This is a genomic window from Pontibacter chitinilyticus (assembly GCF_039748935.1).
GTDB classification, from domain to species: Bacteria; Bacteroidota; Bacteroidia; order Cytophagales; family Hymenobacteraceae; genus Pontibacter; species Pontibacter chitinilyticus.
On record NZ_JBDIZJ010000011.1, the window covers coordinates 1 to 115,343 of the forward strand.

Here is a 115,343-nt window from a genome sequence, read left to right on the forward strand (position 1 = left end):
CCCTTCCCTCCAAGAAGCGGTGCTCTGCTCTTTTTTACCCCTAGTCCAAAAAACAACATAGTACTAGCACACTGGCCATACTTATACATTCCGCAATCCCTTTCCATAACAGAAAAGCCCTGGCATATGCCAAGGCTTTTCTGTTATGGAAAGGCTTATATAAAGGAATTAGCTATTGATAAATTTGGGATGGATCAGGTTCTCTAGCGAAAACACTTCATCCCATTTCTCCTGCGTAATCTTCTTCCGCTCAACTACTGTAATATCGTGTATGGATTTGCCGGTGGTGAGTGCTTCTTTTGCAATAGAGGCAGATTCTTCATACCCAAGTATAGGATTCAGGGCCGTTATGATACCGATGCTGTTCATGACCATCTGCTTACAGATCGCTTCATTAGCGGTAATACCATCTATGCATTTGGTCTGTAACGTGTAGCACGCATTTGTCAGGTAGGTGAATGAGGTGAAGAGGCTATAAGCGATAACAGGCTCCATTACGTTTAACTGTAGCTGGCCCGCCTCGGCAGCCATGGTAATGGTCATGTCGGTGCCTATCACATAAAAAGCGGTCTGGTTAACCACCTCTGGTATAACCGGGTTTACTTTACCTGGCATGATAGAAGAGCCCGGCTGCATACGCGGCAGGTTAATTTCATTTATACCAGCCCGCGGACCTGAAGATAACAGGCGCAGATCGTTACATATCTTAGAGATTTTAACAGCACAGCGCTTCAGCACACCAGAAACCTGCACATAAGCGCCGGTATCACATGTAGCTTCTATCAAGTCTTCTGCCAGCACTACAGGAATACCAGTCAGTTCCCGCAGATAGGCTGTAACCAGATCAGGGTAGCCTTCCGGGGCGTTTATAGAAGTGCCAATAGCCGTAGCTCCCATATTGATCTCACAGATCAGCATCTTGGCCTCGTTCAGGCGCTGTATGTCTTCCTTTATAGTAGTGGAGAAGCCATGAAACTCAGCACCTAAGGTCATCGGAACGGCATCCTGCAGCTGCGTACGGCCCATCTTCAGCACATCTTTAAATTCAGCACCTTTCCTGGCAAAAGCCTGTTGTAATGCTTCGAGGCTTGCAGCGAAGCTTTCTATTTTATGGTATAAGGCCAGCCGGAAAGCAGTAGGATAAGCATCGTTCGTGGACTGTGAGAAGTTAACATGATTGTTGGGGTGCAGGTACTGGTATTCTCCCTTTTGATGGCCCATTAGTTCCAGTCCAATGTTTGCGATCACCTCATTCACGTTCATGTTCACAGAAGTACCTGCTCCTCCTTGAATCATATCTGTTACAAACTGATCAAGGTATTCTCCGGCTATGAGTCGATCAGCGGCCTGGCAGATAACCTCCGCAATTTCTGGGGAAATCACTCCGCAGTCGCGGTTGGCCATGGCGGCAGCCTTTTTCACATACCCAAAAGCCTGTATAAAAAGTGGCTCCTTAGATACTGGAATGCCGGTGATGTAGAAGTTTTCCATAGCGCGGGCAGTTTGGATGCCATAGTATGCTTCCTCCGGAATGCTTTTTTCGCCTATAAAATCATGCTCAACTCTGTATGTACTCATATATGTTTCTGTTAAGTAAACGGTGACTTGAAGTATAAACTGATTTATACTTCCTCTGCCGGGTTTACGCGAGGATCTGGTAAGGTGATGCCCAATTCTTGTGCTGTGTCTAGGATAATGTTCGTGGCATACTGCTTGGTACAACGCAAAGTACCCGTTTGGCTATACTCTGTGATCAGGCTTTGATTCATGATCAGCCGGGAAGTATACTCGCCATATTTCTCCATGATTTGCTTCTGCACCTGCACCATATCTTCTTTGCGCTGTTCTGTTTCAGGGGTGCGCACCGGGCGTTGCCAGCGGTTATCAGCATGATCGTGGCTGATGTTCTGCGCTTTGGCTTCCTGTACAGCCTGGGTGAGTACATTCTGCAGCAGCTTCTCATTCCGGGGCTTTTTCAGGCTCCGGTGAATGCCTTTGGTATGATTGAGCCATTCGTGCACATCCACATCCGGGGTGGTAGCTAAATCTACCAGCGCCTCATTGCCGATCACGTAGGAGGAGGGCTTGTCGAACTGCTGCGCCATCTCATCTCGGAAGGTATAAAGCTTTTTAAGTATAAACTGCTGGAAGTAGTTCAGCTTATAGGCATTACGCAGCTTCATATGCGGGTTTTCTGGCTCAGCATAGGAAATCTGCTCCAGCAACCGGTCTTCCTCATCCAGCCACTGTAATCGCCCCTTTTCCTCTAGTTGACCCGTAAGGCGATCTTTTACGCGATGCAGGTAAATAACATCTATGGCGGCATAGCGCAGCTGCTCTTCAGTGAGCGGGCGTTTGTTCCAGTTACTTGATTGCTGCGATTTATCTATTTCCTTGTCAAACTCTTCCTTTAGCACGGTTGCCAGCGAAGAACGCTCATAGTTCAGTAACTTCGCTGCAACATCGGTGTCCAGCACGCCTTTTATGTCGCAGCCAAGCTTTTTAAGCAGCATGATATCATTGTTAGCATGGTGGATGATCTTGGTTATAGCAGGATCTTCCAGCAGTAGAAAGAAAGGTTGCAGGTGTTGTATGCTGAGCGGATCAAGAATGTAGCAGGTGCCACACCCATCCGTAACTTGTATCAGGCACAGGTTAAAACCATAGGTAAAGCGGTTCTGGTCAAATTCAAGATCAAGGGCCAGCACTTTGCTCTTGTGCAAATCCTGCACAGCACGCGCCAGCGCCTCATCCGACTCAATAAGCTTAATGGTTACGCCATCGTGCGATAGAGGTGTATTTTCCATTCCTAAAGTTAAAATGTTTACAGCACATAAGCACCTTCCCTGTTTTATTCTTTTGTACTATACCAGCGTGGGCAGCAGCACCTAGGCATAAAAAAGTCTCTGCCCGGTAGAGCAGAGACTTTTTACTTAATGATAGTTATACTTGCTTATTGTGCAGGTGGTTGCTCTTCCTGCATGTCGTCTACTACGCCATCATTTACGGTTGTATCCTGCACAGTAATGGTCGTATCAGTGTCCAAGGTGGTATCCATATTTGATTCTACCTGATCTGTAGATTCAATTACATCAGATTCTGTTGCAGCATTATTATCGTTGCCACAAGCCGTAAAAGCAACAACTGCAAAGGCGGCAAAGGCTAATTTCCATGTCTTTTTCATAATAGCATCTATTTGTTATCAAATAAATTTGTACTTATTTATACGAACTATCTTAAAAGGTAACCCTGGTGCATGGCGAGTATTGCTTTTTTTAGAGTTAGCGGTTCGTATTTTGAAGTAAGCAACTGTAAAAAGCAGATCTTATAAGGCAGGTGGGCGAGCAGATACCAGGATATAGTGAATGTGTAAGTTTATATAGTATAAAATTTACTTAGGATGTTACTATTTGCTAACTTGATGTTAGTTGTAGGGCTTCAAAAAAGCTTTGGAAGGCCGCTATATGTAAAATAACCGTACTATGTAAACCTAAAAACCGATGAAAAAAAATGTATTCCGAAGTACCTACCTGGTACTATCTCTCTGCCTGTTAGGCATGCTGGCCACAAGTTGCGATGAACTGGAAGACGTGTTCCCGATCGGGAAAGATACTAAAACAAAAGTATATTATGGGCCTGCCACTGCTCTTGGCCATGGAACTGTCTCAAGCTGGGTAAAAACGGGGAAAGACGGTAAGCCACTTGCTATCGGCTTCAAGGTGTCGGCTGATGCCTTAGCGATGCTGGAAGACTTGCCGAGCCAGATGTACTTTTTATCATTGCCACAGCAGGCCGGCGTGATGCCGTACCAAACGTTAGAACTGGACTGGAACCAGCACGGGCACGAGCCGGAAGGCGTGTACACGCTCCCTCACTTCGACTTTCACTTTTACATGATAAGCAAGGATGATGTGATGAACATAGCCGGTGGCCCGGACCCAGGTGCGAATACTCTGCTGGAGAAAGGCGTTTTACCTACTGTCTATACTTTTGGACCAGAGCCAATCGCGGTGCCGCAGATGGGCGTGCACTGGGCTGATGTAACATCGCCGGAATACTCACCTGCAGGCTTCTCCAAAACATTTATCTATGGCTCACATGGCGATAAAGTAAGTTTCCTGGAGCCGATGATCACTAGGGCATACCTGATGAGCCTGGACGAGAATGAGTCGGTTAAAACAAGCATTCCGCAGTTGCTGAAGTTTGAAAAGAAAGGCTATTATCCGGGCACCTACACCGTAACGTACGATGCACAGCAGGATGCCTACCTGGTATCTCTGACAGACCTGAAGTGGCACAACGCTGACTAATACTCCATAAGTTTGTCAGCACTGCAAGTATAAAAGCCTGCACTACTTTCTGGTATAATATAAACAGTATGAAACAGAGAGCGCCCCACCTGAAAAGGAGGGGCGCTCTCTGTTTTAAGTATAAACAATCTACTGCTGCTGCGCAGACAGGGCTTCCTCGCGCCGGGCTTTAAATTCTGTGCCCTCCTTCCACTCCGGATACTTATTGGTATTGGCTACCCGGTACCCAACCCTGAAGAACAGCTGCAGGTCTTCTACGGCACCTGCCAGGTTCCAGTCGTCGTGCACTTCGTCGCTTAGTTTGTGGTAGTCGTTAGTGGTATAGTGCTCCTGCCATTTCTGCACGTAGTCGGCTGGCTGGTTGCGGGCCACCACCCCGGATTCAGCATAAAGCGCCGGTACACCCTGTTTGGCAAACTCGAAATGATCGGAGCGGTAAAAGGAGCCGTTCTCAGGTGAAGACTCCGGCACAATATGGCGGTGCTGCGTCTTGGCTTCCTGGGCCAGCACGTCCTCCAAGGTAGAGTTGCCATAGCCGATCACGGTTACGTCCTCGGTGGGGCCATAGGCGTTCAACACATCCATGTTGATATCTGCAAGCGTTTTGGTGAGCGGGTACAGCGGGTTGGTGGCATAGTATTTAGAGCCCAGCAAACCGCGCTCCTCACCGGTTACCGCCAAAAACAGGATAGATCGCTTGGGCTTGGCAGGTAACTTTGTATACGCTTCGGCCAGCTCCAGCAAACCGGCTGTGCCGCTGGCATTATCCAGTGCGCCGTTATACACCTGATCGCCCTGCAGGTTCGGATCTTTGCCCAGGTGGTCCCAGTGGGCGGAATACACCACGTATTCGTCTTTTAGCTTCGGGTCTGAGCCCACCAGCTTTGCCACCACGTTCTGCGACTGGATCTCGCGCAGCTTGTTTTTAATGCTGAAGTTTGCCTTTGCATCCAGTGCTACCGGCTTAAAGTCCTTCTGAAGCGCGGCCTGCTTCATTTGATCAAAGTCTTTGCCGGCGGCTGTAAAGAGCTGCTTCGCTTTAGCTGTCGTAATCCAAGCCTCTACCTTGGCCCGGTCCATATTCTTATTTGGATTGTTGATATCGAAGTTCTCACGGCTGTGGCTGCCTGATATAACTTCATAAGGATATCCCGCCGGCCCTGTTTCGTGTATGATGATAGCGGCGGCAGCTCCTTTCTCGGCAGCAATTTCATACTTATAGGTCCAGCGGCCATAGTAGGTCATGGCTTTGCCGCCAAACATAGTGGTGTCCATCTGTCCGGGGTTGTTTGGGTCCGGTATGGCCGGGTCGTTGATCAGCATCACAATGGTCTTGCCTTTCACATCTACATTTTTGTAATCATCCCAGCCATACTCTGGCGCTACAACACCATACCCGACAAATACCATATCCGAATTGTTGATATCGACAGAGGGGACAAAGCGCTTGGTAAGCGCCACATAGTCGGTAGGGAAGTTCAGGTTGATTGTTTTGCTACCCGCAACAAACGAAGCTTTGGGCTGGGCTGTGAAGCCGACCATGGGTACCTTCTGCACATAAGTGCCGTCAGGATTGCCGGGCTGCAGGCCGAGCTGCTTAAACTGGCGGGTAAGGTAATTGACAGTAGAGTCTTCGCCTACGCTGCCGGGGGCACGGCCCTCAAAGGCGTCGGAGGCCAGCACCTTGGTGCGGCGCAGGAGATCGTCGGCGGTTATACTTTGTAAGGCAGGCTGCAGGTGGGTGCTGTCGGCAGTAGTGGTGGCTGATGCTTTGTCGTCTGTATCGGCTACTTTGCGGGCGTTCTCGTTGCAGCTCATTGCCAGTAGGCCTAGTATGGCGAGCAGCGGGAGGTTCTTTTTCATAGGGTTTGTATGCTTTTTGTTCTTTTCAAGGTAAGAATTTTTCCTGGGGCTACAGCTGCAAGCCAGATAAATAACCTGCGCGTGCTTCAGTATACTTAAAGTAAAGGGGGCCTGCTTTGCAAGGAGACTCTCCCGACGGGTAGAACACAAAGAACATTCTTCTGCTTCCGGAGCAGGTTGACTGACTATAGCTTTTAACAGGCTCCTGGCAAATAGAAGTCTGCTAAGCAGCAAACTGATTATACCCGGAGAAGTGCGCCAAGTGGTTTGCTCTCATGCGTGAGCTTAACGTTTTTTATGTTCAAGCAACACGTGCTTCTGTCGGTTTTAGATAAATTGGAAATGAATAAGGGGAGATGTGTTACTTGATAGGTACTGCCGGCCCGGGCTGTTCGTTTTCATAACTTGGAAAGGTGCAGTTGTATCGTTGTTCGTTTACCGCATCAGATGCGGTAGTATACCCGGGCCATGGAGCTGTTGTAAGGATCGTAGCCGGGGCGCTTTTTAGTAAAGCGGTCTTCCAGCAGTTGCAGGTTGAGGATGTCGGTTAATAGAAAGCAGTGCCACTCATCTTTTGTATTGGTTGTTCCTTCTACTTTCCAGGCGCAAAGGCAATCCTGGTGGGCATGATTGTGGCCGAGCAGATGAGGTTCAACCCGGTACTTCTTCCCTTGGTAGTCGAACTGGATAAGCAGCCTGGCCCCAATGGCTTTCGATAAATCTTCCAGAAGATAGCTGTACATAACTATAATGAATTAGTTAGTAAGGCGTGGTTGTCTTGCGCCTGCCTCAAGAGCTGTAATGATAGCACTTCAACCTAAAATAAAAGTAGTTATAGCTAAGCTACAGTAACAGGAAATTTAATTTAGAAAAGTAACATACCCTTACAGGTGCATTCCGGCCGCTTTATTAAGGCAAACAGCTGGCATTTGGTTTATAAACGGCTTTATATACAGAAATGAAGGTTGAAAAGTAACATGCCTGCAGCAGCCCTATAACCAGGATGCTAGGTTGATAGCCTATGTTGCGACATTGTTACGTACCTGAATAGGACTAGGGCAGAGGCTTAGATATATGTGCTGCTATAAGGCACAGCAGCACCTCTTTGCCGCCACAGCAACCGTTGCAAAAAGAGGCGGCTATATAATATACCAACGCTGTTTTCGTCCGAATACGAGCAGCGCAAAACGGATAAAGGAAGAAACCCAGTTTAAAGTATACTTAGAGTAGCTTAAATAAAATTAGAGTTAAACAATAAGTCTTTTTCTAAACCGTAGCTGCCAGAGCACGTTTTTATAAATCTATGCCCTTATTTACAAGGTATATTTGCGTATGCGAATCTATGAAATTTGTTTTTTTAGAAATCCTATTAACTTTGCCTTTACAGCTGTAACTTATACTTATGGATAAATATTCTTACATCGCTAATGCTCATGGTGATTATATCGATGAGCTTTATAAAGCTTATCAGCAGAACCCGGAGTCAGTAGAATTCGGGTGGCGCAAGTTTTTCGAGGGGTTTGACTTTTCTACTACATACAATGGTAACGGCAATGGACATGCTGCTGCTGTCACTACTACGGCCGCCCCGGCTACAGGAGCCACTTCAACTCCGGAAGAATCGGAGAAAGAAGTAGCGGTACGTAACCTGATTCATGCATATCGCACCCGCGGCCACCTGCGCTCGCATACCAACCCGGTGCGCGCCCGCAAAGATCGGAAAGCCCGATTGGACCTGGCGGACTTCGGCCTTTCAGAAGCTGACCTGGATACTGTATTCCAGGTGGGTGATGTGATCGGCATTGGTGCAGCTTCGCTCCGCGATATTGTGTCGTCGCTGCAGAAGATATATGAAGGCCCCATTGGCTTTGAGTACATGTATATCCGCGACCCGGAAGTGTTGGAGTGGTTTAAGCAGAAAGTAGAGAATGAGTCGCTGAACTTTAACCCGACTCTCGAATTTAAAAAGAGAATTCTCTATAAGTTAAATGAGGCAGTGGTGTTTGAGAACTTCCTGCATACGAAGTTCCTGGGCCAGAAGCGCTTCTCGCTGGAAGGGGGCGAAACCACCATTCCAGCACTGGATGCGATTATAGACAGAGGCTCTGAACTGGGCGTGGAGGAAGTGGTGATCGGGATGGCTCACCGCGGCCGCCTGAACGTGCTGGCCAACATCATGGGCAAAACCTATGAGCAGATCTTCTCTGAATTTGAAGGCACTGCCGTGCCGGACCTGACCATGGGCGATGGCGACGTGAAGTACCACATGGGCTTCTCTTCGGAGGTGGTGACACCATCCGGCCACAAAGTAAACCTGAAGCTTGCACCTAACCCCTCACACTTAGAGGCGGTAAACCCGGTAGTAGAAGGTTTTGTACGGGCTAAAATCGACACCCTGTATGGCAAAGATCCAGACAAAATACTGCCGATCCTCATCCACGGCGACGCAGCTGTAGCTGGCCAGGGCATTGTGTACGAAGTAACGCAAATGTCGAACCTGGAAGGTTACAATACCGGAGGCACGATCCATTTCGTAATCAACAACCAGGTGGGCTTCACCACTGATTTTGAAGATGCCCGCTCCTCTATTTACTGTACTGATATTGCCAAGATCATTGATGCGCCGGTACTGCACGTGAATGGTGATGATCCGGAATCTGTGGTATTTGCTATGCGCTTTGCCATGGAGTACCGCCAGAAGGTAAACAACGATATCTTTATTGATATGGTATGCTACCGCCGCCACGGTCACAACGAGGCGGACGAACCGAAGTTCACGCAGCCACAGCTGTACAACATCATCTCGAAGCATGCCAACCCACGCGAAGTATATAACAAGCAGTTGATTACGCGCGGCGAAGTAGATGCCGACCTGGCCAACAGCATGGACAAGGAGTTCCGCCAGTTGCTACAGGACCGTCTGGACATGGTAAAACAGAAGCCGCTGCCTTACAACTATCAATCAATGGAGAAGGAGTGGCAGGAACTGCGCCGCTCTAATCCGGAGGACTTCAGCCAGTCGCCGGAAACAGGCGTTTCGATGGAAGTAGTGGAAGAGGTGGGCAAAGCCTTAACCTCCTTGCCGCAGGGCTTTAAGCCACTCAAACAGATCGAGAAACTGCTGAAGGAACGCAAAGAAATGTTCTTTGAAAGCGGACAACTGAACTGGGCGGCCGGTGAATTGCTGGCCTATGGCTCTATCCTGCTGGACGGCCGCATCGTGCGTTTCTCTGGCCAGGATGTGCAGCGGGGTACGTTCTCGCATCGCCATGCCGTGTTGCACGATGCCGTAACCAGTGCCCCTTACAACAACCTGAACCACATGCGCGAAGGGCAGGGCTCTTTCGAGATCTATAACTCGCTGCTGTCGGAGTATGGCGTGCTTGGTTTTGAGTTTGGCTATGCCATGGCCAACCCAAATGCACTCGTGATCTGGGAGGCGCAGTTTGGTGACTTTGCCAACGGCGCACAGGTAATGATTGATCAGTTCATTACAGCAACAGAATCGAAGTGGCAGCGCATGAACGGGCTGGTGATGTTGTTGCCGCATGGCTACGAAGGCCAGGGACCGGAGCACTCCAATGCCCGTCCTGAACGCTTTCTGCAGCTTTCTGCGGAGAACAACATGTTTGTAACTTACATTACGACGCCGGCAAACTTCTTCCATTTCATGCGTCGCCAGCTGGCTTTGCCATTCCGCAAGCCTGCAGCCAACATGTCGCCTAAATCACTGCTGCGTCACCCACTGGTAGTATCTCCGATAGAAGACTTTACCACCGGCAGCTTTAAAGAAGTAATCGGCGATACCTATGCAGAGGCTAAGTCGGTGAAAAAAGTGCTGTTGTGCTCCGGCAAAGTATACTTCGACCTGCTGGAAGAGCAGCAGAAGAACCAACGCAAAGATGTAGCCATCATTCGCCTGGAGCAGCTTGCACCATTGCCGCAGGTGCAACTGGATGCAGAACTGAGCAAGTATACCGATGCGAAGATCTACTGGGTGCAGGAAGAGCCGGCCAACATGGGCGCCTGGACTTACATCCTGCGCCTGATGCGCAAGCAGATAGAAGACGTGATCTCGCGCAAAGCCAGCGCGTCGCCTGCTACCGGCTACATGAAGGTGCACGTGAAAGAGCAGAAAGATATAGTTGATAGAGCATTTTCGATATAATAACGACGTATGCCGGCTGGTGCGGAAATGGTTCTTCAAACTATTTTAGGCCATCCGGCATACGTCATTCGTAATTTATAACTTAGAATTCCTAACTGAATAATATATGAGCTTAGAAGTTAAAGTGCCTGCCGTAGGTGAGTCGATCACCGAGGTAACCATAGCCCAATGGCTAAAGAAAGATGGCGAACGTGTGGAAATGGATGAGGTGATCGCAGAACTGGAATCAGACAAAGCCACCTTCGAACTGCCCGCCGAAGCCGCAGGCATTTTACATATTGTAGCGCAGGAAGGTGATACCATTGAAGTTGGTGCCGTGATCTGCCGCATCGATCAGGATGGTGAAGCTGCCGCTATACCTGCTGCCCCTGCGGCTAAGGCATCTCAACCTGCTGCATCTCAGCCAGCTGCTGCGCCGGCAAGTGGTGCCGGTGAGGCCGTAGAAATGAAAGTGCCTACCGTAGGCGAGTCTATTACAGAAGTAACCATTGCCAACTGGCTCAAGAAAGATGGCGACCATGTAGAAATGGACGAAGTTATTGCTGAACTGGAGTCAGACAAAGCTACGTTTGAGTTACCAGCCGAAGCGGCGGGTACATTGCAGATCGTGGCCCAGCAGGGTGATACGATCGAGATTGGCGCTACCATTTGCCGCATTACGCCAGGTGGCGGTGCTCCGCAGGCCAATGCCCAGGCTGCTGCCAAGCAAGCGGCTTCTGATCGGCAAGTAGCTGCTGCACAGCCAGCCGCTGCAACTTCTGGTGCCCAAACCTATGCTTCCGGTACCCCGTCGCCTGCTGCAGGTAAAATACTGGCGGAGAAAGGCATGAGCCCGGCCGACGTGCAAGGTTCTGGCCGCGATGGCCGCATTACGAAAGAGGATGCGCAGCATGCGCAGGCCCGACCTGCTGCGCAGCCCGCTGCTGCCCCATCGCCAAAGCAGGAAGCAACTGCCCAAGCCGAAGCGCCTGCTGCTACCGGCGACCGCAACCAGCGTCGTGAAAAAATGAGTTCGCTGCGCAAAACAGTGGCGCGCCGCCTGGTGCAGGTAAAAAATGAAACGGCCATGCTCACCACCTTCAACGAGGTAGACATGAAGCCGATTATGGACATCCGCGCCAAGTATAAAGACAAGTTTAAGGAGAAGCACGAAGTAGGCCTGGGCTTTATGTCGTTCTTTACCAAAGCGTGTACTGTTGCGCTGCAGGAGTGGCCGGCTGTAAATGCCCAGATAGATGGCAATGACATGATCTTCAATGATTTCTGTGATGTGTCGATTGCCGTATCTTCACCAAAAGGCCTGGTGGTGCCGGTAATTCGCAACGCTGAGCAGCTAACACTGGATGGTATTGAGAAAGAAGTGATCCGTTTGGCCAAGAAGGCACGCGACGGTAAACTCTCGATTGAGGAAATGACCGGTGGTACGTTCACCATCACCAATGGCGGCGTATTCGGCTCTATGATGTCCACGCCAATCATCAATGCGCCGCAATCAGCTATACTTGGGATGCACAACATTGTGCAGCGCCCCGTAGCTATCAACGGACAAGTGGAGATTCGCCCGATGATGTACCTGGCCCTATCCTACGATCACCGCATCATCGACGGCCGTGAATCGGTAAGCTTCCTGGTACGCGTAAAAGAGCTGCTGGAAGACCCGATGCGCTTGTTGCTTGGCGTGTAACTTATTGAAATGAGGAAGGAGGGGTAAGCGAAAAGGTTTGCTCCTCCTTTTTTGTAGTTAATAGTATAATTGTCCTCTAAGGATAAATAAGGAAAAGGATTACGCACTTCGCAGGCATCACCTAAGAGTATGTATGCAAATGTAAACATCCCTTTACTCCCTTTAAAGGAAGACTTTCCCAAGTCCTAATTCCCTTCTTCGGAAGGGCTTGGAAGGGGTTTATAGTTATAGAGAAACCAAATACAAAACGGGCGTTCGCGCTCCTCAAAGTATAAAAGATGAAATACGATGTAACCGTTATCGGTTCCGGTCCCGGAGGTTATGTGGCAGCCATTCGCTGTGCACAAGTGGGGCTGAAAACCGCAATCATAGAGAAGTATAATGTACTGGGTGGTACCTGCCTGAACGTGGGCTGTATCCCGTCGAAGGCTTTGCTCGATTCTTCGGAGCACTTCCATAATGCTGCGCACGCCTTTGCAGAACACGGCATCGAGCTCAACGACCTGCAGATAAACATGCAGCAGATGATCAAGCGCAAGGGCGAAGTGGTGAAGTCGAATAACGACGGCATTGCTTACCTGATGAAGAAGAACAAGATCGATGTATACTATGGGCTTGGCTCTTTCATCAGCAAAAACAAAATTAAAGTAACTGGCACCGACGGCAACGTGCAGGAAATCGAGACAGACAAGACCATCATTGCCACAGGTTCGAAGCCAGTGTCCTTGCCGTTTCTGCCGGTTGATAAAAAGCGCATCATTACCTCTACCGAAGCGCTAACATTGACAGAAGTGCCAAAGAACCTGATCATTATTGGTGGCGGAGTAATTGGGCTGGAACTAGGATCGGTGTATGCCCGTCTGGGCGCTAAAGTGCAGGTGGTGGAGTACATGGATTCCATTATCCCGACCATGGACCGCGCACTGGGTAAAGAGCTGATGCGCGTACTGAAGAAAACGTTGGGCTTTGAATTCTTTATGAGCCATAAAGTGACCGGTGCTACCAACGAGGGCGACACCGTGAAAGTGACAGCCGAGAACCCGAAAGGAGAAGCCGTAACTTTTGAAGGTAATTATGTGCTAGTATCAGTGGGCCGTAAGCCCTACACTGAAGGCTTAGGCCTGGAGAACGCCGGCGTGCAAATGGGCGAGCGCGGCATGATTGCCGTTGACGATCACCTGCAGACCAACGTGCCGGGCATCTACGCCATTGGCGACGTAATCCGCGGGGCCATGCTAGCGCACAAAGCCGAGGAAGAAGGCGTGCTGGTAGCCGAGCAGCTGGTAGGTCAGAAGCCGCACATCAACTATAACCTGATTCCGGGGGTAGTATACACCTGGCCGGAAGTGGCAGGTGTGGGCTTTACCGAAGAGCAGCTGAAGGAGCAGGGCCGTGCTTACAAGTCCGGTTCGTTCCCGTTCAAAGCCTCTGGCCGCGCCAAGGCCTCCGGCGATACCGATGGTTTTGTGAAAGTGCTGGCTGATAAAGAGACAGACGAGATCCTAGGCGTCCACATGATTGGCCCGCGCATTGCCGACCTAATCGCCGAGGCGGTAACCGCCATGGAGTTCCGGGCATCAGCTGAGGATGTGGCCCGCATGAGCCATGCACACCCGACCTATGCCGAGGCTATGAAAGAAGCCTGCCTGGCCGCGACAGAAAACCGCGCGATACACATCTAAGTATGGCATTCATAACTGAGTAAACAAAAAGCCCGGCATGGTACCATGCCGGGCTTTTTGTTTGTAGACGTGTACAATATATAAACATATAGTTTATTTAATATTTTGAGTTCGCGAGCGTTGTTTGCTTCTCCTAATTGTGTATTTTTCGGCAAGTACTGTAACCGATTTCTACATGAAGCAAACTTTACGCCTACTCTTAATTCTGCTTTTATACTTCCCATTACCTGACGTCGTACACGCCCAGTTCAGAGACAACATCCAATCTATTGGCGGAAGCTACGGCGACGAAGTGGTCAAGGTGCTTCATGATAAAGAAGAGAATCGCTATATCTTAGGTAGAATAGGCATGCCTGGCAGTGTCCCTAGCTTTAATAATTACAAGGGAGAGGCAATAGATTTTGGCAACCTGCAGCAGCCGGTTATCAACATGTTTATAGCCAAGTATGATAAGTATAACCGGTGTGTTTGGGTGCGGCCGTGTCCACGCGACATGAAAGATTCCTATACTGATTTTGCGATTGATGACACAGGCTTTGTGTATGTGACAGGGAGTGTCTACTATAGCCATTTCGTGCTTGAGAAATTAGATCCGAACGGGCAATTAGTGTGGGAGAAGAGCTATAGGCCGGGCATGTTCAAAATTTTTACAGGCCACAGCATCGTGGTAGATAAACAGGGGAATGTATACGTGGCAGGAAGTTTCGACGGCACGGCTATGGATACTTTTACGTTTAACTTCACATCAACAGACGCCACTCCTTCCACAGATTTCCTGGCGAAGTTCAGCCCCACTGGCGAAGTGCTGTGGGTTGAGACCTCCCTGAAAGGTAACCTGACCTATACGCATCTGATGATAGATGCAGAAGGCAACCTTCTGACAGCAGGAGGGTTCAAAGATACCATTAGCATCGGCGGCCATACTTTAATAAACAACACGCCGCCGGACTCTTATGGGAAAGTATACGATAGGTTTTTTGCGAAGCGCGACCCTGCTGGAAACGTGCTGTGGGCCAAGAGCTACCCCTTGCGGATTAACGGAGTAGCTGACATGGTGTTGGATAGAGAAGACAACATTTATTTAACAGCGCCTTCTTTTTTCAATGACCCCGCCTCTGTCACCATCGACGGGGTGCTGGTAGACAGGTCGCAGAAACAAGCACTGCTGAAGTTAGACAAGCAAGGAACAGTGCAATGGGCGACGAGCTTTCAAGGAAGTTACTCCTGGTTGCCCTTGCTGTATGCAAATAACAGCCTGTACGTGGCAGGTGATTTTAGCGGTACATTCAGGTTTCAGGACCAGGTGCTGGTAGGGAACAAGCCGTATGTGAACGACCTATTTCTGGTGAAGCTGAACCTGGCGGGTAAGGTTTTGGAGGCGACGCGTTATGGCGGCCCTGCCATCGAAACTAAGGCAACACTGTCGTATCTCCCGCAGCGACAGGAAATAGTGGTGGCGGGTTCCTTTTCGGAGCAAATGCCCAACAATGGCAAATTCCTGGTGAGTAAAGGCTCAAACGATATTTTTATTGCCCGAATTCCACAAAGCGAAGGACCCATGGCCTGGGTAAGCGGCAAGCTGTTTGTGGACGAGAACTATACCTGTACTAGAGAAGCAACGGAGAAAGGACTGGCCAACAAGTTGCTAAAAATAGAGCCGGGGTCGCAGTACGCCTCCACAGACGAACAAGGCAACTTCTCTTTTCCGGTGGCCTATGGCAGCTACCTCATCACGCCCCAACTGGGGCCTTACACAAAAGTGCAGCATAACTGCCAAGAGAGCAAACAGGTTGTAGCCGACGGAACGCATCAGCAGATACAAAACGTGGATTTCGGCTATGTGATACGCGAGTGTTCGCAGTTAACCGTAGCCATCGCCGCCGACCGCCGGCGCCGTTGCTTCCGCAGCCATACTACCGTTACTTACACCAACGAAGGTACGGTTGATGAGTCGAATGTGAAAATAAAGGTCATTTACCCGCGGTACGTGGTGCCCATCAGCAGCCAAATGCCTTGGGTGTCACGGCTCGACTCTGCACTTATTTTTGACGTGGGCACCCTAAAGGCCGGAGAGCGGAAAAGCTTTGTCATTACAGACTCCACCGTTTGTGGCATCGAAGGCATCAGAGGGTTAAGCCAGTGTGTGCAGGCTTTTATCACCCCTAAAAGCACGTGTGATGCGCCAAGTCCAGACTGGAGCAAGGCAAGTGTGGTCGTCGTAAGCAGCTTTAGAAACCAGGAGAAAACCGCCGCCTTTACTATTGCCAACCAAGGAGCCGGCAATATGAGTGACAGCACCACGTATCGGCTGTATGCGAATGCTGCGCTCATCAAGCGGGGCAAGGTAATGTTGGCGCAAGGCGCGTCTAAAACACTGGAACTCCCCATGCAGGCGGTCACCTACCGGTTGGAGGCCGATCAGGTGCTAGACCACCCCGGCAACAGCCGCCCTACGGTCAGCCTGCAGCCGCCTGTAATGCCATTGGGGACGCAGGAAGTGACTTTGCCTATTCCTATTGATGCCTTTTACCAGGATGACGCCGATGCTGAAGTTGCCAGTTCCTGCTTACCGATAACAGACAGCTATGATCCGAATGACAAGCAGGTAAGTCCGCAGGGCGTTACCAGCAAAAGGTACGTAAAGGCGGAAGATGAACTGACGTACATGGTACGGTTTCAAAACACCGGTACGGACGAAGCTTATAACGTAGTGGTGGAAGACACGATCAGCGAATACCTTGATATCTCCACACTGCGGGTAGGCTCCGCTTCGCATCCCTATACTTATAGCATATCCGGCAAAGGCAAACCACTGCTGCGATTTACTTTTAAAGACATACACCTGCCGGATAACAAAACGAACGAGCCTGCCAGCCACGGCTACATAACCTTTACCATTGCCCAACACGCCGGTAACCCGAAAGGAACCGTTATCCGAAACACCGCCTATAACTACTTTGACTATAACAGCGCGGTGGCTACCAATGAGGTCGTGAATGTGGTGGGCGACACAGTGCTGCTATTGCCTGTGCCGATGGCCGTGTATGATTGTAGTGAAGATGCGCCGACAATTGCTAAGGCCGGAGCGGACATTCGCTTATGCGAAGCGAACAGTATCACGTTAGATGCCAATCAGCCTGAAAAAGGAATAGGACAATGGGTGCTGGTAAGTGGTCAGGCTACGATAGCTGACCGGGAAAGCCCTACTTCTGCAGTGCAGGTAATTGGCTATGGCGAAACAGTATTGGAGTGGACGATCACGCTCTGTCGAAAAGTATCCCGTTCGCAGCTAACGATCAGCCGCTTCCCCATGCCGCCAGCACCCTCTATAACCCAGCTTCCTTTGCAATGCGAAGGCAGTAGCACGCACACGACGCTTACTGCAACTGGCCGCAACATTACCTGGTACCAGGACGAAGCAAAGCAGCACAAACTATTTGCCGGTAGCAGTTATACGCCCACTGTTTCCGAAACGGCCACCTTCTATGCTACCCAGACGGTAAATGGATGCGAAAGCCCTGTCAGCGCGTCTGTCATGCGTCTCTATTCGAAAATAGCCATTATCACTTCAAGTGCCGACACGCTGATAGCACCGCCGGCCGACAGGTACCAATGGTACTTCAACGACCAACCTATAGCAGGAGCAACCAATCAGAAGCTGGTGGTGAAGAACACGGGCCAATACCGGGTACAAACCATAACCAACGGCTGTGAAGCGAATAGCGATATTGTAAGCCATACGGTAAATGTGCCAAAGGCTGTCCTGCAGCTGAGTCCAAACCCGGTACGCGGGGAACTGCTTGTCGCACTTACCGCCAATGCAACCGGAGTAGTAAGCATCAGCGTCAGGAGTCAACTAGGGAAACAGGTAACAAGTATGTCGACACAGAAAAGGAACACCGTGCTGGAGTTGCCACTTCAACTCTCGGAGTTGGCACCAGGCATGTACTTCCTGAATGTGCACGTTGGAGGAGAAGTGCTTGTGGCAAAGCTTATCAAGCTCTAGCGGAACTCAAGCGCGTACTATTTTCAGCCCTGTCGGGTGTGGCTGCGCTTATACTTATATTACTGCTGCCTGCGCAGGTAAATATCGTTGCTGATGCTTTCCAGGCTAATAGGAGAACCGCCGCCGTTTACCTTTCCTGTGAGCTCGTAGCCTACCATAGGTGCTTCTTCTCTTTTGTTCGTGAAGTCGATGTTCAGATCTGAGTATACTTCACCGGTGATTGTTTTCAGAGAAACCGCCGCTCCTTTTTTTTGAGGCAAGCTCATATCAACAAAGCCGCTGATGGATTTGGCATCTACCGGACCTGTCAGCCCGCTTAACTCGATATTGCCACTGATGGTTTCTACCTTTAGGTCGGCATCGCGGGGCACAAAAATTTCATAGTTAATGGTGGCGCAGGTATAACTGTGGTCGCCATTTTCTGAGTAGTATGAAAAGCTGCTGTCGCCGGGGCAATCTTCAGCTTTGCCGGTTTTCATCAGGTCCTTGTCCAGGTCCACATTTACGCGGGCGCTTTCCTTATCAGAATTAAAATCAAGGAGCAGGGCGTCGTTCAGGTTGCCGCCATTAATTTCGTATGTGAGCTTTACGGAAGCTTCCGGCTTGTCCCAGGCTGAAATTTTGATCTTGTCGCCGAACTTGAGTTGCAGCTCAACTTTTTTGTTGGCAGGCACTGCCAATGTTTTCTGTACCGTCTTGGGTTGCGCCTGTAAGCCGGTGGTAAATGCAAACCACAGCAAGCTTAGAATGAATACTTTTTTCATAGTCTGTTTTGTAGCTAATGGTAAAATTTACTTGCCTTTCCGGATGAACACGTCGCCGCTGACGTTGTAAATGCTCATTTCCACGCCGCCGCCATTTGTTTTGCCGTTGATGGAATTGCCGCCTGCTATTTTGGTTAAATCGCTCTGAGCATTTTTGTTCAGGTTCATGTCGAAGTCCGTGTATACTTCACCCTGCACGGTTCTGAGCTTAAAGTCGGCTTTGGTGCTGGCCGGCAGCGTAATATCGACGGTGCCGGCCACGTTAGAGATGGCGCTGGGCTTGGACTGGTTCAGGCTGGAGAACTTAACAATGATATCGCCTGCCGTGGTGTTGGCAATAACAGGCCCTGATACATTCGTGAGCGTTGCGTTGCCATTGTTAAGCTTCAGCTCAATTTCCCCGCCTACGTCTGCCACCGACACGTCACCCCCCATCCAGTTTGTTTCTTCATATACCACAGCCGCATTTTTCGGCACTCGGATCACATAGTCTCCTTCCTGGCGTGAGGCCTTGGTGATCCGCATGGTATTGTTCTCTTTTGTTACCGCCAGTCCTAAACCGGTGTTATCCTCTGCCATGTTGTAGAGGGGCTTTAATCCGGCGGCACGGGCCGGCGGCGGTGTTATGCCACTGCCCTCAATGGTCACCTCGTCTGAGTTAGTGCCGATAACTTGTACATTGCTATTAAAGATGGTGATAACAACGCGGCTGTCCTTGCTGTTGCCAAGCTTCGCTTTATAGGTTTTCAGTCCCTTCTTTTCAGTGTTAGCTTTGGTACTAGCCGTCTGGGCCAGCAGTGGGACGTGATTCAGCATCAGGCATACCGATGCCAGTAACATTATTTTTTTCATGTTATTAAGTTGACGTGTTGTGATGAATTGATTTTATAAAAGGATGCCGATTCCTTCTTCGGCTTTATTTTTGACGATGGGCAACAGGTTCTTCTTTTCTGTCAGTCTCTGGAGCGGCGCCACTGCTTTTTTCTCTTTCAGCCCAACCAGCATGTCAATCAAGGTGATCTGCATGAGCGGGTCCTTTTGGATTGGCAGCGATTGGATCAAAGCGCTACGCACCTGCTCGTTGTCTTTAAGCCGGTACAGCGCTTCGCTGGCCGCAAGCCGTACGTTCACGTTCGGGTCGCTGTTCATGGTGTTGATGAGCAGCGGGATGATCTCTTCGTCTTCGGGCGCGGTGCTAAACTCCTGGTTGATGACCCGGATGCGGTCACTGGCTGAATAATTTGCGGTAGCGCCGGTTGCCAATACCTTTTTCATCTCCTGCATTTCCTGTTGCAGGGCGGCTATTTCAGGGTTTTGCTGAGTAGCCGGCTGCTGTTTATACTTACTGCCAGCCCAGAAAGCACCCAGCAACAACAGGATACTTGCCGCCACCCGCCAGTATACTGCAGCTCCCTGTACCGGAAAGAAAAACTGCCTGCCTTTTTGCGGTTCCTTGGCTTTGATCTTCTCAAAAAGCCAGTCGTCGGCTAAGAACTTATCCAGTTGCGTTTCCTGCTGTCGGGCGTATACCTGGAACTGAGCTGTATGCTGCTTCAGGTGGCCGGGTAGCTGCTGCGCCTGGTTAAAGAAGTCCTGCAACTGCTTTTCCTCCGCTACCGAGGTTTCTCCTTCGTAATACTTTTGCAGCAGTTCTTCTATGTTATCCAACTTCATAATTCTCCAGTTTTAAAAAGCTGTCCCGTATACTTTTGCGGGCTCTTGAAAGTATAACCCGGATGTTGTTTACTGTCAGGTCTGTTATCTGCTCCATCTCTTCATAAGAGCATCCTTCCACATCCCGCAGGTGCAGGATAAGCTTTTGCTGCTCCGGCAGCCCAGCCAGCAAGTTTTGCACTTTGCTCACGCTGTCGGCTAACTCGGTGCTCTGGTAGGGAGTCGCCTCGCCTGAGCCCACATCCAGGCCTGTTACATCTACCATGTGCTTTCGCTTGCTTGCTTTTAGCTTATCGAGGCACAGGTTTTTGGTAACCGTCATGGCAAAAGCCTCTACGCTGGTATAAGCATGCAGCTTGTGCCTGTTGGTCCAGAGTTTCAGGAATACATCCTGCAAAATGTCTTCTGCTTCTTCTTTATCGCGAAGCATAAAGACAGCCAGCCGATACAGCTTTTGCTTTGCAGGAAGCACCTTGCTTTTAAACTCTTGTAAGTCCATTCAATAACAGAGACGACCACGCTGAAAAATCATTACAGCAGTTTAGAAAATTTATTTGAATTAGCAGCAGCACCGCCCTAAGAAGGGAACAAGCCAAGCCATAGAGACCTGAGCAGCAGGTAAGTTTAGGACTTGTATGCTTTCGGTTTTTAAGGCCGCTATACTTCAAAAAAGTAGCTATTAATCTGAATTGATGTGGCTGCTTAAATACCGTTTTTGAGGTTCCAGGTGCCTGCGCCTTTCGTGCTGCTGCTCAAATAAAAAATATTTTCTTCCAAAAAGTTGATTTTGTAAAAACTGCTCGTACATTTGTAGTGTACTAAGTAACTAGTACACTAAAACAATCAAGAAAATGGTGGAGCTACATCATGTTAATTTCAGGTATAAAAAGAGGAAGCCTCTTTTCCAGGACCTGAACCTTGCCCTGCAACCAGGCTTTATTTACGGCCTGTTAGGTAAAAATGGTGCCGGTAAATCTTCTCTTCTGAAGCTTATTTCCGGGCTGCTGTACCCGGAAAGCGGTGCCAGCCAGGTATTTGGGTATAACGCCCCGGCGCGGAAGCCCGAAATGCTGCAGGACATATACCTGATTCCGGAGGAGTTTAACCTTCCGCCAATCAGCATGGCCACGTTTGTGAAGAACAATGGCGTGTTTTACTCCAAGTTCAGTTATAACCAACTGCAGGCTTACCTGGCGGAGTTCGAACTAACAGAGGATGCAAAGCTGTCCACGCTGTCGTATGGCCAGAAGAAGAAGTTCCTGATCGCTTTTGGCCTGGCCACTAACGCCCGCCTGCTGATCATGGATGAGCCCACCAATGGCCTCGATATTCCGTCCAAGAGTCAGTTCCGCAAGATCATGGTGTCAGCGCTGGATGAAGAAAAGATTATTGTGATCTCTACCCATCAGGTACGCGACCTCGAAAACCTGATCGACAACGTGGTGGTGCTGGAGCAGGGCAACATCATCTTCAACCACAACATCGCGGAGATTTCCGAAAAGCTGGCCTTTGAGTATGACCTGGCCGGCGTGCCTGCCGATGAGGTGTTGTATGCGGAAGAGTTGCAGGGGCGCAAAGCCGGCATTGTGAAAAACCTGGCTGGCCATGATGCGCGTGTTGACCTGGAATTGCTGTTTAACGGCATCATCAGGAATGCAGCAGGTATAAATGAGCACTTTGCCAACTACAAGTATGAATACTAATTTAAAAGTATGGCGCCGCCAGTTCAGGCAACTGTGCCTCACCATCGGCTCTCCGCTCATTGCCGCTGCCGCTATTGGCTGTGCTTTTCTGGTGGAGACCAGGCAACTGGATTATACTTATCCCTTAGAACTGGTGCTGAAAGGCATCACGAACGATTCCGCTATCCTAACCATTAGTACAAAATAAAACGATGAATACTGAACTGAACTTCAAACGGCTGGGCCTCTTTATGAGAAGGCAGCTATACTTAAACTTCGCCTCGTTGTGGACGGCCTTAGCAGCGATCCTCGGCCTGCTGTTCATCATCTCGGCCATTGTGCTGTACTCCCGTCCGGCTACCGTTATGGGGCTGCCCGGCCTGCTGGGGTTGCGCAACTTTTACCTGGTGGTGTTTATGCTGGCGGGCTACGTGTTCACCAGCAAAGTCTTTGATGAGATGCATGCGCCCCAGAAAAGCTTTATGTTCCTCACGCTGCCAGTATCGGCCGCAGAGAAGCTGCTGAGTGCCTGGCTCATCACTTCGCCGGTATATGTGCTGCTGTTTTGCCTGGTTTTCCTGCTGCTCTCCTTATTCGACTCCCTTTTTATCGGACAGCTGGACGCGCTGCCGTACCTGTTCGACGTACATTTCTTTAACTGCATTAAAGTATACATGGTCACCCAGGCCGTATTCCTGCTGGGGGCAACCGCTTTCCGGGGCAACAATTTCTTGAAGACGCTGTTGGCGCTGATTGTGTTAGCGATGCTGATCGGCGCGTACGGTGCAAGCCTTGGCTATCTGTTGTTCGGCGACGGCACCCACCAGGTAAGGCTAGGTGGTGAATTAAGAGAAACGACCGAGTACATATTCACTAAAATTATACCTGCGCTGTTTTGGTGGGTGTTGGCGCCATTCCTGGTGGTCGTGTCATATTTCAAACTTAAAGAAAGGCAGGTGTAAGATGGATTTCAAAGAGAATCAAGCCATATATCTACAGATTGCAAACCGTTTTTTTGAGAATATACTCCAGAAAAAGTGGGACAGCGGCGACAAAATACCTTCTATCCGCGACATGGCGGTGGAGTTTGAGGTAAACCCGAACACCACCATGCGGACCTTCAATTACTTGCAGGACAAGGGTATTATCTACAACAAAAGAGGCATCGGCTACTTTCTGGCCGACGACGGCTTCCAGAAAACCATCGCCCTGAAGCGGGAGCAGTTTCTGGAGGAGGAATTGCCGGTGTTCTTCCGGAATATGCAGTTGCTCGGCATCTCCCTCGACGACCTGAAGCGGTACGCCAACGGAAAGCCGGAGTTGGATGTACAGTAATAAGTATCAAAGTGCCTTACCTCTAAAGTATAAAAACGATGACTATTACCACGAGCAATAAACTATTACTGGGCCTGCTGCTCACCATCCTGCTATTTATAACTATAATGGCAGGTGTATCCAGGTCCTACGCGAAGCGGAGCCTGACGGAAGAGGAACTCAGAATGCCTCCTCCGACGGAAGCACCTGCGGCACCCGATGCCCCGGCACACTAGTATAGCAAGCTAGCGGCAGCATAGGTAGGGGAGCTGGTTTTGAAGCAAATAGAGGAGCCGCTAATTGCAAAATATTCGGCCTCTCACGCAACCTTTGGCTTTTTTTTGCATCTCTTAGGTAAACAAGTAAACACCTAAGTTACATATGATGAAAAAGCTACCAATTCTCCTGCTAGTCCTGCTACTGCCGCTATTATCGCTGGCGCAAAGCAGTGTGAATGCCTCCGAAATTCTGGGCAAAATAAACAGAGGCGAGGCCGTAACCTACCGCAATGCCACCATTGTAGGCGACCTGAACCTGACAAAGTTAAAGAACATGAAGCTCAAGAGCGGCCGGAACGAGAATAACACCAAAGAGTATGTGAGCACCGTTACCAACCCCCTGACGTTTATCAACTGCACCTTTGAAGGAGATGTGCTGGGTTACTTTAACCCGCAAAATGGGGGAGGCATGTTTACTTCTTCTTCGGGTGAAGTATACAACACCAATTTTGAGCGGGAGGTGCGGTTCGAGAACTGCCACTTTGAGCAGGCAAGCGCCTTTAAGTACTCCGCTTTTAAAGGAGGCGTTTCCTTTGCGGGTAGCCGTTTCTCGGAAGAGGCGCTTTTCAAGTACAGCGATTTCAATGGCAAAGTAAACTTCAGCAATGCCAAGTTTGAGGACGATGCTAACTTCAAGTATGTCACCTTTCCGGTGCAGGCTGATTTTAGTGGTGCTGCGTTTGGAGGGGAAGCGAACTTTAAGTATGCCAGGTTTCCCGAAGGCGCTACTTTCCAGAGAGCTTCCTTTGATGGCCTCGCCAACTTTAAGTATGCCAAGCTCGCAGAACCGTTCAATGTAAAAGGGGCTTCTTTTAAAGGAGATGATGACTTTAAGTATACGCAACTCAACAATCAGCAAATCACCCTTTCCAGCCTGATCCAGCAGAACAGGTAGCTTTATCTTTACTAACCACTAAAGCGCCATCTCAACATGTGGTGGCGCTTTGGTGGTTAGTCGTTTTTTAGCAAGGCAACAAGCCGGGTCGTGCTGTCTGCCTCATTAAATATTTTAACAGGAGGCAACAACAGCCACTCCGCCCGCACCTGGTTACACAAAGGCAGATCTGGCACTACTTTCAGCCGGCGGGAGGCAATGCTGACGGCAGCAGCCGTTTTCAGCGCATTCGCTTTCACCCGTATTGTATGCAGGGCGTAGCGGGCGGGGTGCAGGTGCACGTGCCGCCCGGCCACCTCGCCCCAGCGCAGCACCCAATCTGTCCCATCCGATAACGTAAGGAGCCGGTAAGTCGCACCTTCCGCGGATAAGTATAGATGATAAGCCGCCGGAGCCAGCAAGCCATACTGCTGCAAGTATAAAATCACCTCGTCGGCTATCTGTTGCACCGAAAGCGTGCCGGTGTATACGTCCAGTTGCGAAGCATTGCCTATCGACAGCAGGTCGGCTGCCAGCTTAGCAACCGGCAGGTCTTCACTTTCCGATACATAGGCCTGAAGGTAGCCCAGGTGGTGCTTGAGCGGGTGGAGCAGGATAGGTTCAGGCAAAGAAAACGACAGCATCTCAGAGTACCTATACTTCAGCTTAGGGCCCGTGGTTGATGGCAAGCAGCCCTTCCTGCTAAATTTTATACCTGCAGGCAACCGAACAGCTATTTTCAGCATCTCCTACATATATACTTCAAAGTGAATAGCAGCCTGGCCTTACCAAGTGCCCAAAAAGCACCAATTAACCTGTTTGTAGAGACATACAGCCTGTAAGTCGGGAAAAAAGGGTTGTAAGTATAATTTTGACAAGAAAAAAAATAACATTTGGTACCTTGTATTACATACTACCGTAAACTATATTGCAGCTGTTTGAAGCCGGGCCTATGATACAGTTACAAAATATCCATAAGTATTATGCCATGGGGCATAACAAACTGCATGTGCTCAAGGGCATTGATGTGCAGGTGCAGGAGGGAGAACTGGTATCGATCATGGGGTCGTCAGGCTCCGGCAAATCAACGCTGCTGAACATCCTGGGTATTCTGGACGATTATGATGCCGGTGAGTATACCCTGGCCGGCACCCTGATCAAGAACCTTTCAGCCACAAAGGCCGCTTATTACCGCAACAAGTTTCTGGGCTTCGTGTTTCAGTCGTTCAACCTGCTCTCGTTTAAAAATGCGATGGAGAACGTGGCCCTGCCGCTTTATTACCAGCAGGTGAGCCGCAAGGAGCGCAACAAACGGGCATTGGAGTACCTGGACATGGTGGGCCTGCGGGACTGGGCCGAGCACTCTCCGAACGAGCTCTCTGGCGGGCAGAAGCAGCGGGTAGCCATTGCCCGGGCGCTGATTTCGCAACCCAAGCTTATACTTGCCGACGAACCAACCGGTGCCCTGGATACACAGACCTCCTACGAGGTGATGGACATCTTCAAAGAAGTAAACCGCAAAGGCATGACCGTGGTGATCGTGACGCACGAGAACGACATTGCCGCCCAAACCCACCGCGTTATTCGCCTGAAAGATGGCCTGATCACAAACGAAGGCTTGCCGCAACAGGAGGCTATACTTGAAAACACGGCTATTCCGGAAGCGAAGTAAATATTCGCAACCGCCTGAACATCAATCATTAATAAACAAAGCAGCAGATGTTTGACCTGGATAAATGGCAGGAGATACTGGGCACGATGCAGAAAAATAAACTGCGTACGTTCCTGACAGCCTTTGGTGTGTTTTGGGGCATCTTTATGCTGGTGCTGCTGCTGGGCGCGGGCAAAGGCTTGGAGAACGGCGTGTACAATCGCTTCGGTGATGGGGCCAAGAACAGCATTTTTGTATGGAGCGGCAAAACAGCTGTGGCACACAAAGGCATGAAGCCCGGCCGCGAGATCAAGTTGACCAATGATGACCTGAAAGCCATTAACCGCGAGATTGCCGACCTGAATATGCTGGCGCCGCGCAACCGGGTAGCGGGCGAGTATACCATCAACTATAAAAAACAGAACGGCTCTTACCAGGTGTTTGGCGCTGAGCCAGTTTTTCTGGAGCTGAACGGGGAACGTGCCTTTCGGGGGCGCCTGCTAAACCAGTTTGATGAAAACGAGAAGCGCAAAGTGATCGTGCTCGGAGAGCAGGCCAGCAAAGTGCTTTTCCTGGACGAAGACCCGGTAGGCAAGTATGTGAACATTCGGGGTATTTATTTTAAAGTGGTAGGCACCTTTAAAGCGAGCGGCAACAACAGTGGCCGCCGCGAAGAACGGGCTTACATTCCTTTCTCAACAATTCAGGCTGCATTTAGCCAGCCCAATGAGGTGCAGATGATGGCGCTGGTGGCGCAGAATGGCGTACCCGCTACGGAGATGGAAAAGCGCCTGCGTACTTTGTTGGCGCAACGGCACCAGTTTTCAGAAGACGACGATATGGCGCTTGGCATTGAAAATGATGAAACCGAATACCTGAAAGTAATGGGCTTGTTCAGCGGCATCCGCATCTTCGTCTGGATCGTGGGCATCGGCACCCTGATAGCAGGTATTGTGGGGGTGAGTAACATCATGATGATCATTGTAAAAGAGCGCACCCGCGAAATAGGCGTGCGCAAAGCTCTCGGAGCTACTCCTTTTTCTATCGTGAGCCTGATCCTGCAGGAGTCGGTGGTGATCACGGCCTTTTCAGGCTACATGGGGCTGCTGCTGGGCACCGGTATACTGGCGCTGCTGGAGTACATGATGGTATCGTCGGGTATGGAAGCGCCTTTTTTCGCTAACCCGGAGGTGGACCTGAGTGTGGCTGTTTCGGCTACAATAGTGCTGGTGCTGGCAGGTGCCCTGGCTGGACTCATGCCCGCCCTGAAAGCTGCTAACATTAAACCGATAGAAGCCTTGCGGGCGGATTAAAGTTGATTTTGATTAACTGAATAACAGCGTTTTGAATGAAGAGATGGATTGACTACTGAGTGAACCTTTACCATGTCATCCTGTAAGTAGCTTAGCCGCAAGACGGCAAAGCTTAATTAAAAGGCATTTGCAGTTGTATGTGCTTTTATTCAGTCATTCAAAATTTAATTATTCCTAATAAATAAGGTATGATAGACATCGATAAATGGGCGGAGATCTACACCACCGTCAAAAAGCACCGGTTGCGCACGGCGTTAACGGCTTTTGGGGTGTTCTGGGGTATCTTTATGCTGGTAGTGCTGCTGGGTGCGGGCAAAGGCCTGGAGAACGGCATTACAAGTGAGTTCAACGTAGCAAAGAATGCTGTTTTTGTCTGGACGCAGCGCACCAGTGTGCCTTACATGGGCCTGAAAGCGGGCCGGAATGTACAGCTCACAAACGATGACATAGCTGCTATCAGAGCGAACATACCGGAAGTAGGCGTGGTGGCCCCCAGCAATCAGCTCTGGGGCGACTTTACGGTGAACTATAAAGATAAAAGCTCCGCCTTTACCGTGAATGGCGAAACCCCCGAACTGCTGGCTGTAAAGCCGCTGAAAGTAACCTCCGGCCGCTTTGTCAATGGCCTCGATATGCAGGACCGGCGCAAAGTAGCCATCGTCGGCCCCCGCATATTGGAAGTGCTTTTTCCGGGTGAGAAGAACCCGATTGGCAAGTATATCAGCATCAAAGGCAGCTGGTTTCAGGTAGTGGGTACTTTTCAGCCGCTTGGTAAAGGCGAGGACATTGTGGAAGATTCTAAAGTGATCTACGTTCCGCTCGCCGCATTCCAGCAAACTTTCAACCAGGTAAATAAAGTTGGGTTTATGGCCCTGATACCCAAGCAAGGTATACCTGCTGCGGTGGTAGAAGAGAAAGTAAAAACACTGTTGATGCAGCGGCACCAGGTAGCGCCCACTGACCTCAAGGCCTTTGGCTCGGCCAACATAGAGCAGGAGTTTCAGGATGTGCAGGGCATGATCGCGGGTATTGCCGGGTTTAGCTGGCTGGTGAGCATCGGCACCATCTTCGCCGGCATTATCGGGGTGGGCAACATCATGCTGATCGTGGTGAAAGAACGCACCAAAGAGATTGGCATCCGCAAAGCGCTGGGGGCTACCCCCTGGTCCATCATCAGCCTCATCATTCAGGAGTCGGTGGTGATCACGGGCTTTTCGGGTTATATAGGTTTAATGGCAGGTACGGGCATTATTGCGCTGGTGGAGTACCTCATGCGCCGCTTTGATGTGCAGGCGGGCTTTTTCGGCATCCCCGAAATCAACCTGGGCGTTGCGGTTACGGCCACGCTGCTGCTGGTATTTACCGGCGCGCTGGCAGGCCTGATTCCCGCCGCCAAAGCTGCCCGGGTAAGCCCGGTGGTCGCGCTGCGCGATGAATAAGGCTGGAAGCAAATACGAAACAATAATGATAGCTATACTATGAAAAAGGTTTTATTAGGCTTGTTTATCCTGGTTTTTCTGGGGCTCTCTGGCTGGCTGGGCTACTACTTCTACAAAAAATCGACCACCGACCCGGTGGTTTACAAAACAGAAGCGCCCTTTACCAGTGACATTGTGAAGAAAACGGTAGCTACCGGCTCTATTGTGCCGCGGCGTGAGGTGCAGGTAAAGTCGCAGGTGTCGGGCATTGTGGAAGACCTGTATGTAGAGGCGGGGCAAAGCGTTAAGAAAGGGCAGCTGCTGGCCAAGATTCGCATTGTGCCTAACATTGTGAGCGTGAACAATGCCGAAAGCGAAGTGCAAACGGCCCGCATCAACTACGAGGAAGCTAAACGCGAATTTGAGCGCAATGAGCAGTTGTACCAGCAGAAGGTGATCTCTGACATGGAGTACCGCAAGTATAAAGCCGACTTTAGTCTGAAGCAGGAGGGGCTACAATCGGCAGAAAACAACCTGCAACTGGTGCGTGAGGGGGCCTCTAAACGCAGCGGCCAGTCCTCTAACCTGGTATACTCTACCATAGACGGCATGCTGCTGGATGTGCCGGTAAAAGTGGGTACCTCCATCATTGAGCGCAACAACTTTAACGAAGGCACTACCATTGCTTCAGTGGCCGATATGGGCAGCCTCATTTTTGAAGGCAAGATTGATGAATCGGAAGTTGGCAAGCTGAAGGAGAACATGGATTTGCTGCTCACCATCGGTGCCATCGAAGGCCGCGTATTCAATGCCAAACTGGAGTATATCGCACCAAAAGGAGTAGATGAAGAAGGCTCGATCAAGTTCCCGATCCGGGCGAAAGTATCGCTGAATGGCAACGACTTCATTCGTGCCGGTTACAGCGCCAACGCCGATATTGTGCTCGACAAACGCGAAAAGGTTATGGCCATTAAAGAAAGTATGCTGAAGTTTGAAAAGGATAAGCCTTATGTAGAGGTAGAAACGTCGCCGCAGGTATTTGAGAAACGCATGGTAAAAACCGGCCTGTCAGACGGCATCAATATTGAGGTTGTATCAGGCCTTAAAAAGACAGAGAAAGTGAAAATTCCGGATGCTGCTGTGGCACAGAATATCTGATAGGGCGTTTAAAACTCCGCCGGGCAAAAATAATAGTGTTGGCTGTAAAGCCCGGGTGCTGCCGAAGTTTATACTTGGCCAAAGTGCCTGTTCGGGCCCGCATTTGAACAAGCTCACGGAATAAAGGCAGCTGCTGTTTATCTTTTCTTTTCATAATAAGTAAATTATAACCTAGTCAGCTACTGTAATTTAAATAAAACCTGTTATGAAAATTTTTATGAAAGCGAAAGATTTCAATTATCGCTCTGTGCTGCTTTTCAGCCTGATGCTGTTGACCACCTTTTTGTGGGGTTGTAATGATGACGATGAGATCCAACTGGATCTGGTGAGCTTCAATAACGTAGAGCTTAGCAGCAAGAACGAAGTACCGGCATTCGGAAATTCTCTGGCGACAGGAATGTTTAATGGCGTGTATAACAAGGAAACAAAGGTAATCACCTATAACGTGACGTGGGTACTGAGCGATTTGGATGATAACACTACCGGCATGCACTTCCACGGACCAGCCTCTCCAAATGAGAGCGCGCCGGTTGTGATTCCGGTTACTGGTTTCTCTGACAGCAGCGGCGGCACTTACTCCGGCTCTACCCGCCCTTTAACGCAAGAAGAGGAAGACCAACTGCTGAGCGGCAAGTGGTATTTTAACATCCACAGTACCACGCACCCCACAGGTGAGATGCGAGGCAACCTGCTGCGCAAATAAGTACGAGTTATCTTCACTTTAAAGCCCCTGCTATAGCAAAACTATAGCAGGGGCTTTTTGATGGGAGTTTAGGTATAAGTTTAAGAGTGGTTTTCTACCTTTGTAGCCAATCACATTTTCATACAGCATGGCACAGCACTATAACACTCCCTCCGCTATACAAATTGTAGACTTCAACTTGTTCTACGCCAAAGCTTTCTATGATCTCAACCACGAGTGGATCTCGAAATACTTTGTGATGGAAGAGGCAGATAACAAATCCCTCAGCGATCCGCAAGGATACATCATCAACAAAGGCGGTTATATTCTAATGGCCTTGTTTAACGGGGAGCCTGTGGGTACCTGCGCTTTGATTAAAGATGGGGAGGGCGTTTTTGAACTGTCGAAGATGGCGGTTGCCCCTAAAATGCAAGGCATGAAAATAGGCCGGATGCTGGGCGAAGCGGCTGTAGACAGAGCGCGCCGCGCCGGTGCCCATACGCTCTACTTAGTATCTAACCGCCGCCTGCAAACAGCTCTGAACCTGTATGAGCGCCTTGGTTTTGTCGAAGTGCCACTGCCGCCCAGCATCTATGAGCGCGCAGACATCAAGATGGAGCTTGACCTGGCAACAGGATCTGAAGTATAACGTATACCTACCTGACTAACAGCAAAAAGGCTCCGGGAAATATTTCCCGGAGCCTTTTTGCTGACTTGTGCATGCTTTTAAATGAGGCTGGTTTGCGCTTGCGGTTCCATGCGGGCTACGCCTTCGGTCATCCAGCAGCCTTTAAAAGCGCCTCTGTGTTGCCGCGCAAGTATAAATAGAAAAGGAGTTTGCTGGCCGTCCTGCCCTGTAATTATTACTAGTTGGTATGCCATGTCGCCAGTGGTAACCAGCTGCCCGGCTTTATACTTCTTAAAGTTGAGCATGGAGTTGTACGCCGGGTCGCGCACCATCATCCGGAAGTGGTTGATAGGGCCCAGGTACATTTTATTGACAGGCGATGAAAAGTTGAAAACAGTGATCACGCCGCTGTCATGCTTGTCGTTCTGTTGCAGGGCCATGAGTTGTATACGTATTACCTCGTGGGGCGCCAGGCTTTTATCTGGCCGCACATGCGTCCATTTAGCAGTATACCCTTCTTCAGGACTCGTAATAAAATAGGCAGCTTCATCCTCCTGTCTGTCGGCAAGAGGTACCGGAGGAAATTTTGCCCAAACCCACACCAGCAGTAGCAGCCCGGTGGCGAGCATTATCTTATCGAACACATGATCTAGGCCCTTCATAAAAATATGTACTTCAGAAAGAAGCGGAATGTTGTGATAGGGGCTTATTTACGGGTGTATGATGCACAAGCAGAAGCCAGCGGAGGTTAACGGCAAACAAATAAACCGCCCTTCGTATATGCCAAGAGTTGCTTCTCCATGAAAAATGTTCTGACCCACTACGTACAGCAGGCAGTTGCCTGGTTTTTACACCGGCCGGTGGTGCAACGGTTCCGGAAGCGTTATCCTGCCCTGGCCGGTTTTATTGCCAGGCGGTGTAACCCCCAGGTATTTACAGGGCTCCCGCTAACGTTTATTATACTGGCTTTTTGCATTAACCTGGCACTGCTTTCTGAGCTGGCTGAGCAGGTGATCGAGTCGGAGAGCATCGTTACATTTGATAAAACTTTTACGGCAATGCTCTACAGCATGCGCACCGAATGGCTGAGCCAGGTGCTGTACGTGGCCACGCAACTCGGGGAGCAATGGGCTGTTTTCGTCATTGGCGGCATTCTGACCATCATATGCCTGTTCCGGAAGAAGTATGCGCTGCTGATCGCTTTCTGGATCACCCTGGCAGGCGTGGGCATCTCCACCAAGTATGGCAAGAAGTATGTCAGTCGCGACCGCCCGGCCAACGTAGCATATTATGATGTAGAACATTTTTCCTTCCCCAGCGGACACGCCACTACCGTGCTGGCGCAGTTCGGCCTGATCGCTTATTTCCTGTGTAGGGCTTACCGTAAGCGCCACCAGCGCCAGTTGATAGTGGCAGCGGCGGCTTTGCTTATCATTGTAGTTGGCTTTAGCCGCATCTACCTGGGCGTGCATTACCTCTCTGATGTGCTGGCGGGTTTTTTGTTGGGCATGCTGTGGTTGTTGGTAGGCATTAGTTTAACAGAAGTAATGGCCACTAACGAGCCGCAGACAAGCAGTCGGAACAAAACATAGGAATGTAAGTATATGTGTTAAAGCCTATACTTGGCATAGCAGATATACTTAAGTCCTGTGTTATGATAAAGAATTTCCGCATTAGTTTCTGCCTTGTATTTATACTTTTCAGCCTGTGCTTTGCTGCGCGCCCTGCCGCAGCTTACAGTATGCTTACCCATCAGGCCGTGATCGATGCCGTATGGCAAAAGGATCTGCAACCGCTCCTGCTGCACCGGTTTGCTAACGCCACCAAAGACGACCTCCGGAAAGCACATGCGTATGCTTATGGCGGCTCTATTATACAGGACATGGGGTACTATCCGTTTGGAAGCACTTTCTTTACTGACCTGACGCACTATGTCCGGAGCGGGGACTTTGTGGAGCACCTGCTCCGGGATGCCCATACGCTCAATGAATATGCCTTTGCACTCGGAGCGCTGGCACACTTCAACGCCGATGTATACGGACACCCGACAGGCACCAATAGGGCAGTGCCCTTGGTGTACCCGGAAGTAGAGGCAAAGTATGGGCCGGTGGTAACGTATGCCGATGATGCGATTTCCCATATTAAAACTGAGTTTGGCTTTGATGTGCTGGAGGTGGCCCGCGGCAACTATCCGCCGGAGGCTTACCACGATTTTATAGGTTTTGAAGTAGCGCAGGAGGTGCTGGAGCAGGCATTTGTAGAAACCTATGGCTTGGAACTGAAAGATGTGTTTGTAAGCTTGCCGTTAGCCATACGTACGTACCGTTATACGATCAGAGGCATTTTCCCTGAGTTGACTAAAGCAGCATGGCAGGCCAAGAAAAAGGAAATTCAGGCGGCGAAGCCCGGCACCACCCGACGCCAGTTTATATACCGGATGCGACGTGCCAGCTTTCAGGAGCAGTGGGGAAACGACTACGAGCAGCCCCGGCTTTTTGCACGGGTACTTGCCTGGGGTATCAAGCTGCTTCCGAAGTTAGGGCCACTGCGTCCATTGGCTTTTGTGCCACCTACTCCGCAAGCCGAAGAAGTATACTTCCAGAGCTTTAACCTAACGGTGACACATTACAGCGCCTTTCTCAGGCAAATGCAACAGCAGGAAAATGTGCCGCAACTGCAAAACCTGGAGTTAGACACCGGTAAACCTACCAAGCCGGGCACTTACAAACTGGCGGATAAAACCTATGCCAAGCTGCTGGATAAGCTCTCGAAAGACGATTTCAAAAAGCTTACTCCGGCGCTGCGCAGTAATCTGAACCAGTTTTACAGTCATGTGCAGGCGCCGGAACAGATAGCAGAGGATCAGGACGAATGGAAGCAGGCGCAGCAAGCACTGGAAAAACTACAGACTGTCACGCTGCAAGAATAAGCAAGTTAGTTCTGAAGTGTAGTATAGTTTATATGATAAAAATCCGATCTGCCATACATGCTGTTTTTTTGCACCTAAAGTATAGTATAATTTATAGCCAATAAGAGGAAAATAGAATAGTACCTGCTTCCCTGTAAAGGTAGCTTTTCCATAAAATATACATTTTTTGTAACCCTATGTTGATTTTCGCGATAAAATAAGTTCTGGCTTTAGTTTGAAAACGATAGAAGAGCAGGCAAAGAACCAGACTAGAAAATTGTAATAAATCTTTAACGTACTAATACCATGGAAAACAACACGAATAATGCATCTAATGCATCACAAAACCAGACACAAGGAAATAAAACAAATACAACTACCAACACTACTGCACACAGCAGCACTGCAGGAAGCAGCGCAACACAAGCACAAGGCAGCTCGCAAAGCAGCAAACAAACCACTACCGGCAGCAGCCAGAGCCAGCAAGGCACAAGCGGTAAAGGCGGCTTAAACAGCATCACAGATAAGATACAGCAACTGGGTATTACAGATAAGCTGCAGCAGTTCGGAACTACTGCATCAGAAAAGGTAAACAGCCTGAGCACTACACAGAAAGTGGTAGGCGGCTCGCTGTTGGCTTTAGGTGCCGGTTGGATCGCGATGAACTCTATGAATAAAAAAGGCGGATCGAAAATTTCGTCTAAAAATACTACCGGCCGCAGCTCTTATAATGCGCGGGTAAAATAACACGCAAGCGTTCAAGCAAAAAAGCCGGACTATATAGTATAGTCCGGCTTTTTTATGCCTTACAGGTGAGGTGCGGCCTTGGGCATTCAGGCAGCAAAATGGCTGATTGCTCCATGCACAGGCTTTTGATGTAACCTTCTGCCGCCTAATTGGCTATATAGATATGCTTAGGTAAAGCACAACTAAAATCAGGAACTATGAGCATGATGAAAGCACTGGTAGGAGGCCTGGCCGGCGCCTGCGCATTAACGTTGTTGCATGAAACAGTACGGCGTTTTGTGCCCGAAGCCCCACGTATGGATATACTGGGTATGCGGGCTATTTCCAAAACTATGGAGGAGCTTGGCGAAACACCACCGCAGGATGAGCAGGAACTGCACCGCTGGGCACTGACCGGTGATATTGTCTCGAACGCCATTTACTATAGCTTTGCGGGTACCGGCAAAGATGCGCTGTGGCGGGGAACATTACTGGGTGCTGCAGCCGGCGCGGGCGCGTTGTACCTGCCTGGGCCACTGGGCCTGGGCGAGGCTCCCAGCAACCGTACACCCGAAACGCAAGCCATGACAGTGGGTTATTACCTGCTCGGTGGAATAATTGCAGGTGCCATCGGTAGTCTAATCGGAAACGAATAAGCGGCAGCAATTCATCTATAAACAAGAACGGCAGGGACCTGGTCCCTGCCGTTCTTGTTTATAGATGATATAGTGTATTATAAGCCGTCGCCAGTTGTTCCTCCGGTGGTGCTGCCAGCGGTGCTTCCTGTAGTTCCTGCTGTGGTACCAGCAGTTGTTCCGGCAGTAGTAGTACCGGCGGTTGTACCTGCTGTCGTACCTGTTGTGGTTGTGCCGGTAGTGGATCCGCTGGTCATGCTGGTGGTATCCATGGTGCCATTCATATCGTCAGTGGCATTCATGTCATTGTCTACGGCGCCGGTATTTGGGGTATCTATACCTTCTCCCTGCGTATCTACTCCGGTCGTGTTATCAGAGGAGCAGCTGATGAGGCAAGGCGATGTAAGAAGCGCACCTGCTACTAGCATTACGTATGTTCGTTTCATAGCAATTTAATTTTAAAGTTCATGTAAGATGTATGGATAAATGAAATTGTATTAGTTGTATGGCCAGCTACAGTATTACTACGTTACTTAGCACAACTGCAAAGTACCTCGCGGCTGGGTATAGCCACCTGGTAATCGGGCAGCGAGGGTTCTTTCATATAAATCACGTCCAATTTGCTGACCTGGTGCTGCGGGTGTGCTTCATTCCAGCGGCGCATCAGGTAATGGCAATAGTAGGGGCGCATATAGGCGTTCTGGATAAAAAGATAGTTTTCCGAATACTTTCGCCAGCGGTCGTTCTTGAACAAAGATACCACAGAAGCAGGTTTGGTATAATTGGCTGCTTCGCCCTCATGGTTCAGGTCAATTAATTTTCCGTTGCCTGTGTGCCCTTCCAGAATATACCAGCCATCATCTTTAAACACCACAGGCGCAAACATGCCCCAATGTTGATCGAGGCGCAGCAGGTAGCCAAACCATCGGCTACCGTCGGGCATTTTTTTTATTTTGAGGTTGGTGCCGCTCAGGTTCCACCAGATGCAATACAGCAGTACGACACTGACAAAGCCTTCCCGGAACTGTGGCAGCAGGTGCACTTGCGGAATCAAAGGCTTCCGCAAGTGCACACGTATACTTACCAGTGAAGGTCTGCGGATCTGCTGGAAAATACGTTTGAAGTGCCCTGTGTAAGGACGCCGGAACGAAGCAAGCAACCGCCTGTCCAGCCAATTCATTACCGGAGTAGGCAGCAAACCTGCCAGCGAAGCAATGTTGATCAGGTAAAATAGGCCAACAAACAAAGTCAGGCTGATACCAATGTGAAATCCCAGCAGCACCACGACCACTACCATCCGGAAAAACTTGTTGTAAAACGGGAGCAGCAGTAAAAACGGTAGCAGGAGCTCTACATAGAACGTGGTAATCGTCAGGGCATGCAGCAGGTGCGGGTACGGGTATATCAGCTTTCCGACCGGCATCAGAATCTGATCCAGGCTGAGCGCATAGTATAAGGCGGTACCTTCGGTGCGCCATTCGGGAGAGTTCTTGAGTAAGGCCGTGCAAAAGTAAATCAGGAAGATCTGCAGAATATAGGCTGCTGTGGCGGCACTGCAGTACGTAGTGTCAGCAGTTGGCAGCTGCTTTTGCTGTGTAGCATCATATGAATAGTAGCGGCCCCAAGGCAGAAACATGCCCCAGAACAGCAGCATCCGGAGCAGGTCATCGCCACCCTGTGTTATCAGCGTATTGCGGTTTTGCAAACTGACCAACAGCAGCCAACTCACCACCGTTGACAATCTGGTTTTATAGCCCAGCAGCATGCACACGGCAAAACCTGCCGCAATTATAAATAAAATAGCTTCTACCTGCCACATACCGCTGAGGGCATGCAGCGAAACAAACTGAGTGGGCCATAGGTACTGGTGCATCACATAGAGCGGTAATACGCCCATGTTAGAATAATGTGCCTCCAGATCAGTTGCCCGTATTGCTAAATCCGTCAGAATAACGCCTGCAATCCATATGCGCATGATGGCTAACGCCCGCAGGTCTACGGTGAACACGTTACGGAAGTATAGCTCCAGATATTTCATCCGCTGCCAGCAATAGGGGTGAAAAAAACAGAAAGGCAATACCGGATGCTGGTGCTTGCCTTTCTGTCTGATTATTACTTAGTTGTTGATGTAGGAGCACTACATTGTAGTAGTGCCGGTCGTTGTACCAGTTGTAGTTCCTGTAGTAGTACCTGTTGTGGTGCCAGTAGTAGTACCGGTTGTTGTACCATATGTGGTCGTGCCGGTGGTAGTACCAGTTGTTGTGGTACCCGTAGTTGTAGTACCAGTAGTAGTACCGTAAGTAGTGGTACCAGTTGTTGTTCCGGTAGTTGTAGTACCGGTATCCGTTGTGCCGGTTGTTGTACCTGTGGTGGTAGTGCCAGTGGTTGTACCGTATGTGGTCGTGCCGGTAGTAGTACCGGTATCCGTAGTGCCAGTTGTGGTTGTGCCGGTATCTGTCGTGCCGGTTGTTGTGCCGTAGCTATCGTCCATAGTATCGGTGCCACCATCGGTGGCGCTGTCAGTAGTAGAGCAACTGGCTAGTAATCCGGCTACAACAAAGGCTGAAGCACAGATATTTACAAAATTCTTTTTCATAGCTTTCAAAGTTTGTTTGTTTATTCAGAGCTAATTGTTCAACTCTTAAGAATCCTTGTACGCGCCAGAAAATAAAAGGTGAATTAAATTTGTGCAAATATTCTGTATAAAAGACTTTTTTAATATTATAAGCAGCTTATAATCAGATAATATCAAATAGATGCATTGTGCCTGATGGGCCATTTTTGGATAGGTGGCACCAGGCGCATACTTGCTTTAAATCGAACTTGAGTGCTGCTGAAGCTCCTGCAGATACTCCTGGCGGGCAAGTTCCAGGGCAGCCATTATTTCCTGCCGCTGCTGCCGAAGGTTATTAACCAGCGGCTGCCGCCGGGCAAAGAGGTGCAGCAGCGTAAAGTGTTCTTGCGTCTGGCGCAGGGTATGCCAGTAATGCAGTACAAAAAACCCGCTCAAGGGCAAGCTTACGACATATAAAAGCATGGCCGGCAGCGTAGCACCGGTTATTTCTGCTGCCAGCCAGCACTCCAGCGCATAGGCCAGCGGAAAAGTAAAGATGCCTGCTGTCAGCATAATAGGCGCATACCATTCCTCTTCTTTGGTAGCAGCATGGGCAATCCGGGAAGGAATAAGGTAGGGCAGGTAGTTGTGCAGGAGCCCGTAGAAGTATACCGGCAGGCCCAACAGCAGGTATAAAGAGAGGGAGATGCTTTGCTGCAGCACGGTACGTTTGCCTTTGCCCAGCAAAGCATCCTGTAGGTGCAAGTGGTGCAACTGCTGCAGGTAGCCCGTTATCTGTTGCCGTAACTCTTCCACGCGGTCTGGCTGTGTCTGGCTGAAATAAATGATGCTTTTCACAAGGCCTTTGGTCAGCAGGAAGTCTTTTTCATGTGGTGTAGCCCCTACCGGAGCTATCTCCCCCAGTTTCTCGCCATAAATCTCCTCTACCTGGCGTGCCAGTGCATCTTCCTCATCTGTCGGAGTGTTGATGATGAGCTTTTCCAGGCGGTAGCGAATCTCTTCTGTAAGCGCCAGCACGGCTGCATGGTTATCTGTGCTATAAGCCTTTACATACTCTGAAACAGCAATGGGCTTGCCTACATTTACAAAAACGCTGCTCCGGAAGCGAGTAGGAGCGGAGTAGTTAAGCCCTACCGGCAGTATCTGCAGGCTTAAACCGGTACTTGCTTCGGCACTCAAGGCAATACGGGCGGTGCCGGTCTTGATTTTGCGCAGGCGGCGCTGGTTAAAGCTGTTCCCCTCTGGAAAAATGATTAGTGCTTTCTGTTGCTCCAATGCCCTGAAACTGGCGGCAAACGCCTCCTCGTTGCTGACAGGCTGATCCGGGGTGTCTTCGCGGCGGTGAATAGGAATAAGATGCATCTTGCCGAGTAGCCAGTTCTGTAGCCTGGAACCGAACACCGTGCTTTTGGCAATAAAGTAGGCGGGCTGCTGCAGTTGGGCTGCTATTACCACCGGGTCCATAAACGTATTCGGGTGATTTGAAACGATCAGCAACGGCCCCTGTGCCGGCAGCAGGTGGCGATTACGTACTTCCAGCTCGCTGAAAAACACCCGGAGCCCGATCCGGTAAATTAACTTAAGTATAGCGTACAGCATGTGCGGCCTTGTTTTCGGATGATCAGGCTTCAGTTAAATAAAGCATTGCCAATATACTTATTTAGCCTGATTTTCCGGGCGCGACCAGCTGCTAAACGAAACGATTTGTTATAGAACAGGTGCGCTGTAGCAGTAACAGCGAGAAAGGATTTCGTGCAAGGGAGATTTAAGCTGCCTTTTTGGCAATCAGCCAGTCGTAGGCAGAATTAAGGTCGTCAAAAATGCGAACATTAAAGGAGAGCGGCTGGGCAGGGTGCAGGAAATGGTGCATTTGGCGGGCGGCTCCTTCGTTAAAAGAATTGAGCAGGGCAAAGCGCCTGAGCGGCAACTGCCGGAATGTTGCCAGGAATTCGCTGTTGGTCCAGAGCTCGTCCTGCTGCGGTATTTGCGACAGTAGCCTGCTATCAAGTATAAAGAAAGGGGCACCTTCTTGTGCAATGACGGAGGAGGCCAGGAGCATTGCCTCACGGTACTGCTGACTGCTGCATTTACCATACCATTGGCTGATGAGTACACCATGTGCGGCGTAAAACTCCATATGCAGGTAGTCAGAATGAAAGCATACCATACCGCGGCTGTGTCAAGTGCAACTTACATAGAGTAAGTTTAATTATTTATTGTTTCCTCTCAAAGCCTTTCACGTAGTTTTAAGATAAGTTAACATTGCAAGAGGAGTAATTCAAGTATAAAAGTACTGCTTTGTGGAGTGGCAGGAGCGGGCATAAAATGTAGCATGCCAAAATATAGATAGAAAGACCCTGCACTTCTCCGGTGCAGAAGTTGCCGGAGAAGTGCAGGGTGTAGGCTTATTTGGTGCGGAGGTTGTTGGCATTGCTGCCATCCAGCTTGTGGGTTCCTTCCTCGGTTTTGGCAGCTACATTGCCACCATCTTCCGGGCCTTCAAAGCCTTTCTCCAGAATATCCACACTTCCTTTTTTTATGCCCTCCAGCGGCTCGGGGTTTTCATCAGGAAGGCGTTTGCTTTCGTCGGCATTGGTAATAATATTGTCTTCTTCAGGCGTTTCCATATAGGTAAGCATTTGTTATACATACTCTGTAGTACGGGTAAAGCCTGCATTTAGTCATTAGCGCATCTGCTCGCGCACATAGGCAGCAAGTTCGTTCTGGTCTGCGGCCTTCTCCATTTTCTCCAGCAGCTTGTTTTTGGCCCGGCTGTCTTTAGCTTTTATCTTTTTGTAGAGCATCACCATACTTTGCACACCACGGAGGTTGGCTTCATACTCATTCTTCGCGCCATTGTGCTCGATCAGGTAAAGGCCCTTGCCGAAGGCGAACTGCGGCACCATCATGTCTTTGTAAGCAAACTTCTTGTCTTCGAGGATTGCTTGCAGGAAGGTGGCATCCAGGGTAACCGTGTAAGGTGCCCCTTCTAGCCACTTAAAGGCATATTGTGCTTTTTTCTTTCGCTCACTATACTCGTCCGGAAAAGGGTTTTGCTCCAGCCATTTAATCGTTTTGGCTACTTCTGCTGTGTCGCGCAGGTAGTCTTCTTTGGTTTTCCAGTCGGTGCTTTGGGCAGCAGAGGTGAGGGCAAACAGCAGCAGGGCAAACAGGGTGTAAAGTTGTTTCATATAAAGGAGAGTGTCTGACAGGGTATGTTATATAAGAATTTAAATATAGGGCTTTCTATTTATACTACAAGATACTTTTGGAAAAATGCTGCACCAGAATTCCTTTATTTTATCATTCTTGTGCGCTTCGGTCATTTTTCCTTTGGACCCCCAAACATTTAGCCTTAACTTTGAGCAATTTATACTTACCCTACCATGCCGAAAGACACCAGCATCAAATCTGTTCTCATCATTGGCTCCGGTCCCATCATTATCGGCCAGGCCTGCGAATTCGATTATTCCGGCTCTCAGGCCGCCCGCTCGCTGCGCGAGGAGGGAATCGAGGTAACGCTCATCAACTCCAACCCCGCCACCATCATGACCGATCCGGTAATGGCGGACCATGTATACCTGAAGCCCCTGGAGAAGAAGTACATCATCGAGATTCTGGAGAACCACCAGATCGACGCGGTACTGCCAACCATGGGTGGCCAGACGGCGCTGAACCTGGCCATCGACTGCGAGAAAGCAGGTATCTGGAAGAAGTATGGCGTCAAGATAATCGGGGTTGATATCAAAGCGATCGAAACCACCGAAGACCGCGAGCAGTTCCGCCTGAAAATGCTAGAGTTGGGCATAAACGTGTGCAAAGGCGAGACAGCCACCTCGTTTCTGGAGGGCAAAGAGATCGCACAGGAAATTGGCTTCCCGCTGGTAATTCGCCCGTCGTTTACGCTGGGTGGCTACGGCGGCGGCTTTGTGAATACGCCGGAAGAATTTGATGCTGCCCTCACCCGCGGCTTGCATGCCTCACCCACACACGAAGTATTAATTGAGCAAAGTATACTTGGCTGGAAAGAGTATGAACTGGAACTGCTACGCGATAACGTAGGCAACGTAATCATCATCTGCTCCATCGAGAACTTTGATCCGATGGGTATCCACACCGGCGACTCTATTACCGTAGCACCAGCCATGACGCTGCCTGACACGGTATACCAGAAAATGCGCGATCTGGCCATCAAAATGATGAACGGCATCGGGCAGTTTGCCGGCGGCTGTAACGTGCAGTTCTCCGTAAACCCTGCCGATGATAAAATTATCGCCATCGAAATTAACCCGCGTGTTTCCCGCTCCTCGGCCCTGGCTTCTAAAGCAACGGGTTATCCGATCGCCAAAGTAGCCTCTAAGCTGGCCATTGGCTATAACCTGGACGAGCTGAAGAACGCCATCACCAAAACCACCTCGGCCTATTTTGAGCCCGCGCTGGATTATGTGATCGTGAAGATCCCACGCTGGAACTTTGATAAATTTCCGGGTGCCGATCGTAAGCTGGGTCTGCAGATGAAGTCGGTAGGTGAGGTGATGGGCATCGGCCGCACCTTCCAGGAGGCGCTGCAAAAAGCCTGTCAAAGCCTTGAGATCAAGCGCAACGGCATCGGCGCTGATGGCAAAGAGAAAACGAATTACGACGAGCTGATCTATAGTCTGAAGAACGCGAGCTGGAACCGCCTGTTCAGCATCAAAGATGCCATGCGCATCGGCATTCCAACCAGCACTATCCAGAACCTGACGAAGATTGACCCGTGGTTCCTGGCGCAGATCGAGGAGTTGGACGTGATGGAGAAGGAGATCCAGAAGTATAGCCTTGCCACTATCCCCACGGAGCTGCTGCGCGAAGCCAAAGTGAAAGGCTACGCTGACCGCCAGATCGCGCACCTGCTGCGCTGTAAAGAAAGCGAAGTACACAGCGTACGCACCGAGCTGGGCATTACGCGCGTGTATAAAATGGTGGATACCTGTGCCGCCGAGTTCGAGGCGAGCACCCCCTACTACTACAGCACCTTCGATAGCGAGAACGAGAGCATCGTGTCAGACCGCAAAAAAGTAGTGGTGCTGGGCTCCGGCCCCAACCGCATCGGCCAGGGCATTGAGTTCGACTACAGCTGCGTGCATGGGGTGTTGGCGGCCCGAGAGTGCGGCTACGAAACCATCATGATTAACTGCAACCCCGAAACGGTTTCGACAGATTTCGACATTTCGGACAAGCTATACTTTGAGCCGGTGTTCTGGGAGCACATCTACGACATTATTCTGCACGAGAAGCCGGAGGGCGTGATTGTGCAGCTGGGCGGGCAGACAGCCCTGAAACTGGCGGAGAAGCTCGACCGCTACGGCATCAAAATCTTCGGCACCAGCTATAAAGCGCTTGACCTGGCTGAAGACCGCGGCTCGTTCTCTAAGCTGCTGCGCGACCTGGATATTCCGTATCCACCGTTTGCTGTAATTGAGACGGCCGAGGAGGCGCTGGAGCTGAGCAAAGAACTGAAGTTTCCGCTGCTGGTGCGCCCGAGCTACGTACTGGGTGGCCAGAACATGAAAATCGTGATTAACCAGAAGGAGCTGGAAGCGCATGTGATTGACCTGCTGAAGGACCACCCCGGCAACAAGGTGCTGCTCGACCACTTCCTGGACAACGCCATCGAGGCCGAGGCCGACGCCATCTGCGACGGCGAGGACGTGCACATCTGCGGCATTATGGAGCATATTGAGCCAGCCGGCATCCACTCCGGCGACTCCTACGCCGTGCTGCCGCCCTTCGACCTGAGCGAGAACGTGCTGCGCCAGATTGAGGAGCATACCAAAAAGATTGCCGTGGCGCTCCAAACGGTGGGCGTCATCAACATCCAGTTTGCCATCAAAAACGAGGTGGTGTACATCATTGAGGCCAACCCACGTGCCTCGCGTACTTTTCCGTTCATTGCCAAGGCCTACCGTGAGCCCTACATTAACTACGCCACCAAGATTATGCTAGGCGCCAAGAAGGTAAAGGACTTCGAGTTTAATCCATACAAGCATGGCTATGCCATCAAGGTGCCGGTGTTCTCCTACAACAAGTTCCCGGAAGTGAACAAGGAGCTCGGGCCGGAGATGAAGTCTACTGGTGAGTCTATCTACTTCATCGATGACCTGCAGGACGATTACTTCACCAACGTATACTCCGAGCGCAATTTATACTTGAGCAAGTAAGCGCTCTAGTACTTTCGCAAACAGGGAAGCCCCTTCTAAAGTATAGAAGGGGCTTCCCTGTTTAGGGGAGGCAGTTGTTCAGTTAGTGCGGCAGCTTGTCGCGCAGCAGGCCATAGGTATAGGTGCCCAGCAGGCCGCCGCCGATGGCGAGCAGGATAGGCCAGTAGCCGTAGCCCAGGTTCACGAACAGGGGGCCGGGGCACGCGCCCGTCAGTGCCCAGCCCAGGCCGAACACAATGCCGCCCAGCAGGTAGCGCGCCACCGACTTTTCCTTGGGAACGAACACAATGGGGTTGCCCTGCACGTCGCGCAGTTTATACTTCTTGATAACAAAGGTGGCGAGGGCGCCCAGCACCACGGCCGTACCAATGATGCCATACATGTGGAACGACTGGAAGCGGAACATCTCCTGGATGCGGTACCACGAAATAGCCTCCGATTTGCTCATCACGATGCCGAACAACACGCCGGCAAGTATAAATTTCAATCCTTTCATCTCTTTTCAGGTAACAGCTAAAGTATAGAAGTATAAGTATGGCAGTTGCCGGCTACTGCCCGCCGCGCCGCCTTAGTACAGCAGCGGCAGCAGGACAAACGTGGTGACAAGGCCGCCAATGAAGAAGCCGACCACCGCCAGCAGCGACGGCCACTGCAGGTTAGACAGGCCGCTGATGGCGTGGCCCGACGTGCAGCCTCCGGCATACCGCGAGCCGAACCCAATCAGGAAGCCGCCGCCCAGCAGCACCAGCACGGGCTTGAGGTGCAGGAGCGCCGCCGTGCCAAACAGCTCTTGCGGCTGCAGGCCGGTAGGGGCGGCAAAGCCCAGCGCTTTCAGGTCCTGCACGGTGGCCAGCGAGAGCTGCACTGCCTCGTGGTTAGTCAGGAACGTGGCGGAAACCCAGCCCCCGGCAATGGCCCCCACCAGAAACAGCAGGTTCCATACCTGGCTGCGCCAGTTAAAGTCGAAAAAGGGGACGTGTTTGCCGGCCCCGCAGGCGGCGCAGATAACGCGCAGGTTAGACGAAAACCCGAAGGACTTGCCGAAGAACAGCAGCAGCACCATCACCAGCGCAATCACAGCGCCGGAAACGTACCACGGCCACGGTTGGCTCAGTGTCTCAATCATAGTGTTGGAAGGTTAGAAAGTTCTAAAGTTAGAAAGTATACATGCCCGATACAGGAAACAGAGAAGCAAAAGCAATGCCCAGTGTCCCTTTCAGGAAAGGAAAAGCTCCCGCAGCAGGATGTAAAGGCCCATGGCCAGCACAAACCAGCCAAAGCCTACCTTCAGCTTCTCGCCCTGGATGCGCGCCGAGAAGGCCGTACCGATGAAGATGCCCGCCACCGACAGCAGCGAGAACGTCACCAGAAAAGCCCAGTCGATGCGGTAGTGGAAGATGTCGCCGACAAAGCCCAGCAGCGAGTTGACCGCGATGATGAACAGCGAAGTGCCCACGGCCACTTTCATATCCAGGCCGGTGAGCAGCACCAGCGCCGGGATGATGAGGAAACCGCCGCCCGCGCCCACCAACCCCGACAGCAGCCCCACCGCCGCGCCCTGCGCCAGCACCGCCCCATAGCGGAGGCCGCGCTGCGGCTGCAGGTCACGTTTGCGGATCATGCTGAACGAGGCGAACACCATCATCAGGGCAAAGAACAGCAGCAGTAGCAGGTCTTTGGTAAGTATAAACGGGCCGACGGTGGCAATATGTTCGGGTATGGCCGGAATAAGGAAGCTGCGCGTCAGCACCACCGCCACCAGCGACGGCGCGCCGAACACCAGCGCGGTTCTGAAACTAATGAGCTCCTTTTTGTAATAGGAGAAGCTGCCGACAAGGCTGGTGAGGCCCACGATGAAAAGCGAGTAGGCGGTGGCGATAACGGGGCTCAGGCCGATGAGGTATACCAGAATGGGCACCGTGAGGATGGAGCCGCCGCTCCCCGTAAGTCCTAAAGAAACGCCAATGAGCAGGGCAGCAAAATATCCGAGAAGTTCCATGTAGTAGAGGTTGGTAACCAGGTGCAAAAGTACCGGTTGCCGCGGCGGCCTTCAGTGACTTGCATCACACAAGTATAAAATCAGCCAAAATTTTAAAAGCCCTCCAGCGAGTGGATGGCGATGTAGCTGCGGTGGAGGGTGAGGGCGCCCGCCTGCTCCAGCTTTTTCAGCAGTCTGGAAATAACCTCGCGGGAGCTGTTGAGCTCGTCGGCAATCTGCTGGTGCGAGAGCCGCACCTCCTGCTGCCCGCTTACCTGCACATGGCGACGCAGGTAAAACACCAGGCGCTCGTCCATGGCCTTAAAGGCGATGCTGTCCAGGGTCAGCAGCAGCTCCTCGAAGCGCTGCCGGTAAGAGCCGATCACGAAGTTGTGCCAGCTTTTATACTTGCCCAGCCACTGCTCCGACAGGTGCGAGGGAATCATGATTACCTCCGAGGCCTCCACGGCCTGGGCTTTTACCTGGCTTTGCTCGCTCTGGGAGGTGCACATAATGGAAAGGGCGCAGGCGCTGCCGGGCTCCAGGTAATACATCAGGAACTCGTTGCCTTCGTCGTCTTCGCGGTATACTTTGAGGAGGCCGTGCAGCAGCAGCACCGCCGAGCGGATGTACTGCCCGGTGCGCAGTGCCTCCTCGCCCTCCCGGAGTTCGCGTACCGTGCTTTGCTGCAGCAGCTCGTCCAGCAGCGCCGGCTCAAAGTGCGGGAACCGCTGCCGGAGCGATTCTTTGTAGGTGGCATCCATCATGGCGGTCAAGATACGGGATTCGCCCTTAACCTCAAAACGACGACGAGCACCTGAGGCGCGTGGCCTGGTGCTCGTCGTTATGTGGCGGCGTGGTGGCCGCTTACGGCAGAAACGTTTTCACGGCTTCGCTTAAATCCCGCACCTGCAGGTGCGGGTGCTGGGCCTGCACGATGCTGCTGCCCGCCGCCGAGCGGTACCCACCGGCGCAGTGCACCACCACCGGCTTGTCCATTGGGATTTCCGCGGCCCGCTCCCGCAGCTCCGGCAGCGGAATGTGGAGTGCCTGCGGAAAGAGCGGCTGTTCTGCCACCTCCGGGGCGTTGCGCACATCTACAATGGTATATTGCTCCGGGTGCGCCCTGAACTGCGCCACATCCAGTTCGGGCGATGTTTCGGCGGACAGTCTGTCCTGCACAAAGGCGCCTTTTAGCTGGCGCTCATACCCAATGTGGGCGGCTTTGGCGATGAGATCTTCCAGCGTCTGCGCATCGGCTGCCAGCAGGTAAAATTCCTCTTCCGGCGCCACGATGCTGCCCAGCCACGTCTCAAACTTGCCGCCCTGCTGTATGTTAAAGGCTCCGGGCAAATGTCCTTGCTTAAAGATATGCTGCGGCCGGCTGTCGATAACAAGCGCGCCTGCGGGCGGCGTAAAGTTGTGCTCCAGCCGCGGCACGGCTTTTATACTTGGGGCAAAGGCTGGCGCGCCCTTTTTGTTGAGCATCACATCGTAGCCAAAGTACTTGGGTATAAATGGCTGGTCGGCTGTCAGCATCTGCACGAAAGCCTCCTCCGTCATCTCCTGCAACGCCGGATTGCCAATTTTTTCCGCCCCAATGGTGCTGACGTTGGCCTCTGCCAGGGCTTTGCCGCAGAGCGAGCCCGCGCCGTGCGCCGGGTATACTTCCACCGCATCGCCCAGCTTCAGCAGCTTTTCGTGGAGGCTGTGGTACAGCTGGCGGGCCAGTTCCTCGCGCTTCGCCGTTACGCTGCCCGCGTTCTCGCGCAGGTCCGGCCGGCCCACATCACCTATAAAAAGGGTGTCGCCGGTAAACACGGCCTTGTCTTTGCCGCGGTGCTCCAGCACTATGCTGATGCTGTCGGGGGAGTGGCCGGGCGTGTGCAGCGACTTCAGTTTTACCTGCCCCAGCGTCAGTTCCGCCCCCTCATCAAACGGCGTGTGCGGGTAGTCGGCGCCCACCAACGAGTGCACGTAAATGGTGGCCCCGGTGTGCTGGTGTATCTCCAGGTGCGAGCTCACGAAGTCGGCGTGCGGGTGCGTCTCTATCACGCCCACGATGGTGGCGTTGTTGGCGGCTGCATAGTCATAGTATGGCTGCGGGTCGCGGGCAGGGTCTATCAGCACCACCTCGTGCTGGCACTCGCTCAGGATGGCGTAAGAGAAGTGCGCCAGCCCTTTGTCTTCAAACTGTTTTATCTTCATGTCTTTTAGGTCGTTTCTGAACGTATGCTGCAAAGATAGCCGGATAACTTGCCCGAGTCAGTGACATAAGTTACACAGGCAGCCGCGGCCTTATACTTGCCATACTTCCGGCGGCACAGGGCGAGGTAAAATTGCGTATCTTTGCCACCGTCCGGCCAAAACGTCACACAACAAAACTTTGGCAAAAGAGTTGATTATAAGAAAGGGTACTGTTTTTGCATAGTACTCTATGAAGTAAGAAAGCATTATCATGATCAAATTCATATTAACGACTATCCTTGTTGTATACTTTCTCCGCATGGTAGCACCTGTGTTGCTGCGTTGGCTGCTAGGTGCTTTTGTGAAGAAAAGTATGCGCAATGGCACCTTCTTTTATACCAATCAGCAACAGCAGCAGCATGCGTACCAGGAGCCATACCAAAGCAACGGGCAGCGCAGGGACCGCAGCAGCGGGAACGTCAAAATCGACTATATTCCGGAGCAGCCGGAGCAACGCCATTTCGAGGGTGGCGAGTACGTCGATTATGAAGAAGTAAAATAAAACTCCTATCTTTCAAGCTCTATTTGAGGTTTTTGAGAGATATGATGACTTCCTTCAATTTCAGGCGCGACGTGCTCCCGCACATTGTGGCCGTAGTGATTTTCCTGGTACTGACGGCCGTATACTTTGCGCCGGTGCTCTTCGAGGATAAAGGCCTGGCCCAACACGACATCCTGCAGTTTAAGGGAGGCGCTAAAGAAATTCAGGACTACCGGGACAAGACCGGCACAGAAGCCCTCTGGACGAACTCCATGTTCAGCGGCATGCCGTCTTACCTTATCAACACGCACTATCCCGGCGACTGGTCCGGTGCCATTCATTCCATTCTGACCTTAGACATGCCGGCGCTGGCAGGTAATATCTTCATCACGCTTGTTTGCGCGTATATCCTGCTGGTAGCATTGGGCATGAGCCCGTGGCTGGCCACGATCGGGGCTATCGCCTTCGCTTTTACGTCCTATAACGTGATCATCCTAGAGGCAGGGCACAACACCAAATCGCTTTCTATTGCTTATATACCGCTGGTGCTGGCGGGGCTGCTTGTCACCTTACGGCGTAATATGTGGCTGGGAGCCGCGCTCTTTGCACTTGGGCTGACGCTCAACCTGCACTTCAATCACCTTCAGATGACCTATTATATGGTGTTGCTGGTGCTGGTGTTTGGGGTGGTGGAGATTATCTTTGCTATTAAGAACGGAGCAATTGCCGACCTGCTGAAGCGGGGGGCAGTACTGTTGGTGGCGGCCATCCTGGCCGTAGGTGTTAACTTTGGGCGCCTGTATACGACGGCTGAATATGGCCAGTACAGCATCCGGGGCAAATCAGAGCTCACCACGCAGAACAGCGGCAACAAAACCAGCAGTGGCCTGGACCGCGATTATGCCTTTAACTGGAGCTATGGCGTAGGCGAAACCATAACGCTCCTCATCCCGGACTTTTACGGGGGCAGCAGCACGGCCTCGCTCGACAAAGACTCTGACACCTACAACGCTTTTATTAAAATGGGCGTGGCGCCGGGGCAAGCCGAGCAGATCGTTAGCCAGGGGCTGCCGCTCTACTGGGGGCCGCAGCCGATGACGAGCGGGCCGGTATACGTGGGCGCCATCATCTGTTTCCTGTTTGTGCTGGGCTTGTTTATTGTAGACCGCCGCTGGACCAGTTGGCTGGTCGCTGCTACCATACTTTCCATTGTGCTGGCCTGGGGCAAAAACTTCGAAGCCTTCAACTACTTCATGTTTGATCATTTTCCGGCCTATAACAAGTTCCGGGCGGTGTCGTCGGCACTGGTGATCGCGCAGGTGGCTATGCCGCTGCTGGCGATGCTGGCCTTTTGGAAGCTGCTGAAGGAGCGGACGCAGATCAAAGACCTGGAGAAGAAACTGCTGATCTCTGGTGGCATTACTGCAGGCATCTGTCTGCTGGTATGGCTGTTTGCCGGTATGGCGAGTTTTACCTCCGCAAACGATCAACAGCTGATCCAGGCGCAGTTCCCCATCGATGCCATCCGGACCGACCGCGAGGGCCTGATGCGCTCCGATGCTTTCCGTTCGCTGGTGTTTATCCTGCTGGCTACGGGCGTATTATACTTCTATCTCAAAAATAAGCTGTCAGCTACGGTTGCTATCGCCGCTATAGGTGTGTTGGTGCTGGTGGATCTGTGGAGTGTGGACAAACGCTACCTGAACGATGGTGATTTCCAGCGGCAAACAGAAGAGGCAAGCTTCCAGCCATCGCAGGCCGACCAGGTAATTCTGCAGGACAAGGATGCCAGCTACCGCGTGCTATACTTGCCTAATCCGTTTAACGATGCCCGCTCTTCCTACTTCCATAAGTCTATTGGTGGTTACCACGGAGCCAAATTGCGCCGCTACCAGGATGTGATCGACAGCGTAATGAGCAATGAATTGCAAGCGCTGATCACCACCTTCCAGAACAACCCGACAGAGGAGTCGGTAACGGCGGCGCTGCAAAGTGCCAGCACGCTGAACATGCTCAACACGCGATACATCATTTATAATGAAGCCGCGCCGCCGCTCAAAAATCCGGCTGCGCTTGGCAATGCCTGGTTTGTAAAAGATGTGCGCACGGTTAACAATCCGGATGAGGCACTGCTGGCTTTGCGCAGCTTTAACCCGGTGACTACCGCTGTAGTGGACCAGTCGAAGTTTAAAGTGCCGGCTACCAGCTTTAACCCGGATGGCTCCACCATTACCCTCAGCAAGTATGATCCGAACGAGATGACCTATGAGGCCAACGCCTCTGGCAATGAGTTAGCCGTGTTCTCGGAGATTTATTATGCCGGTGGCTGGCAGGCGTACCTCGATGGCAAGCCGGTAGACCATCTGCGTGTAAATTACCTGTTGCGGGCACTGCCGGTACCGGCGGGCAAGCACACCATCCAGTTCGTGTTTGCGCCGAAGTCCTACACCCTGGGCAATACTATTTCGCTCATCTCATCCATCCTGCTGCTGCTGGTTATTGTTGGGGCGGTAGTATACGCAGTGAAGCAAAAGCCGCATCCAGCGCCGGCCAACGTATAAACCAGCGTTCTTTGATTGCTCTTTGGAGAGCATCTTAGAGAGGTGAAGCCGTTACGATTGGGTTGGCACAGGAGTTAGCAAAGTAAAATAATTTAAGCCCTGGCTCACGCCGGGGCTTCTTTTTGAACCATGGAAGTACCGCTGCAACAACTACACGATCCGCTGCTGCAGGAGCGGCAACTTGAGCTTTGGATTAAGCGCGAGGATTTGCTGCACCCGGACATTCCGGGAAATAAATGGCGCAAGCTAAAGTATAACCTGGAGGAGGCAAAGCGCCAGCAGCATAACACACTTTTAACCTTTGGCGGAGCTTACTCTAATCACATCGCGGCCACGGCAGCGGCGGGCAGGGAGTTCGGCTTCCAAACCATCGGCCTCATTCGCGGTGAGGAGCACCTGCCCCTGAATCCGACGCTTGCGTTTGCCACCGCCTGCGGTATGCAGTTGCATTATATCAGCCGTGAGCAGTACAGGCTGAAAAATGAGTGCACATTTTTGGCGGAGCTGCGGGAAAAGTATGGGCAAGTATACTTGTTGCCTGAAGGTGGCACGAACCTGCTGGCAGTAAAAGGATGTACTGAAATCGTGCAGGACATTTCCATTACCTACGACTACATCTGTTGTGCGGCAGGCACTGGTGGCACGGTGGCAGGTATTGTTGCCGGACTGGCAGGCGAGAAGCAGGTGCTGGTATTTCCGGCCCTGAAAGGCGGTGGGTTCTTACGGCAAGAAATTGAAGTGTTAGTGCAGCAGTACAGCGGCCATACGTATAGTAATTGGCAACTCCTCACCGACTATCATTTTGGTGGCTATGCCAAGGTAAAACCGGAACTACTGGCGTTTATACAAGCGTTTCAAAAGCGCTACCACATCCCGCTCGAGCCCATCTATACCGGCAAAATGCTCTACGGCCTGTTTGATTTGATCCAGCAGAGTTACTTCCCCAAAGGTAGCCGCATCATAGCTGTACACACTGGTGGTTTGCAGGGCAACGCTGGCTTTCAGGAGCGGTTGGGCGTGGTAGTATAACGGAGGAAATGTAGCATAATAATTGTAGCACCGTATCAGTAATAAACAAGCCAAAGACCGCATGCCCTTACTTCGTTTTCTGTTAAAGCTCCTTCCCTGGGTGCTCATCATTACTGCCGGTATCTTTATCTGGCGCAGCTTTAAGGATTTTTTCAATAAACCCGAGGAGAAGAAAGCGCCGGAAGTAGTGGTGAACTACAATACCATTCTCACCTCTGTGGAGGAACTGGGCCGCATGGAACTGGTGCGTTACAATTTTAAGGATGTGGTGGAGTATGAAAAGAATGTGTCGCGGTTTGTGCCAAACTCCAAGATCGTGCTGATCGTGGCCGGAGAGGCCGTGGGGTGCGTGGATTTCACGAAGATCAGGCCGTCGGACATTCAGTTTCAGGGTGACACGCTGGTGCAGGTAGCATTGCCTGCTGCGCAGATCTGCTACTACAAGGTAGACCACAGCAAGTCAAAAGTCTTCAGCAAAGAGAATACTTATTTCCAGGATGCAGACCTTGTGGAGGAGGCTTACCGCTATGCCGAGCAGAACGTGAAAAGAGCGGCGCTGAACTCGGGTATACTCAGGCAGACGCAGGTAAATGCCGAAAAGATACTAAAGCCTATGCTAGAGGAAATCACCGGCAAGCGCGTAGTGCTCATACCGCAGCAAACAATCCAAAACCCCCAACTTGCGCCTAAGCGTTAGGTTTGATTGCTGATTGATATTTGTTCGTTGTCGTTTTAAGGAGGGATAAAGTATAATGGTTGAGTTTAACCTATTGACTTTCTACTTTCTAAACTCTCTAATTCTCCTCAAGCCCTTTCAGCGCGTCCTGAATTAGATCATTTTCATAGCCTTTGCTCATGAGGAAGTGGGTAAGCTTCTGGCGGCGGGCGAAAGGGTTCTTTTCTTTTTCGGTGGCGTTCTTTTTCTCCAGCAGGGCAAGTAAATTCTGCTCGTATATTTCCAGGTCGATTTCTTTCAGCCCTTGTTTGATGCAGTAATCGGAGATGCCTTTGCTCTTAAGGCCCTGCATGATCTTGCGGCGGCCCCACTTCTTAAGGCCATACTTGCCCCGCACATAACTCTGGGCATAGCGCTCCTCGTCGATCAGCTTCTCCTGCCCCAGCCGCACGATTAGCTCTTCTACGTCGTCTGGTGCTAAGCCGTACGTATATAGCTTGTCTCGCACTTCCTGCTGTGTCCGCTCCTGGTAGGCACAGTAGGCAGCCGCTTTGATCAGGGCTTCTTTGGGAGTATGAAATTTCTGTTTCTTTTGTCGCTCCAAAATCATCGTGCTTGTTACTCAAATATAACACCTATAACCAAAGCAGAGTTGCCTTTTTAAGTTAGAGAGTAGAAGGAGTTTGGGAGTTAGAAAGTTAAAGCGTTAGAAAGTTGTGGCGCTGCAACTCTAGTTTTAGTGCTAGCAATCGAGCGGCAAAACGCTGACCTTTGTGGGATGAAGCTATCCAGAGGAGTACGGTACATGCTGTTGGCCACGTTTTTCTTTTCGCTGATGAACGTATGTGTCAAGCAGGTGGCGCATATACCGGCGGTGGAGGTGATCCTGTTCCGCTCGGCCGTGTCGCTGGTAATGAGCGGGGCGGTGCTGCTGCGGCAAAAGGTAAGCGTTTGGGGCAACCACCGGAGGCTGCTGCTTACCCGTGGACTGGCCGGTGCGCTGGGGCTGGTCTTTTTCTTCGTGACGCTGCAACACATTCCGTTGGCCACAGCAGCTACCATCCAGTATTTGTCACCCATTTTCACCACCATCCTCGGGGTTTTTATTGTGAAGGAGCGGGTGAAGCTTTGGCAATGGGTGTTCTTCGCTGTATCATTTGCAGGGATTCTGCTCATCGAGGGGGTAGATGTGCGCGTTTCGCCGCTGTACCTGGGCTTGGGTGTGGCCGGCGCTGCCTGCGCCGGGCTGGCTTATAACATGATCCGCAAGCTAAATACGCGCGAGCACCCGCTTGTAATCGTGTTTTACTTTCCGCTGGTGGCGCTCCCTTTTTCAGCACTTTACGCCCTTTTCAACTGGGTACAACCGGTGGGCTGGGATTGGCTCATTCTTATTTCCATTGGCGTGCTCACACAGCTGGCGCAGTATTTTATGACGATGTCGTACCAGTCAGAGGAACTCTCGAAAGTAGCAAGTCTTAACTATGTGGGTATCTTTTACGCGCTTGCCTTTGGCTTTATCTTCTTTGAGGAGGTATTTAGCGTCGGCTCATATGTGGGGATGGCGCTGGTGCTGGCGGGGGTACTGCTAAACATCCGCTACAAAAGTCGCCAGGCAAAACAGGCAAGTATGGCCCTCGCGACAATGCCTGCTGAGAAAATAAACAAGTAAGCAGTAGAGCGGATCGTTTTCCGCTGGCAGGCTTTAAGAGAGGAATTTTGCAGCTTTCGGTACCGCTTTTGCGCCGAGAGCAGATGAGAAAGCATAAATTGCCTACTTTTACGTTAGGAAAATACCATATTCAGTTTAGAACCCCGAAAGCCTGCACTTTATACATGCGCCCTTACCTGTTGCTGCTCCTGTTTTTCCTGCTGCCTCTGCTGAGTATGGCGGGCATCCTGCGCGGGCGCATCACCGATGAGAAAGGGCAGGGCCTGCCTTTTGCCAGCATCTACATCGCTGAAACGGCAAGCGGCACGGCCTCGAACGAGCAGGGAGCATACCAGCTGCAGCTAGCGCCGGGCACCTATACCCTGGAGTTCAAGTATGTGGGCTACCGCGCTACAACCGAAACAGTAACGATTGGCGAGGGTGCGCAGGAGCTGAATGTGCAGCTGCTACCGGAGGTGCTGAACCTGAGAGAAGTAGTAGTGCGGGCTGCCGATGAAGATCCGGCCTATGCCATTATGCGCAAAGCCATCCGCCTGCGCAAATATCATCAGAACGAGGCAAAAGCCTGGAGTGCCCGCGTGTACATGAAGTCTGTGGGCCGCATGAACAAAGTGCCGGGCAAGGTGCTGGGCATGCGGGTGGTGGATGTGGATACGGGCATTGTATACTTGTCAGAGTCGGTGTCGGAGTTGAGTTTTAAACAGCCGGACAAGGTGCATGAGCGGATGATCTCGAGCCGGGTGAGCGGCCAGAAAAAAGGCTTCAGTTTTAACCAGGCCTCCGAGATGAACATCAGCTTTTACGATAACCTGCTAAAGGTAGAGGGATTGAGCCAACGCGGTTTTGTGTCGCCGCTGGCCAATAATGCCTTTCTCTTTTACCGCTACGAGTACCTGGGTGCTTTCCAGGAAAATGGCCACACGATCAACAAAATAAAAGTTATTCCGCGCCGTAAACACGACCCGGTTTTCTCGGGCAACATCTACATTGTAGACGGCAGCTGGCGCCTCCACAGCACCGACCTGCGGCTCACGAAAGAGGCGGGGATTGATTTTGTAGATTACATCCGGGTGCGGCAGGTGCTTGCGCCGGTGGCCCAGAACGTGTGGCTGCCGGTATCGCAGCGCTTCACCTTTGCAGGTGCCGGCCTTGGCTTTGAAGGCAGTGGCTATGTAACCGGCGTGTACTCTAACTATAAAGTACAGCCCGCCTACAAAACGCCGCCCAAACTGGAGGAGGTGGAGCCGGAACCCGTAGCCGATGCTGCTGTGGCAGAGGCAAAACCAGCCAAAAAGCCAAAGTTAAAGCGGGTTGCACCGCAGGCGGTGCAACCCGATGTGCAGCAGCCTATTCACAGCAAGAAATTGTTCAGCAAAGAGATCCTGGTGGTGGATAAGGAGGCTAATAAGCGCGACTCAGCCTATTGGGCCGCGGTACGGCCGGTGCCGCTCACGCAGGCCGAGGTAAAGGACTACCACGAGAAAGATAGCCTGGAGGTGATTAAAAATTCGCGCCCCTACCAGGACTCGCTGGACCAGGTGCGCAACAAGCCGTCGTTTGGTAGTTTTTTGATGGGTGGTTATACTTACTCCAACTCATTTGAGCAAAAATATTACCGCTTTGACCCACTGGTAAGCCTGACGGGTGGACCCAGCATTTTGCAGTATAATACCGTAGAGGGCGTGGTAGCCGATGTGCGGGTGGCGTATACCCGGCGCTTCGAAGACCGCCGCTTTTATATGATTGCGCCGGAAGTGCGCTACGGCTTCTCCAACGAAAAGCTGAACGCTCGGTTGCAACTGAGCTACCGCTACGACGCCATCAAAAATAGTACGATATCAGTAGAGGGCGGCCATTTTGTAGAGCAGATCAACAGCCAGAATTCCATTTCACCGTTTATAAACTCGGTGTATACCTTGCTGGTCGGTCAGAATTATATGAAGCTCTACCAGCGCGACTACGGCCATGTAAGTTACCGCAGCGAACCCTGGAACGGCGTGTTTGTGAGCGGCAGCCTGGAGTATGCACACCGCATGCCCCTTCAGAATACCACTAGTTATACTTTGCGCGACAACGAGGAAAGCAGCTTTACATCCAATGTGCCGGAGAACGCAGAACTGCCGGATGCGGGTTTTGGGCCGCACGAGGCGCTGACAGCGGCTTTCAATGTGAGCGTACGGCCAGGGCAGGAGTACATCAGCCGCCCTGACGACAAGATTAACCTTGGCTCCAGGTACCCGACGATCAGCTTCGGCTATCGTACCGGCCTCAAAGTCTTAGGCGGCGATACCCGGTTTAGCACGGCTGCCTTGCGCGTAAGCGATGAGGTGGATTTTGGCTTATTTGGCAGCAGCCGGTATAGCTTTACGGGTGGTACCTTCTTCGGTAAGTCACATATGTACCTGCTCGACTACCGCCATTTTAACGGCAATCGCACTTTCTTTGCTGGTACTTACGAGGGCTTTCAACTGCTCGACTATTACCGCTACAGCACCAACAACAATTACCTGGAGGGGCATTACGAACACCATTTTAACGGCTTCCTGTTCAACAAGATCCCGCTGTTCCGGCGCCTGAAATGGCAGGAGGTGGTGAGTCTTAATTACCTGAATACCCGCGAATCGAAGAACTACCTGGAATTGGGACTGGGCGTGGAGCACATCTTTAAAGTATTGCGTGTGGATTTTGTGACGTCATTTCAGCAGGGCCAGAAAGCCCGGGCAGGCGTGCTGGTCGGCTTTGGTTTCTAAGCTTTATTAATTTATTAACCCGGCCTATTTTCTTCAGAATTTCGCTTTTTAAGCAGTTCTTTAGTGCACCACACCCCGTAGCTAACCATCTGCTAACTCCGTCTACAGGCAAATACCTCATGCTGCCTTTATAACCTATTGGACCGCTGAACGTTAAAAATAGATTAAGACTAAACTAAAACTGATATGAAAACAACAGCACATATAATCAAAACAGGAATAGCCGTGGCTTTTGCCGCAGTAGCTGGCTTTGGCTGCAACGGCGACAGGCCAGCATCCAATCCAACGGATGATACCAGCACTTCGGAAGCAATTGTAAATGAAACCGATGCCGAACACCTGCAACAGCCACAAAACGCGCTGGACGAAGATACTACCGACAACGACACCACCTCCGTCGGATTATAGAAGCCATCGTGCAAGTATAACGGTATAGAACAGGCCGTACCATACTACTGGTGCGGCCTGTTTTCATGTCACGTGTTTGGTTATGCCCACAGGCGGAACAACCAGCCTGTTCTCACTTTATCTGCGTCCTTTCCCTTGCGGGTTATAGGTTATCATGGAGAAAAATGTGTGCGATTCTGACAGGTTGCGACCAACCTTCAAACAATAGCATCAGCTTTCTAACCCTTTAACTTTCTAACTTCTGAACTTCTCCGCCTATCTTTGGCCAAGTATAAACCTGTAGTCATGCTAACGTTTCAGCAGCTTTTCTCCATTACCCATGCCCAGATGGTGCAGCTCGTGCAGCTACAACCCGTGGTGCACTTGCTCACGGATAGCCGCAAGCTCTCGCAGCCGGCAGGCACAGTGTTCTTTGCCATTTGCGGCAAGTATAACGATGGGCACAAGTACCTGCAGCAGTTATACAGGCAAGGCGTTCGGATGCTGGTGGTGGAGCAAGGCAGGCCAGAGGAACTGACACAGCAATTTCCGGAGGCAAGTATCCTGAAGGTAGTGAGCAGTTTAGTAGCGCTGCAGCAGGTGGCGGCGTGGCACCGGCAACAGTTTCATATTCCGGTAATTGGCATTACGGGCAGCAACGGCAAAACCATCGTAAAGGAGTGGCTGGCGCAGCTGCTGAGCCCCGACGAGCTGGTGGTGAAGAGCCCGCGCAGCTACAACTCGCAGTTGGGCGTGCCGCTGAGCGTGTGGCAAATCAACGCCAGCCATACCTTGGGCATTTTTGAGGCGGGCGTTTCGCAGCCGGGCGAGATGGCGAAGCTGCAGCGCATCATCCAGCCCACCGCAGGCATTTTTACCAACATCGGCCCCGCCCACGACGAGGGCTTTGCCACGCGCGAACAGAAGGTGGCGGAGAAGCTGCAGCTGTTCCGGGAAGCGGCGCTGCTGTTTTACTGCGCCGACCATACGTTGGTGCGGGAGGCGGTGGAGACGCAGGGCATCAAGTCTTTTACCTGGGGCCGCCATACTTCCGCTGACGTAAGTATACGCGCCACGACAGCGGCCGGGCACCGCACCATTGTAGAGTATACTTACCGGGCGGTGCAGCAGCGGCTGGCGGTGCCGTTTACAGATGAGGCTTCGGTGGAGAATGCGCTGCACTGCCTGGCCGTGCTGCTGCACCACCAACTGCCGCTCGCCGACATCCAGGACCGCCTCGACCGCCTGCACCCGGTGGCCATGCGCCTGGAAATGAAGGAAGCCATCAACGGCTGCTATCTCATCGACGACACCTACAACAACGACCTCGGCGGCCTGAGCATCGCGTTGGATTTGCTCGCCAGTCAGCCGCAGCGCAGGCGGCACACGCTCATCCTCTCGGATTTGCTGGAGTCGGGGCTGCCGGAGGAGGAACTGTACGGGCAGGTGGCGGCGCTGGTGCGGGCGCACCGGGTGCAGCGGCTCATCGGCGTCGGCCCGGTCATCAGCAAGTATAGCCAACTTTTCCCTGGCGCTGCATTTTATACTTCCACCGCCGATTTCCTGCAAAACTTTGACGCGGCGGGTTTTCGGAATGAAGTGATACTGGTGAAGGGCGCGCGCGTGTTCGGGTTTGAGAAGATTGTGCAAGCGTTTCAGCAGAAGGTACACGGCACGGTGTTGGAGGTGAACCTCGACGCGCTGGTACACAACCTTAACTACTACCGCGCCAAACTAGCGCCAGGCACCAAACTGATGGTGATGGTGAAGGCTTTCGCCTACGGCAGCGGCAGCTTCGAGGTGGCCAACCTGCTGCAGTTCCACCGCGTGGACTACCTGGCTGTGGCCTATGCTGATGAAGGGGTGGCGCTGCGCGAGAATGGCATTACGCTGCCCATAATGGTGATGAACCCTTCGCCCGACAGCTTCGCCAAGCTGCGGCAGTATACTTTAGAGCCGGAGATATACGCGCTGGAGCAGCTACAGGCCTTCGTGGCGCTGCTGGAGGCGGGAGGTAAGTATAAAATCCACCTGAAGCTGGACACGGGCATGCACCGCCTCGGTTTTGTAGCAGAGGATTTTGAGGCGCTGTTTGCGTTGCTGGCGCAGTACCCGCAGGTGCAGGTGGTAAGCGCCTTCAGCCACCTGGCCGGTGCCGACGAGGCGGTGCATAACGATTTCTCCCAGCAGCAAATCGCCACGTTCCGACGTATGGCGGCCGCCGTAGAGGCGCAGCTGGGTTACCCGGTGACGAAGCATATTCTCAACTCGGCGGGCATCGTGCGCTTTCCGGAGCACCAGCTGGACATGGTGCGGCTGGGCATCGGCCTGTACGGCGTGGAGGCCACGGGTGCGGAGCAGGAGGCGCTGCGGCCGGTGAGCACACTCAAAACCACGGTCTCGCAGGTGAAACATATAAAAGCAGGTGAAACAGTAGGCTACAGCCGCAAAGGCGTGGCCGAGGCCGCCAAAACCATTGCCACCATCGCCATAGGCTACGCCGATGGCTACGACCGCCGCTTCAGCAACGGTGTGGGTCACGTGCTGCTGCACGGTCGCCGCTGCCCCCTTATCGGCAACGTGTGTATGGACATGTGCATGGTAGACGTGACAGGGCTGGAGGTGAAAGCAGGGGACGAGGCGGTGGTGTTCGGTCCGCAGCTCACGCTGGTGGAGCTGGCCAGGCAAATCGGCACCATCCCCTACGAGCTGCTGACGAATGTGAGCACGCGCGTGAAGCGGGTGTTTTATGCGGAGTAGGTGGATGAACTGATTGGGGTGAAAATAAAGTATAAGGCTGCTGTCAGGTAGATATATTATACTCTTCTGGCGCAAGCGTTAGCTTGTGTCCTATCTCCTCCTGCACTGTATCACTATTTTGTTTTCTAGATTTCGTTTTCTAGCTGGCAGGCGCCAGAAGAGTATGTTCGTAAAGCCTGTTTCCAAAGATGAGATTTATCATTGTATGGTAGCAGCCTTTGCCAGTACCTTTGCACAAATCCATTTCCATGGGCTTGTCTGCACATTTCCCTAAAACTTTTGCTTTAAAGTTGAACACCTTGTAACTTGCAGTTGTTTATAAGCAGTCTAAATAAAAACAACGAGCGGTGCGAAAAAGGGTAGTAGAGCAGAATGCGCAGAAAAGCGTGCGCGACCTGAAGATAGGAGAACGCGGAACGATTTGTTGCCTCTCGGACCCCGAAATGGGCCTGAAGCTGCTGGAGATGGGCTGCATCCCAGGCACGGAAGTGAAACTGAACAGCCGCGCCCCCTTCGGCGACCCTATCACCATCATTGTAAACGATTATACGCTTTCGTTGCGCTTGGACGAAGCCGAAACGATACTACTGAAGAAGTAACCTCTCTGAATGACTACCGCCACGATTCAGCCACACGAAGTGCAGGCCCGGCAGGCCGCAGTTCCGCCTTTGGTCTCCAAAGTAGCGCTGATCGGCAATCCCAACTCCGGCAAGTCCTCGCTGTTTAACCAACTGACGGGCCTCAACCAAAAGGTCGGCAACTTCCCGGGCGTGACGGTAGACAAGAAAACGGGCTACTGCCAGCTTTCGCCCACGCACAGGGTACAGATCATCGACTTGCCCGGCACCTATAGCCTGTACCCCAAGTCGCTGGACGAGCGCGTGATCATCGACCTGCTGTACGACCCGGAGTCGCGGCACTACCCGGATTTGGTGATTGTGACTGCCGATGCCTCTAACCTGAAGCGCAACCTGTTGCTGTACACGCAACTGGCTGACCTGAAGATTCCGGCGGTGCTGGCCCTGAACATGGTGGATGTGGCCGAGCAGGAAGGCGTGAAGATTGACGTGCCGGCCCTGCACCGGGCGCTGGGCGTGCCCATTATTCCGATGAACGCCCGCAAGGGCATCGGCGTGGCGGCGCTTAAAATTGTGATGTCGCAGCAGTTGGAGGCGCCCAACGTTAGCTTCTATGAGCTGCCGGAGGAGCTGCGGCCGATGGTGCAAAACATCCGCGCGCGCTTTGGCCTGCGCAACGACTACCAGGCGCTGCACTACGCGCATCAGTATAAAAGCCTGAAATTTCTGTCGGAGGAGGACGTGGCCTGGCTGGAGGAGCAGCGGAGCGCCGTTGATTTCCACTCCAACGCGCAGCAGGCCAACGAAACTATCGCCCGCTATACCCGCATCAACGAGCTGCTACTGGATGTGGTGCGCGTGGAAAAGGTGGATAAGGACGAGAAGTTCAGCAACCGCATCGACCAGGTGCTGACGCACAAGGTGTTCGGCTACCTCATCTTTTTCGCGGTGCTTTTCCTCATGTTCCAGGCCATTTTCGCGTGGGCCAGCTATCCCATGGACCTGATAGACCAGGGCGTGGCCAGCCTGAACAGCCTGATACAGCACAACTTCAGCGGTCCGCTGGTGGATCTGCTCACCGAAGGCATCATAGCCGGGCTGGGCGGCGTGCTGATATTTGTGCCGCAAATTGCCATTCTGTTTGCCTTTATCGCCATATTGGAGGAAACCGGCTACATGGCGCGCGTGACCTTTATGATGGACAAAATCATGCGCAAGTTCGGCCTGAACGGCAAAAGTGTGGTACCGCTTATCTCGGGGGTGGCCTGCGCCGTGCCGGCAATTATGTCGGCCCGCACCATCGAGAACTGGAAGGATCGCATGATCACCATCTTCGTGACGCCGCTGATGAGCTGCTCGGCCCGCATACCCGTATACACCGTGCTGATTGCGCTGGTGGTGCCGGAAAAGTATTACTTCGGCGTGCTGAACCTGCAGGGGCTAGTGCTGATGGGCTTATACCTGATAGGCTTTCTGGCGGCTATCTTCTCAGCGCTGTTGCTCAAAACCATACTTAAGGCCCGCGAGCGCAGCTACTTCATCATGGAGTTTCCGGTGTATAAGATGCCGCGCTGGAAAAACGTGGGCATCACCATTGTAGAAAAGTCTAAAGCCTTTGTGTTTGAGGCGGGTAAAGTGATTGTAGCCATTTCGGTTATACTTTGGGTGCTGGCCTCCTACGGCCCCGGCAACCGGCTGGAGCAAGCTAAGCAGCAAGCCGTGGCCGAGGCCAAAGTGCAAAACCTGACCGAGCGGCAGACGGAGAACCGGATCGCTTCCTACCAACTGGAGAATTCCTATGCTGGCATCGTGGGCCGTACGATGGAGCCCGTCATCCGCCCGCTGGGCTACGACTGGAAAATCGGTATTGCGCTGCTTACCTCCTTTGCCGCCCGCGAGGTATTTGTCGGCACCATCTCCACCATCTATAGTATAGGCGAGGAGGGTGATGTCTCCACCATCAAAGAAAAGCTGATGTCGGAGAAGGACGCCAACGGCGATCCATTCTTCACGCCGGCGCGCGGCTTCTCGCTGATGGTGTTTTACCTGTTTGCCATGCAGTGCGTGAGCACCCTGGCCATCGTGCGCCGCGAAACTAAAAGCTGGATGTGGCCGCTGGCGCAGTTGCTGTACATGAGCGGGCTAGCTTATGTGATGGCCTTTATCACGTATCATCTCTTTAGTTGAAATCCCTTCTAAGCTCAGTGCAATTTCCCCTTACTTAATCCGAATTAAGTAAGGGAACTACTACTTTATAGCATAGATCTCGTATAGCCATACATCAAAATCAGGTATCTTTCTTAATAAGAGCCATTTAGCTTCTAAGGATGTGAGTGCTAAAATGTAAGTGGTTGCCTGACAGATTTTTAGATGTTTATGGTGCATGAGGGATAAAGTGAATTGCGGCTGAACTTCCAAACATTTGTTAGGAGAGTATTTGCTAAACTAAAACATATTTAGTAAACTTGAATTATCACTCATTTTAATTAGAGCGTTTCATGAAGAAAACTGTACTATTAAATGTGTTTAATCAAAGCCTTTTTTCCCATTCTCTGATATATGCTTTAGGTTCCTCTTAAGCGGTTTTAAAAAGATGTTCTACTTGTAACCGGCCTAAGTCAACCCGCTAAGAAGTATGCTAAAGTACAGCCTGCATCTACATCTTAGCAATGTAAAACATAACGCGCCGGTTATAGAGAGCTCCTCAAAGCCTGTGTATAAATGCGGTCGTAAGACTGAAGCACGTACACAAACAGCTTTAAATTAAGTGCTGGCTGCTCTGTGAGCATCATTTTAACGGACGTTCGTACCAAGGCCGACTATTTACAACACTAATCTAACATTGCTTCTCCGTAAGGTATGCTTTAGGCTGCCTTGTAATTTTTAATAACCATTAAACACTTACCTTAAACAAACAGCACAATGAAGAAAATTTTATTTCTGAGCTTCTTGCTGGTGACTGCCCTGCTGCAACAGGCCATGGCCCAAGTAAGAACCATCACCGGTAAGGTGACGGATGCTTCCTCTAATCAGCCGCTGCCAGGCGTTACAGTTCTGGTAAAGGGTACTACTGTGGGTACTGCTACCGATGCAGATGGTACTTATACTTTGAATGTTCCGGATGCCGGTAATACACTGGTATTCAGATTCGTGGGTTATCAGACCACAGAGAAGACCATTGGCAATGCGAATACAGTAAACGTGAGCCTGCCGCTGGATACCAAGCAGTTGAGCGAGGTAGTAGTAACCGCTTTGGGTATCGAAAGAAACAGAAACGAACTGGCTTACTCTGCCCAGCAAGTGGATGCCGAGCAGATTACCCGTACCAGAAACGCCGACTTCGTGAACTCGCTGTCTGGTAAAGTAGCTGGCCTTGACATCAAGACAAACAACACGATGGGTGGATCTACCAACGTGATCATCCGTGGTTATTCCTCTATTACAGGCAATAACCAGGCGCTGTTTGTGATTGACGGTGTGCCGGTAAGTAACGCCAACAACAACTCTACCGACCAGACAACTGGCCGTGGTGGTGCTGACTTCGGTAATGCTGCGGCAGACTTAAACCCAGACAACATTGAGTCGGTGAACGTGCTGAAAGGTGCGGCAGCGACAGCGCTGTATGGTTCCCGCGCAGCAAACGGTGTTATCATGATCACTACAAAAAAAGGTGCCAAAAACAGCCTGAACGTTAGTATTAACAGCGGCGTTACTTGGAGCCAGATCGATAAAAGCACGTTTGTGCGCTATCAGAATGAGTATGGCGCAGGTTACGGCCCTTACTTCCAGGATGATGTTGACCTGGGTAGCGGCCCCGGCCCGGCAGTAGTGTTCCAGGACGATGCTTCATATGGTAACCCTTTTGATCCAAGCCTGATGGTTTACCAGTGGGATGCACTGGATCCGTTCTCGCCAAACTACGGCAAAATGACTCCATGGGTAGCCGCTAAAAACGGTCCGGCTACTTTCTACGAAACAGGTGTAAACTCAAACCAAAGCGTTGTAGTAAGCGGTGGTGGAGACAAAACCACGTTTAACTTAGGTTATACCCGCAACGACATTAAAGGTAACCTGCCAAACAGTACTATTGACAAGGACCTGTTCAACTTTACAGGATCTTACGATGCTACTAAGAAGCTAACGGTAAGTGCTTCTGCTAACTACTCCCGTACCGTAGGTGTGGGCCGGTATGGTACAGGTTACGACAGCCGTAACCCGAACCAGCAGTTCCGCCAGTGGTTTGAAACCAACGTGGACCTGCAGCAGCAGAAAGATGCTTACTTCAGAAACCACCAGAACATTACCTGGAACTGGAGCGACAATACTGGCTCAGGTCCTATCTACTCTGATAACCCATACTGGTCACGTTACCAGAACTACTCTAACGACAGCCGTGATAATATCTATGGCTATGTAACGGCTAACTATAAGTTTACTGACTGGTTTAGTGTAATGGGCCGTGTGACAACCAACACGACCTACGACTTCCAGGAAAACCGCATTGCTATTGGTAGTGCTGACGTAAGCGAATACAGCCGCTTCAACAGAACCTTCAACGAAACCAACTATGACCTGTTGCTGAACTTCAAGAAGGACATAAACGAAGACTTTGGCTTTACAGGTTTATTGGGTACTAACATGCGCAGAAGCCATATGAGCTCAATCTTTGCCAGCACAAATGGTGGATTGGTTGTTCCTGGATTATACTCGCTGTCTAACACGCGTAGTGCTGTGGAACCTCCTGTTGAGAAGTATGAGCGTGTAGGGGTAGACGGTATTTTTGCCGATGCAACCTTCGATTACAAAGACGCCCTGAACCTGGAACTTACCTTACGCCGCGATGTAGCCACTACACTGCCTGCCGATAACAACACCTATTACTATCCGGCTATAGCTGCTAACTATGTGTTCTCTAACGCGCTGCAGTTGCCTTGGCTGTCACATGGCAAGATCAGAGCAAACTATGCTGAAGTAGGTAATGCTGCACCAGCCCTGAGCTTGCTGGATGTGTATGATACCCAAACCGGTTTTGGTTCTATTCCGATCTTCTCGCTGCCAAGCACTAAAAACAATAACGAACTGAAGCCTGAAAGACAGAAAAGTTATGAAGCAGGTGTGGAAGCAGACTTCTTCAACAGCCTTTTCGGTTTCGATGTAACGTTGTATAAGTCTATTACTTCAGACCAGATCGTACCGGTAAGTACAACAGCTGCCAGTGGTTACACTCGTAAGTATGTAAACTCCGGAGAAGTAGAGAACAAAGGTATCGAGGTTACCGCTTTTGTAACACCAATACAAACAGGCGATTTTACCTGGAACATCAACCTGAACTTTGCCCGCAACAAGAACGAAGTACTTAGCCTGTATGGCGAAGGTGAGAATGCTGTGAAGAACCTTACTTTGGCCTCGTTCCAGGGTGGTGTTTCGCTGAACGCAGCCGTAGGTGAGCCTTATGGCGTGATCAGAGGTACAGACTTTATCTATACCAACGGTCAGAAGACTGTAAACGCCGATGGTTACTACAAGCGCACCAGCAAAGCCGACATCATCATCGGTGATCCGAACCCGGACTGGACAGGTGGTATCAACAACACACTGACCTACAAAGGACTTTCATTAGGCTTCCTGATCGACATTCGTCACGGTGGTGATATCTTCTCGCTGGACCAGTGGTATGGCGAAGCCACAGGCCTGTATGACAAAACTGCTGGCCTGAATGGCAAAGGCAATCCATCACGTTTGCCAGTTGCAGATGGCGGTGGTATCCTGCTGCCAGGTGTGAAAGAAGATGGCACTCCGAACGATATTTACGCTGAAAACCAGGACGGCAACGGCCTGACTCCTTTTGGATATGCTGCCAATAATTATGCGGGTGATCCGTTGAAAATGTATGTATTTGATGGTAGCTTCGTGAAATTGAGAGAAGTAGCACTTTCTTACTCACTTCCTCAGTCACTGATCGGAAAAGCAGGCTTCATCAAAGGTGTTGATCTGCAGTTGATCGGTCGTAACCTGTGGATCATTCACAAAAACATGGAGTACTCTGACCCTGAAGAAGGCCTTAGCTCAGGAAACACAGCAAGAGGTTATCAGAGTGGCGCGTATCCGGCTGTTAAGACCTACGGATTCAACGTTAAGTTAAATTTCTAAGAAGCAGAAAATGAAAAAAGTAATTATATGTTTATTCTCGCTGTTGCTGATGGCATCATGCGCAGATAATCTGGATGATTTTAACGTGGACACGAAGAGTCCCACGAATGTGCCGCCTGCCACGCTGTTTACGGGAGCGGTAAAAAATCTGACAGATGTATTAACAACTCCAAACGTTAATACCAACAACTACCGTTTTTACGTGCAGTACTGGACATCAACCCAGTACCTGGATGAGCCAAGGTATAACATGACATCGCGCCTGATCCCACAGAACATGTGGAACACGCTTTATCGTGATGTACTGGCAGACCTGAAGGACTCAAAAAGAATAGTACAGGAAGATGAGATAACTCCAGAGAAGGTGAAGAGCAACGAGATGGCTCAGATCGGCATCATGGAAGTATACGCCTGGTCTGTGCTGGTAAATACATTTGGTGATGTTCCTTATTCAGAAGCACTTGATTCGAATAATCCTTTGCCAAAGTATGATGACGCGCAAACCATTTACAACGACCTGCTGACACGCCTGGATGCATCCCTGGCTATGATCAACACCGATGCTGCTGGTTTTGAAGAAGGCGACGTACTATATGGCGGCGATATGAGCAAATGGGTGAAGTTTGGTAACTCGCTGAAACTGGAGATGGCGCTGACGTTAGCAGATGTGGACGCAAGTAAAGCCCAGACGCTGGCACAAGAAGCTGCAGATAAAGTACTGGAAAGCAGAGAAGATAATGCTGCCTTCGTATACCTGCCTGCACCACCAAATAACAACCCGGTTTCGCAGAACATAAATCCGCTGTTCACTTCCAGAAAAGACTTTGTAGCTGCCAATACATTGGTAGACATCATGAATACCCTGGAAGACCCAAGAAGACCCGCTTACTTTACGCAGGTAGATGGAAAGTACATCGGTGGTAAGTATGGTTTTCAAAATGCCTATGCTAACTTCTCAACTGTAAACCCAACCATTACAGATCCGACCTTCGAGGCGCTGCTGATGAGCTACTCTCAAGTAGAGTTTATGCTGGCAGAGGCTGCCGCAAGAGGATACACTGTGCCTGGTACTGTGGAAGAGCATTACAACAACGGCGTAACCGCTTCTATCCTGTATTGGGGTGGAACAGCGGCAGAAGCAGCTGCTTATCTGGCACGGCCTGCTGTTAACTATGCCACCGCTGCCGGCGACTGGAAGCAGAAGATTGGTGTTCAGGAGTGGATCGCCCTGTATAACCGTGGCTATGATGCCTGGTTAACCTGGAGAAGACTGGATGCACCAAACTTGTTGCCACCAGCCATTGAAGGCTCAGAGCAACTGATTGTGCCTACCCGCTTGATCTACCCTGTTAATGAGCAAACGTTGAACGGTGCAAACCGTGCAGCTGCAGCTACAGCTATAGGTGGTGATAAGAGCAGCACGCATCTGTGGTGGGATGTACAATAAATAGCTTTTAACTTGAAAGAATAAAGTAGCTACCGCTTGGTAGTCTGCTACAAGTATAAAAGGCCTCCGGACACCGGAGGCCTTTTCTTTTACCACAGGAGCCATATGCTTTGAGGAATGTAAAAGAATAAGATCTCCTCCTTTCTTTGCCACTGCCGACATGCGCTACCTGCTGCCGCAGCGGTAATTTTTTTGTCTATACTATGTTTAGTATATTTAAAAGCAAAAGCCTTTCTAACCTGCTCCCGATGCACCCACGATATATTTTACTGTTGCTACTGCTGTTACTCGTGTTAGAGAGCAGGGCGCAGGAACGCCAGCAGACGTATAAACTGTCGGGTATTGTGCGCAACAACTGGGGCGTTAGGCTGAAAGATGCTTTTTTGGTCATCAGTCCGGGAGCGAAGGGGCTAAGCACCGACAAAGACGGCTATTATACAGTGCAGCTGCCGGAAGGTACTTATACGATAGCATGCCAGTATATCGGAATGGTGCCGTTTAAACAAACAGTGCGCCTGGATAAAGACGTGGTGCTGGATGTGCAGCTGGTGGAGAAGAATTTCAACCTGATGCAGGTGGAGGTAACCGCTAAGCCAAGTATGAGCGTCAACTCCACAGGTATGGGCAGCAGCTATATCGACCAGAAGCTGCTAACGCGCATGCCGAAATTGCTGGGCGAAGCGGATGTGCTGCGCTCGGTATCGGCACTGCCGGGGGTCGTGAATGCGGGCGAGGGAACCTCCGGCTTTTACGTGCGCGGCGGCAGTGCCGACCAAAACCTGGTGCTGCTCGACGATGCACCCGTGTTTAACGCCAACCACCTGTTTGGTTTTTATTCTGTCTATAACCCGGATATACTTAAAAGTTATGTGCTGTACCGTAGCGGCACACCGGCCCGCTACGGCGGCAGAATTTCTTCTATACTGGATGTAAGTATGGAAGATGGCAACACGGACAAGATGCGCTACCAAATAGGTTTGTCGCCTATTACAGCCAAGTTAAGTATGGATGGCCCCATCTCGCCGAAAGTAAGTATGCTGGTGGCTGCCAGAGGCGCTTACCCGGATTACATCCTGAAGATGTTTCCTTCCAAAAATATCAAAAACAGCTCCGGCTACTTTTATGATGGCAATTTTAAGCTGAAGTATAGGCCCGGCAAAAACGATAACCTCAGCTTTTCAAGCTACTACAGCGCCGATGGCTTCAAATTTCCGTACGACACCACCTACCACTGGACCAACAAGCTCGGCACCCTGAAATGGAATCACCTGTTCAGCGATCAATTTGCGGGTACCGCCACACTGGTGAAAAGCGTTTACCAGAACACTGTGGAGGGCGTGGGTATCGGCGAAGAGTTTAAGCTGAACTCCGGCCTGGATTACTCGCAGGCAAAGCTAGACTTCGGCTACTTTGGCCAGGAAAACCATCAGCTTGACTTTGGCGCATCCGCCGCTTTGTACGACATACAGCCCGGCGACCTGGTACCGCACGGCACCTCCAGCCTGAACCGCCGCACCCTGGAGCGCGACAAAGGGTATGAATTTGCCGTGTATGGCAACGACGAGATAAAGCTGAGCCAGAAGCTGTCGGTATCAGTGGGGCTACGAGCCACGCATTACCGTAAAGTGGGACCTTCGGCAGTATACCTGTATGCAGATGGAGAGCCGAGGAGCGAGCTGACGGTGTACGATACCCTACAGTATGGAGCTGGTAAAACGATACAGGTATACCAGGGGTTAGAACCGCGCCTGTCTGTTAAATACTCCCTGTCTGACCAGGCCGCGCTGAAGGTGGGGCTGAGCCGGACCCGGCAATACATTCAGCTTATTTCCAACACTGCTGCCATTACGCCGGTAGACATGTGGAAGCTTTCAAACAAATACATCAAGCCACAAATGGCCGACCAGCTGTCAATGGGCTATTTTTTCATTCACCCGGAAAACCGCTATGAGTTTAGCTGGGAAGTATACTATAAAAAGCTATACAACCAGTTGGACTACAAAGATGGCGCCGTGTTGCTGCTGAACCCCACGCTGGAGGCAGACCTGCTGACAGGCAGCGGCTATGCTTACGGCTCGGAGTGGATGCTGAAAAAAGACAAAGGGCGGCTGACAGGATGGGTAAGTTTGAGCTATGCCAGATCGTTTCGGAAGATAAAAGGCGACACGCCCGAAGAAACAATTAATGGCGGCAAGGCCTACCCCTCCAACTATGACAAGCCCATTAATCTGAACATTTTTGCCGATTACCACCTGTCACCTAAATGGAAGGCATCCACAACCTTCACCTATACTACGGGCAGGCCTATTACGGCATCAGACTCCTGGTACTGGTACCAGGATCAGATTTATGCCAATTACGCCGGCCGCAATCAGGAGCGCATGCCGGATTACCACCGGCTGGACGTGGCCTTAACCCGCGAAATCATCAAAACCAAGTACGCTGAGTATAGCGGCGGCATATCGGTGTACAACCTGTATGGCCGAAAAAATGCTTACTCTACCTTGTATCAGCACTACTATGGTGAGCCGCCAAGCGCCTATAAATTATCCATCATCGGCGCCCCCATCCCTTCGGTCAACTTTAATGTTAATTTCTGATGTATATGAGACGGGTTTTGTTTTTGGGGCTCCTGCTCCTGGTAGGGTGCATCGATCCGATAAATAACAAGCAGAATAAGCCGGCAAAGCACCTGGTGGTGGAATGTAGCTTTACGAACGAAGCCAGCCTTAATTATGTGCGGCTGAGCTATTCGCAACCTTATCCTTCGCCATACAATGGGTTTGAGGAGAATGCAACAGTTTCAATATCCAGCACAGAGGGGGAGAATTACCTGTTTACGTACGCCAAAGCCGGCTATTATTATCCCGTTGGCGGAAGTGAGGCGCGCGGAATGGTGGGCCATACGTATACTTTGAACATTGCTGCCGGCGGAAAGCACTATCAGTCCAAGCCGGTAATGCTCAGGCAGCCTATTCCGATAGATGCTATTCATTTTGAGGTAGATGAGAAGACGTTTGCTTTTAAGGGAGATCGCTTGGCGCAGCTGCTGCCCGGGTACAACGTATTGGTAGATTACCAGGACCCGGCAGAAGCGGGCGACTTCCTCCGGTGGTCTTTTTCGACCGAGTATGAGGTGCTGACACAGCCAGAGGAGTTTATAAATCCGTTCAATGGCCTGCCTGCCCCGAAAGATTGCTGCTCGCAGTGCTTTCTCAAAGAAGAGCTGCAGCAGCTTAAAGTAGCCGACGACCGGCTGACCAATGGAAGAACGGTTCTGAATCAGAATGTATTATTTATACCTTTTGAAAGGTACCTGGGAGTGAAAAACAAGCTGAAAGTATACCAGCATACGATCACACAGGAAGCTTACGATTATTTCCGTATTCTGGTGCAGCAAAAGGAGAACACCGGCACCGTATTCGATGCACCGCCTGCAGAAGTAAAAGGAAACATATTTAATATGAATGACGCGGGAGAGCAGGTGATCGGCTTCTTCGATGTGTCTGGGGTAAGTATGAAGGAAATTACGATCCTGCGACGCGATATAGATTACCCCATCATTCCGTTCCACTTTGCGGATGATTGCCAGATGCTGGAAGGTGCCACTAAAGTAATGCCGCCCGGATGGTAAGCTTTCTCAGCCGTTCAAAGCGCCTTCTCACATCAGGTATAGCCTACTGATAGATCAGGAATACCGCTGGCTGTTTGTGGATGTCGGGTAAGTGGCCGTGCCACTGCTGGATAGTTTTGGTTTGGATAAACTCGTGCTCCGGTGAGGTGATATTGGCGGCGATGCAAAGGCGCGTGTCGGGATGCAATGTGGCGAGCAGGTCTTCGAGCAGCTTATTGTTGCGGTAAGGCGTTTCCATGAAGATCTGCGTCTGACGGCGCTGCTGCATCTCTTTCTCCAGGTGGCGCAACGCCTGCAGCCGCTCCCGCTTTTCGATGGGCAGGTACCCGTGAAAGCAAAACTGCTGTCCGTTAAAGCCACTGGCCATCAGGCTCAGAAGTATGGCGGACGGGCCGGCAAACGGCACTACTTTGATGTTCTTCTGGTGCGCATACTTCACTACTTCGGCACCGGGGTCAGCCACGCCGGGGCAACCCGCCTCCGAAATAATGCCCGCATCTCTGCCTTGCTCCAGCAGCGGCAGCAACGATGCCTGGACCTGTGCGGGCGTTGCATCTTTGTCTACCTGCACGAATGTTAACTGCTCTATCACCAACTCCGGGCAAATGCTTTTCACAAAGCGGCGGGCAGTACGCAGGTTCTCCACAATAAAGTAAGTCAGGTGCTGTACCGTATCCCTTACCTGCGGCGAAATGACCTGTTCGGCTGTATCGTCGGCAAGTATGGTGGGGATGAGGTATAAAGTGCCGGCTTGTTTTGTCATGGCTGCGAAGGTAGGTTATTAATCTCTACTGGCTGATTGTTGCTTGCCTGGATCAGGGTTTTAGGATAAACGATATTCAAAAGCCAGGACGCTGGCATAGAAATTTCTTATGGGAATCTCCTCTACCCTCCAAATCCGAAAGAACTGGGAGGGTAGAGGAGATTTATTGCAGATCCGGTTACAGGAAGTATACTTCGTCATACAGTTCAAACTACAACCAGACCAAAAATCCTGTTCATCCTTTCATCCTGGAAATCCTGCTTCAGCTAGATTAGTGTTCTAAAAAGGTCGTCACCAGGTCGTATACCTGGTCCGGGGCTTCGGCGTGTACCCAGTGGCCTGCCTGCGGTATCGTTTCCACTTCTACCAAAGTAAACAGGTGCTCAATGTTGCTATACAGATCTTCTGGTTTGATGTACCGTGACTTGCCGCCTTTAATAAACAAGGTGCTTTTTCTGAAGGGTACATCAGACGTAACGGCAGCGCTGATCTGGTCATAATTCTTTATGATCGCATCCAGGTTCATGCGCCAACCAAAGCCTCCCTGCTCTTTGCGGTACAGGTTCTTCATCAGAAACAGGCGCACGTCCTCCTCCGATATATACTTGCTTATTTGTGCATCAATTTCACTTCTGCTGGTCATCGTGCTGAAATTAACGGACTGGAGTGCCGCAATGATTTCGTCGTGGTGCGGCGGGTAAGCTTTGGGTGCGATGTCTACAACAATCAGCTTTGTGAGGCGGGTGGGGTAGCGCAGGGCATACGTCATCGCCACTTTTCCGCCCATAGAATGCCCAATAATGGCGGGCGTTGGTATCTGCAGGTCATTAACTAACTCCAGCACGTCGGCGGCCATGGCCTCATAAGTATGTTCGTCGGCATGTGGGGAGCGGCCGTGGTTGCGCAGGTCAATCAGAAACACGTTGTAATGCTCGGCAAAGCGTTTTGCCAAAGTCTGCCAGTTATCTAATGTGCCAAACAGCCCGTGCAGGATCAGCAGCGGCTGCCCGTGGCCCATTTCCTTATAGTGTAGTTTCATATCTTAAGCGTCAATCTTCTATTAATTGGTGTCTGGTTTAACTTACGGAAGTATAGTGGAAGGTGATATTTATACTTTCATGTACGTCTGAAAAGCAGCCGTTTAAAGTACAGCCGGCAAACTACAGTTGCCATGCTAGGCTCTCACCAGGAGCACTTTTGCACTTACTCATCCGCTATTTGCCAGTTTTCAAATTACCTTAATCAGCTGCTCGCCAGTCTGTTGCTTCTTTAGCACACCTAGCGGCTCTAACTGTAAGCCATACTTGGCAAATACCGCCAGCACTTCGTCGCGACCGGCAGGATCTACAGCTACTAAAAGGCCGCCGCTGGTTTGCGGGTCGCAGAGCAGGTGTTTCTGGTCAGGGGTAAGAGCCGCGATTTTGTGGCCGTAGCTGTCGAAGTTGCGGTGTGTACCGCCCGGAATGGCTTTTTGTGCCAGGTACGCCAGCGCTTCCGGTATCACGGGTACTTTGTCTAAGTATACTTCAGCCGCAAGGTTACTGCCTTCGCACATCTCAGAAAGGTGGCCGAGCAGGCCAAAGCCGGTTACATCGGTCATCGCTTTTACCTGTGGCAGCTGCCCTAATTCTGCGCCAATCTTATTCAGCTGCATCATTTGCTGCGGCGCCAGCTGTGCGTGCTCCTCCTTCAGAATGGCCTTCTTCTGCGAGGTGGTGAGGATGCCCACCCCCAGCGGCTTGGTCAGGTATAGCTCGCAACCGGCGGTGGCGGTGTCGTTCTGCTTTAGGTTCTTAATGTCAACCATACCCGTTACAGCAAGGCCAAAAATCGGCTCAGGGCTGTCGATGCTGTGGCCCCCCGCCAGCGGAATTCCGGCTTCATGGCAGATGCTGCGGCTGCCTTCCATCACCCGTTTGGCTACTTCCGGGGGCAGCTTGTCGATGGGCCAGCCTAGTATGGCAATCGCCATCATCGGGGTGCCGCCCATGGCATATACATCCGAAATAGCGTTAGCCGAGGCAATGCGCCCGAAATCATAGGCATCATCCACAATCGGCATAAAGAAATCGGTGGTGCTGATAAGGGCACGGCCCCCGCCGATGTCGTACACGGCGGCATCGTCGCGGGAATGGTTGCCAACCAGCAGGTTCTTCTCTTCGGGGTAGCTGATGTCGGAGTGCAGAATGGCATCCAGCACTTTAGGTGATATTTTGCAGCCGCAACCGGCGCCGTGGCTGTATTGCGTTAGTTTTATGTCTTGCATGGAGGTTTCTTCCATCATTAAAGCAGGTTATGTTGTTTGGCTAGCTGCAGCACTTGTGCAGCATTTTCTTCCGGATCTATTCCTTGCAGCTCAAGCAGGAACAGGTGCTGTTTTTTCTCTAATTCGTGGCTATAAGCTTTGTCGTAGTAGGAGAGGGCGATCTCTACCATCTTCTCCATATCGCCTTCCGCAATGGCCGACAGCGCTTCTTTGGTAGCCAGCCCGCCCAGGCGCTTCTTAATTTTAAGTATGGCCGTGGCCAGAAGTGCTTCGTCTGTGCGGCAGTATTCCTGCGCCAGTTTTTGAATCCGCAGCTTTTGCGGTACCTGCAGCACAATGGTAGGAGAGGCCTGCACCTGGTCGTAGAGCGGTTTAGGCATCACCACCTTGCCGATCGTTATACTTTCGTCTTCCAGCCACAGCGGTTGCTGTTCCTCCATTCTCAGTAGCTCCATCCCTAGCAGGTTCTCGAAATGTTCGGTGCTGGGTTGCGGCGCCATGCCGATGCTTCCGAAAGCGGAGCCTTTGTGGCTGGCCAGCCCTTCTAAATCTATCATTTGCTGGCCGCGCTGTTGCAAGTATGGCAGAAGGTCTGTTTTGCCGCTGCCCGTCAGGCCGCCCAGCACCAGTAGCTTACGTGGTTTGCTGAACTGCTCCTGCATCAGGTGGCGGTAGGTTTTATACCCGCCTTCGAGCAAGTATACTTCAAAACCGGAAAAGCCCAGCAGCCACGCCATGGCACCGCTGCGCATGCCACCGCGCCAGCAATGCACCAGCAGTTCCTTTTTCTTCGCCAGCTTGTCCGCCTCTTTCACAAAAGCCGACATCTTTGGGCCAAACAGATCCAGGCCCAGCAACACTGCCGGGCCGTGGCCCTGCTGCTTGTAAGCTGTGCCAATAACGGCACGCTGGGTATCATCAAAAATAGGAAAAGAGTGTGCCCTTGGGATATGACCCGCCGCATATTCCTGCGGCGCACGCACATCCAGCACCGGCAGTCTTTTTGCTTTGCGGATAAATTCTTCTATACTTATCGGATGTACCATGGGCTATTGTAGCTGGCGCAGGTACTGCTGAATGGTGTTCTCCAGCCCAAAATAAAGCGCATCAGAGATAAGAGCATGCCCTATGCTAACTTCGTCCAGCTGCGGCAGGCTTTCCTTGAGGTACTTCAGGTTGTCAAGGTCCAGGTCGTGGCCGGCGTTAATGCCCAGCTCAAACTCCTGCGCCCGCTTCGCTGCCTGAATGTAAGGGGCAATGGCGCCGGCTTTATTTTGGTGGTATGCCCGGGCATAAGCTTCGGTGTACAATTCGATCCGGTCTGCCTCCACCAGCGCCGCTCCCTCCACCATGGTTTCATCCGGATCAACAAAAATAGAAACCCGGATGCCGTACTCCTGTAAGCTGAGGATGGTCTGCGTCAGAAAGTCTTTGTGCAGCGTGGTGTCCCAGCCGGCGTTAGAGGTAATAGCGTCCGGCGCATCCGGCACGAGGGTTACCTGCTCCGGCTTTATGTCTTTCACCAGCTTCAGAAACTCCGGTGTGGGGTTGCCTTCAATATTAAACTCCGTCGTTACAGCTTCTTTTAAGTCATATACATCGCGGTAGCGGATGTGGCGCTCATCAGGACGCGGGTGCACCGTAATGCCCTGCGCACCGAAACGTTCGCAGTCTTTGGCTGTCTGCACAAGATTTGGCCTGTCGCCGCCGCGGGCATTCCGTAGCGTGGCTATTTTGTTTATATTTACACTCAGCTTGGTCATGGGTATACGTTTTGATATTTCCGGGTATTGTATTACCTATACGTTACTTACGGATGACTAAAGTAAGGGAATTTTGATTAAGAAGTGAAAAGGCGGCCCCGGCAATGGCCGCGTATACAAGGGCAGCCGCCGTTTAAATGGCAGCTGCTCAAACTATAAACACCATTCAACATACAAACTATGACATTAAAAGAACGTGTGGACGCTGACATCAAACAAGCGATGTTGGCCCGTGATAAAGGTCGCCTGCAGGCGCTCCGAAGTATAAAATCGCAGGTGCTGCTGGCTGAAACAGAGAAAGGCGGCGCCGAAAGCATCAGCCAGGACACTGAAATGAAACTGCTCACCAAAGCAGCCAAACAGCGCCGCGAGTCGGCAGAACTGTATGCCAAGCAAGGCCGCACCGACCTGGAGCAGGTAGAGCTCGACGAGTTGGCTGTAATAGAAGAATACCTGCCCAAGCAGCTGGACGAAGGAGACCTGCGGGTGCGCCTCGTTGAAATCATTCAGCGCGTAGGCGCAAGCGGACCTTCGGACATAGGCCGTGTGATGGGGGTGGCGTCGAAAGAACTGGCCGGCCAGGCCGACGGCCGCGCGATATCCCAAATAGCCGGCGAACTGCTTAATAATACTGATTTTTAAAATACTGCTTTCCCTGGGCCACTGTTGGAATGGCTGTGGCCCAGGGTTTGTTATACTACAACCGGTGTTGAAGTATAACCATAGCGGTAGTTTTTAAGGCTTGTGCCGCCTTACGGCGTTTTAACGTATGAGTACATTCGATTTTTTTCTGGCCATCCCGATCTTATTCGGGGCAATTATGGGCTTCCGGAAAGGGCTGCTGCTGGAGTTGGTGTCGCTGGTGGCACTGGTGCTGGCTATACTTGGCGGGCTAAAGTTGCTTGATACGGCGCTGCCTGTGATGGAAAGCTTTATCGGCGATGTGCACGGCCTGCTGCCGTTTGTTACATTCCTGGTGGTGTTCGTCGGCATCATCCTGCTGGTGCGTGTGGTGGGGCTACTGCTAAAAAAGGTGGTGGACTTTACACCTTTCGGCCTGTTTGATAATGTGCTCGGCGCTATACTAGGCGCCCTGAAATGGTGCGTGGCGCTGAGTTTGCTGCTCTATGTAGCCGATCTGGCGGGCATCAGCATCTCTAAAGACACGGCAGCAACATCTGTGGTATACCCGGTCGTACTCAAAACCACACCTTATGCGCTCGACATTCTAAGCTATGTGCTTCCGTTTGTGAAAGCCCTCATTTTCTCGCTCAAACAACACTTTTAGAAGTTAGAGAGTTGGGGATTTAGAGAGTTAGTGAGTTGGTAATTGAAGGATGAGTTATAGGTCTAGTACGCATATAAACACGGAAGTATAAATTGTAACCGAACTGAAGCATTTTCAACTTATACTTCAATTACCAACTTCATCTTTCTAACTCTTTAACTCCCAAACTCTCTAACTCATAAACTCTCCAACTCAACTTGCTTCTCCTGCTCGATAACTTTGATTCCTTTACTTACAACCTGGTAGATTATTTGGGGCAACTGGGTGTTGCAGCGAAGGTGGTGCGCAACGATGTGCCGCTGCAGGAATTAGCAGCTTTGCCGGTTACAGCTGTGGTGCTGTCGCCAGGGCCTGGAGCGCCGCAGCAGGCAGGCAGTATGATGGATGTAATCCGCTCTTACCATGAGCGGGTGCCCATGCTGGGAATTTGTTTAGGGCACCAGGCGCTGGGCGAGTTCTTCGGCGCGAAGCTGGAGAAAGCCATCAAACCAATGCATGGGAAGATTTCGGAAATCATCTGCGAAAAAGATGCAATTTTTGAAGGCCTGCCAACCAGGATGTCCGTGGTGCGTTATCATTCTTTAGTGCTGCGCCACATTCCGGTGAGCATAGTACCGCTGGCCCATACCCAAGAAGGCGAACTGATGGCGTTCCGGCATAAAACGCTACCGCTTTACGCCCTGCAGTTTCATCCGGAGGCCGCCCTGACGACTTATGGGTTGCACATGCTCCGAAATTGGGTTAGTATTGCTAATATTGCAATTTAAAAGAGCCATAAACTTTTAAATAACGATTCTTTTACATAGTTTCTCACACAAATGGATCTACAGGTAAAACAAGAGGGCGAGTTTCAGTACATAGATGAAGGGCAAGGCAGTGTATTGCTGTTGTTACACGGGTTATTTGGCGCCCTTAGCAACTGGAATGGGGTGGTCGAGCACTTCTCTAAGAACTACCGCGTTGTTATTCCGTTGATGCCCATATATGAGATGGCCTTGCACAAAGCAGGTGTACCCGGTTTGGTGTCGTTTGTAGAAGACTTTGTAGCGCTCAAAAAGCTATCAGCTATGACGCTGCTGGGCAACTCGCTGGGAGGGCATGTGGCGCTGGTATATGCGCTGAAGAACCCCAGTCAGGTAAAGCGCCTGGTGCTAACGGGCAGTTCTGGTTTGTTTGAAGACTCGATGGGAAGTTCTTTTCCGAAGCGAGGCAACTATGAGTATGTAAAAGAACGTGTAGGGCATACATTCTATGATCCCGCGACGGCCACAAAGGATCTGGTGGATGAGGTGTTTGCCATCACGAACAGCAATGCCAAGTGCTTGCGTATCATAGCTATTGCAAAATCGGCGCAGCGGCATAATATGGCCAAAGATATCACAAACATACAAGTGCCCACTTTGTTGATATGGGGGCTAAACGACACAATTACTCCACCGCTGGTAGGCCATGAGTTCAACCGGCTGATGCCTAACTCCGAGTTATACTTTATTGACCATTGCGGGCATGCCCCGATGATGGAACACCCGGAGAAGTTTAATAGCATTTTAGAGAAGTTTTTAGAGAAAACACCTGTAATACAAACATCCACATGATAGCAGAAGAACTCATCAACCAAATGATTCCGCCGCTGAAACTCTACGACAGTGTAGAGAAGGCCTTGCGCTGGATGGATGAGTTCCGCGTAAATGAGCTGCCGGTGGTGAGTAACCGCAAGTACCTGGGCCTGGCCACCGAACTAAGCCTGATCGAGCTGACCGATCGTGCACAACCTCTCAAAGATATCCAGTTAGAATATCAAGAGGTGCACGTGCAGCATCACCAACACTTTTACGATGTGATGGAAGCGGCCATCAAAAACAAAATTCAGGTAGTACCGGTGCTCGACGAGGAGCAGGATTACGCTGGTATCATCACTATAAACGACACACTGGCTGCGTTCGGACAAATGTCGGCGCTGCAGGGCCATGGCAGCATTCTGGTGTTGTCGATGCCGGAGCGCGATTATTCTCTTAGCCAGATCAGTCGCCTGATAGAGGAGGAGAACGTAAAGATACTGAGTGCTTATGTGGCCCCGGACGAGCTGGATCCCTACCAAATCAAGCTGACGCTAAAACTGAACGCCACTGATCTGTCTCGCATCATTGCGACGCTGGAGCGCTTCGAATACCGCATTACGGCCCAGTTTAACGACGGCAGCAACTACGATGTCGGGCGCGACCGCCTGGACATGCTCCTTAAATACCTTGATATCTAAAAAGCTGCGGTAGTGGTGCAGCTACGTTTCTGCGTTTCCTTTTTTCTGCTCATGATGCTGTGCCAGGTGGCAGCCGCCGCAGTTCCCTGCGATGTGCCTGCTGTGGTGATAACCAGCATACGCCTGCAAGGCAATGAAACGACGCGTAACCAGGTGCTGCTGCAGGAGCTTACCTTTGCCCCCGGTGATACCATTGCCACTGCAGCACTGGAGCCCCTGCTGGAGGATAACCGCCGGCGCCTTTTCAATCTGCGCCTTTTTCATACCGTAGCCTATACTTATACTTGCAACGAAGGCCAGGTAGTAGTCACCTACCAGGTGCAGGAGCGCTTTTACCTTTACCCCATTCCTATACTTGATTTTGCCGACCGTAACTTTAATGCCTGGCTGGAGAAGAAAGACTGGAGCCGCATCGATTATGGCGTTAACCTCATCAAACGCAACTTCAGGGGGCGCAACGAAGACGTACGGCTGTGGCTGCAGCGCGGCTTCAACCGGCGGCTGGAAGTAGTATACCGTGTTCCATACATCAGCCGGAGCAGTAAGCTGGGGCTGGAGGTGGGTGCCTTCGATTACCGGAGCCGCACCATTAGCTATACTAACAGGCAGAACAGGCAGGCCTTTTTCGAGCAGCAGGAAGGGCTGCCCATCCGACGAACCTACGTAGCAGCGGCTCTGTTGCACCGGCAAAGCGTGCAACGGCAGGAGGCCCTTACGCTGGGCTATCATACCGAACATATCTCTGACTCTGTGGTTTACCTTAACCCGGCCTACTATGGCAACGGTCGGAGTGAGCGGCAGTACCTGCGGCTGGACCTGACAAAAGTGATTAACCTGCGTAACACGTTTGCTTATCCGCTGTCGGGCAGCTACTTTGAGGCGGGTATCGGACAAACGTTTTTTCTGCACCACAGCGGCACGCCTTATACAGTTATTCGGGCTAAGTATGCGGATTACACCAAACTAGCTGACAAGCTCTACTATGCTGCGGCGGTGGAAGGGCAGGTGCGGCTAGCGGGGCAGTATGCTTTTGCCGATAATGTGGCGCTGGGATTCCGGTCGCTGGTGCGCGGGTATGAACTGTATGTGGTAGGCGGGCAGCACTATGGGCTCTTTAAGCAGGGTTTGTCGCGGCAACTGGTGGATATAAAGGGCATTCGGCTTAACTTTATCGACAATCCAAAGTTTAACCGTGTACCTTTAGCTGTTTACCTGAACGCCTTTACAGATGCAGGGTACGTGGCTGACCATACTTTTGCGGCTAATAACCCAATGGCTAATCGCCTGCTAGTAGGAGGTGGTCTGGGGCTGCACGTGGTTACCTTTTACGATATAGTACTGCGGATGGAGTATGCCGTAAACCGTGAAGGCGACAGAGGCCTTTACCTGGGCGGGCGCTTTCCCTTTTAATTAGATCCTGATTTATGAAGATAGCTCTACTTGGCAAACCTTTCAGCGACAGCATTGCACCATTCATTCAGCGGCTCTTTGATGAGCTACAACTCCGCAAGACGGAGTTGCTGGTTGTCGAACAGTTCTACGAGGAGATCCGCCATAAGCTTAACCTGCCTTCCGGCATCGAAACGTTTAACCGTGGCGATAAACTGGTGGGAGTGGATGTGGTGCTTAGCATCGGCGGTGATGGCACTTTGCTGGACACCGTTACCTACGTGGGTGAGCAGGAACTGCCTATACTTGGCATCAACACCGGGCGCCTGGGTTTTCTGGCCACCATTCCCTACGATAGCATTAACGTGGCGCTGGATGCCCTCTACAAAGGCCACTATACCTTGGATGACAGGGCCCTGATCCGGGTAGATGCCGATCAGGAGATATTCAACGGCATCAACTTTGGCATGAACGAGTTTAGCCTGCTTAAGCGCGATACTTCTTCTATGATCGTGGTACACACGTATATAGATGGCGAGTACCTGAACTCGTATTGGGCGGACGGGCTGGTTGTGGCAACACCTACAGGGTCTACAGGCTATTCGCTGAGTTGCGGAGGTCCTTTGGTGCTGCCGCAAACTAACAATTTCGTTATTTCACCCGTATGTCCGCATAACCTCAACGTGCGTCCTATGATCGTGTCTGACAAAAGCGTGATCTCGTTTGAAGTGGAAGGCCGCGGCAGCACGTATCTTGCCTCTTTAGACTCCAGATCAACCGCTGTGGATATGAATTTGCAGCTGGCTGTCCGGCGCGAGAATTTTGTGGCACGACTAATAAAGCTCCACCATGTAAACTTTCTTTCTACTTTGCGGAGTAAATTAAATTGGGGCTTGGATAAACGCAATAATTTATTGAGGTAATGCATATAAAATATATGTGATATTATTTCTTTAATAGTGTTTTATCATTATTTTTGTCTCTTATTAAATTAGGGGAAGTATAAATCCGGCACAGTGCCACCCTTTTAGGTACCTTTTATGATGAAGAAATTATTTACTCTTGTTTTGCTGCTTTCTTTTATCCTCACCATGGCCGCGACAGATGCCTCGGCGCAGCGTTATACTAAACGAAAGCGTTACAGTTCTGTAGGTATCAGCGTGGGAGCAATGAACTACTTCGGGGATATTGTGCCCCAGCCCGATTTTACCAGTCTCCGATTTAAATCCACAAGACCTAACATCGGAATTAATTATACTTACAGGTTTGCCCCCCGGGTATCTGTAAGAGGTGCTTTTAGCTGGGGGCGCATCATCGGTGATGATGCCCTGAGTGCATCTGCAAACGAAGGCGAGAACATCGGGCGATTTAAACGAAACCTCTCGTTTCGAAACGATATCAAAGAGCTGAGCGCTGTAGCTGTTTTTGACCTTTTTGAGAACCGCAGTACCTACAACCGCCGTCCTGATTTTGTGCCTTACGGCTTTGTAGGCCTGGCTGTGTTTCATCATAACCCCAAAGCATACTATGTAAACGGCTCCCGTCCCGGCCTTGCTCCGGCCAACGATATTCCGACAGGCTGGTATGAATTACAGCCACTGGGTACCGAAGGACAGTATGCCGATAACGGAGATTATCCTACACCTTACAAGCGCGTGCAGATTGCTATTCCGTTTGGCTTGGGCGTACGCTATAAAATAGACCGGCATTGGGACATGAGCCTGGAAGTAGGCTGGAGAAAGACTTTTACTGATTACCTGGATGATGCAAGCGCATCTTTTGTAGACAAGAGCGTGTTTATGAATGGCTACGGTGGGGCCAACTCCAAAGCAGCTGTTATCCTTTCAGACCGTAGCGCAGAAAGCGGATTTAACACCGTGCCCGACCCTAGCGGAACAGTTTATGATATTGTGCCTGGGTATGGCACATCCCGCAACACAAAGCGAGGTAATAAATCAGATAAGGACTGGTACATTACATCTAACCTGAGTCTGAATTATATTTTAACGCCTCATGTCAGAAGTCCGAAGTTTAGATAATAGAACGCGTGTGTTTACGTTGTTCACTAAACTCCGTATAGCGTTACATGATTTTACAGCATATTAAGCAAGCACTCCTTATTTGTATTCTGTTGCAAATAAGGAGTGCTTTTTTTAGCAATTCGGCCTTTGCACAAACCCCCATGACCACCAGCGAACTAGGCGTGGGGCTGGGAGGAGCAAACTACAAGGGTGATCTGGCGCCCAGTTACCGGTTTGGCAATAACCAACCTGCCTTAACTATCTTTTACCGCCGGGATATCAGCAGCCCCATTACCCTGCGCGGCGGTCTTATGCTAAGCCACCGCATCATTGACGATAACACCATCGGCGATCATTCCTACGATTTACCTTACCCCGATTACCGGCAGGCAGAGCTGCGCCTTAGCCTGGCCGAACTATCAGCAGTGGTAGAGTATAACTTCCTTGATTATTATGAATTGCGGCAGCATCCGCGGTTTTCGCCATACTTCTTTGCCGGGATCGCCGGGCTTGCCTATAACTCAAAACTGGTCACGGATAATGCAGATCTTCAGCCTGAGTTAAATAAGCCATTCGATACGAGACTGGCGCTGGCTGTCCCGTTTGGGGTAGGGATAAAGTATGCGCTGAGCCAACACTGGAACCTGGGGCTGGAATTTGGAGCACGCAAACTGTTTACGGATAAGCTTGACTATCTTTCTGAGCAGGATAGCAAGCGCCTGGCCAACCCCAACGACAATGACTTGTACTTCTACAACGGCATTAGCCTTTCCTATACTTTTTACCGCATCAACTGTCCGCGAGTATATAAACGAACACCGGGCATTTTAGATTAGATTGGTAAAATTAGCTTAATTAATCCTGCTTTTTGTAACTTGCAAGGAAATTGTGGTTTAATGGATCTTAAGGAGAAAGTAGATTTAGACAATTTACCCAAGCACATTGCCGTTATCATGGACGGTAACGGGCGTTGGGCAAAGCAGCGGGGAGGATTACGGATATTCGGCCATCAGAATGCCATTAAAGCAGTGCGTGATACCGTAGAGGCTGCTGCTGAATTGGGAGTAGCGTACTTAACCTTGTATGCTTTCTCAACAGAAAACTGGGGCAGGCCAGCCGGAGAAGTATCGGCACTGATGCAGTTACTCGTTTCTACCATCCGCAAAGAAACCGCAACTCTTGATAAAAATAACATCCGCTTACAAACTATAGGGAATACAGCCAGCTTACCTGCCGCTTGCCAGCAGGAATTGCAGGAAGCTATGGAACTGACCAGCAAGAATACCCGCATGACGCTGGTGCTGGCTTTGAGTTACAGTGGCCGCTGGGACATGACCCAGGCCGTGCAACGTTTGGTGCAGGATGTGGATCATGGTAAAGTAGAGGGTAGTGCTATCAATGAAGAAACGATCAGTAACTATCTCTCGACGGCGGGCATGCCCGATCCGGAACTTCTTATCCGCACGAGCGGCGAGCAGCGCATCAGCAACTTTTTGCTGTGGCAGCTGGCTTACACAGAGCTTTACATTACAGAGCTGTTGTGGCCTGACTTTAGAAAAGAGCACCTTTACGAAGCCATAATAGCTTTCCAGCGCCGTGAACGTCGATTCGGCAAAACAAGTGAACAACAAATTAAGTGAGAATATTAATGACAAGATGCATCTGGGTGCTTGTGTGTTTGCTTATGGCAGGCACAGCTTCGGCTCAAATTCTGAATAACCCATCTCAAACAAACCCTATCGACTATTCACAGCCGAAACAGTATCGTATTGGGGATATCAAAGTGAGCGGCACAAACTTCTTGGATCCGAATGCGCTGATCTCCGTTACTGGCCTGAAAGTGGGCGATGAGATCACAGTACCTGGCGAGGATATCAGTCGTGCCATCCAGAAGCTTTGGGACCAGGGCATACTAGGAGATGTGGAAGTATACGTGACGAAGATTGAGGGAGACGAGATCTTCCTCAATTTTGAGTTAAAAGAGCGTCCGCGCCTTTCCCGGTTTACCTTTACTGGTATCAGCAAATCGCAGCAGGAAGCTCTGCAGAAAAAAATAAGCCTGCAGCGTGGTAAAGTAGTAACGGATGCTGTACTGAACAGTACCCGCAACGCTATCCGCAACTACTACCTGGAAAAAAGCTACCTGAATGTTAAAACCAACATCACGCAGCGGCCTGATTCTTTGCTGCCCAACAGTGTAGTGCTGAACCTGGCCATTGACAAAGGCAACAAAGTGAAAATTGCCGATATTGACATTGTGGGTAACGAGGCATTTTCAGATAAAAAGCTAAAGCGGCAGCTGAAGAAGACAAAAGAGAAGCGTTTCTATAAAATATTTACATCCTCCAAATACCAGAAGAGTGAGTATGAGGCTGACAAGCAAAAACTGATCGACTTCTATAATACACAAGGCTACCGGGACGCTGTTATTGTATCCGATTCTGTTTACAAGGTAAGTGATGACCGCTTGGCAATCCAGATAACTGTAGACGAAGGCAAGCGCTATTACTACCGCAATATTACCTGGAAAGGCAACTATATTTACGATGATGCTTACCTGTCCAGGGTGTTGGGAATCAAGAAAGGGGACGTGTATAACCAGACCGAACTCGACAAGCGCCTCCATTACAATCCGGCCGGAATTGATGTGTCGGCATTGTATCAGAACGATGGTTATTTGTTCTCCAACATCGAGCCGGTGGAAGTAGCAGTTGTAGGCGACTCTATTGACCTGGAGATGCAGGTGTTTGAAGGAGCGCAGGCTACCATTGACAAAGTAAACGTAACGGGCAACGACAAAACCAGCGATTACGTGATCCTGCGGGAGCTGCGTACATTGCCTGGGCAGAAGTATAGCCGCGATGACCTGATCAGATCGCGTAACGAACTGGCGGCGCTGGGCTATTTTGACCCGGAGAAAATTGGCTTGAATCCTATCCCGAATCCGGCAGAGGGTACAGTTGACATCAACTATAGCGTAGTAGAGAAACCAAACGACCAGATAAGCTTATCCGGTGGTTGGGGCGGCCCGATTGGGGCTGTAGGTACAGTTGGCCTGACGCTTAATAACTTCTCTACCCGTAAGTTCTTTGATTGGAGTGCCTGGCGACCAATTCCGAGCGGTGATGGCCAGCGGTTGTCCCTGAACATACAGGCGAATGGTAAGTATTACCAGTCGTATTCCCTGTCGTTTACAGAGCCATGGCTGGGAGGTCGCAAACCAAACTCTCTGTCCGTAAGCATCTTTAAAACGGTTTATCGCCAAAACACCGGAAACGACATCGATCAGCATCTGAATGTAAATGGAGCTTCGGTAAGCTTGGGCCGCCGCCTGAACTGGCCGGACAACTATTTCCAGATGAGCCACTCCTTGTCCTATAACCGTTATAACCTGAGCAATTACCCACTGTTTGCAGATTTCAGTACGGGTAATTCTAACAGTATCTCGTTCATAAATACAATTGCCCGCTCAAGTATAGACAATCCAACCTTCCCAAGAACGGGATCGTCACTCACGTTGAGCCTGAACCTGACGCCTCCTTACTCGCTGTTTACAGACAAGAAGAATAACTATGAGTATGTGGAGTTCAATAAATGGATGTTGGATGCCTCCTACTTTATAAACCTGGCAGGAAATTTGGTATTGAATGCCAGAGCACACTTTGGTTTCCTGGGTTCTTATGGCTCCGCAAGTGTAGGTCCGTTTGAGCGCTTTAAACTGGGTGGTGCCGGCCTTGGTGGTGGCAACATCTTTGTAGGGACCGATTATATTGGTTTGCGTGGCTACAACGACGAGAAAGTGGTAAACAGCGATGATAGAACGTTGTTATCGGCAGGTGGCGTGGCGTACGACAAGTATGTGTTGGAGGCGCGTTACCTGATATCTCCTAACCCGGCGGCTACCATTTATGGATTGGTTTTTGCCGAGGCTGGTAACAACTTTGGATCGTTGAAAGAATATACGCCTTTTAAACTGTATCGCTCAGCAGGTGTAGGTGCCCGTATCTTTATGGCGGCATTTGGTTTGCTTGGATTTGACTATGGCTGGAGACTGGATGATATCCCGGGGCAGCCGGATATGGCACGCGGCCAGTTCCACTTTATCATAGGTCAGCAGATACGCTAGGAAAGGAATTAGTATGAAAAAGTTTTTGTTCATCTTTTTAGCCGGCTTTTTACTTTCGTCTGTTTCGCATGCACAAAAGTTTGGCTATATTGACTCAAACTTTATCCTGAGCAAGATGCCGGCCTATACTAAGGTGCAGCAGGAGATGGATAAATATGCCGATAACTGGCAGCACGAAATTGAAGGGCTGCAGCAGGACCTCGACAAAATGAAGCAGGACTACAAGGCGGAGGAAGTATTGCTGACAGAGGAAATGAAGCGCAAGCGCCAGTCAGAGATAGCCAAAAAGGAAAATGAGGTGCGCGACTATCAGCGCAAGGTTTTTGGCTATCAGGGCATGATGTTTAAGCGTCGGCAAGACCTGATGCGCCCTGTACAGGATGAGGTTTTTACAGCTGTGGAGAAAGTGGCGAAAGCCAAAGGTCTGCAGATCGTATTTGATAAATCCGGTGACCTGGTGATGATTTATACTAACCCGGTGCATGACTATACAGAGTATGTGCTGGAAGAACTCGGACTGGCAACACCCCAGCAGAATACACCGGGCCAGCAGCCCGCCGGAGCAATTATCGATCAGCCGGAAAACTTACCGGAAACGGATACACTAGAACAGGAAAATATACCGGCTCAGCAGCAGAATATGCAGCAAAAGAAACCGGCGACCAAGAAGAAGAAGTCTAATAACTAAACCCTGAATCAATAATTAACAACCAATGATGAACAAAATCAGAACCTTAGTAGCAGCCTTTTTACTGATCAGCTTTGCCTCTTTCGCACAAAGCAACGACCAGCCTTTAAAGTTTGGTTACACAAACGTGGAATACATCCTGATGCAATTGCCTGAAAGCAAGCAAATAGAGTCTGAGTTGAAAACACACAGCACGCAGCTGGAGAACCAGTTACAGGCAAAGTATACCGAGTATCAGGCTAAAGTGGATGCTTACCAGAAAGGTGCTGCCACCATGGACAAGACAATCCGTGATGACAAAGAAAAAGAGTTGATGAACATGAACAACTCTATCCAAGAGTTTCAGCGTAATGCCCAAACATCGCTGCAAGCAAAGGAGAAGTCTTTGGTAGACCCGGTTATCGCTAAGATAGACAAGGCTATTAAAGATGTAGCTAAAGAAAATGGCTATACTTATGTTATCAGCAACCAGGCGCTTTTAGCTGGTCCAGAAGGTGGCGACATCTCGCCGCTAGTGCTTAAGAAATTAGGCGTTGATCCTTCTAAAGTGCAGCCGGAGCCGGCTCCAGCCGCAGCTAATCCAACGGCCGCACCAGCACAGTCTCCTGTTAAAACGCCAGCTAAATCTTCTAAAAAGAAGCAGTAAGCACGCGAATCAATTTCATAATTGCTGAAAGCCGTTGTTTTTACTGCGGCTTTCTTTTTTTATCCAGATGTTAGTAAAGGTGATTGACTTTATAGATCAGGAACAGAATAGCAGCACAGAGGACTCTGACGAGTTGTACGAGCATCACCGTATTGTGGTGGATAAAGGCCAGGCGCTGCTACGGCTCGATAAATTTTTGATGGACCGCTTGCCAAATGTAACCCGGAACAAGCTACAGGAAGCAATCCGTTCTGAGTCGGTGCAGGTGAACCAGAAGGCCGTGAAGGTAAGCTATAAAGTGAAGCCGCAGGACCTGATTACGGTAACGCTGGCAGAGCCCCCACGCGACACGCATATAGAGCCCGAAAACATTCCGTTGGAGATTGTGTATGAGGATGACGAGCTGCTGCTGGTAAATAAGCCAGCGGGTATGGTAGTGCATCCGGCTTTTAACAACTGGACGGGTACGCTGGTGAATGCCCTCGTCTACTACCTTCAGAACCTGCCAACAGCTCGCAACGGAGAAGGTCGCCCCGGCCTGGTGCACCGTATCGACAAAGACACTTCAGGTTTGCTCGTGATTGCCAAAACAGAGTATAGTATGGCGTTCCTGGCTAAGCAGTTCTTTAAGCATACTATAGAGCGGACCTATTATGCACTAGTATGGGGAGTGCCCAAAGAGGATGCCGGCACTGTAACAGGCCACGTAGGCCGTAGTGTGAAAGACAGAAAGGTGATGTCCGTTTACCCCGCCGGCGACTATGGCAAACATGCCGTAACCCATTACAAGGTGCTGCGCCGCTTCAAATACGTGTCGCTGCTGCAGTGTAATCTGGAAACAGGACGCACACACCAGATCAGGGCTCATATGAAGCATATCGGTCATCCACTGTTCTCGGACGCGACTTACGGCGGGGATAAAATCCTACAAGGCATGCCAAATGGTACGTATAAATCTTTTGTAGAGAATGCATTTAAGCTGATGCCCCGGCAAGCGCTGCATGCTAAATCCTTAGGGTTTATACATCCGGTAACCAAAGAATACCTACACTTCAACTCAGAACTTCCGGATGACTTTAAGGCCGTTCTGGAAAAATGGGAGTTGTACGAAGGCCAGTAACTACTATTTATACTTCTTTGTACTATACTTTCCTGGCTATTACGCTTCCTGTGGCCCAAAGGCATGAGTGTAGTGGAAGTAGTGACAACTACAGCTCGGCGTAGTCTTACTGCTTAGGTGGCTAAAACTAAGCGGGTCCATATTTCAGGTATAATAAAAACAGGTATAAAAGGAGCAGCGATGCTTACATCTATACTTTAGGCAGCAGTAGGAGTGTTGCTGTAGTCTGACTGAATGCTAAGGTGCTTACCCGTATATGATAGAAAGGTACCCAATGCAAAAGCGCCCGCTCTGATTCAGAGCGGGCGCTTCTAGTATGGATTAAGATGAATTACTTCTTCTTTGTTTTGTTGATCTCTGCAAGAGCTGTAGCCGCCTGCTCGTTGGCTGGATCTAAGGTTTTAACTTCTGTCCAGTATTTCGTAGCATTCGGGCGGTCGCCTTTTAGGTAATAGTAGTACCCTAAGTATGAGTTTGCCTCGATCAAATCACGCTTATACTTGTCAGGTTCAGTGCTGGCCTGCTTGATAAACTCCTCATAGTAAGGCTTAGCAAGACCTTGCTCTGTTTCAGGGTCCTGACTGGCGTTGGCACGTGCTCTCCACAGGAAGCCATAGGCATATGTCGGATTACTCTGTGTTACGTTCGCATAAGTCGAATCAGCCTGCTTAAAGTACTCATTTGCTTTCTGCGCATTGCCGGCCTTGTTCATGTCTTCACCTGCGGCCATATAGATGTTACCCATATAGTAGAAGTCAGCATTTGATGGCTCCACCGTTTCGCGCTTTCTGTTATATACCTCAATCGCCTTGTCATAATTGTTGGCTTTGGTATAAACATTGGCCAGTTCCTGGTACAGGTCTACTTTAGTAGAGTCCATTTGCAGTGCTTTCTCCAGGTTCTCAATGGCCTTATCGGTCTGGTTGTTTTTCGCCAGTATTCTGCCATAGTACTCATAATCCTGCGCAATCATCTTTTGCGGACCTACCATCTGCAGGTACTGCTCCATCGCTTGCAATGCTTTTTCCGGCTGCTTTAACTCCAGATAAGAATAAGCCCGCAGGCGATTCATGGTGATATTCTTAGGATCTTGCTGCAATACCTTTTCAGCTTCTTGCAGGGTTTGCTCGTAGTTCTTGGTCAGGAACAGGAAAGACGCATACTTGGCGCGTGTTTCAGGCGTATCCTCCGCCATGTCTACATACTTCTTGAATGTAGAAAGGGCTTTATCATACTGTCCGGCAAAGTAATAAAGCTCACCCAGGTCGCGGTAAACAGGGGCGTAGTTCGGGTCAATGGAAGTAGCCTGCTGAAACGCTTTTTCTGCTTCAGGGAAGTTACGGGAACTGGTAAAGAGCTGTCCTTTACGCAGGTACGCTTTGGCATATTTTCCATCCTGCTGAATTGCTCTGTCGTAAGCAGACATTGCCTCGCCACCATTTTTCAACTTCAGGTAGGCATCACCCAAAATAACGTTCGCCACAGGGTTATTGCTTTCGCGGTCCAGGGACTGCTTCAGGTAATCAATACCTTTCTTGATCTGTGCATCTGTCGCGTTTGGCGCTTCCACGTAAGCTTCACCAACCATTGCCAGCACATGTGGGTCTTTTTTGCCTTTGCCACTCAGCGCCTTGTCAAACTGCTGTTCGGCAGCTTGCTGGTTTCCGTTCTGCATTGCCAGCTTACCTAAGCCTACATAATTGATATACGACTTAGAATCGTTTGCTATACCCTGGTTAAAGTAATAGGCTGCTGAGTCTGGCTTCTCTGTTCTCAGGTAAATATCGCCTAAAGAAAAGTAAGCGTTATCGGCCTGTTTTTTATCGTTTAGCTGAGATTTATAGATGGATTTAGCTTGTTGATATCGCTCTAAGTCAACGGCTCTTCTGCCCGCATCACCTGATTGAGCCAGCGCAGCTGTAGTTGGCAGGGCTACACCCATCAGAACGATGTACTTCCAGTTGTTCGTCATTGTAATTAAAGTTTAGTTATTTGCTAGTTGTTTAGATTATGAAAGATAAAGGCTTCTAGTTATTCAATCCAATCACACGCACTGGCATGGTGGCAGGTACTAATCCAGATTTCAGCATAATGCGCTGTCCTTTGTCTCCTGCTACAAATGAAACAAAACCTGTGCCAAGTCCTGCACGGCCTTCCGTATTCACAATATATACGAACCGCCGCAGCGGGTAAGTGCCCTGTGCAATATAAGCCTGGTAAGGCTGGTAGTAACTTTCTGTTGTAACCGGATTTGGATCTGTGCTGATACCGATCACCTTTATCTTTTTGAGAAAACCTACTGCTGTAGAATCGTCTAAGTCGCTTATCCAGTTTACGCCAATCACACCCAGCGCATTTTTATTCTGCGACACATAATCTATCAGCGCCTTGTGTGATTTTGAAGCAAACGTGTTTTCTGGTAATTTATGATCTGCTGTCAAAGAATCCCTTACGTAACGACTGGTACTAGAGTTATTATTATCGAATACGATGGTGATATTGCCCGGATTGCCTTTGTCATCTATTTCTTTCCAGCTCTTAATTTTTCCGCTGAAAATGTCTTTTACCTGGTCTAATGTTAGCAGCGAGTCCGGGTTATCGTTATGTACAATCAGAGCAATTGCATCTATCGCTATTTTAGTCGTTCGCGGTATGATCTTCCGCTTGTCGAACACTGCTTTTTCCTCTGGCGTCAGCTCTCTTGTCAGTACAGCGGTTTGGGTGCTATCTTTCAGCAGGTTGTCAATTACTGTTCCTTCCGGTGCATACGTCGCATCTAAATGAGCATACTTGTAGATAGCTTCAAAGGTATTTACCTGCGACTCAATGATCGGCTGAAACGACTCGTCAGCCGAAAGGGTGGCGTTGCCCGTCGTAGGGGTGTTCTCGATCTCTCCTGCGCCACCACAGGCGGTTAATGCTGCCAGCGCAATAGCCAGCAGGGTAGGCGATATTTTAATCTTCATACTTTCTATCATCTCTTTTAGAACCACTTTGGTAAGCCCGTACAAACCTTAAAACGCCATATAAAATGAGCACTCCTCCTAATATAGTTTTAACGGTAGAAGGAATATTCAGATTTAGTTTTTGTTGATCGGCAAGTAAAATAAATAAGCCTAGGCACACGTACAGCAGCGTCATAAGCATGGCGAACCACCGTGCAAACTTATTGAAGAACTTTACCGACGAATTGTCATCTTTTCGTCTTTGCATTGCTGGTGTCCTTTCTGTTTCTGAGTTTAACCCTTAAAAATAACGCTAATGCTACAAAAAAGAAAGCAGAAGCTTACAAAACTGGTTTGTTGCTTCTGCCTTAACCTGCTAAACTTTAACTTTTATTTTAAATTAAACCGGATCGGCAACGTATAGCGAACCGGTACTGCTCTTCCATTCTGCCTTCCGGGTGTCCAGGCCGGCATGTGCTCAATTACCCGCATGGCCTCTTCATCGGTTCCGTACCCCAATCCTTTGAGCACCGTTACATCCTGAATATCGCCATTGGCGGCCACTACAAACGTAACGACCACGAGGCCTTCTACACCTGCCTGCTTTGCTCTTGCCGGATAATTAATGTTATTACCTAGGTACTTAAAGAGCGCCGCATCACCGCCTGCAAACATCGGCATTTGGTCTACGCTTAAGAAGGCCTTTTCAGTTGTGCCGGTGCCTCTTACTCCCGCACCTGCAGCTGCTGGGGTGGGTGGCATAGGCGGCTCAGGTATATCCAGTGCTTCTCCATCTATACTTTGGGTGCCAATCACAGCATGTTTGAGTTCCTCCTGTGTCGCCAGTTCTCTGGTCGGCTCCGGCGCATCATCTGGTACTATCTTCGTTGCGGTATAAGGCGCCGTTTTTACCTTTTGCTTTACAGCTGGTTGTGATTCTACCACCGGTTCTTTTATCTCGGGAGTGGGTGGTAACATGATAGTTATTGGGTCTTTGATCTTGTATTCCGGCTTTACATACTTCACCGGTTCTCCAAAGATCATGTCCTGCAGCAGCGGTTCGACCAGTGCCCCTGAAAAAGTAATTATTGCTAAAATAGCTGCCATCGTTATGTGCCTGCTGTAGGTGTTACGCAGTACATATGCGCCATACGCTTTATTTCGGCCTCTGAACACCACATTATTAAATGTGCTGCTGAATAAATAGCTCTTTTCCATGGGCTGTGTGGTTTATAGATGAAACAATTAACTGCTGTGCATAGGGGTAATAGAATTAAGGTTTGTACAATAGGTAGATGAATATACGCATTTATACTGAAATAGTATGCATGCTGACGACTTTTCTAGCAAGTATAAACAAAAAAGCCCTCCCGGTAGCGGGAGGGCTTTTTTGTTTATACTTGCTATTACTTTATTGTAAAGCGAACTGGTAAGGTATAGCGTACAGGTACTGCTCTACCGTTTTGCTTACCAGGCGACCACTTAGGCATTGTTTTCACAACGCGCATCGCTTCTTCGTCGGTACCGGCACCCAGGTTTTTAATTACCTGAATCTCAGAGATCTCACCTGTTTTGCTTACTACGAACGAAAGTACTACCAGACCTTCTACGCCGGCACGTTGTGCGGCGGCAGGGTAGCGGATGTTCTTAGCCAGGTATTTAAGCATTTCCTGCTCACCTCCAGGGAAAGACGGCATCTGTTCTACATAGGTGTAAGGCTTTTCTTCAACGGCTTCCGCAACTACGTTGCTCGTGCCATCAATATCACCTAAATCCGGTGGCGCATCTTTGCTGCCTTCCACAGTTTTTACACCTGCGTCTACTTCCGCCAGTTTTTCTACATCCGGCACTTCTTCCTCTTCCCGTACTTCTTCGTCACGCTTCACTACTGGTGGGGTATACTTTACAGTTTCCCTTACTGGTGGTGGTGGCGGCGGAAGATCCGGTGGCGGCGGCGGCGGTGGCGGCGTGTTCTCTTCCAGTGGTGGTGGTTGCGCTAATTCTACTTCTGTAATAACCCGATCCTGCACTACCTCTTCCTGATCACCCTGTATCATGCGCTTGATCAGCGGTATGCTGATGAAAAGCAAGAATAAGAGTGTAGCAATGATAGCGGCTTTAATGATATGCGAGTTGTACAGCCTGCGAATTAGGTAAGCACCATAAGCTTTGTTCCGTCCTTCAAAGACGATGTCATCAAGCGATGCTTTAGCTAACTTACTTGCTTCCATATCTTATTGTCCTGTTTTAGTCTCTATCAATTGTTTGTCGTTGTCGGTAATCTTAACAAGAGCAAACTTTCGTGTATCCGTGATCTTTAACTCATCCAGTATATCAACCACATTCTTGTAGCGCGATGTATCCATAGGCTTGATCATAACCGTCATCTTCTCATTTCCTTTTACTTTTGGAGATGTCAGAACTTTACGGATGCCGTTAGCGGAATAATCTGTTTCCACTACTTCAGGGTTTTCTGCCGGGTCGCCCAAGCCGAAGTAGTAAAAAAGCTTATCATTATCGCCAAGCACAATAGTCATCGCATTACTGGCTTTCAGAGCAATCTGCTCGTCCTCGTTCTCTGGCTTCACAGGCATGTTAATTTCCATGGTCTGCGGCTTACTGAACGTGGTAGTCAGCATGAAGAAGGTTAATAGAAGGAAGGCAAGGTCCACCATGGGCGTCATGTCAATTTTGGTTGACATTTTCTTGGCACGTTTCTTACCTCCCTTACCGGAGTCGGCCTGCTGTTGTACTTCTGCCATTTCTTTTTCCTTTCTTTAGAGGTTCATACCAGTAGGTTTCGCTTCCATGTCGGTAATCAGGTTAAAGCGGTTAACCTTCTTATCCTGCAAGGTATTGATCACCTGCTGAACCGTTTCATAATTTACATCTACGTCTCCTTTGATGGCAATAATTACCTTGGGATTTGACAAGCGTGTTTGCAGCACCCAGTCCCCAAGTTCATTATGCAAAGAGTCGATCGGAATGCCCGGCTGCTGTACTTTTTTGCGCTGGGAATTAGGCATGTCCAGGAAAGACTTTAACTGCGCGATAGGAACACCGAAGTCGCCCATGAGTGCAAAAGTCTTTTTCTCCTCGTCGGTGAAGCTAACACCATACTTGCCTGCTATCTTATCGATCAGCTTATTCTTTGTCTGCTGGCCGTCTACGTTATAAAAAACCCGGTTATCCTTATCGATGGAGATGGTAATCACATTCGAATCCGGAATTTTTCGGTCTGAAATAGACGAAGGGGTGTCAACCACCACAACTTCATCTGGTTTCATTGTAGCCGTCAGCATAAAGAAAGTAACCAACAAGAAGCCCAGGTCCACCATGGGTGTCATGTCCAGAGAGGGGTTGTTTCGTTTTACTTTAACTTTAGGCATTTTGTATTAGATCAATTAAACAGTTTGTTTGCTTACCGGAGCCGCATCATGCTGCGCTGCGAAAGTAGAGATGATGCTGAAACCAGCTTCGTCAATGCTATAAGTCAACTCGTCGATTTTGCTTGTGAAGTAGTTGTAAGCAATGATGGCGAGTGCAGAACCTGTAATACCAATAGCTGTGTTAATCAAGGCCTCAGAGATACCGTTTGACAGCTGTGTTGCATCCGGGTTACCTGATGTTGCAAGGGCCGCAAACGCTTTGATCATACCAAGTACTGTACCAATCAGACCTGTCAGCGTTGAGATAGAAGCGATAGTAGAAATAACTACCAGGTTTTTCTCCAGCATAGGCAATTCCAGCGCAGTAGATTCTTCAATCTCTTTCTGGATAGCTGCTATTTTCTCTGCTTTCAACAGTTCCGGCTCATTTTGCATCTCTCTATACTTGATCAAGCCAGCTTTTACTACGTTCGCTACAGAACCTTTCTGTGCATCACAAGCAGCCATAGCGCCGGTAATATCACGTTGATTCAGTTTGGCAGAGATCGTGCGCACGAAGGCAGGCACGCTTTTAGTACCAGTTGCTTTGCTGATAGTGAGTACGCGCTCAATAGAGAAGATAAACACCATCAGTACAAGCGACATCAGAATAGGTACAACAAAACCACCTTTGTATACAATGCCAAGGTAGTTGCCAGGGAGGGCGTGTCCTTCGGTAGTGCCCCCTTCAAAGTTGTTCGGGTTGCCTAGAACAAACATATAAATCAGGATACATGCGATAATCGCCAGCGGAATTACGATAGTGGCAAATAGAGAGCCAGCAGGGCTGCTCTTTGCTTCTACATTAGCATTTTTGCTTACTACTGCAGTCTTTTTTTCCATTTTTTTAAAGTTTAAAGTTTAGCTGTTTGTGTTGTAATAAAATTGTTTGGATAAATATGAAATGTAATTGTTTTTGATTTAGTTCTTTTATGAAATTGCAATTTCTGCTTTTTCTTCAGTTTTCAAACAGAACAAGTATGATTTTTTAAAATTTCATCGGAATTATAGCAGCTAAAAGCTTTTTACCTATCTCCGAAAACCTGCAGGAACTACAGCCCCTCTTACAAAACTATCGATATTAAAATTTTATTCAAAGTACAAACATTAAATAACGCTGCCTTTTCTGCCTCAGGGTTAAAGAGCGCTTCTAATATTAATTACGAGATTTAAGGCCTCCGCTGCTTACATTCTGACTAAATATTATGAAGTACAGGCAGAGAAACTTACAAGCAGCAGGTATATTTTAAGTTTATGAATAAAGCTCTTTAAAGCCGTTATACCGTTTATTTTGGAAAAAAGTGTTTTAAATATAGCTGTTTTTTTTGAAAGACGTATGCAAGCCTACTTCTTTTTTGCCTCATTCCAGTAGAAATCCATTTCTTTCAGGCTCATGTCCTGTAGCTTCTTTCCTTCCTTAGCTGCTTCTGTTTCCATATACTGGAAGCGTTCTATAAACTTCAGGTTCGTTCTTTCTAAGGCTTCTTCCGGGCTAATATCAATAAAGCGGGCAAAATTGATGAGTGAAAACAGCAGGTCGCCAAACTCTGCAGTAGCCAGGGTTTTATTTACAGGTGTTCCTTCCGGTAGGTTAAACTCCTGTTCAAATTCGGTTAGTTCCTCCTGTACTTTCTCCCACACCTGCGCTTTTTCGTCCCAGTCAAAACCGGCACCGCGGGCTTTCTCCTGTATGCGCATGGCTTTTACCAGTGCTGGTAAAGAGGTGGGTACGCCGCCAAGCACTGATTTGTTGCCTTCCTTTAATTTAAGCTTCTCCCAATTTTGCTTTACCTGCTCTTCTGTTTCGGCTTTGGCGTCGCCGTAAATGTGCGGGTGCCGGAAAATCAGCTTGTCGCATTGGGCATGTAGTACGTCTGCTATATCAAAGTCATTTTTCTCAGCACCTATCTTAGCGTAAAAGATCAGGTGCAGCATCACGTCACCCAGTTCCTTTTTTACTTCCTGTAAGTCTCCTTTCAGTATGGCATCCGAGAGTTCGTATGTTTCTTCAATGGTTAAATGCCGTAAGCTTTCCATGGTCTGCTTGCGGTCCCAGGGGCACTTCTCGCGTAAATCGTCCATCACATTCAGCAGGCGGTCAAATGCTTGTAACTGCCTGCCACGCGGGCTGTCCTCGAAATAGGTCTTTTCCATATAAGCAAATATACTTATAAATGCCATCGATGCTTCTCCGCTTTCAGGATTTTGTGGACGGCAACCTTTAAGGAGGGTACAAAGTACATAGCGAGGCACAAGGATTGGCAAGAAATGTGCTAAAAGTATAACTAAAATAATTACTTTTGCCGGGGTAAAATTTACGACGAGTGGCTTTAATAAAATCGATTTCAGGAATACGCGGGACAATTGGCGGGAAGGCCGGAGAAGGTCTTACACCTTTGGATGTAGTAAAATTTGCTGCTGCTTTCGGATCGTGGGTGCTGCAGACTACAGGTAAGAATACAGTAGTTGTTGGCCGCGATGCACGTATCTCCGGGGAGATGGTAAATAAACTGGTATGCGCAACATTGCAGGGCTTGGGCATACATGTAATAGATGTAGGGCTATCTACCACGCCTACCGTAGAACTGGCGGTGCCTGCTAAAAAGGCAGGTGGCGGCATTATACTTACGGCCAGCCATAACCCTAAGCAGTGGAATGCCCTGAAGTTGCTCAACCAGTACGGGGAGTTTATTTCAGATGAAGATGGCAAGCAGGTGCTGGATGTTGCAGCGCAGGAGACCTTTGAATTTGCGCAGGTAAATGACCTGGGCAAGTATAAGCAAAGTGAGAATGCCCTGAAAAAACATATCAAAGCTATCCTGGAACTGCCGCTGGTAGATGCAGCCGCCATAAAAGCCAAAGGCTTTCGCGTGGTGGTAGATGCCGTGAACTCCAGCGGGGGCTTTGCTGTGCCGATGCTGCTTGAAGCACTGGGCGTTACTAAAATAGAAAAGCTGTTCTGCGAGCCTGACGGTAATTTTGCGCATAACCCGGAGCCGTTGCCTGAAAACCTACGCGAGATATCGAAGGTGATCGAGAAAGGCAAGTTTGACCTGGGCATTGTGGTGGACCCGGACGTGGACCGCCTGGCGCTGGTAAACGAAGACGGCAGTATGTTTGGCGAAGAATATACGTTGGTAGCAGTGGCCGATTACGTGCTGCAGCACCAGAAAGGCAATACCGTATCAAACCTTTCCTCTACCCGTGCCTTGCGCGATGTAACGGAGAAAGCGGGTGGCGAATACAATGCTGCGGCTGTGGGCGAGGTGAACGTGGTTAACAAGATGAAGGAAACCAATGCTGTTATCGGCGGAGAGGGCAACGGGGGCATCATTTACCCGGAGCTGCACTATGGCCGCGACGCCTTAGTAGGCATTGCGCTGTTCCTGTCGCACCTGGCGAAGTCCGGTAAAAGTATGACACGCCTGCGAGCCTCTTACCCCAATTACTTTATCTCTAAAAATAAAATAGAACTGACACCGGAGGTGAATGTGGATGAGGTGCTGCGCCAGATGCAGGAGCGCTACGCCAAACAGCCTATCAACACCATCGATGGTGTTAAGATCGAGTTTGATAAAGAGTGGGTGCACCTGCGCAAGTCCAACACGGAGCCCATTATCCGCATCTATGCCGAGTCCGATAGCAATGCTACGGCAGAGCACCTGGCCAATAAAATCATCACAGACATCAAAGAAATTATTTCTGTTAAAGCATAGTCCTATGTGTTGTTGTAGCCATACTTGTTTACCGTAACCAAACTTGTTGCGCCACAGAAACGAGATAATCTCGGCCTGTGGCGCAACTTTTTTTTGTGCTGAAACAGTTGAATAGAAACAGAACTTAAAGTAAAGCTTACCCCAATGCGTGTTTATTTAGATAATGCTGCCACTACTCCTCTGGATAAAGAGGTATTTGATGCCATGGCTCCCTATATGCTGGAGCACTTCGGCAACCCTTCCTCCATACACTCACACGGCCGGGAAGTAAGGGCTGCCATCGAGAAGTCGCGCAGAACCATAGCGACGCTCTTAAACACATCGCCTGCGGAGATCTTCTTTACCTCCGGTGGTACCGAGGCCGATAACGCCGCGATTACCTGCACTGTGCGTACGCTGGGTATCAAGCACGCGGTTACTACCCAACTGGAGCACCACGCCGTGTTGCACACCATGGAGATGCTGGCGAAAAACGATGGCGTAGCAGTAAGTTACCTGCGCCACGACGAGCGCGGCAACCTGGATCTGGAGCACCTGGAGGCGCTGCTGACCAGCCAGCCGCAAACGCTGGTATCCATCATGCATGCCAACAACGAGATCGGCAATTTGAATGATATAGAGGCGATTGGCGTGCTATGTAAAAAGTATAATGCGGTTTTCCACTCTGATACGGTGCAGACAATGGGCCACTACAAGCACGACTTGCAGCAGGTAGGCGCCAACTTTATTGTAGGCTCGGCACATAAGTTTCATGGTCCGAAAGGCGTAGGCTTCCTGTATGCGGATGCTAGTATTAAAATTCAGCCTTTGATTCAGGGTGGAGCGCAGGAGCGCAACATGCGGGGCGGCACTGAAAACGTGTATGGCATCATTGGCCTGGCCAAAGCCCTGGAAATTGCTTACCGCGAGATGGCAGCGCATCACCACCACATCCAAAGCCTGAAAGACAGGATGATTGCCAAGCTGCGCGAGCAGATGGACGACGTGCAGTTTAATGGTATGTCGGAGTTTAGCGATAAGAGCCTGTATACTGTGCTAAATGTGAGCTTGCCTGCCTCCGATTTAAACGAAATGCTGCTCTTTAACCTTGATATAAACAAGATTTCGGCTTCCGGCGGCAGTGCCTGCAGCAGTGGCGCCAACCTCGGTTCGCATGTGTTGCAAGCCCTGAACGCTGATCCGGACCGGGCCAATGTGCGCTTTTCGTTCAGCAAGTATAACACCACGGAAGAAATTGATTTCGCCGCTGAGACACTGGCTAAAATGTACCGGAAAGTGCCTGTTTAAACGCCAATATGCAAGAGATAAAATAAGTCTAAAGGCTTCAGCAGCAATGTTGGAGCCTTTATTTTTTAACTCTATTTTTGATGCTTAAGTCTGATAAAAAAGAAGTATGAGAAGTATTGGCGTTTTCTGTGGAGCTAACCACGGCCTGAATGGAATGTACCGCGAAGCAGCTGCGGCGCTGGGTACGGCTATGGCTGCGCGAAATATTGTATTGATATACGGCGGTGGCAATGTCGGTCTGATGGGAACCATTGCCGATGCTGTGCTGGCAGGCGGCGGCAAAGCCGTTGGCGTTATTCCACAGAGCCTGGTCGACCGGGAGGTGGCGCACAAGCATTTAACGGAGTTGCACGTGGTGCAGACCATGCACGAGCGCAAAGCTATGATGGCTGCCCGCTCTGATGCTTTCATCGCAATGCCCGGCGGCTTCGGCACCTTCGACGAGGTAAACGAGATCATCACCTGGAACCAGCTCGGCATCATCACCAAGCCTGTGGCTTTTTACAACGTGCATGGCTACTTCGATAAGTTTCTGGAGATGGTTGACCACGGCGTAGCAGAAGGCTTTATCAAGGCGGCTTACCGCAATAGTTTGCTGATAGAAGATGATGCCGCACAGCTGCTGCAACGCATCCAAAGCTTTGCCGAAACTGCTTCGGATTACTGGATCGACTTTAAGCGGATTTAGCCCGGAATGAAAACGAAGATTGCCGCTTCCGCTTTTTTATCCCGTGCGGTGAAGAAGCTCCTGTTTGTGCCCGTCCTGTTGTTGCTGCTGCTACCGGCAGTGCAGGCCCAGGATGTTTTCTCAGTTGGCCCTGCCTTGCATTATAATTTCGGGCAGAAGCAGCCGAAGGTAAGCTGGGGGATAGAAGCCGCCCTGTGGTGGTATAAAGATGGTTTCCCGATCAGTGGCAACCTGGGTTTTGAGCACCGGAAGAACAGCACCATCCTCTATACGCAGGCACAAACCGGCATCGCGTTGGCGGGCGTATCGGCAGGACCCTACCTGGAGTTTAAGAAAGACGAGGCCACTGTTAAACTGGGCTTGCAGACAGACTACTGGATAAATTATTTTGTCGGGCTAAATTACAGAATCCGGTACAACGGCGCAGGTAAGGAAAAGGCATTGGGCATGTACCTGAAAGCGCCCATTGGGCTGGGGCTGGAAGATAATGATGCAGACGATGACTTTGACTGGGATTGGGACTGGGATTAACCTGCTGGAAGTATAGCAAAAAAGACCGCTGATCTTAGTTTCAGCGGTCTTTTCTTATTGCCCAAATCTGAAGTGGCAGGGCTTTAGCTTCGCAGCACCATTTCCTTCACTGCTTCCACCCACATAGGGTTGGAGTTCAGGCTTTCCACAAGCTGCCACTTTTCGCCACCAGCTTCCAAAAACAGGTGCTTGAATTCTTCACCCACTTCAATGGTTGTTTCCAGGCAGTCGGCTACAAACGCGGGGCTGTAAGCCAGTACTTTTTTGATGCCTTTAGCTGGCAGATCTTTTAAGATCAGGTCCGTATAAGGCTTCAGCCAAGGATCTTTGCCCAGGCGCGACTGAAAAGCAACGGTATACTGGTTTTCGCGCAGGCCCAGCTCCGCTGCCAGTAAGCGGGATGTTTCGAAGCAGGAGGCCCGGTAGCAATATTTATTTCGCTTGTTATAGGTGTTGCAGCAGGCGCCAAGCTGGCAGTAGCCATGGTCGCTGCCTTTTAAGATGTGGCGCTCCGGCAGGCCGTGGTAGCTGAATACCACAAAATCATAGTCATCCTGCGCCATGTGCTGCTTACCCAGTTCAGCAAAAGCATGTATAAAACCGGAATCATCGCAAAAAGAAGAGATAAACTTTATGTCCGGAATAATCCACCAGTCTTTAACAAGCTCCATCACCTTGTCCTGCACGGAGCCGGTAGAGGCAGACGCATACTGCGGAAACAGCGGCAGCACAATAATGCGCTCTACACTCTGCTCGCGCAGTTCCTCCAGAGCGCCCTTTATACTTGGGCTCTGATAGCGCATGCCAAAGGCCACATGGTAGCCTGCGCCCAACTTCTCCTGCAACTTCTGTTGCAGGTCCAGGCCGTGGTAGAGCAGCGGCGAGCCGCGGTCCGTCCAGAGCTGCTTGTATATTTTAGCAGATTTAGGTGCCCGAAACGGGGCGATGATGCCGTTGATCAAGGCATAACGTGCCGCGGCGGGTATATCGATCACGCGCTTGTCCAGCAGGAACTCGCGCAGGTATTTGCGAACGTCAGGGGTGTTAGGCGTGTCTGGCGTGCCGAGGTTTACCAGCAACACACCGATCTTACCAGTGGCTTTTTTGCTCATTTAAACTAGAAATGCTTATTAAGTACAAATATACGAAGTATAAACCGTTAGTTGTTGCCAGATATGCGGCACGACGCGGGTACGCGACAGCTGTAAAAGCAGCAAAAGTCAAAAATGTTCAACGTTTAAGAAGTAAAGGTACCAGCTTTACCTGTAGAGTGATAACGAAAGCGGCGGCTGTTGCTTTTGGTAAAGTATAAGCGTTGTAGTTCAGGGTCCAACCACCCCTGCCCCTCCTTAACTAAGGAGGGGAGCCGGTAACTGCTTTGGCTCCAGTACAAACTTTGTAGTTTTGACTGTTGAAGGAGTATAGACTTTGCTCGTGGTGCTGATTTGCCCCTTCAGGCCTGTAAAGTCAGAGACATCCCCTTCACCTCAAGCACCTCAAGTCACGAATCTGGAGATTCGCGCCAGTACTCATACCATTATACTTGTTTACACTCTAGCACAAGTATAAACGGCTGCTATCAGAAGGATTCCAGTCCTTGGGTTGAGCGCCTTGGCGGGTTCCGGTGCCGCGGGAGCGGCAGCCCGGTAGGGCAGGTTCACGCCACAGTGCGATGCCCTTGTCGGGGGGCCTGCACCCCCAGGACGAGTCCTCGCGGGCAAGGGCGCTCCAAAGTATAAGATGCAACAGGTCAAGTATAAAACTGCGGATGAACGGTAGCTAGTAAGTATAGCCAATTGTGATTGCGAAAAGTGGTTGGCTAGTATAGCTTGCCTGTTAAAGTATAAACCACAGCTAGCAAATATAGCCAAAGTATAACTGAACACCACACCACAGCTATAGCCTGCTGCTCAAAATAGCGGAGAACCAGCCGCTAGCGCCGCGAACCTTCAAACCTCCTAAACAACCCTTTCCTGCTAATCTATCCTTCTGACACTCAATAAATCAGACATTCCGCCGCCGTCTCGTAAAAAAGAAGTAATTTTGCAACCTCAAATTTAAAGCTATGGCCGAGACAGCACATAAAGCCGGTTTTGTAAGTATCGTAGGCAAACCCAACGTGGGCAAGTCTACACTGATGAATGCCTTGGTGGGAGAGAAGCTTTCGATCATTACCTCCAAAGCGCAGACTACACGGCACCGTATCATGGGCATTCTCAATGGCGAGGATTTCCAGATCGTGTACTCCGATACGCCCGGCATCATCAAGCCGCAGTATGCGCTGCACGAAAGTATGATGAGCTTTGTGCGCACCTCCTTGGAAGATGCCGACGTGATTCTGTTTGTGACGGATATCTATGAGAAGCACGATGAGGAAGACGTGCTCAAGCGGCTGCAGTATGCGCAAGTGCCGGTATTATTGCTCATCAACAAAATAGACCAAGCCAGCGAGGAGGATGTGCAGGAGAAGATCGCCTATTGGCAGGAGAAGATGAACCCGACGGAGATTCTGCCCATTTCGGCACTACAGGGCACTAACCTGGAGCACTTGTTCGCGCGGCTGCTGCATTACCTGCCCGAGCATCCGGCCTATTTTCCGAAAGATGAACTGACTGACAAGCCCGAGCGTTTCTTTGTGTCGGAAATGATCCGGGAGAAGATCTTCCTTAACTATAAAAAAGAAATCCCTTATAGCTGCGAAGTGGTGATAGAGGAGTTTAAGGAGGAAGAGGCCATTATCCGCATCCGGGCCGAGATCAGTGTGGAGCGCAAGAGCCAGAAAGGCATTGTGATCGGGCACAAAGGCGAGATGCTGAAGAAAGTAGGCACCCAGGCCCGGGTAGATATGGAGGAGTTCTTTCAGAAAAAGATATTTCTTGATTTGTATGTGCGCGTGAACGAAAACTGGCGAACCGATCAGCGGCTATTGCGCCGCTTCGGCTACAGCGAGTAAGTAGGCGCATTGCATAAAGCTTCGGGGCAAGGCGCTCCGGGGGCACTTTAATCCTTTTATTTTATAACGATGTCATCAAACATCATTGCAATTGTGGGCCGCCCGAATGTGGGCAAGTCCACCCTGTTTAACCGCCTCATTGGCCAGCGTAAAGCTATCATGGACAACGAGAGCGGCGTTACCCGCGACAGAAGCTACGGACACGGCGACTGGTGCGGTAAGTATTTTACTGTGATCGATACCGGCGGCTACGTACACGGCTCCGACGATATTTTTGAGGGCGAGATTAACAAGCAGGTAGAACTGGCCATTCAGGAAGCGGACGTGATTCTGTTTATGGTAGATGTGGACGCCGGCGTAACCAGCCTGGACGAAGAATTTGCCAGCGTGCTCCGCCGCACCGACAAGCCGATCTACATTGTAGCGAACAAAGCTGATACCAATGCGCGTGCGCACCAGATGGGTGAATTTTATGCTTTGGGAGTAGGAGGGGAGATTTTCCCGATTTCTTCACAGAACGGCTCTGGCACGGGCGACCTGCTGGACGAAGTAGTGAAGCACTTCAAAGACGAAGGTGTAGAAGACCCGGATGCCGGCATTCCGAAGATTGCTGTGCTGGGCCGCCCGAACGTGGGTAAATCCTCGTTTGTGAACCTGCTGCTGGGCGTAGACCGCAACATTGTAACCGATATTGCCGGCACCACCCGCGATGCGATTCATTCGCGCTACAATGCGTTTGGGAATGAGTTTATTATTGTAGACACAGCCGGACTGCGCCGCAAAAGCAAAGTGAACGAAGACATTGAGTTTTACTCTGTAATGCGCTCAGTGCGTGCCCTGGAGGATGCCGATGTGTGTATTGTGATGCTAGATGCGACGCGCGGCATTGAGGCGCAGGACGTGAATATTATTGCCCTGGCTGAGAAAAACCGCAAGGGCATTGTGATACTGGTGAACAAATGGGACCTGGTAGAGAAAGATACGCACAGCACCAAGCAGTTTGAGGAAGAAATACTGGAGCGGATCGCGCCGATCAAGTATGCGCCGATCATCTTTACATCGGTGCTGACCAAGCAGCGCATACATAAAGCAGTAGAGAAGGCCATTGAGGTTTATGCGAACAAAACCCGCAAGATTCCTACTTCCAAACTGAATGATGCATTGCTGCCGGACATTGAGCGTTACCCGCCGCCAGCTATCAAGGGCAAGTATGTCAAGATTAAGTATATCACACAGATACCGACGCATAACCCGACCTTTGCCTTTTTCTGCAATCTGCCGCAGTATGTAAAGGAGTCGTACACGCGTTACTTGGAGAACAGGCTGCGGGAGCACTTCGACTTTGAAGGGGTTCCAGTGAAGCTGATCTTCCGCAAAAAATAAATTTTCAGTAAAAATCAGTAGGCTCAATTATAGTAGTATCTTTGCGCCTCATTCAAAAAAACATCAAACAAAATGAAGAAAGTATTTGGTTTACTTTTCGTTGCTGGTCTGTTCGCGTTTGCATCTTGCAATAAAACAGAAGAAGCTACTACTGCATCAGAAACTACTGAGACTACTGTAGAAGAAACTGCTCCTGCAGTAGATTCTGCTGCTATGCCAGTTGAAGCTGACACAGCTACTACTCCAGTTGACACAACTACTGTTCAGTAGTCAGCAACAAAAAACCACCTGGCGCATGGCTGGGATCTGAAAGAGGCACCTGCACAAGGTGCCTCTTTTGTTTTCAGGAACAATCTGCCCTAACCGTCGTATGGGTTGCAGTATAGCGCTGGGTTAAAGCGCAGCTTTTACACACCAATACCCTAAATAAAACCCTATGAAGCGATCTGTTTACTTTTGCCTGACAGTGGGCCTGCTCACCTTTGGCCTGACAACATTCTCTGCCTGCAACACAACAACGGATGAGCGCACAGACCAGGTAGAAGGGGACGATACAGGGCTGGAGCAGGCTGATAGAAACGATGCTGTAGAGAACAGAACAGATGCGATGGAAGAGGCAGCAGAGGAAACCGATACAACGGCTGTGGTAGAGCAATAGTAAGGCTTTAGAGCAGCTGCCGCGCGATATTACAGCTGAAATAGAGGAAGCAGTAGATGTTGCAACTAAAGAGATGAAGGAAAAAGTAGCTGACGCGAAGCGATAGAAGAACAAAATCAAGCAAAAGGCCGGACAGCGCTGTCCGGCCTTTTGCTTGATTTTAGCTGCTACCCTACGGCTGGCAGCAATCAGTTTAGGGGCCCAGCCGCTTTTGGATCATGCCATTGATCAGGCCAAACAAGCGCTTTGGCGTATAAGTGCGCCAGTGCAACTCGTCTAAGCTGCCACCGGAGTTGATGTAGTAGTCCAGGTTATAGTTATGCATCTCGCTCAGCACAAAGTCGCGAAAGCCAACAGCGGCTATCCAGCCATCTTCCACATCCTCAAACCACTCCTCGTAGTAATCGTCTTCGGAGCCGTGAAAGTTAAACACGTTCTCGCCGATAAGTATAAAATACTTGATGCCTTCCTGTAGCAGCGGGTCCAGGATGTTACGCTTCAACGTCATGATGTCGTTGTGCAGGGCGTCATTCCACTCGCCTATAAACTCAATAACGGTAAAGTGCTGGTCGTAATCGGCATAGAGGATCTTCAGGAACAGCGTTTCTGAGTCGATGTCATCCCATTGGGGATGGATATAGTAGCCGTAGATGGTGTTGGTATACTGCAGCAGGTTGTTTTCTGCCCCATAAAGCGGCGAACGCGGATCGTCGGTGGCGGCATACTGCTCCAGCCAATTATAAAAAGGTTCTATCGTATGCATACAAAATCAGGTAAAAGGCAGGCATAACTGCCGCAGTTTTCTGTACTGTAAAGCTATTGCAAAGTTGGCGGATCGACTTAAATTTTACTGCGTTATAGCAACACACCGCCACCTCGAACGATTCCAAACCGGAGCCAGATTTACAGGTATAGGAAGTAAAAAGTATATATTTGTAAAAATGCCCTACGCTGCAATGTATGTTGCAGGTAGGATAAACGTTATACTTGTAGTGCACTATTTCAAACCCATGTTTTTAGCGTCTCTTCACACCCTGTTTTCCACCCGGCGGCGCACTGCTGGCCTGCTGCTGGCATTTTGCTTTGCCTGGCTTACAATGTCTGCTTCTGCCGCTGCCCCCGACTATGTGGAAGAATACTACCCGGTCATTCACAAAGCGGAGATGGAGGTCATTTACCAGAACTATGCGGCTGCGCTGGCAGATTACCAGCTGGCTTTCTCTTCTGTGCCGTCGCCTTTTGCCCACGATTATTACAATGCAGCCATTTGTGCGCTGCTGCTGCAAAACGAAAAACAAGCCTACGAATACCTGAACAAACTGGTAGAAAAAGGCGTGAGCCTAGAGTACCTCAAACGGCAGCCGCTGCTCGACTCGCTAACAGGCACCCGGCAGTGGAAGAAGTTCAGGCGCAAGTATAAAAAACACCGCCGCACCTACCAAGAGCACATAAACCCCGACCTGCGCGCCGACTTAGACGAGCTTTATGCCCGTGACCAATACTTCCGGCAGGCACCAGGCGGCCTGCGTGTGTATGGCGACACGATCCGGAAAATAGAAGCGGCTAATGTGCAGAAACTGCTGGCGTGGGTAGCGCAGTACGGCTATCCCGGCGAGGACCTGATCGGGGTGGCTGATACGCTGGAACAGCTGCCGCGTTATACGGTGGTGATTCAGCGGCAGACCAAAGCCAGGAACGGGCATGATTTCACAACGGTACTGGACAGTGCTGTGCACCAGGGCCAACTGGCGCCAACCGCTGCTGCCTACTTACTGGAGCAGCAGGCGGGGCGCAGTACGTACGGTGCCAAAGCGCTGGTACGGGTAAACTGCAGTGCTTGTGAGGATGAAAAGGAAAAGCCGGCAGAGTTGGGACAATACCTGGTGGAAAGCAGGAGCAAGGCAGAGCGGAAGCAGATTGCCAGCAGGCGCAGGTCGCTGGGGCTGGAGCCGCTGGAGGATTACCGCATCAAGGCGCTGTACAGCCTCATCGACAACCGGTTTAAACTTGTAAATGACTGGGCTGTGGTCAACTATTACGTGCCTAGCAGCGAGGCAGCCTCTACCTTGATGGAGCGGCTAAAGACATTGCAGGAATCTCTACAGGAATAAGATAGGTGCTCAGTGTAGCATCAAAACAACGGGGCCAAGTATAGCTATACTTGGGCCCCGTTGTTTTGATGGTATAAGAGGTCAGGCTTTGGGTTGGTCGCTGCCGTAGGCTTCAATAGCGGCGCGCACACTGCCATACTTTTTAAGCAGCGCACCGGCCTCAGGGCGCGTTAGCTGTAGCTCATCCATCAGCATGCGGGTGCCGCGGTCTACCAGTTTCTTGTTCGAGAGCTGCATGTCCACCATCTTGTTGCCTTTTACGCGGCCCAGCTTTACCATGGTAGCCGTGGTGAGCATGTTCAGGGCGAGCTTCTGCCCGGTGCCGGCTTTCATGCGGGTGCTGCCCGTCAGAAATTCAGAGCCGGTCACTACTTCCACCGGAAGGTCGGCGGCAGCGGCTACAGCGCTTCCGCTATTACAAACAATGCAGCCCGTTAGTATGCCGTGGCTGCGGCAGGCATTCAGGCCGGCAATCACGTAAGGCGTTGTGCCCGATGCGGCAATGCCCACAACAATGTCCCGCTCGTTGATCTGGTGCGCCTGCAAGTCTTTCCAGGCTTGCTCCGTATCATCTTCAGCAAATTCTACTGCCTTCCGAATAGCTCCATCGCCTCCGGCTATAATGCCGACCACCATGCCATGGGGTACGCCAAAGGTCGGCGGGCACTCCGAAGCATCCAGTATACCCAGGCGGCCACTGGTGCCTGCCCCGATGTAAAAAAGGCGGCCTCCCTGCTGCAGATGCTCCACCGTTGCATTAATGAGTGCTTCCAGTTGCGGAATAGCTTTTTCGACTGCCAGCGGCACCGTTTTGTCTTCCCGGTTGATGTTCTCCAGCAGCTCCCGCACACTCATCTGCTCTAGTCTGTCGTAGTTGGAGGCTGATTCGGTTGTAGACACTTTTATCACGTTAGAATTAGAAATGATGAACAGGAAAAGGCGCAACTTTTACTGCGTGCAAGTATACTCGCAGCATTCCTTTCGCTGCCTTCTTCCTTTTCTTTAAAGGCGCTTACTGCTCGCCAATGGCGGCCAGCAGCTCCTGGTGGTACTGAATCAGGCCTTCGCTTGGGCTGGTGATCACCTTACCTACGTGGGCACCATACTTCTTGGCTACCTGCTGCAGCGCATCGGAGAAGTGGTACGCAATGGAGCCAACAAAGTGTATTGGCAGCTCTGTAAAGCCCTCATACTTGCTGACATGACGCTCAAAAAACTCCGCAAAGTTTTCATAGATCATCGCATGTATAACCGGGCTCTTGCGTTTGTCGAAGCAAAACTTGGCAAACGTAGCCAGGTAGGTGCTCGGCATGTCAGAGTAATACACGGAGTCCAGGATGCCGTCTTTGGTCAGGTTGTACGTGTTCTTCAGCGAAGTAGCCAACTCTTTGGGCAACTCGCGGTACAGGTACGCCCGGATCAGCATTTTGCCCAGGTATGCCCCACTGCCTTCGTCTCCCATCAAAAAGCCCAATGACGGTACATTGTCGGTGATGTTTTTGCCATCGTACAGGCAGGAGTTAGAGCCAGTACCCAGAATACAGGCAATGCCAGGCTCATGGCCGCAAAGGGCACGTGCTGCTGCCAGCAGGTCATGCTCTACGTGTGGCGTGCTGCTGGGGAAGGCTTTCCGCAGGGCCTGCTCTACGCGCAGGTTACGGTCTGGCGAGCTGCAGCCGGCACCATAATAGTAAATAACCTTGGGGTTCTTCTCTTTCAGGTTAGGGAGCAGCTCGTCCTCAAAAATAGTATAAATCTGGTCCGACTCCAGGTACTGCGGATTGATGCCAGCGGTAAAAACTTGTTCCAGTACGCCATTGGCGTCCATCATGCGCCAGTCAGTTTTAGTGGAGCCGCTATCAGCTATTAAAATCATAAGTATACTATGGTTTAGATGTGTGCAGGGCAAGTGGCGGTCCGCTATGGGCGGGCCATCATGTCCTTATACTTTATTTTCGGTAAAGTGATGCTTTTACAAGACCTACGGCCTCAAACTTATCAAAAACATGGGCATTGTGCGGTGCATCCTGCAGTTCTTCTGTTAAGTCCTGCCCCGCCCAATGTTCGTAGTGCCGGCCATTGCGCCACAACCGCGACTTCCGAACATCATAAATAATACCGCGGTAGGCGATCCAGATTTCGTCCCGATCCTGGCCATTGCGCAGGGCCAGCTGTTGCAGGGTGTATTCCGGCAGCCCGTCCACGTTTGCTTTGGTGCTAGACAAAGCAGTAAGCGTTAAAAAGAAACAACCGTGTGTAAGCTATACTTTGTGCCTGCACCTGTTGTGCTATACTTGTTATACTTTCCTGAATGCTCACCTTAAAACTATAATTATCCGATCCTGGCCTGTGTCATGATCCAGCGGTGCGGCACTTCGCCTTTGGTGGCCTGCACGTAATCATCGTAGCTGCACGGAATAATGTGGCTGCCCTTGTCGCTGCCAGACAGCGGCTCTACCTCCAGCCACCATTTTTCGCTCTGCCTGCTTTTATAAAACACCATGCGGTCCGGCGTATCGTTAAAAGCTACCGCATACTTGGTAAATTGCGTGCTGTTAAACTGCAGCTCGTTTTTGCGGTGGTAGTATCCTTCGATAAAGTACCAGATCATGGTGGCAATGGTCATCGCCGTCAGCTCCCGCTCGTCCAGTTCCGGTTGGTATTCATAGATGCCAAGTGATGTCAGCGTATCGTTCAGGCCGGCATACCAGCAGATCTGGCAGGCTTCCTCGCCGGTGAGCCCAAAAGGGTTGGCTGGTTCGTAGCCGGGTGCGTCCTGGTGTCTGATAGCCGAGATGTCGAAGGTTAGCAGGTCGGCTATGCGTACCACCGGCTCCATTTCCTGCACATTCCGGTGTACCTCGCCCACTCTAAAAGCCTCAAAATGCATCTTCTCCAGGGTGCCCATTACCTCCGGCTCCACCAGGTACGACTGGTAACCGATCTGGCCAAGGCTGAACAGGTAATTGGGCTCGTGCATAAGTATCTGGCGCAGCTGCTTTTTATGGGGCATTGCCTCCATGTCCTGCGTCATGTCTACGCTGCTATCCACAGTAACCATATTCACGGCCCGCTCCAGGTGCTCGTAACCCAGGTACTGGCCATACTCCAAATCCTGAGATCCCCCGATAATAACCGGAATGGTGTTGTGGGAGATCAGCAACTCCACAATCTCTTTGAGGCGCAGGTAGGTGTCCTCCAGCGTAATACCAGGGCGCAAATTGCCCAGGTCTACCAGCTGGCAGCGCCCGGCACCTTTGGTCAGGTTATACAGCTTCCGGCGCACTGCACGTGCCGGTGCTTCAGCGGCAGCCTGTGCTGCGGTGGCCTCTGCCTGGCGGCCACGGACCTCGTTTATACCGATCAGCGCAATATCAGCCCCGCGCCAGTCCGGGAACTGACTTACAAAACGGCTGGTATAGGCCCCCAGGGTGCGTGGCTTGTTAAAGGTAGCAAACACATCCTCGTTCAGGGGCTCAAAAAATATCGCTAGATTCATGTGGTATTGGCTGAGAAGCCAAAAATAATAAAAATACAGCAGCAATAAAGGCTATCCGTATACTTGGGTTACATTTGCCGCCTGCACATGCTAAATATAAAGCCTGGGGGATATTTATACTTAACCGGAATGGCAGAATTTAAAAAAAATAGCTAAAATGCGTTAAAATATACCTACACCAGCCCTTATTTCCGTTATTTTAAGCTTAACTATACATTTTCTGAGCCTTATACCGCATGACTATTAGCCGTACGTTTGATTTGCTTCCCTACCAGCTGCAGCACTACCCGCAGCCAGACTGCCTGGCTGCCAAGGTAAATGGCACCTGGAAGACCTACAGCACGCAGGACGTGCAGAACAAGGTTAACCTGCTGAGTCTGGGTCTTCTGAAGCTTGGCATACACCGCAACGACAAGGTGGCGATCATCTCGTTTAACCGCCCGGAGTGGGTGCTGGCCGACTTTGGCATTCAGCAGATCGGGGCTATCAGCGTGCCCATGTACCCTACCATTACGGTGGAGGACTACCGCTATATTTTTGAAGATGCAGAAGTGAAGATCATCTTTGTGGCCGATAGCAACCTTTACAACAAAGTAGTGGCAGCAACGGAGGGCATGTCGGGCGTGCAGCACATCTATACCTTCGACCATGTGCAGGGCGCAAAGCATTGGACAGAAGTGCTGGAGCTGGGCACGAAGGGAGAGGTGCAGCAACTGGAGCCGCTGAAAGCCCAGGTGCAGCCAGACGATACGCTAACGATTATTTATACTTCAGGCACCACCGGCAACCCGAAAGGCGTCATGCTGACGCACCGCAACCTGGTGAGCAACTTTACAGGTGCTATGCCTTATGTGCCGGTTAATGAGCACCACCGGGCGCTAAGTTTTCTGCCGCTCTGTCACATTTTTGAGCGCATGTTGCTGTATTTATACTTCCGGGTTGGGGTGTCTATCTACTATGCCGAAAGTATAGAGTTGGTAGCCGAAAACCTGAAGGAGGTAAAGCCGCATGTATTTACCACGGTGCCACGCCTGCTTGAAAAGATATACGACAGGATTGTGGCAACTGGTATGGAACTGACCGGCGCCAAGCGCAAGCTGTTTTTCTGGGCGCTGGAGCTGGGCCTGAAGTATGACACGCAAAAAGACCAGGGCTGGTGGTACAACCAGCAGCTGGCGCTGGCCAATAAGATTATTTTCAGCAAATGGCGGGAGGCTTTGGGAGGTAATGTGCGGGCAATTGTATCGGGTGGCGCAGCGCTGCAGCCCCGTCTG

Annotated in this window: 104 protein-coding genes (1 of these 104 running past the window's edge); 60 read left to right on the plus strand and 44 right to left on the minus strand. The window is 50.5% G+C overall.

What is annotated here, in order from left to right:
• Positions 1–168: 168 nt before the first annotated feature.
• The 3 genes from aspA to ABDW72_RS15450 form a co-directional block, all read right to left on the minus strand.
• The gene (gene aspA, locus ABDW72_RS15440) at positions 169–1,578 is read right to left on the minus strand and encodes an aspartate ammonia-lyase (protein ID WP_347159492.1); all 1,410 of its coding nucleotides are present in this window, start codon (positions 1,576–1,578) and stop codon (positions 169–171) included.
• 44 nt (positions 1,579–1,622) lie between these two features.
• On the minus strand, positions 1,623–2,807 hold the full coding sequence (locus ABDW72_RS15445) for a ribonuclease D (RefSeq protein WP_347159493.1): 1,185 nt from the start codon (positions 2,805–2,807) through the stop codon (positions 1,623–1,625).
• Positions 2,808–2,953: 146 nt separating this feature from the next.
• Positions 2,954–3,184 (minus strand): hypothetical protein, encoded by a 231-nt coding sequence (locus ABDW72_RS15450; protein ID WP_347159494.1) that lies wholly within the window; start codon positions 3,182–3,184, stop codon positions 2,954–2,956.
• A gap of 316 nt (positions 3,185–3,500) precedes the next feature.
• Between ABDW72_RS15450 and ABDW72_RS15455 the strand changes: the two genes are divergently transcribed.
• Positions 3,501–4,310 (plus strand): hypothetical protein, encoded by an 810-nt coding sequence (locus ABDW72_RS15455; RefSeq protein ID WP_347159495.1) that lies wholly within the window; start codon positions 3,501–3,503, stop codon positions 4,308–4,310.
• A 129-nt stretch (positions 4,311–4,439) separates the two neighbouring features.
• On the opposite strand, the gene ABDW72_RS15460 is transcribed toward ABDW72_RS15455, so the two are convergent.
• Both ABDW72_RS15460 and ABDW72_RS15465 read right to left on the minus strand, forming a co-directional pair.
• Positions 4,440–6,173 carry a M28 family metallopeptidase gene (locus ABDW72_RS15460; RefSeq protein WP_347159496.1) on the minus strand — a complete coding sequence of 578 codons (1,734 nt, stop codon included), beginning with the start codon at positions 6,171–6,173 and terminating at the stop codon, positions 4,440–4,442.
• Between the two features lie 443 nt (positions 6,174–6,616).
• Entirely contained in the window at positions 6,617–6,916 is a 300-nt protein-coding gene (locus ABDW72_RS15465; RefSeq protein ID WP_347159497.1) for a WYL domain-containing protein, read from the minus strand.
• A gap of 659 nt (positions 6,917–7,575) precedes the next feature.
• Here ABDW72_RS15465 and ABDW72_RS15470 point away from each other — a divergent pair.
• The 4 genes from ABDW72_RS15470 to ABDW72_RS15485 all read left to right on the plus strand — a co-directional run bounded on the left by ABDW72_RS15470 (position 7,576) and on the right by ABDW72_RS15485 (position 17,713).
• Entirely contained in the window at positions 7,576–10,341 is a 2,766-nt protein-coding gene (locus tag ABDW72_RS15470) for a 2-oxoglutarate dehydrogenase E1 component (protein ID WP_347159498.1), read from the plus strand.
• A 106-nt stretch (positions 10,342–10,447) separates the two neighbouring features.
• A complete protein-coding gene (odhB, locus tag ABDW72_RS15475) occupies positions 10,448–12,025 on the plus strand; it encodes a 2-oxoglutarate dehydrogenase complex dihydrolipoyllysine-residue succinyltransferase (RefSeq protein ID WP_347159499.1) in 1,578 nt (525 codons plus the stop codon).
• A 278-nt stretch (positions 12,026–12,303) separates the two neighbouring features.
• On the plus strand, positions 12,304–13,707 hold the full coding sequence (gene lpdA, locus ABDW72_RS15480; protein ID WP_347159500.1) for a dihydrolipoyl dehydrogenase: 1,404 nt from the start codon (positions 12,304–12,306) through the stop codon (positions 13,705–13,707).
• 175 nt (positions 13,708–13,882) lie between these two features.
• Entirely contained in the window at positions 13,883–17,713 is a 3,831-nt protein-coding gene (locus tag ABDW72_RS15485) for a DUF7619 domain-containing protein (protein ID WP_347159501.1), read from the plus strand.
• A gap of 59 nt (positions 17,714–17,772) precedes the next feature.
• Here the strand turns inward: ABDW72_RS15485 and ABDW72_RS15490 are convergent, their stop codons facing one another.
• Genes ABDW72_RS15490 through ABDW72_RS15505 form a run of 4 tightly spaced genes read right to left on the minus strand, consistent with a single transcriptional unit; the run spans position 17,773 to position 20,650 of the window.
• The gene (locus ABDW72_RS15490) at positions 17,773–18,477 is read right to left on the minus strand and encodes a DUF4097 family beta strand repeat-containing protein (RefSeq protein WP_347159502.1); all 705 of its coding nucleotides are present in this window, start codon (positions 18,475–18,477) and stop codon (positions 17,773–17,775) included.
• A gap of 27 nt (positions 18,478–18,504) precedes the next feature.
• Positions 18,505–19,329 carry a DUF4097 family beta strand repeat-containing protein gene (locus ABDW72_RS15495; RefSeq protein ID WP_347159503.1) on the minus strand — a complete coding sequence of 275 codons (825 nt, stop codon included), beginning with the start codon at positions 19,327–19,329 and terminating at the stop codon, positions 18,505–18,507.
• A 33-nt stretch (positions 19,330–19,362) separates the two neighbouring features.
• Positions 19,363–20,151 carry a HEAT repeat domain-containing protein gene (locus ABDW72_RS15500; RefSeq protein WP_347159504.1) on the minus strand — a complete coding sequence of 263 codons (789 nt, stop codon included), beginning with the start codon at positions 20,149–20,151 and terminating at the stop codon, positions 19,363–19,365.
• A complete protein-coding gene (locus ABDW72_RS15505) occupies positions 20,138–20,650 on the minus strand; it encodes an RNA polymerase sigma factor (RefSeq protein ID WP_347159505.1) in 513 nt (170 codons plus the stop codon). Before ABDW72_RS15505 ends, ABDW72_RS15500 begins: the two co-directional genes overlap by 14 nt.
• A 352-nt stretch (positions 20,651–21,002) precedes the next feature.
• On the opposite strand from ABDW72_RS15505, the gene ABDW72_RS15510 reads away from it, so the two are divergent.
• The 6 genes from ABDW72_RS15510 to ABDW72_RS15535 all read left to right on the plus strand — a co-directional run bounded on the left by ABDW72_RS15510 (position 21,003) and on the right by ABDW72_RS15535 (position 24,320).
• Complete coding sequence (locus ABDW72_RS15510; RefSeq protein ID WP_347159506.1) at positions 21,003–21,854, plus strand: ABC transporter ATP-binding protein; 852 nt, start codon at positions 21,003–21,005, stop codon at positions 21,852–21,854.
• A complete protein-coding gene (locus tag ABDW72_RS15515) occupies positions 21,844–22,041 on the plus strand; it encodes a hypothetical protein (RefSeq protein ID WP_347159507.1) in 198 nt (65 codons plus the stop codon). Before ABDW72_RS15510 ends, ABDW72_RS15515 begins: the two co-directional genes overlap by 11 nt.
• Before the next feature lie 4 nt (positions 22,042–22,045).
• Positions 22,046–22,795 carry a hypothetical protein gene (locus ABDW72_RS15520; protein WP_347159508.1) on the plus strand — a complete coding sequence of 250 codons (750 nt, stop codon included), beginning with the start codon at positions 22,046–22,048 and terminating at the stop codon, positions 22,793–22,795.
• Between the two features lies 1 nt (position 22,796).
• Positions 22,797–23,168, plus strand: coding sequence for a GntR family transcriptional regulator (locus ABDW72_RS15525; protein WP_347159509.1), 372 nt, complete (start codon positions 22,797–22,799; stop codon positions 23,166–23,168).
• A 38-nt stretch (positions 23,169–23,206) separates the two neighbouring features.
• Positions 23,207–23,383 (plus strand): hypothetical protein, encoded by a 177-nt coding sequence (locus ABDW72_RS15530; RefSeq protein ID WP_347159510.1) that lies wholly within the window; start codon positions 23,207–23,209, stop codon positions 23,381–23,383.
• A 145-nt stretch (positions 23,384–23,528) separates the two neighbouring features.
• Entirely contained in the window at positions 23,529–24,320 is a 792-nt protein-coding gene (locus tag ABDW72_RS15535; RefSeq protein ID WP_347159511.1) for a pentapeptide repeat-containing protein, read from the plus strand.
• 56 nt (positions 24,321–24,376) lie between these two features.
• Here the strand turns inward: ABDW72_RS15535 and ABDW72_RS15540 are convergent, their stop codons facing one another.
• Positions 24,377–24,928, minus strand: coding sequence for a hypothetical protein (locus ABDW72_RS15540; RefSeq protein WP_347159512.1), 552 nt, complete (start codon positions 24,926–24,928; stop codon positions 24,377–24,379).
• A 323-nt stretch (positions 24,929–25,251) separates the two neighbouring features.
• Between ABDW72_RS15540 and ABDW72_RS15545 the strand changes: the two genes are divergently transcribed.
• The 6 genes from ABDW72_RS15545 (at position 25,252) to ABDW72_RS15570 (ending at position 31,170) form a co-directional block, all read left to right on the plus strand.
• On the plus strand, positions 25,252–25,971 hold the full coding sequence (locus ABDW72_RS15545; protein ID WP_347159513.1) for an ABC transporter ATP-binding protein: 720 nt from the start codon (positions 25,252–25,254) through the stop codon (positions 25,969–25,971).
• Positions 25,972–26,018: 47 nt separating this feature from the next.
• The gene (locus ABDW72_RS15550) at positions 26,019–27,263 is read left to right on the plus strand and encodes an ABC transporter permease (protein ID WP_347159514.1); all 1,245 of its coding nucleotides are present in this window, start codon (positions 26,019–26,021) and stop codon (positions 27,261–27,263) included.
• A 188-nt stretch (positions 27,264–27,451) separates the two neighbouring features.
• Complete coding sequence (locus ABDW72_RS15555) at positions 27,452–28,702, plus strand: ABC transporter permease (protein ID WP_347159515.1); 1,251 nt, start codon at positions 27,452–27,454, stop codon at positions 28,700–28,702.
• Positions 28,703–28,741: 39 nt separating this feature from the next.
• A complete protein-coding gene (locus ABDW72_RS15560) occupies positions 28,742–29,839 on the plus strand; it encodes an efflux RND transporter periplasmic adaptor subunit (protein WP_347159516.1) in 1,098 nt (365 codons plus the stop codon).
• Positions 29,840–30,056: 217 nt separating this feature from the next.
• Positions 30,057–30,542 carry a CHRD domain-containing protein gene (locus ABDW72_RS15565; RefSeq protein ID WP_347159517.1) on the plus strand — a complete coding sequence of 162 codons (486 nt, stop codon included), beginning with the start codon at positions 30,057–30,059 and terminating at the stop codon, positions 30,540–30,542.
• Between the two features lie 127 nt (positions 30,543–30,669).
• Positions 30,670–31,170 (plus strand): GNAT family N-acetyltransferase, encoded by a 501-nt coding sequence (locus ABDW72_RS15570; protein WP_347159518.1) that lies wholly within the window; start codon positions 30,670–30,672, stop codon positions 31,168–31,170.
• Between the two features lie 77 nt (positions 31,171–31,247).
• On the opposite strand, the gene ABDW72_RS15575 is transcribed toward ABDW72_RS15570, so the two are convergent.
• The gene (locus ABDW72_RS15575; RefSeq protein ID WP_347159519.1) at positions 31,248–31,811 is read right to left on the minus strand and encodes a DUF4864 domain-containing protein; all 564 of its coding nucleotides are present in this window, start codon (positions 31,809–31,811) and stop codon (positions 31,248–31,250) included.
• A 138-nt stretch (positions 31,812–31,949) separates the two neighbouring features.
• Here ABDW72_RS15575 and ABDW72_RS15580 point away from each other — a divergent pair, with 138 nt between their 5' ends.
• From ABDW72_RS15580 to ABDW72_RS15595, 4 genes are all read left to right on the plus strand, one after another.
• On the plus strand, positions 31,950–32,741 hold the full coding sequence (locus ABDW72_RS15580; protein WP_347159520.1) for a phosphatase PAP2 family protein: 792 nt from the start codon (positions 31,950–31,952) through the stop codon (positions 32,739–32,741).
• Between the two features lie 62 nt (positions 32,742–32,803).
• Positions 32,804–34,078 carry a zinc dependent phospholipase C family protein gene (locus tag ABDW72_RS15585; RefSeq protein WP_347159521.1) on the plus strand — a complete coding sequence of 425 codons (1,275 nt, stop codon included), beginning with the start codon at positions 32,804–32,806 and terminating at the stop codon, positions 34,076–34,078.
• A 285-nt stretch (positions 34,079–34,363) separates the two neighbouring features.
• On the plus strand, positions 34,364–34,804 hold the full coding sequence (locus tag ABDW72_RS15590; protein WP_347159522.1) for a hypothetical protein: 441 nt from the start codon (positions 34,364–34,366) through the stop codon (positions 34,802–34,804).
• 197 nt (positions 34,805–35,001) lie between these two features.
• Positions 35,002–35,439 carry a hypothetical protein gene (locus ABDW72_RS15595; RefSeq protein ID WP_347159523.1) on the plus strand — a complete coding sequence of 146 codons (438 nt, stop codon included), beginning with the start codon at positions 35,002–35,004 and terminating at the stop codon, positions 35,437–35,439.
• A 77-nt stretch (positions 35,440–35,516) separates the two neighbouring features.
• On the opposite strand, the gene ABDW72_RS15600 is transcribed toward ABDW72_RS15595, so the two are convergent.
• From ABDW72_RS15600 to ABDW72_RS15630, 7 genes are all read right to left on the minus strand, one after another.
• Positions 35,517–35,864 (minus strand): hypothetical protein, encoded by a 348-nt coding sequence (locus tag ABDW72_RS15600; RefSeq protein ID WP_347159524.1) that lies wholly within the window; start codon positions 35,862–35,864, stop codon positions 35,517–35,519.
• Positions 35,865–35,947: 83 nt separating this feature from the next.
• Positions 35,948–37,456, minus strand: coding sequence for an HTTM domain-containing protein (locus ABDW72_RS15605; protein WP_347159525.1), 1,509 nt, complete (start codon positions 37,454–37,456; stop codon positions 35,948–35,950).
• A 99-nt stretch (positions 37,457–37,555) separates the two neighbouring features.
• Entirely contained in the window at positions 37,556–38,014 is a 459-nt protein-coding gene (locus ABDW72_RS15610) for a hypothetical protein (protein WP_347159526.1), read from the minus strand.
• 216 nt (positions 38,015–38,230) lie between these two features.
• Positions 38,231–39,592, minus strand: a complete 1,362-nt coding sequence (locus tag ABDW72_RS15615; RefSeq protein ID WP_347159527.1) for a lysophospholipid acyltransferase family protein — start codon at positions 39,590–39,592, stop codon at positions 38,231–38,233.
• Between the two features lie 166 nt (positions 39,593–39,758).
• Complete coding sequence (locus tag ABDW72_RS15620; RefSeq protein ID WP_347159528.1) at positions 39,759–40,130, minus strand: hypothetical protein; 372 nt, start codon at positions 40,128–40,130, stop codon at positions 39,759–39,761.
• A gap of 268 nt (positions 40,131–40,398) precedes the next feature.
• Complete coding sequence (locus ABDW72_RS15625; RefSeq protein WP_347159529.1) at positions 40,399–40,620, minus strand: hypothetical protein; 222 nt, start codon at positions 40,618–40,620, stop codon at positions 40,399–40,401.
• A gap of 57 nt (positions 40,621–40,677) precedes the next feature.
• Entirely contained in the window at positions 40,678–41,184 is a 507-nt protein-coding gene (locus tag ABDW72_RS15630) for a hypothetical protein (protein WP_347159530.1), read from the minus strand.
• Positions 41,185–41,379: 195 nt separating this feature from the next.
• On the opposite strand from ABDW72_RS15630, the gene carB reads away from it, so the two are divergent.
• Positions 41,380–44,193 (plus strand): carbamoyl-phosphate synthase large subunit, encoded by a 2,814-nt coding sequence (carB, locus tag ABDW72_RS15635; RefSeq protein ID WP_347159531.1) that lies wholly within the window; start codon positions 41,380–41,382, stop codon positions 44,191–44,193.
• 82 nt (positions 44,194–44,275) lie between these two features.
• On the opposite strand, the gene ABDW72_RS15640 is transcribed toward carB, so the two are convergent.
• The 5 genes from ABDW72_RS15640 to ABDW72_RS15660 all read right to left on the minus strand — a co-directional run bounded on the left by ABDW72_RS15640 (position 44,276) and on the right by ABDW72_RS15660 (position 48,379).
• Positions 44,276–44,689, minus strand: coding sequence for a DUF6691 family protein (locus ABDW72_RS15640; RefSeq protein ID WP_347159532.1), 414 nt, complete (start codon positions 44,687–44,689; stop codon positions 44,276–44,278).
• Positions 44,690–44,761: 72 nt separating this feature from the next.
• Positions 44,762–45,319: a YeeE/YedE family protein gene (locus ABDW72_RS15645; RefSeq protein ID WP_347159533.1), complete on the minus strand. Its 558-nt coding sequence runs from the start codon at positions 45,317–45,319 to the stop codon at positions 44,762–44,764.
• Between the two features lie 90 nt (positions 45,320–45,409).
• The gene (locus ABDW72_RS15650; protein ID WP_347159534.1) at positions 45,410–46,192 is read right to left on the minus strand and encodes a sulfite exporter TauE/SafE family protein; all 783 of its coding nucleotides are present in this window, start codon (positions 46,190–46,192) and stop codon (positions 45,410–45,412) included.
• A gap of 92 nt (positions 46,193–46,284) precedes the next feature.
• Positions 46,285–46,938, minus strand: a complete 654-nt coding sequence (locus tag ABDW72_RS15655) for a Crp/Fnr family transcriptional regulator (protein ID WP_347159535.1) — start codon at positions 46,936–46,938, stop codon at positions 46,285–46,287.
• A 100-nt stretch (positions 46,939–47,038) separates the two neighbouring features.
• Positions 47,039–48,379 carry an MBL fold metallo-hydrolase gene (locus tag ABDW72_RS15660; RefSeq protein WP_347159536.1) on the minus strand — a complete coding sequence of 447 codons (1,341 nt, stop codon included), beginning with the start codon at positions 48,377–48,379 and terminating at the stop codon, positions 47,039–47,041.
• A 250-nt stretch (positions 48,380–48,629) separates the two neighbouring features.
• Between ABDW72_RS15660 and ABDW72_RS15665 the strand changes: the two genes are divergently transcribed.
• The 4 genes from ABDW72_RS15665 (at position 48,630) to ABDW72_RS15680 (ending at position 53,186) form a co-directional block, all read left to right on the plus strand.
• The gene (locus ABDW72_RS15665; RefSeq protein WP_347159537.1) at positions 48,630–48,920 is read left to right on the plus strand and encodes a DUF4834 family protein; all 291 of its coding nucleotides are present in this window, start codon (positions 48,630–48,632) and stop codon (positions 48,918–48,920) included.
• 41 nt (positions 48,921–48,961) lie between these two features.
• The gene (locus ABDW72_RS15670; protein WP_347159538.1) at positions 48,962–51,460 is read left to right on the plus strand and encodes a YfhO family protein; all 2,499 of its coding nucleotides are present in this window, start codon (positions 48,962–48,964) and stop codon (positions 51,458–51,460) included.
• A gap of 129 nt (positions 51,461–51,589) precedes the next feature.
• Positions 51,590–52,489, plus strand: coding sequence for a 1-aminocyclopropane-1-carboxylate deaminase/D-cysteine desulfhydrase (locus ABDW72_RS15675; protein ID WP_347159539.1), 900 nt, complete (start codon positions 51,590–51,592; stop codon positions 52,487–52,489).
• 61 nt (positions 52,490–52,550) lie between these two features.
• Complete coding sequence (locus ABDW72_RS15680) at positions 52,551–53,186, plus strand: DUF4230 domain-containing protein (RefSeq protein WP_347159540.1); 636 nt, start codon at positions 52,551–52,553, stop codon at positions 53,184–53,186.
• 97 nt (positions 53,187–53,283) lie between these two features.
• Here the strand turns inward: ABDW72_RS15680 and ABDW72_RS15685 are convergent, their stop codons facing one another.
• A complete protein-coding gene (locus ABDW72_RS15685) occupies positions 53,284–53,775 on the minus strand; it encodes a regulatory protein RecX (RefSeq protein ID WP_347159541.1) in 492 nt (163 codons plus the stop codon).
• A 168-nt stretch (positions 53,776–53,943) separates the two neighbouring features.
• On the opposite strand from ABDW72_RS15685, the gene ABDW72_RS15690 reads away from it, so the two are divergent.
• The 10 genes from ABDW72_RS15690 to ABDW72_RS15735 all read left to right on the plus strand — a co-directional run bounded on the left by ABDW72_RS15690 (position 53,944) and on the right by ABDW72_RS15735 (position 72,543).
• A complete protein-coding gene (locus tag ABDW72_RS15690; protein ID WP_347159542.1) occupies positions 53,944–54,837 on the plus strand; it encodes a DMT family transporter in 894 nt (297 codons plus the stop codon).
• An 83-nt stretch (positions 54,838–54,920) separates the two neighbouring features.
• A complete protein-coding gene (locus ABDW72_RS15695) occupies positions 54,921–57,587 on the plus strand; it encodes a DUF5686 and carboxypeptidase regulatory-like domain-containing protein (RefSeq protein ID WP_347159543.1) in 2,667 nt (888 codons plus the stop codon).
• Positions 57,588–57,773: 186 nt separating this feature from the next.
• Positions 57,774–57,995: a hypothetical protein gene (locus tag ABDW72_RS15700; protein WP_347159544.1), complete on the plus strand. Its 222-nt coding sequence runs from the start codon at positions 57,774–57,776 to the stop codon at positions 57,993–57,995.
• 285 nt (positions 57,996–58,280) lie between these two features.
• Entirely contained in the window at positions 58,281–60,734 is a 2,454-nt protein-coding gene (locus ABDW72_RS15705) for a bifunctional UDP-N-acetylmuramoyl-tripeptide:D-alanyl-D-alanine ligase/alanine racemase (RefSeq protein ID WP_347159545.1), read from the plus strand.
• A 347-nt stretch (positions 60,735–61,081) separates the two neighbouring features.
• Positions 61,082–61,333: a FeoA family protein gene (locus ABDW72_RS15710; RefSeq protein WP_347159546.1), complete on the plus strand. Its 252-nt coding sequence runs from the start codon at positions 61,082–61,084 to the stop codon at positions 61,331–61,333.
• A 9-nt stretch (positions 61,334–61,342) separates the two neighbouring features.
• A complete protein-coding gene (feoB, locus tag ABDW72_RS15715) occupies positions 61,343–63,499 on the plus strand; it encodes a ferrous iron transport protein B (RefSeq protein ID WP_347159547.1) in 2,157 nt (718 codons plus the stop codon).
• Between the two features lie 735 nt (positions 63,500–64,234).
• Entirely contained in the window at positions 64,235–67,462 is a 3,228-nt protein-coding gene (locus ABDW72_RS15720) for a SusC/RagA family TonB-linked outer membrane protein (protein WP_347159548.1), read from the plus strand.
• Positions 67,463–67,472: 10 nt separating this feature from the next.
• Complete coding sequence (locus ABDW72_RS15725; RefSeq protein WP_347159549.1) at positions 67,473–68,909, plus strand: SusD/RagB family nutrient-binding outer membrane lipoprotein; 1,437 nt, start codon at positions 67,473–67,475, stop codon at positions 68,907–68,909.
• Between the two features lie 248 nt (positions 68,910–69,157).
• Positions 69,158–71,509, plus strand: coding sequence for a TonB-dependent receptor (locus ABDW72_RS15730; RefSeq protein WP_347159550.1), 2,352 nt, complete (start codon positions 69,158–69,160; stop codon positions 71,507–71,509).
• Positions 71,509–72,543, plus strand: coding sequence for a DUF4249 domain-containing protein (locus ABDW72_RS15735; RefSeq protein WP_347159551.1), 1,035 nt, complete (start codon positions 71,509–71,511; stop codon positions 72,541–72,543). Before ABDW72_RS15730 ends, ABDW72_RS15735 begins: the two co-directional genes overlap by 1 nt.
• A 43-nt stretch (positions 72,544–72,586) precedes the next feature.
• On the opposite strand, the gene ABDW72_RS15740 is transcribed toward ABDW72_RS15735, so the two are convergent.
• The 5 genes from ABDW72_RS15740 to ABDW72_RS15760 form a co-directional block, all read right to left on the minus strand.
• A complete protein-coding gene (locus ABDW72_RS15740; RefSeq protein WP_347159552.1) occupies positions 72,587–73,306 on the minus strand; it encodes an SAM-dependent methyltransferase in 720 nt (239 codons plus the stop codon).
• Between the two features lie 271 nt (positions 73,307–73,577).
• Positions 73,578–74,345, minus strand: a complete 768-nt coding sequence (locus ABDW72_RS15745) for an alpha/beta fold hydrolase (protein WP_347159553.1) — start codon at positions 74,343–74,345, stop codon at positions 73,578–73,580.
• A gap of 189 nt (positions 74,346–74,534) precedes the next feature.
• Positions 74,535–75,572 (minus strand): selenide, water dikinase SelD, encoded by a 1,038-nt coding sequence (selD, locus tag ABDW72_RS15750; RefSeq protein ID WP_430438159.1) that lies wholly within the window; start codon positions 75,570–75,572, stop codon positions 74,535–74,537.
• Positions 75,573–75,589: 17 nt separating this feature from the next.
• The gene (gene mnmH / locus ABDW72_RS15755; protein WP_347159554.1) at positions 75,590–76,618 is read right to left on the minus strand and encodes a tRNA 2-selenouridine(34) synthase MnmH; all 1,029 of its coding nucleotides are present in this window, start codon (positions 76,616–76,618) and stop codon (positions 75,590–75,592) included.
• Positions 76,619–76,621: 3 nt separating this feature from the next.
• Positions 76,622–77,335, minus strand: a complete 714-nt coding sequence (locus ABDW72_RS15760) for a pyridoxine 5'-phosphate synthase (RefSeq protein WP_347159555.1) — start codon at positions 77,333–77,335, stop codon at positions 76,622–76,624.
• Positions 77,336–77,515: 180 nt separating this feature from the next.
• On the opposite strand from ABDW72_RS15760, the gene ABDW72_RS15765 reads away from it, so the two are divergent.
• The 14 genes from ABDW72_RS15765 to ABDW72_RS15830 all read left to right on the plus strand — a co-directional run bounded on the left by ABDW72_RS15765 (position 77,516) and on the right by ABDW72_RS15830 (position 90,870).
• Positions 77,516–77,977 carry a GatB/YqeY domain-containing protein gene (locus ABDW72_RS15765; RefSeq protein ID WP_347159556.1) on the plus strand — a complete coding sequence of 154 codons (462 nt, stop codon included), beginning with the start codon at positions 77,516–77,518 and terminating at the stop codon, positions 77,975–77,977.
• A gap of 127 nt (positions 77,978–78,104) precedes the next feature.
• A complete protein-coding gene (locus ABDW72_RS15770; RefSeq protein WP_347159557.1) occupies positions 78,105–78,623 on the plus strand; it encodes a CvpA family protein in 519 nt (172 codons plus the stop codon).
• A gap of 197 nt (positions 78,624–78,820) precedes the next feature.
• Positions 78,821–79,390, plus strand: coding sequence for an anthranilate synthase component II (locus ABDW72_RS15775; protein ID WP_347159558.1), 570 nt, complete (start codon positions 78,821–78,823; stop codon positions 79,388–79,390).
• A 51-nt stretch (positions 79,391–79,441) separates the two neighbouring features.
• Entirely contained in the window at positions 79,442–80,218 is a 777-nt protein-coding gene (locus tag ABDW72_RS15780) for an alpha/beta fold hydrolase (RefSeq protein WP_347159559.1), read from the plus strand.
• A complete protein-coding gene (locus tag ABDW72_RS15785; protein ID WP_347159560.1) occupies positions 80,215–80,880 on the plus strand; it encodes a CBS domain-containing protein in 666 nt (221 codons plus the stop codon). The genes ABDW72_RS15780 and ABDW72_RS15785 overlap by 4 nt, the downstream gene beginning before the upstream one ends.
• Before the next feature lie 12 nt (positions 80,881–80,892).
• Positions 80,893–82,290 carry a BamA/TamA family outer membrane protein gene (locus ABDW72_RS15790; RefSeq protein ID WP_347159561.1) on the plus strand — a complete coding sequence of 466 codons (1,398 nt, stop codon included), beginning with the start codon at positions 80,893–80,895 and terminating at the stop codon, positions 82,288–82,290.
• Between the two features lie 14 nt (positions 82,291–82,304).
• On the plus strand, positions 82,305–83,192 hold the full coding sequence (locus tag ABDW72_RS15795; protein WP_347159562.1) for an NAD kinase: 888 nt from the start codon (positions 82,305–82,307) through the stop codon (positions 83,190–83,192).
• Positions 83,193–83,309: 117 nt separating this feature from the next.
• Positions 83,310–84,308 carry a DUF6089 family protein gene (locus ABDW72_RS15800; protein ID WP_347159563.1) on the plus strand — a complete coding sequence of 333 codons (999 nt, stop codon included), beginning with the start codon at positions 83,310–83,312 and terminating at the stop codon, positions 84,306–84,308.
• 47 nt (positions 84,309–84,355) lie between these two features.
• Positions 84,356–85,126 carry a type IX secretion system protein PorG gene (gene porG, locus ABDW72_RS15805; RefSeq protein WP_347159564.1) on the plus strand — a complete coding sequence of 257 codons (771 nt, stop codon included), beginning with the start codon at positions 84,356–84,358 and terminating at the stop codon, positions 85,124–85,126.
• A 60-nt stretch (positions 85,127–85,186) separates the two neighbouring features.
• The gene (uppS, locus tag ABDW72_RS15810; protein ID WP_347159565.1) at positions 85,187–85,930 is read left to right on the plus strand and encodes an undecaprenyl pyrophosphate synthase; all 744 of its coding nucleotides are present in this window, start codon (positions 85,187–85,189) and stop codon (positions 85,928–85,930) included.
• 44 nt (positions 85,931–85,974) lie between these two features.
• The gene (bamA, locus tag ABDW72_RS15815) at positions 85,975–88,416 is read left to right on the plus strand and encodes an outer membrane protein assembly factor BamA (RefSeq protein WP_347159566.1); all 2,442 of its coding nucleotides are present in this window, start codon (positions 85,975–85,977) and stop codon (positions 88,414–88,416) included.
• A gap of 13 nt (positions 88,417–88,429) precedes the next feature.
• The gene (locus ABDW72_RS15820; protein WP_347159567.1) at positions 88,430–89,104 is read left to right on the plus strand and encodes an OmpH/Skp family outer membrane protein; all 675 of its coding nucleotides are present in this window, start codon (positions 88,430–88,432) and stop codon (positions 89,102–89,104) included.
• Between the two features lie 25 nt (positions 89,105–89,129).
• Complete coding sequence (locus tag ABDW72_RS15825) at positions 89,130–89,750, plus strand: OmpH/Skp family outer membrane protein (protein ID WP_347159568.1); 621 nt, start codon at positions 89,130–89,132, stop codon at positions 89,748–89,750.
• 67 nt (positions 89,751–89,817) lie between these two features.
• Positions 89,818–90,870, plus strand: coding sequence for an RluA family pseudouridine synthase (locus ABDW72_RS15830; protein ID WP_347159569.1), 1,053 nt, complete (start codon positions 89,818–89,820; stop codon positions 90,868–90,870).
• Positions 90,871–91,201: 331 nt separating this feature from the next.
• On the opposite strand, the gene ABDW72_RS15835 is transcribed toward ABDW72_RS15830, so the two are convergent.
• The 8 genes from ABDW72_RS15835 to mazG all read right to left on the minus strand — a co-directional run bounded on the left by ABDW72_RS15835 (position 91,202) and on the right by mazG (position 99,397).
• On the minus strand, positions 91,202–92,842 hold the full coding sequence (locus ABDW72_RS15835; protein WP_347159570.1) for a tetratricopeptide repeat protein: 1,641 nt from the start codon (positions 92,840–92,842) through the stop codon (positions 91,202–91,204).
• Between the two features lie 55 nt (positions 92,843–92,897).
• Positions 92,898–93,836 (minus strand): PstS family phosphate ABC transporter substrate-binding protein, encoded by a 939-nt coding sequence (locus tag ABDW72_RS15840; protein ID WP_347159571.1) that lies wholly within the window; start codon positions 93,834–93,836, stop codon positions 92,898–92,900.
• Between the two features lie 369 nt (positions 93,837–94,205).
• Complete coding sequence (locus ABDW72_RS15845) at positions 94,206–95,033, minus strand: energy transducer TonB (RefSeq protein WP_347159572.1); 828 nt, start codon at positions 95,031–95,033, stop codon at positions 94,206–94,208.
• 188 nt (positions 95,034–95,221) lie between these two features.
• A complete protein-coding gene (locus tag ABDW72_RS15850; protein ID WP_347159573.1) occupies positions 95,222–96,046 on the minus strand; it encodes an energy transducer TonB in 825 nt (274 codons plus the stop codon).
• Between the two features lie 3 nt (positions 96,047–96,049).
• Entirely contained in the window at positions 96,050–96,577 is a 528-nt protein-coding gene (locus ABDW72_RS15855) for an ExbD/TolR family protein (RefSeq protein WP_347159574.1), read from the minus strand.
• A gap of 15 nt (positions 96,578–96,592) precedes the next feature.
• Positions 96,593–97,204: an ExbD/TolR family protein gene (locus ABDW72_RS15860; protein ID WP_347159575.1), complete on the minus strand. Its 612-nt coding sequence runs from the start codon at positions 97,202–97,204 to the stop codon at positions 96,593–96,595.
• Positions 97,205–97,219: 15 nt separating this feature from the next.
• Positions 97,220–98,086: a MotA/TolQ/ExbB proton channel family protein gene (locus tag ABDW72_RS15865; protein ID WP_347159576.1), complete on the minus strand. Its 867-nt coding sequence runs from the start codon at positions 98,084–98,086 to the stop codon at positions 97,220–97,222.
• Positions 98,087–98,587: 501 nt separating this feature from the next.
• A complete protein-coding gene (gene mazG, locus ABDW72_RS15870; protein WP_347159577.1) occupies positions 98,588–99,397 on the minus strand; it encodes a nucleoside triphosphate pyrophosphohydrolase in 810 nt (269 codons plus the stop codon).
• A gap of 170 nt (positions 99,398–99,567) precedes the next feature.
• On the opposite strand from mazG, the gene glmM reads away from it, so the two are divergent.
• The 4 genes from glmM to ABDW72_RS15890 all read left to right on the plus strand — a co-directional run bounded on the left by glmM (position 99,568) and on the right by ABDW72_RS15890 (position 103,465).
• Complete coding sequence (glmM, locus tag ABDW72_RS15875) at positions 99,568–100,959, plus strand: phosphoglucosamine mutase (RefSeq protein ID WP_347159578.1); 1,392 nt, start codon at positions 99,568–99,570, stop codon at positions 100,957–100,959.
• A 144-nt stretch (positions 100,960–101,103) separates the two neighbouring features.
• On the plus strand, positions 101,104–102,246 hold the full coding sequence (locus tag ABDW72_RS15880) for a cysteine desulfurase family protein (protein ID WP_347159579.1): 1,143 nt from the start codon (positions 101,104–101,106) through the stop codon (positions 102,244–102,246).
• Positions 102,247–102,352: 106 nt separating this feature from the next.
• Positions 102,353–102,934, plus strand: a complete 582-nt coding sequence (locus ABDW72_RS15885; protein WP_347159580.1) for an LOG family protein — start codon at positions 102,353–102,355, stop codon at positions 102,932–102,934.
• 6 nt (positions 102,935–102,940) lie between these two features.
• Complete coding sequence (locus ABDW72_RS15890) at positions 102,941–103,465, plus strand: hypothetical protein (protein ID WP_347159581.1); 525 nt, start codon at positions 102,941–102,943, stop codon at positions 103,463–103,465.
• A gap of 83 nt (positions 103,466–103,548) precedes the next feature.
• Here ABDW72_RS15890 and hemH read toward each other — a convergent pair whose 3' ends face one another.
• Both hemH and ABDW72_RS15900 read right to left on the minus strand, forming a co-directional pair.
• Positions 103,549–104,577: a ferrochelatase gene (gene hemH / locus ABDW72_RS15895; protein WP_347159582.1), complete on the minus strand. Its 1,029-nt coding sequence runs from the start codon at positions 104,575–104,577 to the stop codon at positions 103,549–103,551.
• 442 nt (positions 104,578–105,019) lie between these two features.
• On the minus strand, positions 105,020–105,211 hold the full coding sequence (locus ABDW72_RS15900) for a hypothetical protein (RefSeq protein ID WP_347159583.1): 192 nt from the start codon (positions 105,209–105,211) through the stop codon (positions 105,020–105,022).
• A 319-nt stretch (positions 105,212–105,530) separates the two neighbouring features.
• Between ABDW72_RS15900 and era the strand changes: the two genes are divergently transcribed.
• The 4 genes from era (at position 105,531) to ABDW72_RS15920 (ending at position 108,459) form a co-directional block, all read left to right on the plus strand.
• Complete coding sequence (era, locus tag ABDW72_RS15905; protein WP_347159584.1) at positions 105,531–106,418, plus strand: GTPase Era; 888 nt, start codon at positions 105,531–105,533, stop codon at positions 106,416–106,418.
• Between the two features lie 69 nt (positions 106,419–106,487).
• Positions 106,488–107,801, plus strand: a complete 1,314-nt coding sequence (der, locus tag ABDW72_RS15910; protein ID WP_347159585.1) for a ribosome biogenesis GTPase Der — start codon at positions 106,488–106,490, stop codon at positions 107,799–107,801.
• Between the two features lie 72 nt (positions 107,802–107,873).
• Positions 107,874–108,071, plus strand: coding sequence for a hypothetical protein (locus ABDW72_RS15915; RefSeq protein WP_347159586.1), 198 nt, complete (start codon positions 107,874–107,876; stop codon positions 108,069–108,071).
• Positions 108,072–108,237: 166 nt separating this feature from the next.
• Positions 108,238–108,459: a hypothetical protein gene (locus tag ABDW72_RS15920; protein WP_347159587.1), complete on the plus strand. Its 222-nt coding sequence runs from the start codon at positions 108,238–108,240 to the stop codon at positions 108,457–108,459.
• Between the two features lie 193 nt (positions 108,460–108,652).
• Here ABDW72_RS15920 and ABDW72_RS15925 read toward each other — a convergent pair whose 3' ends face one another.
• On the minus strand, positions 108,653–109,222 hold the full coding sequence (locus tag ABDW72_RS15925; protein WP_347159588.1) for a hypothetical protein: 570 nt from the start codon (positions 109,220–109,222) through the stop codon (positions 108,653–108,655).
• A gap of 247 nt (positions 109,223–109,469) precedes the next feature.
• Here ABDW72_RS15925 and ABDW72_RS15930 point away from each other — a divergent pair, with 247 nt between their 5' ends.
• Positions 109,470–110,570, plus strand: coding sequence for a hypothetical protein (locus tag ABDW72_RS15930; RefSeq protein ID WP_347159589.1), 1,101 nt, complete (start codon positions 109,470–109,472; stop codon positions 110,568–110,570).
• Between the two features lie 81 nt (positions 110,571–110,651).
• Here ABDW72_RS15930 and murQ read toward each other — a convergent pair whose 3' ends face one another.
• From murQ to ABDW72_RS15950, 4 genes are all read right to left on the minus strand, one after another.
• The gene (gene murQ, locus ABDW72_RS15935; RefSeq protein WP_347159634.1) at positions 110,652–111,470 is read right to left on the minus strand and encodes an N-acetylmuramic acid 6-phosphate etherase; all 819 of its coding nucleotides are present in this window, start codon (positions 111,468–111,470) and stop codon (positions 110,652–110,654) included.
• Between the two features lie 112 nt (positions 111,471–111,582).
• A complete protein-coding gene (locus ABDW72_RS15940; protein ID WP_347159590.1) occupies positions 111,583–112,446 on the minus strand; it encodes a hypothetical protein in 864 nt (287 codons plus the stop codon).
• A gap of 73 nt (positions 112,447–112,519) precedes the next feature.
• Entirely contained in the window at positions 112,520–112,795 is a 276-nt protein-coding gene (locus tag ABDW72_RS15945; protein ID WP_430438160.1) for a cytochrome b5 domain-containing protein, read from the minus strand.
• A gap of 107 nt (positions 112,796–112,902) precedes the next feature.
• Positions 112,903–114,069 carry a formimidoylglutamase gene (locus ABDW72_RS15950; protein ID WP_347159591.1) on the minus strand — a complete coding sequence of 389 codons (1,167 nt, stop codon included), beginning with the start codon at positions 114,067–114,069 and terminating at the stop codon, positions 112,903–112,905.
• Between the two features lie 236 nt (positions 114,070–114,305).
• On the opposite strand from ABDW72_RS15950, the gene ABDW72_RS15955 reads away from it, so the two are divergent.
• Positions 114,306–115,343 carry the 5' portion of an AMP-dependent synthetase/ligase gene (locus ABDW72_RS15955; protein WP_347159592.1) on the plus strand. 729 nt of this gene lie beyond the right edge of the window, so only the first 1,038 of its 1,767 coding nucleotides appear in the window; the start codon lies at positions 114,306–114,308; its stop codon lies beyond the right edge, outside the window.

Excerpts from the sequence above, each read along its gene's own strand:
- aspA (WP_347159492.1), bottom strand. The coding sequence starts at position 1,578 with ATGAGTACATACAGAGTTGAGCATGATTTTATAGGCGAAAAAAGCATT.
- ABDW72_RS15445 (WP_347159493.1), bottom strand. The coding sequence starts at position 2,807 with ATGGAAAATACACCTCTATCGCACGATGGCGTAACCATTAAGCTTATT.
- ABDW72_RS15450 (WP_347159494.1), bottom strand. The coding sequence starts at position 3,184 with ATGAAAAAGACATGGAAATTAGCCTTTGCCGCCTTTGCAGTTGTTGCT.
- ABDW72_RS15455 (WP_347159495.1), top strand. The coding sequence starts at position 3,501 with ATGAAAAAAAATGTATTCCGAAGTACCTACCTGGTACTATCTCTCTGC.
- ABDW72_RS15460 (WP_347159496.1), bottom strand. The coding sequence starts at position 6,173 with ATGAAAAAGAACCTCCCGCTGCTCGCCATACTAGGCCTACTGGCAATG.
- ABDW72_RS15465 (WP_347159497.1), bottom strand. The coding sequence starts at position 6,916 with ATGTACAGCTATCTTCTGGAAGATTTATCGAAAGCCATTGGGGCCAGG.
- ABDW72_RS15470 (WP_347159498.1), top strand. The coding sequence starts at position 7,576 with ATGGATAAATATTCTTACATCGCTAATGCTCATGGTGATTATATCGAT.
- odhB (WP_347159499.1), top strand. The coding sequence starts at position 10,448 with ATGAGCTTAGAAGTTAAAGTGCCTGCCGTAGGTGAGTCGATCACCGAG.
- lpdA (WP_347159500.1), top strand. The coding sequence starts at position 12,304 with ATGAAATACGATGTAACCGTTATCGGTTCCGGTCCCGGAGGTTATGTG.
- ABDW72_RS15485 (WP_347159501.1), top strand. The coding sequence starts at position 13,883 with ATGAAGCAAACTTTACGCCTACTCTTAATTCTGCTTTTATACTTCCCA.
- ABDW72_RS15490 (WP_347159502.1), bottom strand. The coding sequence starts at position 18,477 with ATGAAAAAAGTATTCATTCTAAGCTTGCTGTGGTTTGCATTTACCACC.
- ABDW72_RS15495 (WP_347159503.1), bottom strand. The coding sequence starts at position 19,329 with ATGAAAAAAATAATGTTACTGGCATCGGTATGCCTGATGCTGAATCAC.
- ABDW72_RS15500 (WP_347159504.1), bottom strand. The coding sequence starts at position 20,151 with ATGAAGTTGGATAACATAGAAGAACTGCTGCAAAAGTATTACGAAGGA.
- ABDW72_RS15505 (WP_347159505.1), bottom strand. The coding sequence starts at position 20,650 with ATGGACTTACAAGAGTTTAAAAGCAAGGTGCTTCCTGCAAAGCAAAAG.
- ABDW72_RS15510 (WP_347159506.1), top strand. The coding sequence starts at position 21,003 with ATGGTGGAGCTACATCATGTTAATTTCAGGTATAAAAAGAGGAAGCCT.
- ABDW72_RS15515 (WP_347159507.1), top strand. The coding sequence starts at position 21,844 with ATGAATACTAATTTAAAAGTATGGCGCCGCCAGTTCAGGCAACTGTGC.
- ABDW72_RS15520 (WP_347159508.1), top strand. The coding sequence starts at position 22,046 with ATGAATACTGAACTGAACTTCAAACGGCTGGGCCTCTTTATGAGAAGG.
- ABDW72_RS15525 (WP_347159509.1), top strand. The coding sequence starts at position 22,797 with ATGGATTTCAAAGAGAATCAAGCCATATATCTACAGATTGCAAACCGT.
- ABDW72_RS15530 (WP_347159510.1), top strand. The coding sequence starts at position 23,207 with ATGACTATTACCACGAGCAATAAACTATTACTGGGCCTGCTGCTCACC.
- ABDW72_RS15535 (WP_347159511.1), top strand. The coding sequence starts at position 23,529 with ATGATGAAAAAGCTACCAATTCTCCTGCTAGTCCTGCTACTGCCGCTA.
- ABDW72_RS15545 (WP_347159513.1), top strand. The coding sequence starts at position 25,252 with ATGATACAGTTACAAAATATCCATAAGTATTATGCCATGGGGCATAAC.
- ABDW72_RS15550 (WP_347159514.1), top strand. The coding sequence starts at position 26,019 with ATGTTTGACCTGGATAAATGGCAGGAGATACTGGGCACGATGCAGAAA.
- ABDW72_RS15555 (WP_347159515.1), top strand. The coding sequence starts at position 27,452 with ATGATAGACATCGATAAATGGGCGGAGATCTACACCACCGTCAAAAAG.
- ABDW72_RS15560 (WP_347159516.1), top strand. The coding sequence starts at position 28,742 with ATGAAAAAGGTTTTATTAGGCTTGTTTATCCTGGTTTTTCTGGGGCTC.
- ABDW72_RS15565 (WP_347159517.1), top strand. The coding sequence starts at position 30,057 with ATGAAAGCGAAAGATTTCAATTATCGCTCTGTGCTGCTTTTCAGCCTG.
- ABDW72_RS15570 (WP_347159518.1), top strand. The coding sequence starts at position 30,670 with ATGGCACAGCACTATAACACTCCCTCCGCTATACAAATTGTAGACTTC.
- ABDW72_RS15575 (WP_347159519.1), bottom strand. The coding sequence starts at position 31,811 with ATGAAGGGCCTAGATCATGTGTTCGATAAGATAATGCTCGCCACCGGG.
- ABDW72_RS15580 (WP_347159520.1), top strand. The coding sequence starts at position 31,950 with ATGAAAAATGTTCTGACCCACTACGTACAGCAGGCAGTTGCCTGGTTT.
- ABDW72_RS15585 (WP_347159521.1), top strand. The coding sequence starts at position 32,804 with ATGATAAAGAATTTCCGCATTAGTTTCTGCCTTGTATTTATACTTTTC.
- ABDW72_RS15590 (WP_347159522.1), top strand. The coding sequence starts at position 34,364 with ATGGAAAACAACACGAATAATGCATCTAATGCATCACAAAACCAGACA.
- ABDW72_RS15595 (WP_347159523.1), top strand. The coding sequence starts at position 35,002 with ATGAGCATGATGAAAGCACTGGTAGGAGGCCTGGCCGGCGCCTGCGCA.
- ABDW72_RS15600 (WP_347159524.1), bottom strand. The coding sequence starts at position 35,864 with ATGAAACGAACATACGTAATGCTAGTAGCAGGTGCGCTTCTTACATCG.
- ABDW72_RS15605 (WP_347159525.1), bottom strand. The coding sequence starts at position 37,456 with ATGAAATATCTGGAGCTATACTTCCGTAACGTGTTCACCGTAGACCTG.
- ABDW72_RS15610 (WP_347159526.1), bottom strand. The coding sequence starts at position 38,014 with ATGAAAAAGAATTTTGTAAATATCTGTGCTTCAGCCTTTGTTGTAGCC.
- ABDW72_RS15615 (WP_347159527.1), bottom strand. The coding sequence starts at position 39,592 with ATGCTGTACGCTATACTTAAGTTAATTTACCGGATCGGGCTCCGGGTG.
- ABDW72_RS15620 (WP_347159528.1), bottom strand. The coding sequence starts at position 40,130 with ATGGAGTTTTACGCCGCACATGGTGTACTCATCAGCCAATGGTATGGT.
- ABDW72_RS15625 (WP_347159529.1), bottom strand. The coding sequence starts at position 40,620 with ATGGAAACGCCTGAAGAAGACAATATTATTACCAATGCCGACGAAAGC.
- ABDW72_RS15630 (WP_347159530.1), bottom strand. The coding sequence starts at position 41,184 with ATGAAACAACTTTACACCCTGTTTGCCCTGCTGCTGTTTGCCCTCACC.
- carB (WP_347159531.1), top strand. The coding sequence starts at position 41,380 with ATGCCGAAAGACACCAGCATCAAATCTGTTCTCATCATTGGCTCCGGT.
- ABDW72_RS15640 (WP_347159532.1), bottom strand. The coding sequence starts at position 44,689 with ATGAAAGGATTGAAATTTATACTTGCCGGCGTGTTGTTCGGCATCGTG.
- ABDW72_RS15645 (WP_347159533.1), bottom strand. The coding sequence starts at position 45,319 with ATGATTGAGACACTGAGCCAACCGTGGCCGTGGTACGTTTCCGGCGCT.
- ABDW72_RS15650 (WP_347159534.1), bottom strand. The coding sequence starts at position 46,192 with ATGGAACTTCTCGGATATTTTGCTGCCCTGCTCATTGGCGTTTCTTTA.
- ABDW72_RS15655 (WP_347159535.1), bottom strand. The coding sequence starts at position 46,938 with ATGATGGATGCCACCTACAAAGAATCGCTCCGGCAGCGGTTCCCGCAC.
- ABDW72_RS15660 (WP_347159536.1), bottom strand. The coding sequence starts at position 48,379 with ATGAAGATAAAACAGTTTGAAGACAAAGGGCTGGCGCACTTCTCTTAC.
- ABDW72_RS15665 (WP_347159537.1), top strand. The coding sequence starts at position 48,630 with ATGATCAAATTCATATTAACGACTATCCTTGTTGTATACTTTCTCCGC.
- ABDW72_RS15670 (WP_347159538.1), top strand. The coding sequence starts at position 48,962 with ATGATGACTTCCTTCAATTTCAGGCGCGACGTGCTCCCGCACATTGTG.
- ABDW72_RS15675 (WP_347159539.1), top strand. The coding sequence starts at position 51,590 with ATGGAAGTACCGCTGCAACAACTACACGATCCGCTGCTGCAGGAGCGG.
- ABDW72_RS15680 (WP_347159540.1), top strand. The coding sequence starts at position 52,551 with ATGCCCTTACTTCGTTTTCTGTTAAAGCTCCTTCCCTGGGTGCTCATC.
- ABDW72_RS15685 (WP_347159541.1), bottom strand. The coding sequence starts at position 53,775 with ATGATTTTGGAGCGACAAAAGAAACAGAAATTTCATACTCCCAAAGAA.
- ABDW72_RS15690 (WP_347159542.1), top strand. The coding sequence starts at position 53,944 with ATGAAGCTATCCAGAGGAGTACGGTACATGCTGTTGGCCACGTTTTTC.
- ABDW72_RS15695 (WP_347159543.1), top strand. The coding sequence starts at position 54,921 with ATGAGAAAGCATAAATTGCCTACTTTTACGTTAGGAAAATACCATATT.
- ABDW72_RS15700 (WP_347159544.1), top strand. The coding sequence starts at position 57,774 with ATGAAAACAACAGCACATATAATCAAAACAGGAATAGCCGTGGCTTTT.
- ABDW72_RS15705 (WP_347159545.1), top strand. The coding sequence starts at position 58,281 with ATGCTAACGTTTCAGCAGCTTTTCTCCATTACCCATGCCCAGATGGTG.
- feoB (WP_347159547.1), top strand. The coding sequence starts at position 61,343 with ATGACTACCGCCACGATTCAGCCACACGAAGTGCAGGCCCGGCAGGCC.
- ABDW72_RS15720 (WP_347159548.1), top strand. The coding sequence starts at position 64,235 with ATGAAGAAAATTTTATTTCTGAGCTTCTTGCTGGTGACTGCCCTGCTG.
- ABDW72_RS15725 (WP_347159549.1), top strand. The coding sequence starts at position 67,473 with ATGAAAAAAGTAATTATATGTTTATTCTCGCTGTTGCTGATGGCATCA.
- ABDW72_RS15730 (WP_347159550.1), top strand. The coding sequence starts at position 69,158 with ATGCACCCACGATATATTTTACTGTTGCTACTGCTGTTACTCGTGTTA.
- ABDW72_RS15735 (WP_347159551.1), top strand. The coding sequence starts at position 71,509 with ATGTATATGAGACGGGTTTTGTTTTTGGGGCTCCTGCTCCTGGTAGGG.
- ABDW72_RS15740 (WP_347159552.1), bottom strand. The coding sequence starts at position 73,306 with ATGACAAAACAAGCCGGCACTTTATACCTCATCCCCACCATACTTGCC.
- ABDW72_RS15745 (WP_347159553.1), bottom strand. The coding sequence starts at position 74,345 with ATGAAACTACACTATAAGGAAATGGGCCACGGGCAGCCGCTGCTGATC.
- selD (WP_430438159.1), bottom strand. The coding sequence starts at position 75,572 with ATGCAAGACATAAAACTAACGCAATACAGCCACGGCGCCGGTTGCGGC.
- mnmH (WP_347159554.1), bottom strand. The coding sequence starts at position 76,618 with ATGGTACATCCGATAAGTATAGAAGAATTTATCCGCAAAGCAAAAAGA.
- ABDW72_RS15760 (WP_347159555.1), bottom strand. The coding sequence starts at position 77,335 with ATGACCAAGCTGAGTGTAAATATAAACAAAATAGCCACGCTACGGAAT.
- ABDW72_RS15765 (WP_347159556.1), top strand. The coding sequence starts at position 77,516 with ATGACATTAAAAGAACGTGTGGACGCTGACATCAAACAAGCGATGTTG.
- ABDW72_RS15770 (WP_347159557.1), top strand. The coding sequence starts at position 78,105 with ATGAGTACATTCGATTTTTTTCTGGCCATCCCGATCTTATTCGGGGCA.
- ABDW72_RS15780 (WP_347159559.1), top strand. The coding sequence starts at position 79,442 with ATGGATCTACAGGTAAAACAAGAGGGCGAGTTTCAGTACATAGATGAA.
- ABDW72_RS15785 (WP_347159560.1), top strand. The coding sequence starts at position 80,215 with ATGATAGCAGAAGAACTCATCAACCAAATGATTCCGCCGCTGAAACTC.
- ABDW72_RS15795 (WP_347159562.1), top strand. The coding sequence starts at position 82,305 with ATGAAGATAGCTCTACTTGGCAAACCTTTCAGCGACAGCATTGCACCA.
- ABDW72_RS15800 (WP_347159563.1), top strand. The coding sequence starts at position 83,310 with ATGATGAAGAAATTATTTACTCTTGTTTTGCTGCTTTCTTTTATCCTC.
- porG (WP_347159564.1), top strand. The coding sequence starts at position 84,356 with ATGATTTTACAGCATATTAAGCAAGCACTCCTTATTTGTATTCTGTTG.
- uppS (WP_347159565.1), top strand. The coding sequence starts at position 85,187 with ATGGATCTTAAGGAGAAAGTAGATTTAGACAATTTACCCAAGCACATT.
- bamA (WP_347159566.1), top strand. The coding sequence starts at position 85,975 with ATGGCAGGCACAGCTTCGGCTCAAATTCTGAATAACCCATCTCAAACA.
- ABDW72_RS15820 (WP_347159567.1), top strand. The coding sequence starts at position 88,430 with ATGAAAAAGTTTTTGTTCATCTTTTTAGCCGGCTTTTTACTTTCGTCT.
- ABDW72_RS15825 (WP_347159568.1), top strand. The coding sequence starts at position 89,130 with ATGATGAACAAAATCAGAACCTTAGTAGCAGCCTTTTTACTGATCAGC.
- ABDW72_RS15830 (WP_347159569.1), top strand. The coding sequence starts at position 89,818 with ATGTTAGTAAAGGTGATTGACTTTATAGATCAGGAACAGAATAGCAGC.
- ABDW72_RS15835 (WP_347159570.1), bottom strand. The coding sequence starts at position 92,842 with ATGACGAACAACTGGAAGTACATCGTTCTGATGGGTGTAGCCCTGCCA.
- ABDW72_RS15840 (WP_347159571.1), bottom strand. The coding sequence starts at position 93,836 with ATGAAGATTAAAATATCGCCTACCCTGCTGGCTATTGCGCTGGCAGCA.
- ABDW72_RS15845 (WP_347159572.1), bottom strand. The coding sequence starts at position 95,033 with ATGGAAAAGAGCTATTTATTCAGCAGCACATTTAATAATGTGGTGTTC.
- ABDW72_RS15850 (WP_347159573.1), bottom strand. The coding sequence starts at position 96,046 with ATGGAAGCAAGTAAGTTAGCTAAAGCATCGCTTGATGACATCGTCTTT.
- ABDW72_RS15855 (WP_347159574.1), bottom strand. The coding sequence starts at position 96,577 with ATGGCAGAAGTACAACAGCAGGCCGACTCCGGTAAGGGAGGTAAGAAA.
- ABDW72_RS15860 (WP_347159575.1), bottom strand. The coding sequence starts at position 97,204 with ATGCCTAAAGTTAAAGTAAAACGAAACAACCCCTCTCTGGACATGACA.
- ABDW72_RS15865 (WP_347159576.1), bottom strand. The coding sequence starts at position 98,086 with ATGGAAAAAAAGACTGCAGTAGTAAGCAAAAATGCTAATGTAGAAGCA.
- mazG (WP_347159577.1), bottom strand. The coding sequence starts at position 99,397 with ATGGAAAAGACCTATTTCGAGGACAGCCCGCGTGGCAGGCAGTTACAA.
- ABDW72_RS15880 (WP_347159579.1), top strand. The coding sequence starts at position 101,104 with ATGCGTGTTTATTTAGATAATGCTGCCACTACTCCTCTGGATAAAGAG.
- ABDW72_RS15885 (WP_347159580.1), top strand. The coding sequence starts at position 102,353 with ATGAGAAGTATTGGCGTTTTCTGTGGAGCTAACCACGGCCTGAATGGA.
- ABDW72_RS15890 (WP_347159581.1), top strand. The coding sequence starts at position 102,941 with ATGAAAACGAAGATTGCCGCTTCCGCTTTTTTATCCCGTGCGGTGAAG.
- hemH (WP_347159582.1), bottom strand. The coding sequence starts at position 104,577 with ATGAGCAAAAAAGCCACTGGTAAGATCGGTGTGTTGCTGGTAAACCTC.
- era (WP_347159584.1), top strand. The coding sequence starts at position 105,531 with ATGGCCGAGACAGCACATAAAGCCGGTTTTGTAAGTATCGTAGGCAAA.
- der (WP_347159585.1), top strand. The coding sequence starts at position 106,488 with ATGTCATCAAACATCATTGCAATTGTGGGCCGCCCGAATGTGGGCAAG.
- ABDW72_RS15915 (WP_347159586.1), top strand. The coding sequence starts at position 107,874 with ATGAAGAAAGTATTTGGTTTACTTTTCGTTGCTGGTCTGTTCGCGTTT.
- ABDW72_RS15920 (WP_347159587.1), top strand. The coding sequence starts at position 108,238 with ATGAAGCGATCTGTTTACTTTTGCCTGACAGTGGGCCTGCTCACCTTT.
- ABDW72_RS15925 (WP_347159588.1), bottom strand. The coding sequence starts at position 109,222 with ATGCATACGATAGAACCTTTTTATAATTGGCTGGAGCAGTATGCCGCC.
- ABDW72_RS15930 (WP_347159589.1), top strand. The coding sequence starts at position 109,470 with ATGTTTTTAGCGTCTCTTCACACCCTGTTTTCCACCCGGCGGCGCACT.
- ABDW72_RS15940 (WP_347159590.1), bottom strand. The coding sequence starts at position 112,446 with ATGATTTTAATAGCTGATAGCGGCTCCACTAAAACTGACTGGCGCATG.
- ABDW72_RS15950 (WP_347159591.1), bottom strand. The coding sequence starts at position 114,069 with ATGAATCTAGCGATATTTTTTGAGCCCCTGAACGAGGATGTGTTTGCT.